Genomic DNA, 115343 nt, shown 5'->3' on the forward strand with positions numbered 1-115343 from the left:
GACGGGGACTGGCTTGGCACTGCATACTTTACCGAGAAGACCGGCGAACACTACCGCCGCAATATAGAAGTGCCGTTTTTCGACCACTTCCTCAAAGGCAAGGGCAGCATCGACCAGATAAAGGAAGTGAACGCCTTCGACACAGGTGCCGACTCATGGCGAAGCTTTGCCGCCTATGAACCTGACAATGGAACGGACACGGCTCTGTACCTGACCCCGAATGGCGGGCTCTCGTTTGAACGGCCGGCTGTCTCCGGCCATGATGAATACATCTCCGACCCGATGCGTCCGGTTCCCTACACGCAAAAGATCACTCGAAACTACCCGCGGGACTACATGACCGAGGATCAGCGTTTTGCCTCCACCCGGCCAGACGTTCTGGTTTATCAGACCGAGCCGCTCGACCGCGACATCACTGTCGCCGGCAACATAAAGCCATCGCTTACGATCGCATCTTCGGGCACCGATTCAGATTTTATCGTTAAGCTGATCGACGTTCATCCCGATGGCTATCGCTTTCCTGAAGGCAAGCGGCCGCCGGAGAACTCGGCATGGTCGGTCTTTCAGCCCGGCGGCTACCAGATGTTGCTCCGCGGCGAACCGATGCCGGCCCGTTTCCGCAACAGCTTTGAGAAACCCCAGCCACTCGCTCCGAATCAGCCGACCCGGCTTTCTTTTGTGATGCCCGGCGTTACGCACACATTCAAGAAAGGCCATCGGATAATGATCCATATCCAGAGCACCTGGTTCCCGCTCGTTGCACGAAATCCGCAGCAATACTTGGAAAATTACAAACTCGGCACGCAAGCCGATTTCCGGAAGGTCAGCAACCGCGTCTATTTCGGCGGCGGCCAAAGCTCGGCGATCGTTATTCCGGTAATGAAATAGTCACGGGCCGGTTGCGAACGGCTCGGAAAAAAATAGAATTGAGGATATGCCAGCTACAGCGATTCTTTTCGGAAGGCTTTTGATCCTGCTTGGGATCATTGGTTACGGTTATGGCGTCTATACCGGCTCGGCGAGCTTTACGGCTCTGATACCGGCCGTCTTTGGTTTGATCCTGATGGTGCTCGGTCACATCGCAAGCTCGAATGAGGGCTTGCGTAAGCACATAATGCATGCTGCGGTCGTCGTCGGCCTCCTCGGCTTCCTGCTTCCGGCGGGCCGAATACTCTCGACAATCGGTAGCTTCAAGTTCTCATTCGCTGCTGCGATGCTGATTCTTATGGCACTGCTTTGCGGAGCATTTGTCGCTCTCGCGGTGAAGTCCTTTATTGATGCCCGCCGTTCAGGGGCAGTTTGATTTCGACCTCAAGGCCGCCGTTCAAGTTGCGGGCAGCGACGGTTCCGGCGTGGGCGTGAACTGCCTGTTCGGTGATCGCAAGCCCGAGGCCTGTGCCGCCGCTTCCGCGGTCGCGGGCCTCGCTGACCCTGTAAAAGGGCCGGAAGAGATTCTTTAGCTGCTCTTCGGGCACGCCGCCTCCGTGGTCTCGGACGACTATACGGGCGTTTCCGTTCTTGGCTTCAAGTTCGACCTCGACGGTAGTTTCCGGCTGCGTATATTTCAATGCGTTTCGGAGAACATTCTCGACCGCACTCCGCAACAGGCTCTCGCTTCCATGCAGGTTGCATTCATCGAGCTTCACTACCTTGACCGAACGCCCTTTCGCCGCCGCTTCAAATTGAGCATCCGCCGCAACCTGCTCGACCAATTTGCGCAGATTCACAGGTGTCCGTTCAAACTCATCGGTGCCCGTTTCAAGCCTCGAGAGTGTCAGAAGCCGTCCGATCATTTCATTGAGCCGGTTCGATTCTGTCTCGATCCGATCGAGGCTCGGATGTGTCTCGTTGTTCGCTTTCTTTTTGGCGATCTCAAGTGCCACATTGAGCCGGGCGAGCGGTGAACGCAGTTCGTGTGAGATGTCTCGCGAGAGCGTCTTCTGCGAATTGATCAGCGATTCGATCCGCTCGGCCATCAGGTCGAAGTCGCGCGCAAGGCCCGAGAGCTCATCGCCCCGCCGGCCGACGCGGTCGGCAACCCGCGTATCAAGCTCGCCATCAGCAAGCCGCTGGGCAGCCTCGCGGAGCTTTCGGATCGGCGATGTAAGGTAAAGTGCAAGCAGATAGCAAACGATCAACGCCGTGATCAGAAGCCCGATCCAGCGAGCGTATCGGAGCCGCGTTTCGCCGAAAACCTGTACCGGCTGCGGCCGCGTCCAGCGGATTATCAAGGTATATTCCGTCCCTTCTGAGGTCTGGAATTGTCGGGCCGCAAGCGCCGATTCTGACGAATTCAATTCAAGCTCTACTTCACGGCTCTGCATCGTCCGCCCGACAAGTTCCTGATAACCCGAAAGGTCGTCCACATCCGCAAAAACGACGGTACCGTCCTTGCCTACAATGTCAATTTCGGTGATCGTCGTGCCGGTGCGGAGCCGGTCAAGAAACGTGCGCAGCCCCGTAATTCCCTGCTGCTCATAGATCTGCCCGGCGGTGTCGGCATAGATGCCGGTTTGGTTGCGGATAGAGACCTGCCAGCGGCTGACGACCGGCTCGGTCTGGATGGTCCAGTTCAAAAAGATGATCACGCCGATCATCAAGGCGATCGCCGCAAGGAACCAAAGGAAGATCTTGAAAAATAGGTTCATACGACCGTGTAAATATAGCCGACGCTCCGGACCGTTTTTATCCGGTCGCTGCCATTTGGCCGCTGGCCAAGCTTTTTCCGCAGGTTGCTGATGTGCATATCAAGGCTGCGGTCATAGGGCGAAAGCTCGCGTTCGAGCACTTTCTCGCTAAGATCTTCACGCTTTACGACGTTGCCCGCTTCCCGCATCAGCGCGGCTAGCAGATCAAACTCGACCGAGGTCAGCGGCAGATCGTCGCCGGCAAGCTTTGCCGAACGCGAAGCAGGCGCAAGTTCGAGGTCGCCAACAGTGATATTCTCCGGAAGCCCGGCACCGGCCTCTGCCGAAGTGCGGCGGAGCACTGCCTTTAGACGCGCAAGCAGTTCCCGCGGATTGAAAGGTTTTGGCAGATAATCATCCGCCCCGATCTCAAGCCCGACGATCCGCTCGGTCTCCTCGCCGCGGGCCGTTAGCATAAGCACCGGCAGGCTCGATTCTTTTCTCAGATTGCGCAGAACGTCGAAGCCGCTCATCTTTGGCAACATCACATCAAGCACCATCATTTCGTGCTCATTTGTGAGAGCCCGCTTTAAGCCGCTTTCGCCGTCGTGAGCGCACTCGGTCTCGAAGCCTTCGGCACCGAGATATTCACTGACCAGCTCGCAAAGCTCGTCGTCGTCGTCAACGATCAGGATCTTGCTCATTTCCAATTGCGATTCTACGCCAAATAAACCCCTTACGCATCAAGGTTTACAAATCTTTACGAGAACGCGGTGCTTCCTTACATACGCGGCCGCAATGTTTGCCGTCTAACGTACAGAGCGGAAAAACGTCCGCGAGATATTACGAACGGAAAAGGAAGTACACATGAAAAAGGTAAACATAGCAATTCTCGGCATCGCGATCTTGGGTATCGGAGCGATCTTCGCTTTTGCACAGATGGGCGACGGAACAGGAAAACATGCCGATGGCAAAAAGCGTTGGGGCAAGGGCGGAATGCATAGGATGCACCGCGGCGGAAAGGGCATGGGAATGAACCTTCGCGGCCTTGACCTGACAGATGCTCAGAAGGAGCAGGTAAAGGCGATCCATGAGGCCGCAAAGCCGACGATGGAACCGTTCAAACAGGCAATGAAGGAAAATCGAATGAAATTCCGCGAAGCCAAGCAGAACGGAGCCGATGAGGCAACGCTGACCGCAATCAAGAATGAAATAGCTCCGATCCGCGAACAGATGAAGGTTCAGCACGAGGTTGTGAAGTCGCAGATCATGGCGATCCTGACCGAAGAGCAGAAAGCTACGCTTGCCGAACGCGAAGCAAAGCGGGCTGAGCGAAGGGCCGGCCGCAAGGCTGATCGCGAAGCAAAGTCGCAGGAATAGTCCTCCTTCAGCCGAAGGATATTTGCCTCGGGGCCTCGGGCCTCGGGGCGTTTTTTTTTGTGCTATACCCGCCGTCCGCCGATGAAAACCGCAGCGACGTTCATCTCAGTGTCGAGGACGACCAGATCACCTCGCTTGCCTGCCGCGATACTGCCCATCTCGTCTGATCGCCCAAGAAGCCTCGCCGGGTTCCGCGAAGCCATTGTGGCAATCTCCGACATCGAGAACCTGAGCGATGCTGCCATTTTTACTGCGTCGAGCATTGTGATGACCGAACCCGCAATGCTGCCGCGTTCATTCTGAGTCCGGCCGTTCTCGACCGTGACCCGCTCGCCCCAAAGTTCGAACGTGCCGTCGCCGAGCCCGGTCGGTGCGACGGAATCCGAGATCAACGAAACCCGCTCTGGCGATTTCGCCCGGCACGCAAACTCGACCATCCGCTGATCGACGTGGATGCCATCAGCGATGATGTCAAAGGTCACATCCTCGCGCGTCAGCGCCCATCCGGCGACGCCGACCTCGCGGTGGTGAACGCCGGTCATCGCGTTGAAAAAATGCGTCAAGTGCCGCCCGCCCGCCTCGAACGCAGCGTCAAGCGTTTCGACGTCAGCCTTCGTATGTCCGATCGAGACGACCCAACCGGCAGCGATCAAAGCCTTCACCAATTCAACGCCGCCTTCGACCTCGGGAGCCAGCGTCGTAATATGAACGCCGCTCTGCAGCCTGGGCAGCTCGCGAACCTCGGAACCTGTGAACCGCTTGAAAAACTCCGGCCTAAGGGCTCCGCACATCTTTTCATTGGCAAAAACGCCTTCGTAATGAACGCCGACGATCTGCGCGATCGGCATCTCAGCCTGCATCGCCATAACGCGGTCGATCTCACCGATCACTCGTGCATAATTTTCATCCGCATCCGGCACAAGCGTCGGCAACCACGCAGTAACGCCGTGCCCGGCCAAAAACTCTCCGACCGCGATCAGCCCATCGGCATCCGCCGCGTTGACGTCAGTGCCAACGGCTCCGTGGTTATGCACATCAATAAAGCCCGGAAAAAGCGTACCGCCCGCGGCGTCAAAGGCCTCGATCGCTGTTTCGTCAAGCTCTCCGTGGCCGACCGCCGCAATGCGGCCATCCTCGACAAGCACCCAGCCATCTGGCCGCTCGCTGCCGCTATCGGCGATCACGGCGTTTGTTATCAGCACCGAATTCATAAATTGATTCTACAAAAGAAAAATGCCCGCGTCGCCGTAAAGCAAACGCGGGCAAGTCTTATCAAACAGCCGGATTAGAAGAAGAACTTCGCACCGAACTGCATGACCCGCGGGTCGCGCCAGGAGACCACCTGACCAAAGGTCGAACCCCCGTTTCCACCCTGCGAGACCGGCTGAGTTGTAGCCGTCCAAACTACCGTGCTCAATCCGCGAGGATTCGTCTGGTTAAAGACGTTGAACGCCTCGCCGCGGAGCTGAAGCCGGAAACGCTCGCTGAACCGGATAGTCTTGGACATCGTGAAGTCAACACGCTTGGTCGATGGCCCCTCAATGTAGTTGATGCCGCCGCTGCCGACAACATTCGCGATCGGGTTTGTATTATTGAGCGGCGTTACCTCGAAACAGGATGTATTGAACCACTGGGTTCGATCGCGCCTGCCGCCTTGGTTCGGGTCACAGGTCAGGTTCGGACGTCCTACCGTTAGAGCGGTCGGGATGATGCCGAGGCCTGCCGGATCAAATCCCGACACCGTCGGCGTAAACCCGAGGCCCGTTTGATAGGTCACGATACCCGATGCCTGCCATCCGCCAAGTACCTTTCCTACAAAACCACGCTGCGACCGATAAAACGGAAGCTCATAGACGTAGTTGATGGTCAGCACGTGACGGCGGTCAAGGTTGGCTCGGCCCCTTTCAGAACCGATGTCGTATGAATCCTGCGGAGCATTTGAACGGTCAGTTCGGTTGTCCGAGAGGTTCTTTGACCAAGTATAGGCCAGATTGAGCTGCGACGAACCGGTGAAGCGATGCTGGCCGGAGACCTGCATGCTATGGTAGCTCGAGTTATATTTTGGCTCAACGATCGTAACCGAACGGTATCCGCGATATGGTCGGATCTGATCGAGAATGATCGACTGTGCCGTTGTAAAGAATGCCTGATTCGGCTGCTGGCACGCAACGGTCGGTGTCGTTGAGGCACCGGTTGCACAAAGGCTGTTGAGAGCCAGTCCCGGCGGGAGCGAGTTCGCTCCATAACCGCCGATCAGGTTCGTACCCTTCGATCCGTAATAACCGACCGAAACGAGCGTCCGACGCATCAGTTGACGCTGGACGTCGAGCGACCAGTGCTGCATATAAGGCGTCTTCCAGTCGTCTTGAACAGCACGGACACTCGCAACTGTATTCGTTGCGATCACCGCACAACCGTTCGGGACCGGATTATCAAGCCTCGTTCCGCTGACAGAGCAGTTCTGCTGGTATGGCGGGTTGGTACCGATGTTCTGCAGGAAAATACCATTCAAGATCTGCTCGTGATAAATGCCGTATCCCGTGCGAACCGAGGTGCGGCCGTCGCCGAACGGATCCCAAGCAAAACCGATACGCGGAGCAAAATCGTTTTTCGGAACGTCAACCACGAACTTGCCGTAAGGCGAGATCGTCGGGTTGCAGTTCGGGAAAGGAACGGTGTTCTGCGAGTTAACGATAAGCCCTTCGCAGAAATTGCCCGTGCCGGGAACGCGGTTGCCCGCACCGGTCACAAGCGGAGCATTCGCCCGGTTGTAAAGCTCCGGAACGAAGTTGCTCAAGCGGCCGTTCTTGTCCCACGGCGAACCGAAGAACGAATAACGGACGCCGTAGTAGAAGGTTAGATTGCGGCGGAGTCGCCACTCATCTTGGAAAAATGCTTCAAAGGTCTTCTGCCGCAGATCTGCGGTGTAGTCAAAGCTTGCCTGCGTAAAGGTCACGTTAGTGCCTAGCAGAAAGTTTGCCCAGAGCTGCTGAGTCGCGTTGCCGCCCGGAGCGATGGTGTTGCCCGTTGCTCCCGGGGTATTGAACCCGGAGAAGATGCCTTCGTTGTTGCCCGCGAGAGCGTTCTCGTTCTTGCGGTACTTAGAGTAAACAGCACCAAACTTCATCGTGTGGCTTCCTGCGATCCACGTCGCCGTTCCTGAAAGATTGCCTTTCCACGAGAAGTTGTCGTAGGGGCCGAAGCCTTGAATGGCGCTGAAACCGTTGCCGCTGATCGTCGGAATGCGGTCGCGGTCGTTGGCATATGCTAGCGGCGGCCGGATCGGCGAGTTCTCAAGTGCGATAAGTCCAACGTTCTTGCTCAGAATAGCTCCATAACCAAAGGTGTAGCGTCCTTCAACAATGAACTTCGGCGTCGCTGCCCAGGTGACCTGTGCCGTATGGGTCCGGCCCGGCGAGTCGGTCGCTGTAGTCGAAACGCCTGGAAGTCCGGAGCCCGACGAGAACAAAGCGTTCGCGTCAACCGTCGGGATGCTGTCCCGCTGAAAGCGGTAATACATCGAGACCTTGTCGTTGAACGAGTGGTCGATCTTGATCACTTCCTGGCGAAATTCCGCGATGCCCGCGGCCGGTGCGAAGAGCGTGTTTACACCCGAATTTGGCAGCGGCAGCCGACTGTAAATAAAGTCAATGTACTGCTGAGCGACCGGGTTAACGTTCTGCAACGTGCTATTCGCCGGAAGCACCTGATTACATGTGGTGCCGGTTGCCTGCAAGCAGATCGGAACCGTGAAGAATGCATTACGCTGATTCTGGGTCGGGACCGTTGACTGCAGCGTCGAGGAGCGGCGGTCATCACGCCATTCCTGCGAGAAGAAGAAGAACGTCCGGTCGTAGCGCTTAAAGGCACTCGCTCCTGGCTCTACCTCGCCGAAGCGAAGGAAGTAAACCGGCCCGCCGAGTGTCCAACCGTAGTTGTTGTAACGGAAAGGCGTCCGCTTCGCTTTGCCATTATCGTCGCGGCCGAGCGGCGGATTTGCAAGGTTGTTCGTCTCAACGTTATTCGCGTTGAAAGCCTCATTGCGGATAAATTCGTAAACGCTGCCGCGGAACTGCGATGTTCCACTGCGGGTTACAATGTTCACCTGTCCGCCGCCGCTGCGGCCCGATTCTGCCGGGTAAAGTGAACGAAGGACCTTGAACTCGCCGATCGAATCAACGCTCGGGTAAGCCTGGATGGTCAGGTTCGAACCGCGGTCGGTCACGTCCGCACCATCAACAGTGAAGGTGTTCTGGCTGGAACGTGCACCGTTGACGGCGATCTGGACGATGTTTGCCTGGCCGGCGGGGTTCGTCGTTCCGACGTAAACCTGGTCCGAAAGGTCGTTGGTCACACCCGGTGCGAGTGTTACAAGCTGGACGAAGTTGCGGTTGTTGATCGAAAGCTCGCGAACCTGGTCACCGCTGATGACCGTACCGCTAGTTGACGACGTAAGGTCAACCGAAAGCGGGTCGGCCTCGACCGTTACGGTCTCGTCAATGTTGCCGGCTTCAAGCGTAACATCGACCGAACGCCTTTGGCCGACATCGAGCTTAACGTCTGTCTTGATCGATTTCTTGAAATTCGGGGCCTCGACCGTCACGGCATACGTGCTGATCGACAGGTTCGGCACCGAGAACTCACCGCTGCTATTGGTTGTAACGGTGCGGACGACTATATTGTTCTTGCTTGGGTCCGAGATCGATACGGTTGCACCCGCAACGGCCGCTCCGGCCGAGTCGCGAACGCTTCCGACGATCGAGCCCGTCACCTCTTGAGCCGTTGCGACCGTAGCCGCGGCGAAGAGGAGCGAAAGCGCGAACAGTAAGGAACTGAATTTTTTGGCTTTCATCTTTGTCCTTCCTTTTGCTTCGAAAATAGAAAAATATGGATTGCTTGCCATAAGAATAATTTGGGTTTTTGGAGTTTTATCCAAATTTTCGTTATCGTTATAGCCACACGAATTTCCGCAAATTTCCGCAACTTGCTGAAAACAAATGCCTTGTTACAAGAACCTTAAATCGCCGGAGAAACCCCGGCCGGTTTTACGGCTGATAAAGCAAATACAATGCCCAACGCCGTTTGAATTCCTCAAGGCTCGCCGCCCATGAGGCCTCGATGGTTTCGGGCTTCTCGCCGGCCTTGAGCCGGTCGAGCACGTCCTGATTTACGAGCAGACGCAGGTAGCGGTCGGCCTGCCAATCATTCGGGTAAAGCGAGCGGATAGCCGCGGCGACCTCGATCCCTGTTCGGACGGAATTGAACCGTCCGCGGTCGGTGATAATAAAGTTCACTCCGCCGAGCTGCTCGTCCTTAAAGACCGATGCATTTGGCTTGAACCGGACCGGCACGAACCTGACTCCCGGCAAGCCTCGCCCGTTAAGATAATTCGCAAGCCGCTGTCCATCCAGCCACGCTGCGCCGATGTGCTCAAAAGGCGTGTCCGTGCCGCGGCCGACGCTGACGTTGGTCGTTTCCATCAGCCCGATGCCGGGATAAAGCGTCGCCTGCGTCAGCGACCGCATATTCGGGCTCGGGTTGACCCACGTCTGGCCGGTTTCGTCGAACCACATCGCCCGCCGCCAGCCTTCCATCTTTATCACGCGAAGGTCGGCGCCGATCTTCCGCTCGGCGTTCATCATCTGCCCGAGTTCGCCGATCGTTAGCCCATAGCGGACCGGGATCGTGTGTGCCGCGATGAACGAAAGCTTGTCCTCGGTCGCCAGCGGACCTTCGATATCGACGCCGTTTATCGGGTTCGGCCGGTCGAGCACGTAAACTGGGATCTTCGCCTTCGCGGCCTCTTCCATCACGTTCTTGAGCGTCGCCGTGTAGGTGTAAAACCTCGCCCCGATGTCTTGTATGTCGTAAACGATCGCGTCGAGCCCGGCGAGCTGCTCCGGCTTCGGCCGCCGCATTCCATCCTTATAAAGCGAATAGACGACGAGGCCCGTTTTCTCGTCCTTTGTGTCGTCGATCTTTTCGGTATCAAGCTCGCCGCGAATGCCGTGCTCCGGTGCAAAGATCGAAACAAGCTCGATATTCTTCGCCTCGTACAGAATATCGATCGTCGATTTCCCCGCCAGATTCCGGCCGGTATGGTTCGTCACGAGCCCGATCCGCTTTCCTTCCAGATCCCTAAAACCGTTCTTCTCAAGAATGTCGATGCCGTTCAGCACCGGACCGTACGTGACTCTTGGTGGAGCCGAAATCGAAACGGCTGCACCGCTAAGGTTGGTCGTGTCGCGTTCTCTATTTGCCCTCTCTGCAGCCTCGCGGAACCTAGGAATCTGAGCAGCAACCGCTGCGTTGTACTTTGCCTCTGCTTCTTTCCATCGTTCGATCGGCAGGTCTTCGATCGCGGAGGCGGCGATGGTTGCGATGCGTGCACGGGTCGCGACGACATCGCCTTTGCCGTCCGGGTGGACGCGGTTCGACATAAAGACGACGAACGTCTCCGACGTCGGGTCGATCCAGATCATCGGCCCCGTAAATCCCGTATGTCCAAACGACCCAAGCGGAAAAAGCTCGCCACGGTTCGACGAGAATGTGGTGTTCATATCCCACCCAAGCCCCCGCGTCGAACCATCCTCGGCAACTACATAAGGCTGCGTCATTCTCGCGACCGTCTGAGCGGATTGCGGAGGCCTGACCCTGTTTTGAGTACCGCCTGTTAGGCCCTGCTGACGCGCAGGCACGCCATTCCGCCGTTCAAAATCATCTGCGCATATCGAGCAAGATCATCCGCCGTCGAAAAAAGCCCGGCATGTCCAGCTACACCGCCCATTCGGAAGGCGGTTGGATCATGTACCACACCGCGAAGTATTTTATTGCCCGTGTGAGCATCTCCCTCGAACTTCGAGCCAAGATAGCTATTTTGGCCGCGGATGTTTTCGGTGGGCGCGATCCTCGTCAGCGTTCCTCGCCAGCCCGATTCTGGGAATCGCATGAAAGATGAATTCTCGAGCGCGGATGGCTTTAGCAACGAGGCAGCGGCGAACTGATCCACTTCGTTCTCTGAGACACGAAAAACAATTTCCCCCAGCACAATGAACCCAATATCCGAATAAACAAATCTTGTCCCCGGAGCGGCTCGCAACTTTTCTTTCTTTAGTGCGGCTAGCATTCCGTCGCGGCCGGTCCATTTTTCGCCGAGGTCGAAATCGGGGCGGTAGCCGGAGGTGTGTGTGAGAAGCTGCAGGATCGTGACCTTTTTCGCTTCGGGGTCATCAATGTCGGTGATGTATTTTCCGATGGTGTCGCTGAGCCGGAGCTTGCCTTGCTCGACGAGGATCATTATCGACGTAGCGGTTGCGACCGGCTTTGTCAGCGAAGCGACGTCAAAGATCGTATCGATGGTCATCGGCTCAACGGTCGGTACCAGCGAGCGGTTCCCGAACGCCTTCCGATAAACGATCTTGCCCTTTCGCCCGACTATCACGACCGCACCCGGCATTTTCTTATTAGCAATATCGCCGTTGACGATCGCATCGATCTGAGCCAGCTTCTCAGCGCTCATCCCGACCGACCTCGGTGCCGCCACCGGCAACCCCTGCGCAGCCGCTGAAATACCGAGAAGAAGAGCAAGAACCAAACAGGATGCACAGGATAGACAGGATAATATCAACTTATCGAACCAAGACCGCCTAACCACTTTCACCATCATTTTCATCCTGTACATCCTGTCTCCCGTTCTCCTCTTCTCCGTGTCTCCTCTTCTCCGCGTCGTATCCAAACCTACCGCTTCGCCTTTAGCTCCTTCTCCCGCTCGGCGAAGCTCGCCTTGCAGAGCCTTACAAATTCTTTCGCTATCGGCGAGTAGTGCCCGCCTCTCAAGCGTGCGAGCCCGAGCTCCCACTTGATCTCCGCGCCCTCGATGAACCACGAGACCAGCCTGCCGTCCTTTATCTCCTTCGCGACCGATTTCACACCCGCGATCCCGACGCCCATCCCGATCTCGACCATCCGGTTGATCGCTTCCTGGCGTGAAAGCTCCATCGTAATGTTTGGCCGGACGTTTGCCGCGGCAAAGAATTCATCTATCATCCGCCGCGTGTTTCCGCCGCGTTCGCCGAGTATCAGGTTCTCGCCCGCGAGCGTCGCCGCCGAGATGTATTTCTCCTTTGCTAGCGGATGCCCCGGCCAGGCGACGGCAACGATCTCGTCCGAGAAAAGCGATTCGGTGCTAATGCTCAGGTTATCGACCGGCAGCGAGACAAAGGCCGTGTCTATCTCGCCGTGTAAGATGCGGTCGACCAGCCGCGAGCTCGTTCCGGCCGTTACGGTCAGCTCCGAGTTTGGATACTTTCGCCTGATGTCCTGGAGGATGACCGGGAGCTGGTTCATCGCAAAGGTGCCCGAGGCCGAGCCGATCCGCAGCCGGCCGTGCTCGCTCCCGGCGATCTCGGCTATTTCGGCGACGGCGGCGTCGTGCTCGCGGAGTATCTTTCGGGCACGCTCGAGCAGGTGCTCGCCCGCTTCCGTCAGGATCACCCGCCGCGGCGTCCGCGTAAAGAGCTGCAGCCCGACCTCTTCCTCAAGCTGGCGTATCTGCATTGAGATGGCCGCCTGCGTAACGTTCACGCGCCGGGCTCCGGCCGTAAAGGTCTTTGCCTCGGCGATCGCCAAAAATGCTTTTAGTTGTCTGATCTCCATAAGAAAAAGTGCGGAGTTGCAGGGTTAAGTTTGCTTTGGTGACCGGCTCGGCCGAAACCGCCCGTATCACACATGCTTATTGAGAACATAAAATCTGTTAAATTTGATTATATGTCAAGCTTCGCGGACACTGTAAACGTTTCTGTCCGATGATTTTATTCCCCTATGGCATCCCCGGCCAAACGACGAACCGCGAAACCGCCACCGCACGCCCTTTACCTCGGCGTTGACGGCGGCGGAACGAAGACCCACATCGCCCTGCTCAACGCCGCCGGCGAGCTGCAATGCGAGGGCTTTGCCGGGCCTTCGAATCCGCTTCGCGTCGGTGTTGAAACGGCCGTCGGCAACATTATCAAAGCCATCAGCGAGGCCTGCGACCAGAGTGGACTTTCTCGCGGCGATATCGAGTCCGCAACGCTCGGGCTCGCCGGCGTCCGGCGTGCGGACATCCGCCAGCGCATTCGCGAGAGCTTTCTTCAGCGGATCCGTGCGAGCCGCGTCGTCGTCGTTACCGACGCCGAGATCGCTCTCTACGCGACCACCGAGGGCAAGCCCGGCCTCGTCGTCATCGCCGGTACGGGCTCGGTCTGTCTCGGCATGAACGCCAATGGAAAAACGGCGATCGCCGGCGGTTGGGGGCCGCTTGCCGGAGACGAAGGCGGCGGTGTCGGCATCGCCCGCCAGGCACTCCAGGCCGTTGCAAAGGCCTCGGACGGCCGCGGCATCCCAACCATTTTGAGCCGCCGGGCATCGGAGTATTTTAGAGCATCGGGGCCGGAGAACTTGATCGTTGCGATATACTCTCCGCAGGTAGATAACAGCCGCATCGCCGGTTTTGCGAAGATGGTGGTCGATTCGGCCGCCGCCGGGGATGCCGTTGCGGAAAACATCGTGAAGGAAGCGGGCTTCGAGCTTGGCCTCGCCGCCTGTGCTGTAATAGAAAAACTCGGGCTCAAGCGAAACAAGGTCCCGATCGGCTGCGTCGGCAGCATTTTCAAGGCAGGAGAACTGCTCACGGGCCCGATGATCGAGGTGATCAGAACCCTGGCCTCAAAGGCCTACCTAACCGAGCCGCTAATGCCGCCGGCCAACGCCGCCGCCCTGATGGCATTGAGAAACGGAGCGAACAATGGAAACAGTCAGAACCGCCTGCGTTAGCGGGCGGCCGGTTTGTAACATTTTTAGATGCTTCCGGTAACCGAACAAGAGAATCCGCGAACTGCCGCAAGCAGCGGTCGAAAAGGCCATCGAGGCTGCGCGAAGGATCCGCTTTTTGCCCAAGGTCGAGGACGGTTACTATATAACGTCAAGCAGGACCATTTCATTCATTTTTAACGCTGATTGATACAGGAATTCTAGAGCAATGAAAATCTTTCCACAGATCCTTATTTTTATATTTGTTCTGGCCTTCGCTTTGTTCGGCCAGGTTGACCCAAATGCTGAAGTTAAGTGGTCGATCCTAGAACCGGGCGGCGACGCGTTTTCGGTCGAGACTCCGTCTGCCATGACCGTTAATCGGATGAAGATCGACAGCAAGCGAACGACCCTACTTTACGCGGGTGGACTTGAAAGACGCTACTTTTTCGTGGCTGTCGATTTTCCCGGTTCCGAAGGATTCTTCAGTGTCGTCGAACGCTTGATCGAGGAGTACGCTAACGCTGAGCCCGGTCCAATCGTTGAGGGAGCTACCAGCGAGTATCAATTCAAGGGGCTGGACAACTTTTACCATCACATAATCCAGACCAAAACGTCGGCGAAAATCTACACTTTTCACGCCTTGAGCCCGAAAGAGAACGACCCGATGGTCACCCGGTTCGTTCACTCCGCGAAGATCGCCGGTAAAGACCTCTTGCCACCTCTGGAATCGGCCGCACAATTGAGACAGGAAGCGGAGGTGCCGAAGGTCGATAACGGATCCACGAATTCTTCTTCGGCCACCGCGGCTACAACGAACCCTTCAGGCAGCGGATCGGGTAGCGGGTCGGGATCCGGAAACGCACAAACGTCCATCGGACCGAGCGTCAAGCAGAACGCATCACATGCAGCCAAGGTTGAAGACAAGCCTTTCCGTATCAGGGCTACGCCGAGGCCCGAATATACGCGTTTTGCTAAAGCGTATTTTTTGAGCGGTGTCGTAGTGGTCCGGGCAACGTTTATGTTGGGCGGAACAGTCGAGAATGTCGTTGTCGTCCGCGGTTTGCCTTTCGGCTTAACGGACGAAGCGATCAAAGCAGCAAGACAGATAAAGTTCGATCCGCCGACGAGAAACGGTCAACCAGTTACTATCTCGCGTCCTATTGAATACAATTTCGTTGTTTATTGATGCTTCCGGTAACCGAACAAGAGAATCCGCGAACGGCCGGCATCGACGGGGTTTCTACGCTTGATGCTCTGCGGCTGATCAATGACGAGGACAAGCTCGTCGCACTTGCGGTCGAGCGTGTGCTGCCGCAGATCGCCGAAGCGGTCGATCGCATCGTCGAGCGGATGAAGGCGGGCGGCCGGCTCTTTTACATCGGCACCGGGACGAGCGGACGGCTCGGCGTGCTTGATGCCTCCGAGATACCGCCGACCTATGGCGTTTCTTATGACCTTGTTCAGGGCATCATCGCCGGAGGCTGGGATGCTCTCTACAAAGCGAGCGAGGCAAGCGAGGACGACCGCGAGGCGGGCATCCGCGATATCGAAAAACGCGGCGTCACCGGAAAAGATGCGCTCGTCGGCATCGCCGCCTCGGGGCGGACGCCCTATACCATCGGTGCGGTCGAGCATGCACGGGCGATGGGCTGCTTCACCGCCTGCATCGTCTGCACGCCCGATTCGGCAATTGAAAAGGCCGCCGAGGTCGCAATAGTCCCGGTCGTCGGCCCCGAGGCGATCACCGGTTCGACCCGAATGAAGGCTGGCACGGCTCAAAAGATGGTGCTCAACATGATCTCGACCGCCGCGATGATCCGGCTCGGCTACGTCCGCGGGAACAGGATGACGAACGTCAAACCCTCGAACGAAAAACTCCGCGACCGCAGCCTGCGTATCCTTATGGCGGAAACCGGCCTCGACGAAGAGGCCGCCGCAAGCCTGATGGACTCAGCCGGCGGCGACCTCCGCGTGGCATTGGTGATGAAGAAAGCGTCGGTTGATCGAGAGGTTGCCGAAGGACTGCTTAAGCGGTCCGATTACGTGGTCGACAGGGCTTTAGGGCGCTTACCGGTAGTTCATGAGTAGGGTTTTGTCGGCCATCTGTTGCAGCCGTTTTTGCGGCCGAGATCGAACGGCCAACGGTAATGAGGCAGTGTAGATTGCGGGCGACTGATCAGCGTGTTTCGGTTTTTGGATTGTGCATTTTGTGGTACTTCTGATGGTTTCACTGTGGCTCGGGCATCCGAGTCTTTACGCTCGACCCCTCCGAGCAAGAATTTGAGTTATGAGATACGCGACGATCCTCGTCTTTGCATTTGCACTCTTCGCCGGAACCGCAAACGGCTGTGTCGCCGTCGTCTCCGGGCTTCGAAAGCAGTTTCGTGAGGCAAATGTGATCTTCACAGGGCAACTGATCGAATTTGAAGAGCGGTCCAATGCAAATATTCCGGCCGAACTGCTGGAAGATTGGAAAACCCTTGCACCAGTCCGCTTTAAGATAGAGAGGTCATGGAAAGGGCAGCGCTCAGGGGAGTTAGTACTGTACATGAGCCCGATCTGTGACTGTCCAGTGCGGTACCTTTTGCCCAACAAGGGGGATACGCTACTTGTTTTTGCAGACAAGGACGGAATTGTCGATAGCTGCAATTATGGATATGTTCTAGAAATGAAGAACGAGAAGCAGGCCGGCGAGGCAAAATCGGTGATGAAGCGACTCGATTCTTTCTGGTTCCGAACCTGGGCACGGATCTATCCGTTTTGATGAAAGAGAACGACCCTGAGATCTTGAATGCCGCTCTCGAGCTCGCTACTGAATGGGGCGAGAATTTTCACAAGCCGATCGGCGATCGGATGAAGGCGAGATTTCCCGGCATTACCGATGGTGAGATCGGCGAGGCCGAGGCGATCGCTAAGCGGGCCGAGAGTCGAATTTACGAGTTGGCCGAAATGGAAGAACGCGGCCAGCTATCAGAATCTGATATCACCCGCATCGCGGCCGAGGAATTTCCCTGGCTCGAAGCCGACCATATCGGCAGGCTAAAGAATATAGGAATGTATTACGCCCGGCGATAAAACCAAATGCAGACACTCGACCTCATCATCATCTTCGGCTATCTGTTCGGCATCACCGCCTTCGGTATCTGGTATGCCGGAAAGCAGGAAACGACCGAGGACTACTTCGTCGGCGACCGCAACGTGCCGTGGTGGGCCATCTCGATGTCCATCGTCGCGACCGAAACGAGCACGATCACATTCATCTCGGTCCCGGGCATCGCCTACGCCCGCGGCGGAAATTTCGAGTTTTTGCAGCTCGTCTTCGGTTATCTGGTTGGCCGCGTGGTCATCTCGCTCGTCTTTATTCCGCTCTATTTCAAGGGCGAATTGCAGACGGTTTACCAACTGCTCGGCGATCGCTTCGGCGGCAAAGTAAAAATGCTCGCCTCCGGCCTGTTCGTCATAATGCGCAACATCGCCGACGCCATCCGGCTGCTGCTTACGGCTATCGTTCTCGCCGCGGTCTATACGGCATTTAGCCCGACGACCGATCCGGCCTACGTCATCGTTGGCTCGATTCTGATCCTTGGCATCGTGATGATCATTTTCACCTTCTACGGCGGCATCGAGGCGGTAATTTGGATCGAGGTGGTGCAGCTTGTGATTTACGTTGGCGGTGCGGTCGCCGCGGCCGTCGTTTTGATCAACAGCATCGATGGCGGCATCAGCGGAGCCATCGAGCTCGGGCGGCAATACGACAAATTTGCCCTCTTTGATTTCAATCTCGATTTCGCCAAGACCTACACATTCTGGGGCGGCGTTCTCGGCGGCTGTTTCCTTACGATGTCCACCCACGGAACCGACCAGTTTCTCGTCCAGCGATATCTCTGCACCAACAAACCGAGTGCCGCGATCATGGCCCTGATGACCTCAGGTGCAGTAGTCCTCGGCCAGTTCATCGGCTTCCTTTTCATCGGCGTTCTGCTCTTCGCGTTCTACGCTCCGTATGGAATGGAAGGCTACGCGACGGCAGCACCGACCTTCCCGTTCACCGGCGGCGACAAGGTCTTTCCGAACTTTATCACCCAGCATATGCCGACCGGGCTTTCCGGTTTGGTCGTCGCAGCCATCTTTGCCGCGGCTCTTTCGTCGTCGCTAAATTCGATCGCCTCGACCGCGGTCAACGACCTCTATAAACCCTTTGCGAAAGATAAATCAGATAAGCAGTTGATGCGGATCGCCGGTATTTTGACGGTCGTGGTCGGCATTATTCAGATCGCCATCGCCATCGGGCTCAAGGACGCAAATAGCTCTGCACTCAGCATGGCACTCGCCGTCGCCTCGCTTATCAACGGCCCGATACTCGGCGTGTTTCTTGTCGGTAGTTTCCTTAAAAAAGCCCGCGAGGTCCACGCATTGACCGGAATGATCGTAAGTATTTTGGTGATGACATACGTCCTGCTTGCATCAAATGGATTCGTCCCGGGACCGGTCATCGCGTGGCCGTGGTATGCCCTGATCGGCAGTTCGATCACAGTCGTAGTTGCGTTCATAACAACGCTATTCGTAAATAATGGTAATGATGAAGTTTCTAATTAGTTCTTTTCTCGTCCTAAACATTTCGCTGGCCTCCCTCGCTTTTGCCTCGCCGCAGGTAGTGACGGCACAGCCTTCGGCACGATTCGAGCCCTCGAAAAAGTCCTGGGATTGGGCCGATAGGACGCTCAAGAAAATGACGACCGATCAGAAGGTCGGGCAGTTGATCCACGTCGGCATCAATGCCCGGTTTGCCAATCAGGACAGTTGGTTCTTCAAGGACCTGCGGCGGCACGTGACGGAAAACAAGATCGGCGGAATCATCTTTTTCGGGGCTCCGATCTATGAAACGACCCACATCGCCAACCGAATGCAGGAGGCGGCCAAGATACCGATGCTGATGTCGCTCGACGCCGAGACCGGCATCGGAATGCGGTTTCAGGACGCGACCAACTTCCCTTGGGCAATGGCCGTCGCCGCGACCGGCGAGCCCGAGTTTGCCCGTCGAATGGGCGCGATCACCGGCCGCGAGGCACGAGCCATCGGCATTCAGCACGTTTATGCACCCGTGCTCGACGTCAACAACAACGCCGATAATCCGGTCATCAACGTCCGCAGCTTTGGCGAGGACCCCGAGGACGTTGCACGCTTCGGCGTCGCCTTTGCCCAAGGGCTTCAGAGCGAGCGGGTCATCGCGACCGCCAAGCATTTTCCCGGCCATGGCGATACGAATGTCGATTCGCACCGCGGGCTTCCGATCATCGATCTCCCCAAGTCGCGGCTCGATTCCGTCGAGCTTGTTCCCTTCCGCCGAGCGGTCGAGGGCGGCATCGGCTCGGTGATGATCGCCCATATCGCGCTTCCGCAGATCGATGGCGAAGAGATCCGCCCGCTAAAGGAATACCAGGGCGGCGACGCCGAACCCGGCACCGAGATCGTCACCGAAAAGGCGACCATCCCCGCTACGCTTTCGCACAAAGTGCAGACCGAGATGCTGCGAAACGAGATGGGCTTCAAGGGCCTTATCGTCTCCGACGCGATGTCGATGAGCGGCCTGACGCTTTATTTCACACAGGAGGAAGCTGGCGTCCGCGCGTTCCTCGCCGGTACCGACATCCTCGAAAAACCAGAGAATGTTGACGCGATGATCCGCGGCCTGAAAGCCGCCGTCGCAAGCGGACGAATACCGATGGCACGGCTTGATGACTCGGTCCGCCGCCAGCTTGCCTGGAAGCACGCCGTCGGCCTGACCGAGCAAAAGATAACCCCGCTTGACCAGATCGACCGCATCGTCAGCGGTCCCGAAACGAACCGGCTGACCGATGAGATAGCACAACGTGCTATCACATTGGTGCGGCAGGAGGCGGGTGCAATGCCGGTCAATCGGGAAAAGAAGATCGCGGTCTTTGGCATCTCGAATGGTTTTGATGGCCCCGCGACCATGGGCCCGTTTGCCGGCACGCTCCGCTCGGCGGGCCTCCGGTTCGGACAGGCATATTTGCAGGAGAACTCGCTCGCCGAGCAGGCCGCCGCGGCCCGAAAGACCGTCATGGAAGCGGACACCGTGATCGTCGGGCTCTACGGCCGCGTTCGCTCGGGTGCGAGGAACAGCGTCGGCATTCCCGAGAACGGAGCCGCAATTCTCCGCGAGGCACTCGCGGCCGGAAAGCAGGTGATCGGGATCAGCTTCGGCAATCCGTACATTCTGTCGTCGTTCCCCGAGATGAAGACCTACGTCGTCGCGTACGGCGACATGGCAAGCCTCCAGCGTGCCGCCGCAAGAGGACTTCTCGGCCAGCAGCAGTTCACCGGAAAGCTGCCGATCAGCCTTCCGGGCTTACACCCACGCGGCTTTAATGCATCGCTCAACTTACCTAAACCGATTGCCCTTCCAAAACCCAATTTTCCGCCTGCGGCCTTAGCTGTTCGGGCGAGGAGTGACGTTTTGGTAAACGTTTTGATTGATGAAAGCGGCATGGTCAGCGAAGCTACCGCGATTTCAGGTCACCCGCTGTTGCGACAGGCAGCAGTGAATGCCGCTAAGGGTTCCAAGTTTCAAATCGATGATGAAACGAAAACGAAACAAATAACGATCATATATCGCTTTGCCGAAGAAGGTACGACTGACTCACCGTGCTGTGAAGGGTTTCCGTACTTGGTTACGATAGCTGCCCCGGACATCAGAATAGCTCCGGGAGGTGTCCATTAATGGCGTCGTGGCGAATTGACGATTTTCTTACCGTCCGCGATGGGCGGCTGCACATTGACGGCCACGACGCCGTCGCGCTTGCCCGCGAATACGGCACGCCGCTTTTCCTCTATAGCGAGCCGCGGATCCGCCACAACATCGACCGGCTCAAGCGGGTCGGCGAGGCTGTCGGCTGCGGATTCAAGCTTTGTTATGCAGCGAAGGCGATGTCCACGCTCGGCGTCCTTCGTTCGGTGCGCGATGCGGGTTGCGACCTTGAGGTCAATTCGGGCGGCGAGCTTTGGAAAGCTTTGAAAGCCGGTTTCCGCGGCGACCAGCTAAATTTCAACGGCCTGAGCAAAGAGGCATGGGAGATCGAACTCGCGATCGAGAACGGCGTTTATGCGATCCAGGTCGATTCGCTCTACGAGCTTTCGCTGATCGAAGAAACGGCCACGCGGCTCGGCAAAAAGGCGAACGTCAGCCTCCGGCTCGTCCCGGGCATCGAATCGGCGACCCACTCCGGCCTGCAGACCGCAATGCTCACCTCGAAATTCGGAATGATGCCGGACGAGGCTTTCGGGGCTTTCGCACGATATAAAGACTCGGAACACCTGAACCTAAGCGGCATTCACCTGCACGTCGGCTCGCAAAACCCTTCGCCCGAGGTTTACACACAGGCGTTTGACGAGATGTTTGGTGCCTTGCTCCGCATCTATCGCGAGACCGGGATCCGGTTGCAGCACATCAATCTCGGCGGCGGCTTCCCGGTAAATTATCTCCGCGACGGTGCGCAGGCCGGCGACTTCCCCGCCGAACAACGCGAGATGTTTGCCGCCGACTTTGAGCCCGCCGAGGCGATGCGAGCCGCCTGGGCCGCGGTCCTCAAGAAAGCCGAAGCCGAAAACGTCGTCGATCTGCTCGAAGGCATTACGCTTCTCCTCGAACCCGGCCGCTCCATCATCGCCGACGCCGCCATCTGCCTGACCACGGTCCGCAATCACAAGGAACGTCCCGTTCATCAAAGCTCCCCTCCTTACGAAGGAGGGGTGGCCGCCGCTTCGGCTGACGGGGTGGTTCTCGCATCTGACCACCGACCACTGACCACTGACCACTGGCTCCTAACCGACGCCGGCTTCAACATCCTGCTTTCGATGGAGACCTACAAATGGTACTACCATCTGGTCTCAGCCGAGCGTGCCGGCGAGCCGCACGAAACGCCCTACAAACTTGCCGGCCCGCTATGCGACGGCGGCGATGTCTATTTTGATATCGAGGGAGAAGGAAGGCTGCCTGACCACCGGCTCTTGCCCGAAAACGTCGAACCCGGCGAGGTGCTCGCCCTGCTCAATTGCGGTGCCTATTCGCTCGCCCAGGCCTCGCAATACAACGGCCGCTTCCTTCCGCCCGTCGTCATGACAAAGGCCGACCGCACCGCCGAACTCATCCGCCGCCGCGACACCTTCGAAGACCTCATCGCCAACGACCTTTGATCAGGCGATCGCGAGTTCGACGCCATCGAAAAGTTCAAGAGCGGGAGCGTATTCAATATGCAGAACGCGACGTGGCCGGTCGCTTATACATTTTGACGAAGCGTGGACGATCAACGGGCTCATCGCGATGACCCCACCTTTCGCGACCGTGCACGTAACCTGCGGTCCATCGGTTACGACCCTATCGATCTCCGTGTCTGATAATCGTTCTTTGTGCGAGCCGGCGATGAGACGTAGCGGACCGTTGTCCGGTCCCGAATCATCGATGTGAATACGAAGGGCAACTATCTCGCGAAGCACTCGTGCCGGAGCCTGGCAAAATGTAATTCCGTCTTTTATCGTCGCAATTCCCCAGTCATTGGAACTCGGCGGCCGGACCACGGGAAGTGTAGTGTCCTGGTGCCATGCGACAAGCCAATTTGCCTTGCCCGCTTTGTTAAAGAGCGTCGCCTTGAAGGGTATCAAGCGCTTGCCAGAAATACTATCGACAAGCTCGGTCAACCGTGGGTCACTAGCCAAACTGCGAACTGCAGGGTCAGCCATAAGGTGGCGATAGCCCGGCCGCTCCGGCTCGGCATTCAGCACCCCAAGCCGATCAATAAACGAATCCATTTCCGAGTGCTCAAACACCTTCTCCGTAATGAGATAGCCATTTTCTGAGAAGTTAGTCACTCAAGTGAATCCCGCGGTCATCTACATTCGGTTTTGGACAAGGATCGGCCGGAGTCCGTCCGCGTCCGTTTCCGAAAGCTGTGTACCTTTTTCGTGAAGGTCCGCGAGGTTTGCGAGTGCGATCGCACGGCTGCTTTCGCCGCGGATATCGGCGATGCCCGCAAACTGGGCCGCGATCGAGCCGAATAAGACATACTTCGCCTTGCTGTCGCGGGTCTCGGTGTCCTTTTGCGAACGCAGCACCTCGTAAGCCTCGTCGAGTGCCTCAAGGGCTTCGTCCTTCTCGTCCCGCCGCCAATATTCGCGGGCAAAACCAAGAAGTGTATTCGCGATCTGCGTCTTATCGGCAACGGCGTCGAGCGTCCGGTCCGCGAGGTCAACGCTGCCTGCCCGCATCAGCCCCTGTGCGACAGCGGCAAGCAGCGCATCGCGATGAACGTTGTCGAGCTCCTCGGCAAAAACGCGGGCACGCTCAAAGGTCTCGATCGCCTTGTCGCCCCGCTTTGCGTCGATGAAAGCATTGCCGATGTCCGTCAACATGCGGATCCGCTCTTCCTCGTGCTCTATCTCAAGCCCGAGCGACGCCGCGGATTCAAGATACTCGGCCGCCTTCAGTGTGTCGTCTTTCGCGAGCCGCATCGCCGCCATCGCCATCAATGCCCCGGCTGCGGAAGCGGGATAATCTATCGCCGCAAGGGTTTCCGTCGCTGCCTCTTCGTCGCCCGATTCGGCCTGCTTGATCGCGATGCCGGCAAGCACCTCATCCGGATGCAGCACTTCGGCGGCTATCTCGCGGGCCCGTTCGAGGTCGCCTTTCGCGGCCTTGATCAGAGCGATCGCCTCGCGAGCCTGCGACTGCAGCCCGTATTCCTCGATCGCCTCGGCAAGCTGCATCGCGTATTCGTCGTCGTCGAGTTCGGCACACTTCGCCGCCACCGCGATGAGCAGCCGGTCGCGGACGTGCGGATCATCGACCGTATCCGCGAGGCTCGCCGCAAGATCGACCTCGCCCCGCGCAAGAAACCGCGGCACCACCGCCGAGATGGCCTCCGCGCGGTCGTCGCTTTGCGGCATCCGCTCTGCAATAAAAGCCGCCGCCGCCAACACATCCGCCTCAGCCGCAGCCCTTGTCACAAATCTTTCAGACATAATGTTCTAAGCCACAGAGGTCACAGAGAAACTGTGGGCTCTTGGTGCGATCGGTCGCGAGCGAACCGAGCAAACTGTCGGCAGATCGAGCCCGAACTCGCCGAGCCCGCAACCAAAGACTCAACACGCCGAAAACCTCAATGTCTCTGCGTCCTCTGTGGCAAATCTAATTGAAAACTCGGCGGAGCGATTCGGGCATCCAGTCGTCGAGCCGTTTCGCCACCGCTCCGGCTCCTGCCGCACGAAGTTCTTCCGCCGAGACCGTGTTCGCCACGCCGAGCACCTGAAGATCGGCGGCCTTTCCGGCCATTACTCCGGCGGGCGAATCTTCGATCACGAGGCAATCTTCGTGTACCATAGGCAGCCCGCCCTTCGCCACGCGGGCGAGATCGATCTGCCGAAAGCCCTCGCGGTAACATGTCGGATCGGGCTTGTAGGTGTGGATGTCCTCCGCCGTCAGCACGACCGAAAAATATGGCGCAAGGCCCGTCAGGCTGAGCACAAGCTCGATCTCTTCCCGCTTTGCCATGCTGACGATGCCGAGGTCGAGCTCGGTCGAGGTCTTCTTGATGAAGTTCTCAACGCCCTCAAAAAGCGGCACGCTCTGCTGAACGCTCTCCCGCCAGCGGGCCGTCTTCGCCCCGGCGACCGAGTCGATATCACTTTCTGATATCTCTTTGCCCGCCGCCTCAAACATCGAGCGAACAAACACGCGGTCGTTCATCCCCATCCGCGAGTAATAATCCTCGTCGGTCATTTCGATGCCGTAGGGCTTCATCACCTCGCGATAAGCCTCGCACTGCACCTGCTCGTCATCAATGACGACGCCGTTCCAATCCATTAAAACTGCTTTGATCAAATGTTGTTACGAGTCCCGCCTTTTGGCGGCCGGTTAAAGCCGATAGTCCATACCAAACATGTTCCCGGGGCCCAAGATTCCCTTCGGGTCGAACGCCTTCTTAAGCTCGGCCATTTCATTCAGGTACCGCTCGCCCATCACGACGTAAAGATACTTCGACTTCAGCTTCCCGATGCCGTGCTCGGCCGACACGCAGCCGCCGAGCATTATCGATTGGGCGACAAAACGGCCGTAAATGTGCCGCGAACGCGTCGCCTCTTCGTCCGTTTTCGGCAGCAGGTTCGCGTGCAGATGGCAATCGCCGATGTGGCCGAAAATTACGTAGTCGATGCCGCTCGCATCGAGCATTTCCTTCTGATACTTAAGAAAACCGGGAAAGTTCTCGTCCGGCACGGCCATGTCGGTCCCGATCTTTTTCTGCCTATTTCGGACGACGCGTTCATTTACCGCCACCGGCAGCGCATGGCGAAAGGCCCGCATCTTCTCGCGGTCGGCGTCGGTGGTCGTAAACCACGAGCGGTCGATGTCCGCACCGTGCCGCTCGAGCATCGCATTCCACGCCTCAAAGAGTGCATCCCCCGTCTCGGCAGTCGTCTCCTGCTCGAAATAAACGGCTCCCGCCATCGCCTCCGGCGTCTCCGGAAACTTCTCGCGGATAAAGTTCAAAGCTCGGTCATCAAAATACTCAACCAAACTTGCAGAAGCCTGCTCGTCAGAAAGGGCGTTCCCTCTGCTCGCCGCTTTCACCTCATCAACAAACCCCAGCAGATCGCCGTGCCGCTCAAAGAAAACGACACCCGAAAAAAAGCCTTCGGGCTTTGCAACGAGCCGTAGCTCGATCTCGGTGATCACCCCGAGCGTCCCCTCGCTTCCTATAAAGAGGTCGATCGCATCGAGCGGCGTTTCGTTGAAATATCCGCTGACGTTCTTTCGCACATTCGGCCGTTTATACGTCGGGACCTTTGCCGTGATAATACGTCCGCTTTCGGTCGCGAGTGTAACGACACCGTCACCATTCGAGAACACCTCGCCGCGACGCAATCGCAAAACATCGCCATCGGCAAGCACGACCGTCAAGCCGATAACAAATTCCCGCGTCGCTCCGTACTTAAAGCTCCTCGCACCCGACGCATTCGTCGCGACCGTCCCGCCGATCTGGCAGCTCCATTCGGTCGGGTCCGGCGGATAAAAAAGCCCTTCAGCCTCGGCTGCTTTCATAAGATCAGCCAAAAGAACGCCGGGCTCGACGACAGCCGTCATTGCAGCTTTATCGATGGTCTTGATCTTATTGAGCCGCTCGAGCGAAATGACATAGCCGCCAAACGGCACCGCACCGCCGACCGTGCCGGTCCGAGCGGCCGAGATCGTGACCGTCGCTCCCGCTTCGCTCGCCTCGCGAAGCACGGCGGCAACTTCATCCGCCGTCTCGGGAATGATAAGCCGCTCCGCGTGCCCGCCGGGCATGTTGCTCGCATCGGTCAGATAATTTTGCAGGTCTTCAACCTGCGTCTTCACTTGCATACCTAAGTTTGCCTACCGGCCCTTTAACCTTCTGCGTCTCTCAGTGCATCGGCTTAACAACCATTTACCTTCCAAATTACGCCAAAGCGTCTTCGCCAGTCTCTAAGACAGCCGCTAATAAACCGGCACGTACGTGGTCTATCCGCTTCTTTACTCGTTGCCTCTCGTCCTCGGTCTCCAGCGTCATTTCGGCATATTCCGCGGTCAGCATTAATTGGCTTATAAGTGCAGAACGGCGTGACCGCGAGCCAGTTCGCTCGGCCACAAGCTCGATCGCAGACGCAAGCTTCAAAAAGACTGCCGAATTGCCCTTGCCGCTCATGCGGATCTGGTCAAAGGCCGTTCCGAGAAAATCGGCAAACCCCGGGGCGTTCACAATGATCAAATGCTTGCCATCCGCAACCCTGGCCCTGTCCGGGAATTTCTTTGATGCGAGTTCGCCCATCAATTCCCCGAGGTTCTCGATGCAATTGACGGCGGTCGTCGTATCGTTGATGCCCGGTGACAAAGCCTTAAGCGCAATATCAACAAGTTGACGAAGCCCGAACCCAACATCCTGCTCAATGGTCGATCTCTCGCGACCACAAAAGATCGTTGAGTTCTTCTATTTTATCGTCACCAAACTCTTTGTCATCCAGCGGCAATACCGAAACGATCCGCGAGCCCGTGCCGACAAACGAACCAACCCCTACTTCCATCCGAACAACACAGGCGTTGTCGGCCGCAAACTCGGCCATATCGTCAATGTCAACCAGCTTAACGTATCCCGATCGCGACGATGGCACCTTTATCCAATCACGCTCAACGTCATCCAATTTATCATCTATCTCGTCATCATCTTCGGCCGCCGGCTTGCCGAGATCATCGGGAAACAGAGTACGGATGCTCTTCTTTGTCTCATCGACTATCTCGCCGATAATATTGCTGATCTGGAGCGAGGCAGAGATGTGGTGAATAAAAAAGATCAGAACGACGATGCCGCCGATCGCCAGAACCAGCCCCGTAACGACCGCGATCGAAGGAACGAATTTCTCCTCGTCGCCGCTTCTGATCGTTCGCAAAACAACTAGGCAATACGCGAAAATGGAGACAAAATATCCCAAGACGAATTGGTTCGCCCTGTCGCGAAGAAAGTTGCGAAAGATACGCGGGGTGAACTGCCCGGAAGCCTGATTTACCGCATTAAGCGTAAGTGAAAAAACAAGAGCAGCCACCGTCAGCATCGACGACGCAATGGCCGTCAGCATTCCCCGCGACCCATCAACACCAACGCCAAACAAAAGCGGATAACGCGAGGTCCAATCGTTGCCGATCGTTGAATCGACCTCGACCAGCACCAGTGCCAAGACGATCGACGCGGCGATCATCAAACCGGGGACAAACCACAGCGACGCCCTAAGCTCGATCCAAAAACTGATTAATCGATTGGTCATACTTGCCGCAACGGGCGTCCTTCTATCGTATCAAACATCCCGTCTTTTTTTGTACGACCTCGGCTCCTAGTTCGACCCGAAACGCGTCCTACCGAACAACAAGTTCCCTTTCCCGAAGGTACTTTAGCTTGTCCCGAATCTCGGCGGCGCGTTCAAATTTCATCTCCTTCGCCGCGGCCCGCATATCGGCCTCTAGTTGGGTGATGGTCTCTTTAAGCTGCTTTGGCGAATATTCCTCGATCCCTTCAAGGTCGAGCGGGACCTTAAAGTAATCCGCCTCATAGGCCGTTACAAGCGTCGCCTCGATCGGCTTGACGATGGTCGTCGGCGTTATGCCGTGCTCGGAGTTGTAGGCTTCCTGAATCGCCCGCCGCCGATTGGTTTCGCTGATGGCGTAGTCCATCGACTTGGTTATCTTATCGGCGTAGAGGATCGCCCGGCCGCCGGAGTTTCTAGCCGCCCGGCCGATGGTCTGTATCAGCGATCGCTCCGAACGCAGGAAGCCCTCTTTGTCCGCGTCGAGTATCGCGACCAGCGAGACCTCGGGCAGGTCGAGCCCCTCGCGGAGCAAGTTGATGCCGACCAATACGTCAAACTCGCCGCGCCTCAGATCGCGGAGTATCTTGATGCGGTCGAGCGTTTCGATGTCGCTGTGCAGGTACGAAACCTTCACGCCAACCTCGGCAAAATATTCGCTCAGGTTCTCGGCCATCCGCTTCGTCAGTGTCGTTACAAGAACGCGTTCGTTCCGCTCCGCCCGCACGCGGCACTCCTCAAGCAGGTCGTCGATCTGCCCTTTGACCGGCCGGACCTCGACGACCGGGTCGAGCAAGCCCGTCGGCCGGATGATCTGCTCGATCACCTCGCCCTCGGTCTGCTCAAGCTCGAACGGCCCCGGCGTTGCCGAAACGTAGATCGTCTGCCCGCGGCGTTCTTCAAATTCCCCAAAGTTCAGCGGACGGTTGTCGCGCGCCGAGGGCAGCCGGAAGCCGTACTCGACAAGTGTCCCTTTTCGCGACTGGTCGCCCTTGAACATCGCCCCAAGCTGCGGAATCGTCTGGTGCGATTCGTCGATAACCATCAGCGCATCTTTCGGCAAATAGTCGAGCAAGGTCGGCGGCGGCTCGCCGGGCTTTTTGCCGGTCAGGTGCCGCGAATAATTTTCGATGCCGCGGCAAAAGCCCATTTCCTTGATCATCTCAAGGTCATACATCGTCCGCTGATGGAGCCGCTGTGCCTCGACGATCTTGCCCACCTCGACCAGCACCTTTTCATGCTCGTCGAGCTCCGCCCGGATGGTCTTCGCCGCCCGCTTGATGGTGTCCTTTGACATCACATAGTGCGTCTTTGGGTAGATCGGCAGCCGCGATGTGTGTTTGTAAATGACCTCGCCGAGCAGCGGGTCGATGGTCGAGATCGAGTCGATCTCATCACCCCAAGAACTCGATCCTGTACGCCTGGTCCTGATAGCTCGGATAGACCTCGACTACATCGCCGCGGACTCGAAACGTACCACGGTCAAAGTCGACATTCACCCGTTCATACTGAAGCTCGACCAGCTTTTGCAGAAAGTCCTCGCGACGAAGTTGCTGCCCGGGCTCGATGAACATCAGCATCCCGAAATAAGCGTCCGGATCGCCAAGGCCGTAAATGCACGAGACCGACGCGACGACAATAACGTCCCGCCGCTCAAAGAGCGCACGTGTCGCCGATAGCCGCAGCCGGTCGATCCTCATCGTTTATCGTCGCCTCTTTTTCAAGGTAAAGATCGGCCGCCGGCACGTATGCCTCGGGCTGATAATAGTCGTAATACGAAACGAAATACTCGACCGCGTTCTCCGGAAAAAAGCCTTTGAACTCCTGATAAAGCTGCGCCGCCAGCGTTTTGTTATGGGCCAGCACGAGCGTCGGCCGCTGCGTCTGCTGGATCAGATTCGCGATCGTGAAGGTCTTGCCCGAGCCCGTTATACCAAGCAGAACCTGATCTTTTGCTCCGCCATTTATACCCTCAACCAACTGCCGGATCGCCTCCGGCTGATCGCCCTTCGGCGTGTTTTCACTATGAGACGAAATTGCATTTCTTAGATGATACCGAATTCGGGCCCCGATGAAAAGCATTCACAACCTGAGAACTTAAAGTTATACTAAGGATGATGAATTCTATGCTCAAAAGCATGGGGGTTTCTTCCGGGCGGTTTTTTTCTCCGGGGGGGGGAAGGATTCAAAAAGGGGGGGGGGTCTCCGCTTTTTCCTTTGCGGCTTTTTTTTTTAACTGTCGCGGCGGGCGGAAAGCGTTGACCGGGCCTGTCGCGGTCTTCGCTTTTCGTTTCCCCGGCGGGAACGGCGGGGGGGGCGGGGGGGGGACGCGGGCGGGGGTCAACAGGGCAAGAGGTTGCCGGGGCAAAGAAGGGTGCCTCGTTTGCTCTCGGGCCCGGGGCCTGGGCACACCTCGACGGGAATACGGCGCTCGCGGCGCCGGGGCGCGCCCCGCGACGGAAACGGCGCCGCCGCCCTTTTTAAAAGTTTGTCGTTGCTCGTTTTGATAGAGCAGGCCGCGATGCACCTACCTATTCTTGGCTCTCCGTTCAAGTCTTTTGCATATCCGCCTGGCGGGGGGGTAATAGGGGGGGGGGGGGTTGGGGGCGGGGGGCCCGGGGGTTTTGGGGGTGGGTGGTTTTTTTTGGGGGGGGGCTTGGGGCCGTGGTTTTTTGGGGGGGGGGGGGTTTTTTGGGGGGGTGGGCGGGGGGGGGGGGGGGGGGGGGGGCGGGGGGGGGCTCCGGGGGGGGGGGGGGGGGCCTCGGCCCGGGGCCTTCCGGGGGGGGGCCGGGGCCCTTTTTCCCGGGGCCCCCCGGGCGGGTCGCTTGGCCCCCCCCTTTTTGGCGGCGGGGGGGGCCCGGCGGGCCTTTTGGCCCCCCCGGGGGCGGGGGCCCCCCCCCGCGGGGGGGTTTTTGGCGGGGGGTTTGGTGGCGGCTTTTTCCCGGGGCGGGGGCCCTTCGGGCGGGGCTTTTGTTTCGGCGGTTGGCCCGGGCGGGGTTTTTTGGGCGGCGGGGGGCCCCCCGGGCTTGCTTCGGGGGGGGTGTTGTCCTTTCGGGGGGAATTTCGCGGCGGGCTTTTTTTCCGGGGGGGGCGGGCCGGGTTTTTTTTTTCGGCCCCGGGGGGGGGGGGGCCCCGCCCCCCCTTTTGGCGGGGGGGGCGGCCGCGGGGCGGCCTCCTGGGGGCCCACGGGGGCCGCTTCGTTCGCGGGTGGCGGGCCGTTCGGCGGGGGGGGCGTTTTTGGGGGTCCCTGGGGGGGGCCGGCCCCGGGTTTTGGGGGGGGCGGCCCCCCGGGGGGGGCCCCTCCGGGGGGGCCCGCCCCCCCTGGGGGGCGTTTGGGGGGCCCCGGCGGGGGGGGGTTCCCGCCCCGGGGGGGCGGCCCCCCGGGGGGGGGCCTCCTTGGGGCCGCCCCCTCCGGCCCCCGGGCCCTTTCGGGGTTTTTCCCTTTTTCGTTCTTCCGGCCGGGGGGGCCTTTTTCGTCCCGCCCGGGGGCGGGGGGGGTTCCGCGGTCCCCCCCCCGCGGCGGGGGGGAACTTTTTCGGGGGGGGTTTTTGGGGGCCCTTTTTTTGGGGGCGGGGGGGGGGGGGCCTATTTTTTTTGGGGTCCGGGGGGTTTCCGTTTTTTTGTGGCCCCGCCCCCGCGGCGGTCCCGGGGGTCCGGCCTCTTAGTTAAATGAAAATGCGTATCTATCATTTCAGCAAACTTCTGTTACTGTTTCTCGGCCTTTTTTTCGCCCTTTCGTCCGACGTGAGCGGGACAATACTACGGGTTACGACCCTCGAAGATACTGACGATGGTGTTTGCGATGCACACTGCAGCCTCCGCGAGGCGGTCAATACGGCATCGAACGATGACACCGTCATCTTTGACCAAGCCTGCGTGGAGGGACGATTCACCTTACGAATACTTTAACTTAAAGAACAGGTTTTGACCATCGACGGCCCGAACCGCAGGCGGATCACGCTTAAGGGAACAAATCCTTTCGCATTTTTCATATAGGCGGCACCAGTAGCATTTTCACAAGCGTGTCTATCGATGGTTTGATCATTCGTGATGGTGCTGATCCAGGCGGTCGCGGCGGCGGTATCTACCTGGACTCCTTCGCAACCTTATTTCTTACTGACTGCGTGATCACCAACAACCACGCCGCCTTTGGCGGCGGTATCCGTTCGTTTCTTGGCTTTCTACGCATCAAAGACTGCACTATCGCAAACAATACGAGCGACGGCCCGGGCGGCGGGGCCGGCATCGAAGCCCGAATGGATGGCGGAAACATGGAAATAGTTAACAGCACGATAACCGGCAATGTCGCAATGGACGGACGGGCGGGATCAAGCTAACCGTCAGGAAGTATGCGCCTTTTAAATAGCACAGTAGTCGATAATCATCCGTTCGGCACCGGCAACGCTCGTGTCGGCGGTATTTATACCGAGGGCTCAACGATATCTCTAACCGGAATTTACAACTCGATCATTGCCCGCAACACCGGCGAGATACCAGACCTCAGGCTTGGTGCGGGCGACTACAACTTGATCGGGATCGGAACCGGTTCTTCATGCGAGAACGGAGGTTGCCCTTACAGCAAGGTTGGGACACCCCAAGACCCCCTCGACCCCATGCTCGGACCATTGACCGACAACGGTCGCGGACTTCCGATCTTTTCGCCACTGACAACTAGCCCGGCAATTAACGCGGGGTTCAGCGTTTTTAGTCAACCGTATTTTTTTTCGGATTTTTCGACCGACCAGCGTGGTTTTACCCGGATCGCAAACAAGGTCATCGACCTCGGTTCGGTCGAGTTTGGCGCGACGCCGGTTCCGAAACTCTCCGAAGTTCGCGGGCGTGTCGTTTCCGCGACCGGACGTGGAGTTTCCGGCGCCCGTCTTATCCTGACCGATGACAAAGGAGAGTCAAGGTACGCAATGACAAATTCCTCCGGCTACTATCGCTTCGACGGGATCGCTCCGGATGTGACGGTAACCGTTGAGGTCGCGGGAAAGCGGCATCGATCTTCGCCGCAAACTCTTTTCGTCGAAGAGGAGCGTGAATACCTCGACTTCAGAGTGGACTGACGAAATAAAAATTGATTCTCGCGAAACAAAACCCCATCACCTTACTTAGGATTACCTTTCCTCAATCGCTGTACCAATAAACCGTTGCGTTTTCGCTCGCACCGCGACCTCTATTCGCGGCGACGCCGATAAATCGGCTCCAACGCTACCCGCTCCCGCTTGCCTAAGTCCAGGACTAGCAGCTCTCCGCTTTACCTCGCGTGCGATAGTTATATGGTAAGGCTTTGTGCCTCCTGCGCGTCTTCACATGGCCTTAGCAACTACTCTTTCTGATTCTACTTTCACGGGGCTGCCGCTTCTGCATAAGGGCAAGGTCCGCGATGTTTACGACGCCGGCGACGACATGCTCCTGCTTGTTGCGACCGACCGCCTTTCGGCATTCGACTGCGTGCTGCCGACGCCGATCAAGTATAAGGGTGCGGTCCTGACCGCTCTTTCGTCCTTCTGGTTTGAGCGGCTCAAGCACATCGTCCCGAACCATCTGATCACCGCCGAGCTCGACGAAATGCCCGAGGACATCCGCAACCACGAGGTGCTCCGTGGCCGCTCGATGCTCGTCCGTCGGACGAAGGTCTTTCCGGTCGAGTGCGTCGTTCGCGGCTACCTTGAAGGCTCGGGCTGGAAGGACTACCTGGTCGATGGAACCGTCTGCGGCCGCAAGCTTCCACCCGGCCTTAAGCATTGTGACAAACTCCTCTCGCCGATCTTTACTCCGGCTACCAAGGCCGCGACCGGCCACGACGAGAACATCACGCAGGTCGAGTTCATGCAGGCCGTTGGGCACGACACCGCCGCCGAGTTGAAGTCGATCTCGAAACAGCTTTACACCGAAGCGAGCGAGTACGCCCTCGGCCGCGGCATCATCATCGCCGATACCAAGTTCGAATTTGGCGAAGACAAGGACGGAAACATACTCCTAATCGACGAAGTTCTGACACCGGATTCCTCCCGATTTTGGGATGCCGCCAAATATGAATCCGGCCACAAGCAGCCCTCGTTTGACAAACAGTTCGTTCGCGAATATCTTGAAACCCTCGATTGGAACAAACAGCCCCCCGCACCGCCGCTTCCCTTTGAAGTGGCCGAGGCTACGTCCGAACGATACCTGAAGGCATACGAACTCTTGACCGGCGAGAAGCTCAAGGTCGATTGATCTCGTACCGCCTGCCTCTATCACGAACGTGCGCGCATTAATGGAAAACCTGATCGACGAATTGCTCGACGGCCGCATTCTGCTCAATGAAGCGGTCGCCGAGTTCGAGAAGATCTATATCGAAAAAGCGCTCGTGCGAAACGACGAGCACCTCTCGAACACCGCCGAGGCTCTCGGCATCCACCGCAACACGCTTTCGAAGCGCGTCGCCGAATACAAGGCCGCGCCGAAGCCAAAACCGCTCAAAGCAAAAACAAAAAAGCCCCGCTGCAAAACGCCCGCGAAGCCCGTTCCAAAAACAAGAATAAGCTAGGCTCAGGTCTCTGCGAAAGCGGTCGTGAGCCGATCTATTGAGATGTTCCGCGTAATTGATCGGAATTGATTCTTTTGTCTTGGAGAGCTTTTTATGCCCGAACCAATTGCTATAGAAAACCTAATGTTCTACGATCCGGACCTCGAAAGTTACGCCGCCGCCTTTCGGGCGGAGCACGGTTCAAGAGGTAAGACCCACTCGGTCGCCACGACAACTGACCTCATCGACGCCGTGAAGCAATACACAAAGGTGCGTTACCTTGAGGTTGTGATGCATGGTTCGCCCGGAATGATCTGGTTCAAGACCGGCGGCCAGATGGTGCCCGTTATCTCGGCGTAATAATCAATGATTCGAAGATGCTTTCGATAAATGCTCGTATACTATTCCTCGGATGCAACATCGCAGACGGTCCCGCCGGAGACACTTTTCTTGTTGAGATCGGGAAGGCGATGTTCCCGGGAACCGGTGGCACGGTCGGCGGGACCAACTCGATAAACGTGGTCATCGGCGGCACGACCACAAGGATGAATCCCTTGCGCTTCTTCGACACCAAATTGAAAGTTCGGCGATTCGATGCGGATGGGAAAATGATTGCCGGAGAGGACGTGGGCTATTGGGGCGATCGGACAACAGTAAATGTTCGTTGATCGCTATTTGCCATCTAGGCTCTCGTTTCGAGAACCTCCAGCTTATCGCCAACCCTGATCACAACCCCCGGGTTCTCGGGGATTAGATTCTCACCAAAGAGGACGTAGTTGGGTTCCATACCAAGCTCTTCTAGCTTGTCGGGAAAAACGTCCTTCGCCATCCGGAAGCTTGCCAGGGTCCGGAGCGGTTCCTTGCCGGCAAATTCACCGCGGTCGGGGTCGACCGTCGTGATCGCACACCGGGCACAGGGTTTCACCACGCGGAAAATGGCCTCGCCAACCCTGATCCTCGCCCAGCTATCTTCTTCAAACGGCTCGGTGCCGCTAACGACAAGGTTCGGCCGGAATCGCCGCATCTCGAGCGGAACGCGGTCGGCCTCGTTCGTACTATTCGCCGCGATCCGCCGGTTCAGCTCCGCAAGCGAACCCTCGCCGATCAGCAGCAACGGATAACCGTCCGCAAAGCTGACCAGATCATCCCCGCGATCAAACCGCTCGCTGACGTGCCGCTCCGTGGATTCGGGCATCAAAACAAGCTGACAGTTCCGCCCGAGCACCTCACTGAACCACTCATTCACTTGCGTCGGATAAACCAAAGCACGACATTCAGAATTCCATATTTGCACCGACATGGACTTCACAGTGTCCTTCTTGGTTCCATCAGCGACGAACAAAGGCTCTGTTTCCGGCGCGCCAACGACTATTCCGGTGTCACTAACATCTACCGAAATCAGCCATTTTTGGCACTTCCCGCTGCGTCAGGAACATCCCCTCGCGGTCCGTCAGCATCCACCGCCGGTCATGTCGCAACCCGCGTTTCTCAACCAACGCCTCGGAAAGTGCGTTCCCGCGAAGCGATTTGATCGGATAAATGTTTATCTTGGAAATTTTCATTGCCACACTACCTATTGCGTTGTTCTTTTGAAAAAACTATCTACTCGCTGCAGACTTAAGGATTTTCGGCATAAATCTATTTACCCAACCGAGAAAACAAAGAAATTGCCCAAAGCGGGCCAAACAGAATGAAATAAAGTGCAAACCCTGCGAGCAAGATCGCTACGATTCCTTGCCAACATCGAAAAGAAACAACTCCCAATACAATTGCCGCAAGTGCGCCGAAAAAGGACGTAGTTGCAAGCACCTGCGCGAAATTCGCGTTTTGGAATACAAACACCGTCTTCAGATAAAGCACGAGGAGAACAGAAAAGCTCGCTAGGCCCAAAGCAGTCGATCCAATTCGATACCGTATGTTCTCGGTTTTATTTGATAGCCGCACACTCATATTTTCTTACATCAGCATTAAGTTCGAAAGTTACCTCTTGACAAGTTTAACCGCGTTTTGTAAATTAGCACTCACGGATACCGAGTGCTAAAGACCATCTCTCTGGCCTGGGGTCCAAGTCATTTTAATACCAATAGGTACATTTCAAAAGGAGTACACGATTATGGCAACAACCATCAAACCACTTCATGACCGCGTGATATTGCGTCGGATAGAAGACAACGTTAACCAGACGGCAGGCGGGCTCTTCATCCCGGACTCTGCTAAAGAAAAGCCGCAGGAAGGCGAGGTCATCGCCGCCGGCGAAGGCAAATATAAAGAGGACGGAACACGTCAGCAGCTTGATGTTAAAGCAGGTGACCGCGTTCTTTTCGGCAAGTACAGCGGCAGCGAGATCAAGCTCGATGGCGAGGAATTCCTCATCATGCGCGAAGACGAGATCCTCGGCATCATTTCAAGGGCCGGCGAAGCCGCTAAATAGTTGCGAGAGTTACAGAGTTACGGAGTTGCAGAGGTAAGACTCTGAGTTCCGACAACTCTGCAACTCAATAACACGACAACTCTGCAACTTTTTTCGACGAAGGAGAAATTAAAAGATCATGGCAAAACAAGTAGTTCACGGAGAAGAATCACGTTCCGCTATCCTGCGCGGTGTTAACCAGCTTGCGGATGCGGTTAAGGTGACGCTCGGCCCGAAAGGCCGCAACGTCGTCATCGACAAGAAGTTCGGTTCGCCGACCATCACCAAGGACGGCGTAACCGTCGCAAAAGAGATCGAGCTGAAAGATACGCTCGAGAACATGGGTGCACAGATGGTCCGCGAAGTCGCGAGCAAGACCTCGGACGTCGCCGGAGACGGCACGACGACCGCTACGGTCCTCGCACAGGCTATCTTTAAGGAAGGCGTCCGCACGGTCGCCGCGGGTGCAAACCCGATGGCCCTCAAGCGCGGCATCGACAAGGCAGTCGCAGAGGTCGTTACTGAGGTCAGCCGCCTCGCAAAGCCGGTTTCGGGCGACATGATCGCACAGGTCGGCACCGTTTCGGCCAATGGCGACAAGACGATCGGCACCATCATCGCCGAGGCAATGGACAAGGTCGGCAAAGACGGCGTCATCACGGTCGAGGAATCGAAGACGATGGACACCGCTCTCGAAGTTGTCGAAGGTATGCAGTTTGACCGCGGCTACCTCTCGCCGTATTTCGTTACCGACCCGGACCGCATGGAAGCAGCTCTTGACGAGCCGATGATCCTCATCAACGAAAAGAAGATCTCGAACATGCGCGACCTTCTGCCGATCCTCGAACAGGTCGCCAAGATGGGCCGTCCGCTGCTCATCATCGCTGAAGACGTCGAGGGCGAAGCCCTTGCTACGCTCGTCGTCAACAAGCTCCGCGGCACGCTCAACGTCGCAGCCGTTAAGGCACCGGGCTTCGGCGACCGCCGCAAGGCAATGCTTGAAGACATCGCCATCCTGACGGGCGGCAAGGTCATCTCGGAAGACCTCGGCATCAAGCTTGAGTCGATCACCCTTGAAGACCTCGGCAAGGCCAAGAAGATCACCATCGACAAGGAAAACACGACCATCGTTGAAGGCGGCGGCTCGGCCGAAGCTATCGATGGCCGAGTCAAGACCATCCGCACGCAGATCGACGAGACCTCGTCGGACTACGACCGCGAAAAGCTCCAGGAGCGTCTCGCTAAGCTCGTCGGCGGCGTCGCCGTCATCAAGGTCGGAGCGGCTACCGAAACCGAGATGAAGGAAAAGAAGGCCCGCGTTGAGGATGCAATGCACGCAACCCGTGCTGCGGTCGAAGAAGGCATCGTTGCCGGCGGCGGCGTTGCACTCGTTCGTGCCGGAAAGGTCCTTGAGAACTTCCACGCCGATGAGAACGACCAGGACGAGCGTATCGGTGTTAACATCGTTCGCCGTGCACTCGAAGAGCCGCTTCGCCAGATCGCGCAGAACGCCGGTAAAGAAGGCGCTGTGGTCGTCGAAAAGGTCATCTCGGGTGATGATTCGTACGGCTTTAACGCCGCGACCGAGAAGTACGAAGACCTCGTCGCAGCCGGCGTCATCGACCCCGCAAAGGTCACCCGCTCGGCCCTGCAGAACGCGGCCTCGATCGCCGGCCTGATGCTCACCACCGAAGCCATGATCGCTGACGTCCAGGACGAAAAGTCCGACGGCGGAATGGGCGGAATGGGCGGCGGAATGGGCGGCATGGGCATGGGAATGTAATCCGCTCCCGCACCCCTCCTTACGAAGGAGGGGTGTCACCGCTTCGGTGACGGGGTGGTTCTCTTTTCCGCCAAGAACCGGAAGCAATAGCGACCGGGTAGTATTACCAAAAGGCCTCGGCATCCGCCGGGGCTTTTTCTTCTACATTTTCGCGCCTCGCAGCGAACATGTTATGTTGTCGGCGATGAGTCGTATGAAAATAGCTGACCATGAAGGCCATGTTTGGACGGCTGTTCTGCACGGTCCAGATTTTGTAGAGAATGGGCCCGTAAACCGGACTCTTGAACGAAGTTGTCTCCTTCGCCTGAATGACACTGAAGTTCGGTTCTTTTTGGGCGCTCCGCATAACGCAACTCGTGTAAGCTTCGAACACGATGACCAGTGGTGGATGATCACGCACGGAGCGAACGGCAACGATCGTAACCCCTATGAAGTGATAGAGAGTTTAATACAGACACTTTCGCTGGCCGCGGAATACATTGACGGTCCTACGAAAACATAAAGGCCCCAGCAAATCGCCGGGCCGTTTCAGTTGAAATTTGCACATTCTATGGTAATCTCTCGGCTAGAATTTAATTGGGCGAGCCCCACAGCTTGCAAAGAACTGCCGTTTAGTTCGCACGTAAAGACGCTAGCACCGGGCAAGGCCTTTGCTTTTATGTAGGCGAATGCCAAAGGGGAACGGGCGACGAATACGATGTTTTTCAGAAAAGAGTTTACCTTGGATTTAGATCTCCTCGAGGTTGATGAACGCAAATCGACGACATTCTCGTTCGAGGATGAGGGTATTATTCGCGTTGAAATACGGCGTCCAACAAGCGAAGACGAAAGAATTGGATACACGAAAAATCAACTCTTTTGTACGGCAATACTCGAAACCGCAACGGATAAAGAAATAGCGGTAGGTTTTGAACACCTCGCCAGAAACAAGATGCCTAATGGCCATCTAGCCGACGAAACGCGTGGAGGCTCGGTCGTTGACTACATTGATGATGACGGGAATATCAAAGAGAATTACATCGTCAATGTAGAATTGTTGCCGAAGAACTTTCAAGAGTTCCAATCGAAAATAGGTAGCAAATTGTCTGACTACGTCAGACGAGTCGCCAAGGTTTTGCGTTGGCGAGGTAACCGTAAGGGCCATCATAATCCCATTCAGAGTTCACGCGGTTTTTTTTGGTCGTTCGATAAAACCGATTGGAGGCGGATGCCAAATGATGCCCACGTCCGAATATCATTTGACATGATTCCGCAGCTTGACGAGCGCCTTTACTTTGATATCGAGACGATGGTTGCGGCGGGTATTGACGAGCCACTGGCTCATACTATTCTTAGGGAAGCATCAAATCAGATCGATAAGAACCCTCGTAGCTCTCTAGTTTTGGGAATTGTGGCTGTCGAAGTCGGATTCAAACAACTGGTAGGAACTCTCGTGCCAGGAGCACAATGGCTTGTTGAAAATGTACCCTCACCACCGCTCACGAAAATGTTGACGAAGTACCTTCCTCAACTACCCGCAAAGCGACAATTTGCTTGTGGCGTCCTAGCCCGCCACGGTCAATAATCAAGTCGCTTGAAGAAGGCATAGAACAACGAAATAAAACGATACACGTGGGATCACCCCCACCTAATTCGCGTGACTTGGAGGAGTTGCTCTTTTCCACACGAGATGTTTTGTATCTGTTTGATTTTTACTCCGGAGAGGAGTGGGCATTGGAACGTATTCGAGATGCAACATTGGCTGAACTAAGTGGATCCTGAATAAGAAAGAGAAACATGAGCAACGAAATTTTCCCACAGCCGGAAAGCGAGGTGGAAGGCTTTCAATCGTGCTAAGCTTATATGCCATATGAAAAGGTTTTCACTGATTACCGTCGTGGTTCTTGCTTTCGCGCACTGCTTGTTCGCACAGCAGCGAGATGCGACTTCGCAGAAGTGGACGATAACGGATCTGGTCGCGCTTCAAAAAGTGGAGTCAGACGCGCTTCGAAGTAAGCAGGAGTCTGAGTTCCGACTTCTGCTCGACGCGCAAAAATCACAAATGGAGTATATGCTTGACGGTCGCGGCGCGAACGCAACCGATCTTTCGAAACTCTTTGCGAATGAAAGAGCGGCCGTCCAAAAGCAATACTCTGAGGAGCGCTCAAAGCTCGCTGAGTTGCAAAAGTCTGAGAGAGCCGAATTACTAGCACCAATCCCGAAGGCGCCGTAACTTGAGAGCGCTTATGGCGAAAAAGGCTGAGACGAACAACGATTTTTTTGAAGAGATTAAAGCGGGATTGTCGGCGGCGATCGAGCATGCCGAAGGCAAACGCAAGGACCTTCGCACGACTACGCTTCCGCGTCCGCCGAAAGAAATGTCTGCCGGTGAGATCGTGAAGGTACGCAGCCAGCTCAACGTCTCGCAGGCAGTTTTTGCCCGCTACCTGAACATCTCGACCAAGACCGTCCATTCTTGGGAACAAGGCCTCGGAAAGCCCAATGGCGCCAGCCTCAAGCTACTGTCGATCGTAAAAATGAACCCGAAGATCCTGCTAGATATGTAATTCGCTCGGATCGGTCGGCGGTTTAATGCACGAGCATGTAGTTCATTTCTTCGTCGCGGATGATCTTATAGCATTTGCAGGCGGCGGCTTCGAGGGCGGAGCGGTCGGGGATGATGAGGCGGTTCCGGCTGTATCTGATCAGATCTCTGTTCTCAAGTGATGCGAAGGCTCTATCGACCGCTTCTGGCCGCTCACCGAGAATGTTTGTAAGGAAATCGTGCGTCACCAAGATCTCGCTGGTCGCGATCCGGTCGCTTGTCATCAAGATCCACCTGACGAGACGTTTCTCGATCTCATGAAAGCGGTGGCACGCGGACGCCAGCGAGGCCTGCACCATCTCGACATACGAAAAACGCAGAATCATCCGCTGCAAGGTCTCAGAGTTCGAGCATTCAATTTCAAATTGCTCCGAGGCCATCCTCAACGCGGTGCCTTTCATCTGGGCGACGGCGCGGTACGGGGCCACCTTGCCGCCCGCGATCACCGGCAGGCCGAGGATGCCTTCGGGGCCAACCAGGCCTATCTCGAGCGCAAACTCCTGTGGCCCGACCGTCAGCAGCGTGGTGACCGTGCTGATCGGAAAATAAACGTGCTCGATCGTTTCGCCGCGATCGAAGATCTTTTCGCCAAAAGCCAGATCGACCTTTTCTAGTTTTGGAACCAAGCGTTCGAGTTCGTTAGCGGGCAGGGAGGCAAGTGGTTTATTAGCGGTCGGGGTAATCATTTGATGCATAGATCTCCTCAATTTCGGGCGTGCAACAGATCGAAAACCGTTTCCGCGCGAACAATAGAACAACATTGAACGGTAGGAGCGGCCATGTCTGTGCGTTTTCGCACGCTCACGACAACACCCTCCAACGTTGAGCACCGCCGGGGCTTATTTCATTGCGTGCGAATCTTGACGCACAGTCGGGTCAGGTTGTAGGTGAGACACCAAATCTGGAGAAAGAACCATGGACTGTACTATCAGAACGACCCCAAACAAAGGGTGGATCAAACCTTCGCGTTACCTAAAGCGATATGTTCTGCCGCTTGTTTATGGTCGAGCTGATGGTCGAGCCGGCGGGACGGTTTGGACAAACACTTCGTAAAATCCGGTGAGGCGATCGAGGGCGGCTGGGTCGCGTTGGGCGAGCATGGTGATCGCGGTATCGCGTTCGGCAAAGATCGGCTTTAATTTGGTTCGTTGGTCGGCGTTCAAAAAGCCTTCATCGGCTTTGTCGTCCTCGGCACGTAAGCGAGTGAAAAATTCGCTGGTTTGCTGCCGGGCCGTTTCATATTCGCCGCGTCTCGCCTCGACGATCGACGACGACAGCAGATTGCTTATCTGTGATTGGCGCAATTGGGTCAGGGCGGCATCGCGATCGGCGGCGTTGCTCCGGGCCATCAGCCACATCGGCACAAGCCCGATCAGGAACGCAACCAAAATCACTGCTGCGAGCACTCCCCAGTGCTGCAGCCGTTCCTTTATTCGCTCTGAGAAACCCTTTTGTGTATCGCTCATATGTTCTCGTCTTCTGATTCTGCCGATGCCGGGTTTAGTTCCCACCGATCCTCGTCGCGTTTTTCCCGCTTTTCCGTCATATCAAGCGGCTCGTTTCGCTGGTTGGCAGTGCCGTACGCGAGGCCTTTCTGATCGGCATTGATATTCGTATATGCCGCGTCCTCAAGGCTGTTTTCCGGCGAGGGCAACATATATTTCAGCTCGTTCAGCTCATCCTTGATCTGTTCACCCTCCGACTCGCCGAGGTCCTCGGCATGTTCGAATTCACGATCGACCTGCTCCTCTATTGAAGGCTCGGCCGCTCGCGCTGCGTCGGTCTTTCCCGCCTGCTCGCTGTTCGTAGCTTTTTCTGAATTTCCCATTTCAAACTCTCCAACGTACGCTAACTATAGACGAGACCAAAAGGCTTCGGAACGGTCCAAGGCCTTTCGATCTCGAAATACCAAATCACAAAGCCTACCGACGTCCGTTTAGAAGGCGAAACAGCAAGAGGACCACGAGGGCTCCGATTATCGAAGAGATAAAGCTCGGAAGGTTGTCGCCGATGTTATCGAACGAGCTGATCATCGGATATCCGAAGAAAGCATTCCCGAGAAAACCGCCGACGACCGCACCGACAACTCCGAGGAGCGTCGTCAATATCACCCCGCCGCCGTCCGGGCCGGGCATAATGAATTTGGCAATGTAGCCTGCCAAAAATCCCAATATCAACCAGATAATTAAAGAAACCATTTTATTCTCCCTGTCTTTGTCTCGGCGTTTTCGGCCAACTACTGGCTTGAAAGAGCCGCTATACTATCAAATGCTGTAACAATTCACGTTCAATTTGATCATAAATGCGGGCGATCGTCTGTGTGCTAGCACACGCATAGGGCCGGCCAAAACCGCGAAATATCTAACAGCGGGCGCGAACCATCTCGCCCTTTGCCCCGGTTCCGCAATGAAATGTCTGGAAAATAGCAATTAATCACAGGTTTACGTTGGTGGCACGAACTTTGTATGATAAAAGGTAGAGTATCAGCATATGTATTCTACAAACGACTCCAAGAACGATCGGTCTCTCGTAGCTAAGCAGATCGCGTTCCTGGCCCTGCGAACCGTTATCGTTTTTCCCGACTTTCTAGAACACAAAAGCTGATCTGCCCGGATAGTTTTACTTTGGTCCTCACCGCCAAACGCGTTAAATGGAGGGGATCAAAATGTCTCAAAATATAGACGCCGACGCTGCCCTTAGGAATCATCTACTTGCAAGTATCCCGCTGCAGGACTTCCAAGACATAAGTCCCGCTCTTGAGCGCGTATCATTGAGGGCCGGCCAAGTGCTTCATAGTGCCGGATGTAGTTTTGAGTACGTTTACTTCCCGACAACGGCGCTTGTCGCATTGCTATACATTTCCGGATCGGGCACGACCGTCGGGTTAGGTTTGATCGGCAGCGAAGGAGTTGTTGGTATCGAGATCTTTATGGGTGTCGATTCAGACCCGAGCCTGGCGGTTGTGCAAAACGCTGGCATTGCATATCGAATGCGGCCGGGAGATCTGCGTGACAAATGTGCCGCCTCACCTCAGTGCCGCGACGCCGCACTCAGATATACCAACGCCATGTTGACCCAAGTTTCACAAACCGCGGTGTGCAATCGGTTTCATCCGGTTTCACAACGCTACGCCCGATGGCTGCTCGAAAGTGCCGACCGCCTGAACACACAAAGGTTGGCGATGACGCACGAGCAGATCGCCGGCTGTCTGGGTACGCGTCGTGAGAGCATAACCTTGGCGGCCCACGAGCTTTCGGTCTTGGGAATAATAAAGATCCGCCGCGGAAGCGTGACTATACTCGACCGGCCCGGCCTCGAATCCGCCGCATGCGAATGCTATGAGGTCGTTTCGTCCGAATATGACCGTCTGCTCGGAACCGAACACGGCCATTTGCAGAGACCGGACCGGTCGCACTATTCATTCATGTAAGCCGGCGATCGGAGTTCGGACATCGGCACCAATTGCCGCGAGAAAGCGGCAACAGAGACAACAAAGAAGGCCTCGCCCATTCACTGAGTGAGGCCTTTTGTTAACGTCTCTTCGGACGGTCAATGAACGAAGCCGGGTTTAGAACAATGGTGCGAAGTTGAGGTCCGCGATCTCGTCATTGGCGTTGACGGTCTTTGTGTCGAACCGGTAACGCTTGTGCTGTGCAGAAACGACATACGTTTCGCCGGCAGGCACATCGTGGAACTGATAGTAGCCCATCGGATTCGTTCTCGCCGTTTGGATATTGCCGTCCATATCGGCCAGATAGATCGTGACGCCGGATATTGCCTGGCCGCCTTTTCCGGCTGAAGTTAGAACCTGCCCACTGATACTGACACTTGTCGAAGAAGGGGCGAGCATTTCATAGGCTCCAATATCGCTTCCGTCTCCGGAGTTCGCAATGGACGCGTTGTCGTGGGGCCTGGCGTAGCCGCGTTGATCTGTGATCACGCCTGGGCTGTTTCCCTTATCTTGGGCCGGGCTTCCAGTAAGTAGTGCACGTGTAAAGGTCGGTCCGCCGTTATTCTGAAGCGGCCCGATCACTGGATCTAGCGGTGCGCTGGCGGTGCCCCAGATATTCGGCGACGAGTTAAGCCCGGAACTATCGTCGATGATGCCGATCAGATTATAGGATCCTGTGTATGCGGTATCAGAATATAGATCCATGCCCTAAGACGCTTTATTTGCCACGTTCAAGGCAATTAAGTTGTTGTTCAGCGTCGCCGTCCCTATATACTGTCAATCGACGTGCCATCACCGACCCAAATCCAATTCTTCAATTGTAATCAGCAAGCGCTAAATGCCGGCCCGGACTGCGCTCAACAATGTTTGCTGTTGTGGCGTTACGCCGTTGCGTAATTACCCCACAACTCCCCGTATTGCCTATTACGCCGGGTAAAATCCGGAATGAATATTTGGAGTATTGACGAAAAGGCTCCGTCCGATTGCTCCAAGCTTGAATTGGAGAAGAATTTACTGCGGCTTAGGTTTCCGTTTTATTGTTTGTCAGTCGTTTTAAACTGTGCTAGATTCCTCTGCAATGAAAAATAAGGCTTCGCTCTTCGCGTTCTTGGTTCTTGGTCTTGTTTCGGTTCTCGGCTGCGGGCAACTGCAGGAAAAGTTCATCGAAAGCTTACCCAAGGAAACTGAATCCTCCCCGAAGGGCTTTTCACTTGCCGGTAAGGAATGGAAAACCTTTGAACTCGATGGAATGGAAATAAAGGTCGATCTCCCGGGCGACCCCTCCGACAAGACGCCTGCGGCCTCGCAAATGCCGCTCGGAGCCTCTGAGGTTTTCAGTGCAGTGAAGATCCACGCCTATGACGAGAAGGATTTTGGTTCGTCGTATAGCCAACTCATTCCAACCGGAAAGCGAAAGCTACAGCTCAAGGAGCTTGCCGATACCAGCATGGCTGCGATCAAGAAGCAGGCCCCGGACCTGAAATACCGGCTCGAAATGAAGTCGGTTTCGACCGCCCGTTACATCGGGTCATTCACCCGCAACGGAAGGTCGTTTGAACTCCGAGGCTGCTGCGTTTACCAGAAGGCAAAGCCCGAGCGTGTCTGGGCGGTCATCACCTTTTACGAAAAAGATAACGCCGATGGCCAGACCGCAAGCAAACGCATAATCGAATCGGTCGCCTTCAAAGATTCGTCAGAAACATGCCAGTGATCGGCTCGCTTTCTGATCGTAAAGGCAAAGCCCCACGCCTGAGCATGGGGCCGATCAGCTTCGTTCATGTCAACCGATCAAAGCGCTCCGGCTAGTTGGTCGGTCAGCTTATCGATGAGCGGCCGCATTACCTTCGCCTGCATTTCGGCGGCGCCGGCGTTTCCGGTCATCTTCATCGTCGCCGTCTGCGAGATCTCGCCCGAGTGACGGACCTTTCCGGTTGCGACGTCGATTAGCCGGAAGGCGACCGTCGCCGAGCCGCCCGTGTTGTATTCGACCACCCGGCCGGTCACAACATACGCAACGCCGAGCTGCTTGCCTAGCTTTACTGCTGTAGCAGTTGACGAGCCGTTGATCGCTTCAAGATCCGCGTCTGAGGCGTTCCGCGTGTGCCGCGTGTCGTAAACATTGAACTTGCGGATGTGATTTAGCCTTGCCGAGAGCATCGTCTGCAGTCCCCGCTTCGCTTGGTCGTTCATCGCCGAAGCTCCCGGCCCGGGCGTGAACTCGACCACCGCCGTCTTAACTCCCTGCCCCCTCGCCGGCGCCTGGGCAAACGAAACGCCCGCCAACGCAATCCCCAACACAAAAACGCCCAATATGTTCTTCATAATTTCTCCCTCAAAATGATCTTCGGCGACATTCCCGCCGCTGTAACTAATTGCGTCCCCTCGCAGGAAAAACTATCACCTCTTAAACAAAAAAAGCCGAACGTATAGATCGGCCGGATCATCTGTTGTGCTAGAAATTTTTACTTTAGATGCTTTTTGAAGAAAGCTAGCGTTCGCTCCCAGGCAAGTTTGGCTGACTCGGCGTCGTAGCGGGGGGTTGTGTCGTTGTGAAAGCCGTGCTGCTTCTCGTCGTACATGTAGGATTCGAACTTCTTCTTGTTTTCGGTAAGTGCGGCCTCGTAGGCGGCGATGCCCTCGTTTATCCGCTGATCGTTGCCGGCGTAGTGAAACTGGATCGGGGCGGTGATCTTCGGCACGTCCGCAACACCGGCCTGTCTGCCGTAAAACGCGACCCCGGCATTGAGGTCATTGCCAAGCCGAACGGCGAGTTGATTGACCATCCCGCCGCCGAAGCAGAACCCGACCGCTCCGAGCTTCCCGGTCGAATCCGACCGCTTCTTGAGCCACATCGCCGAGGCGACAAAGTCCTCGGTCATCTTCTTTCCGTCCACCGTTCTGAACGCCGCGGCTCCTTTCTGTTCGTCACCCGGATAGCCGCCGACCGAGGTCAGGCCGTCCGGAGCGAAGGCAACATAGCCCGCCTTCGCCAATCGGCGAGTGACGTCCTCGATGTAAGGATTCAAGCCGCGGTTTTCGTGAATGACCAGAACGGCCGGAAACTTCCTGCCTTTTGCCGGCCGGGCGAGATAGCCCTTGATCGAGCCATTGCCCTCGGGCGAAGCGACCGTCTCGTAGCCGACCTTGATGTCCTTGTCCTTTGGGTCAACGGTCTGTGCCCAGGCGTAATTCGGCCGAAGGCTTTCGAGTATCGCCGCAGCCGTAACGCCGCCGACCGCAAAGCGTGCAGCACCGCGCAAGAAAGCCCGGCGGTCGATCTCGCCGTGCTGATATTCGTGAAAAAGGTCGAGTAACTCTTGCGGATATTCGTTTGCGGTCTTGCGTTCCATGTTGATTTCCCCTAGGTTTTCTGAAAATTAGTCCGCGTTCATCTTTGCGGCAAAGTTTGAAAGAGCCTCGGCCCGCGTCGCCCCAAATGCATAGCAGTCACATTCATCCATGCTTACGAACTCCGGGCCAACCACGCAGTATTGCCCGCCGTCTTGGAAGATAAGCGTGCCGCCCGGCCCGCGCTCCGATTGAAGGTCGGGGTCGCGGAGCATCATCTGAAACTCGGGCGTCACTTCGCGGCCCGCTTTGCGCTCCAAGGCTCTTCGGCACGGCCGCTGAATGAGACATTGCCTGCCATCGCATCCCCATCGACCTTGCCGCTGAAGGTCAGCGTGAGTTCGTTGCCGCCATAAACGATAGTGTAGCTGAACGTGATGTCGCTGCCCTTTATCGTGCCCGTTACCGGGACGTCGCCGTTCGGCCGCTTGGCCGTGCCGCTTAGCTTTTCGCCGTCAACCGCGAGCACCAGCTTAAATGGACGCGGGCCGCCGGGCGTGTTGTATATCACATCCCAATCGCCTGCGACCGACGTCTGGGCTTGGGCACCAACGGCGAAGACGCCGAGCAGAAAAAGTGAAAGAAAAAATGCTCTTTTCATATGAACTCCTGTTCAAGGACATATTACCGCATTGCCCGAGCAAACACGAAAAAAGCCCCGATGGTTCGGAGCTTTCTTCGGTGCGTTTACCAGTAAAAACTATTTCTCGCTGCCGCGAAAAACGAGCACCACGCGGCCGCCGCTGTAAAGCGTCAGGCGATCTTCGAAGACCTCGATCCGGTCCGCACTTTCCATTGCCTCAAGCACACGTCGCTCGAGCGTATTTCGGTCTTCTTCCACACATGCCCGCAAAGAGGCGATGGTGTTTGTGAAGGCGAACTTGCCGCCTTCGGCCGTATAGTTCCCGCCGAAGAGATTGCAGCCTGTGTTGCCGCCGGCCGTCTTTTCTTCGGGGTCGAAGTTGATGAAAGCCCCGTAGGTCGCTGCCACCTTCTCATTAGGCCCGATCGTGTCGAGCAGCCAATTGCGGTCGCCGAGCCCAAATTTCCGCGGCTCCGGAGCGTCGTCGTGCGTCATGCTGTCAAATTTAAGCACGGCCTTCCTGCCGGCGAAAAGCGTCAACACCGAGCCGCGGATCCGATACCGCGTTACACTTTTCATCGTGTTGAGAAAGTCCTGCTCGGCCTCCATCAGTCCGCTGCAGAACATACGCGTCGAACCCATACCGCTGAACCGCATCGAGCGGCTGCCGACAGCCGCCCCACCAAAGAAACGATTGCACGTAGCGTTGCCGCTGACCCGCTTTGTGTCCTCATTAAACTCTATGAACGCCGGCGAACCCGCGACCGGCTTTCCATTCATTTCCGTCAGCGACCATCGTTTGCCCGGAAGCGAAGCCGACTGCGCAAAAACATCCGCCGCCGCTCCAAAAACGAATAACGCCGCGGTCGCAATAATTAAATGTTTGATCATATCTTTTCCCCTGTTCATAACCATTCCGGCGGAATCCGTGCCAAGAACGCACACCTCGCCCGCCAACTTAAAGAACGTCCCCTGGGGCCCGGACTTGCAGGGTATTGTATAATCAACCGCAGTCGCGAGCCAAAGAATTGTTCTGCAACCTCCTGCGTTTTCTGAGCATCTTTTCGGCGATGGCCGTATGTGCCCGATCTGTGAGATACGAACGATGACCCCAAGAATCTTTAGTAAATTCGCTGTTGTTGGATTGATATTTCTGCTTGCCGTCTCCGTCTTTGCGGACACCATCCGGCTCAAGGATGGAAGCATTATCAAAGGCAAGATTACGGGCTTTAGCGGCGGCCGATTCACCATCGTCATCGGCGAAGGCAGCCGCCAACGCACGCTTTCATACACGGCAAACGAGGTCGAATCGATCGAGTTCGACGCTCCGGGGTCGCTTCCGGGCACGAATACCATTTCAAGAAATACGCCGACCGTCCGGGTCGTTGATAATATGCCGCCGACCCGCGAATCACGGCCGGCAAATCCGCGTGTTGTAACGACCGAAACTGTTGCTGACAACCGTCCGCCGGTTCCGCAAACGCGGCCAACGCCCCGCCCGACGCCGCTTCCAAATACCTCGACGCCCCGCCCGACGACATCATCCACACAGCCGATCGAGCTTAATGTAAAAGTGCTCGCCGATAGCACCGCAAACGGTTGGACCCATTCAGGCTGGGTCGTCAAGAAGGACCAGCGCATCCGCATCACCGGCAGCGGGCAAGTCTCGCTCGGCAATGACCGAAGCACCGGGCCGGCCGGCCGCGAAGACATCGAGGACGGCGATAAGCTGATGCGGGCCGTTGCGACCGGAGCGTTGATCGCCGTTGTCGGCGACGACAACAACGATTTCATTTACGTCGGAGCCTCGCGTGAATTCACCGCACAGCGCGATGGAGCACTGTTCCTCGGGCTTAACGAAGGCAACCTTGATGACAACACAGGATCCTTTGACGTAAAGATCGAGATCTTGCCCTAACGCCGGAAAATCCTCACCTTGCCGCAGCCAATGACGGTTGACTCACATCCCACCGAGGGGTAACCTGTCTCTTGCCTTCAAAAGCATTCCTGTATTGCTTTTCTGCGGTTTATGGATGAGCTTTCTCAGCTGATAGCGCAATACGGCATCTATGCCGTTTTCGCCCTCTGTATGGTCGAAGGCGACATCACCCTCCTGATCTCCGGAGCACTTGCTCAATCTGGTTTTTTCGGTGAATACAGCTTCTTGAAGGTCCTGTTCTTCGGCACGCTCGGCGGGATGGTTGGCGACCACTTCGGCTATGCGATCGGCCGCATTTTTCACGAAAAGGCAAAACACTACCGTTTTTATCAGATGGCCCAACCGCGGGTCGAACGCCTGATCGATAAGTTCGGCGGCTTTGCGATAATCATCTCAAAATATATCTACGGCATCCGGGCGGCGATGTGCATCTTTTACGGCATCGGCAAGATGCCCTTCACACGTTTTCTCTTCCTAGATTTCATAAGCTGCTTTCTTTGGGTGCTTGTCCTTGCCGGAACCGGTTTCTTTTTCAGCGGCGCTATCACCTCGATCATCGGCGACTTTCAGCAGATCGGCATCGCGCTATTCTTCGTAATTCTCTTCGCCGTCGTCGTGCTCTATGTGGTCGAACGCTACTGGCTCTCAGAGAAGGTTGAAGAAGCCGACCCGGAAACGATCCAAAAACTCGAGGAAAAGCTCCATCACGTAGAAGAAGTTGCTCAGGTAAAACTACACGACCTGACCGAGCGACTTCACCTGACCCGCGACCCGCACCGCTCCGAACCACCGAATAAGGAGCCGGAACCTGTGGTCAAAAAGGCCGCCAAGAAGTGACCCACTCGGCTACGCTTTTTCTGCCCTAATAAGCTAAAATACCCGTTCACCCAGGCGAGGCCGCTTGCCAACAACCTGAGGATAAAATTTGTGATCATCGAATCTTCCGCCCCGACGAGGGTTGACCTTGCCGGCGGCACTATCGATATACCGCCGCTCTATCTTTTTCACGATGGCGCAGCGACCGTCAATTTTGCGATCAGCCTGCTCGCAAAATGCCGCATCGAGACCCGCGACGACGACCGCATCGTGCTCGAATCGACCGACCGCGGGCTGAGCTACGAGACCACGCTCGGCCGCATCCAAGAACTCCGGCACGAGCCGCGGCTCGAACTGCTTGCAAAGCTCGTTCATTTTTTCAAGCCCGAGATCGGCTTTAACATGACGACCGAATCCGAGGCTCCGGCCGGTGCCGGGCTTGCAGGCTCCTCAACGCTGAACATAGCCTGTATCGGAGCCTTGAACACACTTGTCGGCGGGCGATACGCAGCCGAGCGTTTCATCCCGATCGCCGCGGCGGTCGAATGCCAGGTGATCCGCGTCCCGACCGGTTATCAGGATTACTACTCCGCTCAGTATGGCGGGCCGGCGTGTATCCACTTCGGCGTTGAGGGAATGCATCGCGAAGCGCTCGATGTTGACACTTCCGTTCTCGAATCGCGTATCGCCGTCTGCTACACGGGCGAACCGCGAAACTCGGGCACCAATAACTGGGAAATAACTAAACGCCACATCGACGGCGACAACGAGCTCTTTGATATTTTCGAGGGCATTCGCGACGGCTCGCTCCGGCTGCGCGAGGCGATGCTCGCAGCGGACTGGGACGCTGTTGGCGAAATACTCGCCGAGGCTCATCCGCTCCGCAAACGGCTTTCGCCGCACATCACAACGCCGCACATGGACGAGATAATCGACACGGCCCTCGCGAACGGTGCCATTGCCGCAAAGGTCTGCGGAGCCGGCGGCGGCGGCTGCATCGCCTTCTTCTGCGAGGACGGAATGCGCAATAGCGCCGAAGAGGCGATAGCCGAACTCGAAGGCGTCGAGGTGCTCGATTGGCGGTTGAACACCGACGGGCTCACCGTTACAACCGCCGGTTAGCTCTTGTACTGAAGACGCAAGCGGCGCTAATATCGGGAAACGTTCACCAACCGGCCTTTAGAAAAACTTAGGAGTTAAAGATGAAGCGATCTCTTTCCATCGTTTGCATACTCATTTGCGCGGCTGCCGCGACCGCCTTCGGCCAAGCTGCGACCGAATCCGGCAAGGTCTTCTGGCGGGGAATGGTCGATGACAAGGTCCATATTGTCATCAAGGGCCTGACCGTTGAAACCAAGACCGTATCGGGCCGCGAAATGGACGCCGGAGCTTTCAGCTTCACCGCCCCGCTCCCGAGCACGAACGTAACACTTACCGCGATCCGGAAGGATGGCCGCGGGACCGTAACCGTCGTCCAGCAGCCGGATGCTTCAAACGGCTTCACAGCCATCGTCGAGGTCAATGACAGCCGCGGCGGTGCCGACGATCATTTGCTCGAGATCTCCTGGTAATACAAAACTATCTGTCACTTTCCGCAGCCTCGCGGTGTTTTGGTTCAAGAAAGCAATTTCTAAACTAGAATATCGGGAGGCATTTTGATGCGTAAATTCATTTCGTTTTTCACATTTTCTTTTTTCATGTTTGCATTTGTTCTTGGTTCCGCCGCCGCTGAGGCATTGGGCTCGGCCTATGGTGACGATTGCAAGAACTACTCTTGGGGCAGCAAAGAATCGGTTGCCGAACTCCGCGAGTTCAAGCTACTGGCTTCGGGCCGCATCTCGGTCGATGCCGGCAAGAACGGCGGTATCTCCGTTAAGGGCGGAGACGTCGGCGAGGTTCAGCTCCGGGCATGCGTTACGGCCTCGGGCGATTCGGCCGCCGAGGCTCAAGGCGTGCTTTCGTCCATCAGGGTCAACACGTCAGGGACGATCTCTGCCGAAGGGCCGGCCGACGGCAAGGGCTGGGCGGTCTCCTTCTCGCTGATCGTTCCCCGCAACACCGACCTCGAGCTCAAGGCAAAGAACGGCGGCATCGCCATCAGCGGTGTTGAAAGCAACGTTGAGTTTGAAACGGTCAACGGCGGTGTTGCCCTGAGCAACCTGGGCGGAAATGTCCGCGGCAGGACGACCAACGGCGGCGTCAGCATCAAGCTCGAAGGCCAAATGTGGCGAGGTAATGGGCTCGACGTCCTGACGACCAACGGCGGCGTCAGCCTCAAGCTCCCCGCAACCTATGCGGCAAATATCGAGACCGGAACGGTCAACGGCGGGTTCAGGAGCGACATTCCGGAACTGAACGTCACGACCGAAGACGTCAGAGGTGACTGGAGCCGCGGCTCGCGGGCAAAGCAGATCAACACCTCGATCAACGGCGGCGGCCCGATGATCCGCGTTAAAACAACCAACGGCGGCATCAAGATCAGCTCCGCCGAGGAAATAAAGTACTAAGACAAAAGAGGCTGTCTGAAGAGCACGACGCGGTCTGTGTATTCGATTCTTATTCTGTGTCTTTTCTGTGGTGATTTTTATTAGCCTAGCGGGCATTACCACAGAACTCACAGAAAGAAGACACAGATCATCGCAATTCAAACGGCCTCTTCTCTTTTTGAACTCTTTAGTTCGACTGAATTGCCGCGGTCAGCGAGCGAAATATCCCGAGTCCGTCATTCGACCCCAGAAGTTCCTCGCAGGCCCGTTCGGGGTGCGGCATCATTCCGAGGACATTTCGATTGAGATTGCAGATACCGGCAATGTTCGACCTCGCACCGTTCGGATTCGCCGCGTCCGTTATCTCACCGTCCTCTTCGCAATACCGAAAAACGATCTGGCCGTTCTCCTCAAGTGCATTATAGGTCGGATCGTCGCAGACATAATTTCCCTCGGCGTGTGCGATCGGTATTGAAAGCACGGTGCCCTCATCGACCTGCGTCGTGTACGGCGTGCCCTGGTTCTCGACGCGAATGTTCACGTGGCGGCAGATGAAATGCAGCCCCGCATTCCTGATCAATGCTCCGGGCAGCAATCCTGCCTCGCATAGTATCTGAAAACCATTGCAGATGCCGAAGACGAACTTGCCCTGGGCAGCAAACTCTGTAACCGACTGCATCACCGGCGAGAACCTTGCCAACGCCCCCGCACGCAGATAGTCGCCATACGAAAACCCTCCCGGAATGATGAGCGCATCATAGCCGCTCAGGTCTGTCTCGCGGTGCCAGATAAAATCGACCGGCTGCCCAACGTGCTTTGAGATCACGTGATAAGCATCGTGATCGCAATTAGAACCGGGAAAAACAACAACTCCGAACTTCATCAGGCCTCCAGCTCCACTTTGTAGTCCTCTATCACGGGATTCGCCAGAACGTCCTTCGCGAGCCGTTCGGCCGCCTCGCGGGCCTCGGCTTCGGTGGCTCCTCCGTTGACTTCGACCTCGAAATATTTCCCTTGCCTGATATCCGCAATGTTCTCGAACCCGAGCAGTTCCGCCGAGTGGTGAATGGCCTTTCCCTGCGGGTCGAGAACACCGGGTTTTAGCGTTACGAATACTTTTGCCTTCATTTTCGTCTCCGAAATAAATTGTAGATTGTTACGCAAATTCTTGTCATTGGCAACATCTTATGTTAAGTTTCCCGCAGTCTTTTTTCTGCGCGAGCTTTATCATTCGCAAACGTCTACTAAGGAGAACCAGGAAACTTTATGCAGAATATGTCAGGCGGCAAGACCGCCCTCGGGTTGGATGCGAACGTCGGTGCCGGATTATGCTACGTGCTAAATTTGGTATGCTACCTCGGCGTCGTTTACAGCATTATCGTGTTAGTTACCGATAAAGAAAATAAGTTAACGCGATTTCACGCGGTTCAGTCACTGCTGCTGCTCGGTCTCGGTATCGTGCTTACTATCGTTCTTTACATCGGTATGTTTATCGGAGTTTTCATCGATACGGCCATCGGACTCCCGGTCGTTTCCGGTATTTCAGGTCTGCTGATGCTCATTGTCGGCCTAGCGATGCTGGTGTTCGTGATCCTAGCTGCGGTCAAGGCATTTCAGGGACAGATCTACAAGATACCGGTGATCGGTGGCTTTGCGGACAAGTTCTCGAGCTAGATCGAGGTTACGTCCGTTTCCTAAAAACTATTAATGCGAGGCCCGGATGTTCCGGGCCTCGCATTCGCTTTTTGGACTGACCGGGAGATCAGGACGCCGACGAACCAAAGACCCTGCAGAACACAGTTTCCACGTTCCTCAAGTAGTGTCCGAGGTCAAAAACGCGGGCGATCTCTTCCTCCGAAAGGTGTGACGAGATATCCGCGTCTTGCATTACAAGCTCCCGATACTCGCCGCCTTCGTCCCAGACCTTCATCGCATTCCGCTGCGTGTAAACGTAAGCATCTTCCCGCGAAACGCCCTTCTGCGTCAGTGCAAGCATCAACTGCCCGCTAAAGACGAGCCCGCGCGTGATCCCGAGGTTCTTCAGCATATTTTCGGGGTAAACGACTAGCGTATCGAGCAGCGAGGTCGCCTTTGCGAGCAGATAATCAAGCGTCGCCGAAGAATCCGGCAGTACGATCCGCTCGGCCGAGGAGTGCGAGATATCGCGTTCGTGCCAGAGCGCTACATTCTCAAGCCCGACGATCGCGTTTGCCCGAACCGTCCGAGCCATTCCGCAAATGCGTTCCGAGAGGATCGGGTTGCGCTTGTGCGGCATCGCCGAGGAGCCTTTTTGCCCTGCCTTGAACTTCTCCTGTGCTTCGCGGACCTCGGTTCGCTGCCAATGCCTTACCTGCAATGCCATCTTCTCGAGCGTTGAAGCGATTATCGCCAGTGTGCAGAGATACTCGGCGTAGCGGTCGCGTTGGATCACCTGCGTCGAAACCGATGCGGCCTTGAGCCCGAGCCGTTCGCAAACGCGTTCTTCAACGTCCGGAGCCAAATGGGCAAAAGCCCCGACCGCTCCGCTGATCTTGCCGACCGCGACCATCTCTCTCGCCCGCTCAAGCCGTTCGCGGTTCCGCTCCATCTCCGCGTACCAAAGGGCCCAGGCGAGCCCGAAGGATGTCGGCTCGGCGTGTATGCCGTGCGTTCGCCCGATCTGCGGCGTATCTTTGAACTCCAACGCCCGCCGCTTAAGCACCGGCAGCATCGCGTCGATCTTTGCTAACAGGATGTCGCACGACTCGCGGAGCAGAATGCCGTTTGCCGTATCGACCACATCGCTCGATGTCAGCCCGTAATGGACGAACCGCGACGCCGGACCGATGTTCTCTGCCAAGTTTGTCGTAAAGGCGATGACGTCGTGGTCGGTCGTCTTCTCGATCTCATTGACCCGCTCGACCGTAAAGGCCGCCTTCGCCTTGATCTCTTCGAGTGCGTCCGCCGGGATCGTCCCGTCCTCAGCGTGAACCTCGCAGACGGCGATCTCGACATCGAGCCATTTGCGAAACTTGTTCTCGAGCGACCAGATCGCGCCCATTTCAGGAAGTGTGTATCTTTCGATCATAGAAATGCATCAGCCGTCCTCTGTCTCGTCCTCAACTCCGGCCGCCTGCGGGCTGACCTCGCGGTCGCCAAGCACATCGCCGATATAAACCATCTGGACCGTGACCATCAGAACCGCTAGCAGCGGCGTCGCCAAAACAAGTCCCAACGCGCCGAGCATCACGCCGAATACAAGCTGAAAAATGATCGTAAGCGCCGGCGGCAGCTCGACCGTCTCTCGCTCAATAAGCGGCGTTACGACGTTCGATTCAATAAGCTGAACGCCGATGTAGAGCCCAAGCACATAGAGCGCCGTTACCGGGCTATTAATAAACGCCAGAAGCAATGCCGGAAGTGCGGAGATGATCGGCCCAAAATTTGGAATAAATGACAGCAGCCCGGCGATCAGCCCAAGCGTCAGAGCGAGCGGAACGCCGATTATCGAAAGTCCGATCCATGTCAAAACACCGATAAAAACCATCGACGCGATCTTACCGATCAGCCACCAGCTAAGAGTGTCGCCGATCGCGTCCAGCACCTCGCGGGCCCTCGGCCGGCTTGGCTGCGGGAAAAGCTTGATCAGCCCGCTAGAGTAGAGCCGCGGCTCGGCGGCAATGTAAACCGCCAGCAGTATGACGATAAAGAAATTGCCGAGTGCCCCGACCGTTGAAGAAAACACGCCGCCGACGCCCGAGATCAACTGCCCGGTGTCGATCTTTTCAATAATGCTGTCCGCGCTCGGCACCTGGCGGATCAACGCCTGCCCCCAGCCGTATTGGCCGACGTATTCGCTTACCTGCCTTGCAGATTCCGGCAGCTTCACGCGAAGCAACTGCATCTGCTCCGCAACGTTCGGAGCAAGAAGCGCGATACTGCCCGCAAGCACCGCGACAAGCAATACCGAAACGCCAAGAACGGCCCAGGTTTCTCCGATCTTAAGCCGCTCCGCGATCGGCACTGCCAGCCCTCGCAAAAAGATCGCGATCAGCACCGCCGAAAAGATCAGCAGAAGAATGTCAACGGTATAAAAGATGAGGGCAACAAGAAGCAGAACAAGCAAGACAATAGTGATTGCCACCAGAACCTTGGTAGCAAATGAGCGCTCTTGAACGTTCTCTCTACTCATTGTTTAGATCAGATTTTTGCTTGCCAAAAGCTCGGCGTTAAGAATGGTCGAGCCCGCCGCACCGCGGACCGTATTGTGACTGAGTGTTACGAACCGGTAATCGAAAATATTGTCCGGAAAGATCCGGCCGACCGTCACCGTCATCCCGTTTCCTCGGTCGCGGTCGAGCCGCGGCTGCGGCCTGGAGGGCTCAACCAGCACCTCGATGAACTGCTCCGGCGACGAATGCAGCCCGAGGGTCGGGAAGTCCTTCATCGCCGCGATCACTTCCTCAAGCGTCGAATTTCCCTTCAACTTTACCCTCACTGAAGCCGTATGGCCATCGATCACATTCACCCGAAAACATTGTGCCGAGACTGTGAAATCCGCCTTCCGGATCGCCTCGCCGGTAAACTTACCCAGGACCTTCTGCGCCTCGGTCTCAACCTTAGGCTCCTCGCCGGCGATGTATGGCAGCACGTTGTCGATGATGTCGAGCGACGCAACGCCCGGATAGCCCGCACCCGAGATCGCCTGCAGCGTCGTTACGATCACGGCCTCAACGCCAAACTTTCGGTCAAGTGCGGCAAGCGGCGGCGCAAAGCTCGCGACCGCACAATTTGGGTTGGTTACGATAAATCCCTTGCTGAATCCGCGCTTCGTCTGCTGAACGTCGATCAGCCCAAGATGATCGGGATTTATCTCCGGGATCAGGAGCGGCACATCCTCGTCCATCCGATAAACCGACGAATTGCTTATCACCGGATAGCCCGCACGGGCAAATGCCTCCTCTGTTTCGCGGGCAACCGGGGACGGCAGGCTCGAGAAGACGATGTCGCAATCGATCGGCGGCTCGATCGGCTGGACCATTATCTCGCGAACGCTTTCCGGGATGTCGCCGGCCAGCTTCCACGCACACGCCTCGGCAAACGACTTCCCCGCCGACCGGTCCGAAGCCGCAAGCGCCGTTATCTCAAACTGCGGGTGATGTTCGAGCAATTGTATGAACCGCTGCCCAACCGTCCCGGTCGCACCCAATATTCCGACCCTATAATTACTTGCTCATAAGCCCTTATGTTCTAACTTTCTCAAAAGATGTGGGCAAGATCCTGTGCCAAAAGCTTAGCGGGCAATTCTCGAACGTTATTTATCTTTGTGCGTTATGGCGTGACTGTTTAGTCGTCAAAAGCATAGGCGTAGACTCCATGATAGGGCGGGCTGCCAAGAAATTCGGCCGGCCGCAATGCCCTTTGCATTTCCCGTATCGCCGACCGCACCGATCATCGAGTTTATATCCGTGATCTCCTGTCCTTCGGAACACCAGACCTCGGAAAGGTGTGAATAGAATGCGTAATACGTCTTGCCGTTGTGCGAGAACTTCAGATTGATCGTCTTGCCGTATTTTCCAACGTCGTTACGCTGCACGCCGACAACGGTTCCTGTCGATACCGGATATCCGGGTCCCCTTTCAGGCGCCAGACCGAGCCCTTGTTGAAACTCTCGGCGTGCCGTCCTTATGTTTTCGGGCCCACCCGAAGGTGTTGTATTTCGTTGTATTAAGTATTTTATTGTATTCCAGCGGATAACGTACCATCACTACCTCCCGTTCTCTCAACAAGATTAAGGACGGACAGTATTTAAGCTTTTGCTAAACTCCGATGGCTTCCTTAATCCGCCGAACGCCTTCGGCCATTCGCTCTTCCGAGTTGCAGAACGATATCCGCAAGAATCCCTTTGCTTCTGAGCCGAAGGCGATGCCGGGAACTGTTATCACGCGATTCTGGAGGCACTTCTCGGCGATCTCTATGTCGTCGCCGACAGAGCGAACATCGAGCATTGTATAGAACGCACCTTCCGGAGCCGTCGCCTTTAGGCCGAGCTCTTTATCGAACAGATCGACCAGAAAATCACCGCGTTTCTTATAAACCTCGCGGGCGTGAGCCTTGAAATCCTCGGCCTCGGCAGACCAACCAAGCAGCGATGCCTTTTGGGTTATCGCCGAGGCACAAACCGTCAGAAAGCCATGAAGAACCTGGATGCCGTGCATAACCTCGGGCCGCGAACTTGCCGCCCAACCGAGCCGCCATCCGGTCATGCTGAGCGACTTTGAAAGCCCGCTGACGATCACGGTCCGGTCGTAAAACTCCGAGGCCGAATGCGGCCGCTCGCAAAAATAAAGATCGCTATAGATCTCATCCGATATCAGATAAATGCCCGTGCCCTCAAGCACTTCGGCGATCTGCCTGAGGTCGGTCTCAGTGAAGATTTTCCCCGTCGGATTCGAAGGCGAGATGACGACCGCGGCCTTGGTCTTCGGCGTTATCGCCCGCTTGAATTCCTCGATGTCGAACGCAAACTCCGTCTCCGCCGGCAAGCGATAGTAAACTGGATTACCCTGCGAAATGCGGACGCAAGCGTCGTAAGCCGGAAAACTCGGGTTCGGAAGCAACACGTCGTCGCCGATATCGACTATCGACAGAAACGCCGCCGTCATCGCCTCCTGCGACCCGCAGGTTACAACGATGTCCTTGATCCCAAGGCCAAGATGCGGATACTGCTCAGCGATCTTCTCGCGAAGTGCCGGAAGCCCCGGATGCGATGTGTAGCCATTCTGCTCGTCGGTCGCGACCCGTGCCGCCTCGCGGCGTAGGAAATCCGGCGTCGGCAGGTCAGGCTCGCCCAATCCGAAATTGATCGAATCCGGCAAAGCCCGCTCAAAAAACTGCCTGATCAGCGTCGGCTGCAGCCCCTGCAAACGCTTTGGCAGTTGAAATTCCTTTTGTTCAAATGCAGCTGTCATTTCCAGATCGCTTACGCCTCATCCTCAGCCGTCTCGCGGTGCGGCGGCTTGCTCGATTCGAGATCCTCTTCAAGCTCTTCGCGCGCATCGCCGACCTCGAGATTAAACTCACCCTCGGCCGCCGTGTTCGGGTCGCCCGTCAATATCCCGCCGATCATCTCCACCTCGCCAATGATCTTCTGCCCGAGCCCCGAGATCTTTTCCTTTAACGAATGCTCTTCGTGATCGTCATCCGGTACTTCGTGATCATTACTCATACTAATAAGTTTACATCGTCTCCCGCTTTAGGCGGTATTGCGTCAGATCGTTTATCGCAGATAGTCTTCGAGCTTGGTTGAAGCGTCGGTCTTGTCGTCGCGGTATTTTACGATGACGGGGCAGTAGATCGAGAGGCCGTTCGCCTTGCCGAATTCATTCGAAACGGCCCGCGAGCCCTGGACCACGACCGCACCGGCCGGTATCTCAAGCGGGCGGCCGCCCTCTGCCTTGATGATGCGTTCGTTCGGCAGATCGAATACAGGCGTCGATCGAGTAAGGATCACACCCGTCCCGAGCACTGCCCGCTCGCGGACGATCGTTCCTTCATAAACGCCGGTGTTGCCGCCGACCATCACATCATCTTCGATCACTACCGGCACAGCACCGACCGGTTCGAGAACGCCGCCGATCTGCGCCGCCGCCGAAATGTGCACCCGCTTCCCGATCTGTGCACACGAGCCGACCAAGGCGTGCGAATCGACCATCGTTCCCTCATCAACATACGCCCCGACGTTTATATACGCCGGCGGAACCACGACCACACCCGGAGCAACATAGCTGCCGTCGCGGATCGCCGAACCGCCGATGACGATTCGAACGCCGTCCGCAAGCGACATTGGGCGGAGCGGAAATGTGTCTTTATCGAAGAACCGCAGCGTCTCGGTCGGCTGCGACATCTCGACCATCTTGCCCATCCGAAACCCGAGCAATATCCCTTGCTTTACCCAGGCATTCGCGTGCCAGTTCCCGTCCGCATCCTTCTCCGCCGAGCGTATCTCGCCTCGCCTCAAGGCGAGCTTGAACTCCTCATAAACCTCGCGGTCCGCCGGCTCAAACTCCGTCTTCGCAAACAACGCCTCGATCTTTTCTTTCAATTCCATATAACCTATGCCTTAACTGTGCTCTCTAATGCTGCGGGCAATCAGGCCGAGGCCGCCGGCGAAAAGCGTCAGCATCATCAGCGTGTTAAAAAGGTTCGTCGGCTGAAAATAGATCTGGAGATTCATGATTATTCCGGCCAGGATGATGACCGCTCCGGTAAAGACCAGTAGCCAGCCGATCAGCGACTTGCCGTTAAAGAAAACTATCCCGACCCCGACGATCAGCGGCACCATCGACAGCCCGAACGCGTTATAGCCGCCCCAGTTCCAAAAGCCGCTCGTCACGATCACGCGGCTAATGAGCATATATCCCCCGGCAACCGCCATCGCAAGGCCGATCAAAAATTCGATTAGCCCGCCCGAAGTGCCGCCAACATTTTTCAGGTCATCAATTTCCATAACGAATTGTGAATTGGCAAATTGTCGATTGTTAATTGGTTAAATGAACATGCTTTCCCCATTTCTCAATTAGCCGATTTTCAATTGACAATTGGCTAGCTCAGATTCAGTTCCTTGATCACTTTCTTCAGAATACCTTGAGTTTCCTTTGTCACCGGGACGAGCGGGAGCCTCAGATTTTCTTCGAGCAATCCCATCTCTTTCATAACAAATTTGCACGGTGCGGGTGAGGACTCGATAAAGTTTGCCTCCATCAGCGGCAGTAGTTGAAAGTGCAGCTTGCGGGCGGCGGTCCAAGCTCCGTCGAGCGCCTTCTCGACCATGCGCGAGGCCTCCTTCGGCATTTCATTGGCGATAACGGAGACTAGCCCATCGGCCCCAAGTGCGATCAGCGGCAGCGTCGTCGCGTCGTCGCCGGAAAAGACCTTAAAGCCCTTCGGCCGCCCGGCCAGGATCGCCATCACCTGCGAGAGGTCGCCCGAGGCTTCTTTCGTTGCGACTATGTTCGGATGGTCGGCTACGAGCCGCAGCGTTGTCTGGGCCGAGATGTTCGCGGCCGTCCGCCCCGGCACATTGTAAAGCATTATCGGCAAGTCTTTTACGCTCTTAGCGATCTCAGAAAAATGAGCGTAAAGCCCGGCCTGCGTCGGCTTGTTGTAATAAGGAGCGACGATCAACGCCGCATCCACGCCCAGCTCGCGTGCCTTGCGCGTAAATTCGATCGTCGCCGCGGTCGAGTTGCTCCCCGTCCCGGCGATCACCTTTGCCTCTTTCCGATGTGCGGCCTCGACGGCGAGCCGGATCACAATGAGCCGCTCGTCCTCCGTCATCGTCGCACTTTCGCCCGTCGTCCCGCACGGCACAAGCAGCTTCACGCCGCCCTTTATCTGCCGCTCGATCAGCCGCCGAAAGCACTCCTCGTCGATAGATCCGTCCTTCCGAAACGGCGTCACAAGGGCCGTCCCGCAGCCCGTCATCCATCCAAGCCGTGATCTCATATACTGATAATACTCCAACCCGCCTTTCTTTCGCGATCACCTTAAAGCGCCTCAGATCTTCCATCAATGGAATCCTCGATAACCTGAGTAAACTCGTGAACGCCATTCTTCCCCACAATCCACTCGGCCGCTGTGATCGCTCCGTGTGCAAAGCCCTCGCGGGTCCGGGCGGTGTGTTCGATAAATATCTGATCGGCGATCCCGTCGAACCCGAGCCGGTGCGTTCCGGGGATGTTGCCGGCACGCGTCGCGGCGATCTCGCCTATCTTTACATGATCTTCGGCAACGGATCTGAGCTTCAGGGCCGTGCCGCTCGGGCTGTCTTTTTTTTGCGAATGATGTTGCTCTTCGATAAATGCCTCGTATTCGGGAAAGCGGGCGAGCAGTTCGGCGGCGTAACCGGCGATACGGAAAAAGAGATTTACGCCGATCGAAAAATTTGCTCCATAGACCATCGAGCCATTGCCGTCGGCAACGATCTTTTCGATCTCGTCCCGCTGCTCGTCCCAACCGGTCGTCCCGACCACGATCGGCACCCCGGCGAGCATACACGCCCGCACATTCCGCTCGACGGCAGCCGCAACCGTGAAATCGATCGCAACCTCAGCCGCACGCAACGTCTCAGCAAGCTGCTCCGCCCGAAGCCCGGCGTGAGTTTCATTGATGATCACCGTGACCGAATGCCCATGCTCCGCCGCAAGGCGTTCGATCAACTTCCCCATCTTCCCGTATCCGATTAGTGCAAGTTTCATAAAAAAGTCTGCCGCATAGGACAACGTGACTGTAAATACTATTCCTCGGCGGTCTCCGTGACCGCTTTTGGTAACAATTTTCTGACGAGCGATCCGTACAGATCGACAGCCGATTCGAGATCCTTCTTCAGCACGAATTCGTCCTTCGTGTGTGCAACGAGGATCGAACCCGGGCCGAGGAGGAGCGGCTTGCCCCAGTTGGGCATGTGCGGAATGTCGGTGGTGAAGCGGACCACCTTTTGGGTAAAGCCTTCTACCGGATGGAGCTTTACCGGTTCGCTGCACGAGAGAACCTCTATGTTGCCGCGTCCGCGGACGACGCTTTCGAGAGCCTGTTCGATGGGCTCTCTTTTTGTCGTTAGGCGGATAAGAAGCCCGGCTTCCGCCTTTGGTGGAATGATATTAAGGGCAAGCCCGCCGTCGATGGTGCCGAAATTTACGGTGGTCTCGCCGAAGAAATCGTCGTGCGGGAAATGCGTTCGGCGGATGTCGTCGAGAATATCCAGAAGCGTCTCGATCGCCGAATCGCCCTGCTCGGGGTACGCCGAATGTGCGGCCTTGCCGGACGTTTTGATCAGCAGCCGAAACGAACCCTTGGACCCGATCGCGAGGTCATTGTCCGTAGGCTCGCCGTTGATCATATACTCGCACTTCGCCGCAAGCGGATGCTCATTGACCGCCTTCGCACCCGTGCTCGACCGCTCTTCCTCAACGGTATAGAGCAGCCCGATGTCGTTGATTCCCTCTTGCCGAAGCCGCTCCGCCGCCACGATCTGCGCCGCGATGATCCCCTTTGCGTCGCACGCCCCGCGGCCGTAGATCTTTTCGTCGTCCTCGGTTGGCGGAATGAATGGCGGCACCGTGTCCATATGCGTCGAGAGCCAGACCCGCGGTGTGTCGTTCAAAGTCGCGATCACGTTATTCTGGTTCTCTGAAACCGGCTGAAGCTCGACCGTCCATCCGAACGACATCAGATGGTCACGCAAAAAATGCCCGACCGCTTCCTCTTCGCCGGAAACGGAAGGAATGTTCATCAAAGCCTTCGTAAGTTCAAAAAGTTCCATATCGTCACTAACCCACCATTTTGTGACCGCGGAGCAAGGTCGCTTCTATTTAAGCCGGTCAAAAGCTTCGTCGAGATCGCCCTGCTCACCTAAAATTGTCAGCACGTCGCGTTGCTCGATCTTGGTGTCACCTTTCGGCATGATGAGGTCATCCCCCCGTCGTATAGCGATCACAACACATTTACCGAGGCCAAGATCGGCGATTCGTGTCCCGCGCTTTATTCGTCGTCCTACCGCGATCTCGCGCATCCGTTCCTCGCCCATACCACTTGAGAGAAACTCGAACAAACTCGGCCGAAGTACGATGTTCTCGAGGATCGTAGCGACCGCTCTTGGCGGGCTCATCACTTCGATATCGGCCTGTTCGAAAGCCTTCAGGTTGGTACTATCATTCACTCTGGCGACCAATCTCATACCATTGTAATCCGACCGTATCGCCTGGCTTATGAGAATGTTGACCTTGTCGCTCGAGGTCGCGACGACCACACATTTAGCTTCCTTCAGGCCAGCCTCCTTCAGCACCTCCGGCTTTGTAGCATCGTCGCAAAAGACCGTAACGCCACGCATATCCTTCGCGAGCTCGCAGCTTTCCTTGTCAGTATCTATGAGTGAGATCGACTCGCCGGCCTCGACCATCTTTTCGGCCAAAATTCTTGCCGTTTCGTCGGCTCCGATTATCAATATATGTTGTGGCATAACCTTAAAGAATTTTGCGGTTTGGCTCGCAAATGTTCCCTGTGTAGCTACTGTTGCCAGAATTATCGCAAAAACCATTGGAACGAAAGACTCTGACCCGACGATCCCATTGTCGCCCAACTTAAGTGCAAAGAATGTCGCGATCGAAGCAGCAACTATACCGCGCGGCCCGAGGAACGAGATGAACCATTTCTCGTTCGTCTTCAGCTCCGACCCAAAGGTTGAGAAAAATACCCGGATCGGGCGAACGACAAATATCATGATCACGACGATCAACAAACCCGGCCAGCCGAGCGCGATGATGTCGCTTAAAAGCAATCCGGAGGCGAGTAGAATGAACACGCTCGAGATGGCAATGCTCGCCAGGTCGCCCTTAAAATCTTCGACCTCTTCTTTGTGAGGAATGTTGAGAGATCCGATCGCTATGCCGGCGATTGCGGCCGCCATCACTCCGGCTTCGTGGGCAAATATCTCGGCAATGGTGTATGAAGCCAGAGCCGCTCCCAAGATGCCGATCCGCGTAAATTTGGACGGAAGCATTCGAAAGCGATCGCTCAGCACCCAAACAATTACTGCAACTGCAACGCCAACGATCACCCCAACCAGAAGCGTTTTGAGTCCAGTCGGAATCGCCGCCTTCAGGCCCAACGGCGACACAATGGCGGTAAAGATCAGCGACGCGAGGATCACGCCAAGCGGGTCGGCAATTATCGATTCACTTTCAAGTGTGGTCTTCACCCGTCGATTGACCGATACATTTTGAAGGATCGGCGTTATGACGGTCGGCCCGGTGATCGAAACGATCGCTCCGAACAGGAGGCTCAGCTCCCAGTCCCACCCGAGCAGAAAATGAACGAGAAGCCCGGCTAGGAAGGTCGTGATCAATATACCAACTGTTACTAGGCCGACAACTGCCCGCGAGGCATGGCGAAGCTCCTTTACGCTGATCAGCAATCCACCTTCGAAAACGACGATAGCGACCGCCGCCTTTATGACCACCCGAAGAACATCACCCAGAATTTCCGGCTGAATAAGTCCTAATCCAGCCTTTCCGATAAGCAGGCCGGCCAACAGCAATGGTCCCGTCGCCGGCACGCGAAGCCTATCGGCCAAGATCTGGGCAGAAGTCCCGACCAATATCACAAGCACCAGCGTCCCGAGGATCGCCAGAACCGGGTCGTAACTCTTAAGCTGAAAGATGTATTGCTCTAACAGATTCTCAGCTCCACTCGAAGGTTGTAGTCGCTATGAAAAGTTCCATCTTAGTTCTGGGGTAATCGGTCGGCGAACATCGCCTTAAGTTCCTTCAATTCACTCTGTAGGTCGGCAATGCATGGTTCACCGCGGTCGGGTGCCGTCTCTTTGTCGCGTTGGATAAAGAAGGTCGCGAGAGTCGCCGTCATATACCCAAAAACAGCGAAACCATAAACTGCCAGCAAAAGACAGAGCATTCGGCCCTCGGCTGTTTTTGGAAAATAGTCTGAGCCGATCGACGTTATCATCATGGCTGTCCACCACAATGCATCCGCGTAGCTGACAAAGCCACCCTCAACACCTTCTTCGAAATTATACATTCCGGCGGCTCCGCCTACTACGACGATGAGTGTCAACATCAGAACATATCCCAGGCCCCGTCGACTGAAGGCGGAGCCGAGCGAACGCATGCCCCGATTAAGCGACGTCAGCAGCCGCACCAACCGCAGGCCGCGCGCCGCACGTGCAGCTCGGAGCAGCTTGAATGCCTGAAACGCCCGAAATATACGCAGTGCCGGCAACGCGAGAGCGAGCAGCGTCAGCCAATGCCGCTTTATATACTCAAACTTTTCCGGCGCCAGCAACAGCTTGACCCCGTAATCTATACCGAAGATTATCCAGATGACATTCCCGAGCGTTTCGAGAAACGGGCTGATACCCCTGGTCATCTCAAGCACAAGCAAGACCAGCCAGATGATGCTCAGCAACAGCATCGGTATCTCAAGCCATTCGTCCAGCTGGTCAACTATCGCCCACCGCTCCGCCTTGATCTCCTTCTTTACAACTTCCTTTTCAATTTGTTCCATCCGACAACCTCCGGGTCTTTTCCTGACTTCCGGAAATTATCGCATAGACCTAAAGTTGTTCTGCTTTTCTTAAAACCCGAAAATTGATCAAAACATCTCGTTGTGGAGGCGGATTATCACTCGTTCGACATCGGTCTCTTTTACGACAAACGTCAGATTCACGGCCGAGGCTCCGTGCGAGACGAGTTCGACGTGGACGTCCTCAATCGTCGAAAAGATCTTTGACGCAAGGCCGGTCGAGGCGCGGAGGCCTTCGCCGACGACGCAGATTACGGCGTAGTTCGGCTCGACCTCGACGTCGCCGAGCCGCGAGAGTTCCTCGACGATCTTCTCGAGCGAGCCGGTCGAATCAAGTGTAAGAGCGATGGAAACTTCCGATGTAGAAATGACGTCGATCACCGTCCGGTAGCGGTCGAAGACCTGAAAGACCGCGCTCATAAAGCCGTAGCTTCCGAGCATTCGTGCAGAGGTTATCCGCAAGATCGTGATTCCCTTTTTGCTCGCGATCGACTTGATCTTGTTCGGCACCTCGCCCGATGCGGCGACGACCATCGTCCCGACGGCCTCGGGCTCAAATGTATTGCAAACGCGGACGGGAATGCCGTGGTCGACCGCCGGCTTGATCGTCTTCGGGTGCAAAACCTTCGCGCCAAAGTAAGCAAGCTCGGCCGCCTCTTCGTATGAAAGCACCGGGATCGTCCTCGCGTCGCTGGAGATGCGCGGGTCGCAGGTCATGACGCCGGTTACGTCCGTCCAGATCTGAAGCTCGCCCGCATCGATCGCCGCCGCGACAATCGCCGCGGAAAAATCCGAACCGCCGCGGCCGAGCGTCGTCGTCTCGCCCGCACGGTTTCCCGCGATGAATCCGCCCATCACCGGCACCTCGCCCGTCGCTGCTGCGGGTGCGATCTCGAGCCGGACAAGCTCCGCAGTTTCGTCCATTATTGGCGTCGCCGAGCCGAACTCATCGTCCGTCACGATCAGCCGCCGCGAATCAAAATGCCGCGACCGCACTCCCCGCGAACGGAGCACCTCCGCCAGCAGCCTCGAAGAAAGCTGCTCGCCATAAGAGACTATCGCGTCTTTCAGCATCGAGAGCGGCAGCGAACGCCGCGAGGTCCGCAAAAGAAGATCTGAAAGCTCGCCGCGGGCCAGGTCAAGCTCGGCGTCAAAAAGGTTTGGGCCATCGGCGTCGATGAAGTGCCCGGCGACCTCGACATGGCGTTCAAAGTGCGGCTCAAGCGATGCGATCGCCAACGCGAAATCGCCTTTCTTTGCCGTTTCAAATGCCGCCAGCAGTGCGTCGGTCACCTTCGTCATCGCGGAGACGACCACGACCGGCCGCCGCTCGATCTGGCTCGAAACCACGTGAACAACGCGCTCAAAGGCAGCGACGTCCCCGACGGACGTCCCGCCAAATTTCATCACGGTAAATGCTTGCGTTTCGCTCACGGTCAAATCAGAAGTTCAACCGTTTCTTATGGCATTGTCAAGTATGGCTGATGGCGGCTTTCAGTCGTTCGTTTGGACGGCCGCCTGATCGACGCGGCCGATGGTCTGGTACCCGAAAAGCCGAACATCCGGCGAGAGGTATCCTTCCTTGACCGGCTCTTCGCGGACAAGGTCGGTGCTCAAGTATTTCTTGTTGTCATCGCACAGAACCGTCGCGACTATCCCATCTCCGCCGAGCCTTTCGAGAGCGATCAACGCCCCAATGAAGTTCGCTCCGGACGAAATGCCGACGGCCAGCCCGAGGTCTTTTGCCAGCTTCTGCGCCATCAGGATCGAGTCGCCGTCCGAAACGCTTATCACCTCATCGAGCTTCGAAAGGTCGCAGATCGCCGGAATGAATTCGTCCGAGATGCCCTGGATGCGATGGCTGCCGACCTTATGACCGGTCGAAAGCGTCGGCGATTCGGCGGGCTCAAGCGGGTAAAGCTTGATCCCGGGGTCGCGTTCGCGGAAATATGCGGCACATCCCATGATCGTCCCGCCGGTCCCGACTCCCGCGACGAAGGCATCCGGCTCAAAGCCGACTCTGGCAAGCTGTTCCCAGATCTCTGCAGCGGTCGTCTCGTAATGTGCCTCAGGGTTTGCAAGGTTCGAGAATTGATGCGGCAGAAAAACGCGGCCGTGCTCGTACCGGAGTGCGTCGGCCATCTCGATGCTGCCGAGAAATCCGCCCTGCTCGTGCGAGACGAGCGTGACCTCCGCTCCATAGCTCTTCATCAGCGAGATGCGCTCCTGGCTCATCCACTCGGGCATAAAAACGTGGACCGGATTTCCAAAGGCATGCCCGATCGCAGCAAAGGCGATGCCGGTATTGCCGCTCGTCGCCTCCGCGATCACATCGCCGCGACGGATCGCCCCGTCGCGATATGCACATTTCAAGATATGAAACGCCATTCGGTCCTTGATGCTTCCCGAAAGGTTCAAATGCTCGGCCTTTGCAAAAACGGTCCGGCGATTGCCCTTGTAGTGGCAATGGATCGCGAGAAGCGGCGTATTGCCGATCAGGTTCTCAACGTAATTAGAGCTTGCCGGAAGTGCGGCAAAGTGGCTTTGAAAATCGGTTAGGCTGTTGGTGTTCATGGTAAGGCCGTCCGTTAATCGGTTACCACAAAACCGGCCGGGAAAATGTGCTAACCGTCACAAACGGGCTCATCCGCAGAGCACCGCACCGCCGTTCACATTCATTATCTCGCCCGTGATGTGCTGAGCCCACGGCGAGAGCAAAAAGCAGATCGCAAGGGCGACATCATCGGTGGTCGCGATGCGTTTTAGCGGAATTGATTCGATGACAGACCGTTCATAATCCTTGTCTTCAAACGCCGGCCGGACCATCGCCGTCTCTATCCAACCCGGGGCGACGCAGTTGACGCGGATCTTCGGGCAAAGCTCCGTGGCCAGGGCCTTTGTAAACGAGATCTGTCCGCCCTTCGACGCGGCATAGTTCGAGAAGTTCGCCTCGCCGCGTTGGCCGGCGGTCGAAGAAACAAGGACGATCGACCCCGACTCGCGTTTCTTCATCGCCGGCACGCAAGCCTTTGACATCGCCCAGGCGGACTTGAGATTCGTGTTGAGCACGCGGTTCCACGTCTCTTCGGTCATCTCCTCGATCGGCGCACCTTCCCAGATGCCAGCGTTGAGCACAAGCAGATCGATGCCGCCAAATTCCTCGATCGCCTTTTCGGCGACCTTGCGGGCGGCCGCGAACTCCGAGACATCGCCCGCGATGGCGATCGCCTTTACGCCAAGCGAGGTGCAACGATTGACGGTCTCATCCGCCTCGGCGTCGTTCTGCAAATAATTGACGACAACATTCGCCCCGCCCTCGGCAAGCCGTTCCGCCGTCGCCCGCCCGACACCCCGCGAAGCCCCGGTAACGATCGCCGTCTTCCCGGCAAATAGAGTGTTTGGTAATTCAGGCTGTTTGTTCATTTCGTGAATCGTAAATAGTAAATCGCAAATAGACTATCTTCGGCAAGCGCCGAGCCGTCCATACGAGGGCGAGTTCATCCACGCGATTTACTATTTTCCACTCACGATTTACGATTTACGAATAATGCACGACACAAATCTCCTCGAAGATCAGCCCATCGCCTGGACACCGACGCCCGACGTCATCGAACGCGCCCAGCTCACGAAGTTCATGAAACAGGTCGGCGTCTCGACCTGGGATGAGCTCTACGAATTCTCCATCCGTGATGTCGAAAAATTTACCGAAGAGGTCCTGAAATTCCTCGATATCAAATTCGATCCGCCCTACGAAAGACTCCTTGACACCTCAAACGGCGTCGAGTTTCCGAAGTGGTTCAGGTCAGAACCCCCTGCGTCAGCGGGGGGTCAGAAAGGTGGCCCCGATTCAACGAACTGGCCGCCCGCTAACGCAGGCGGTTCCGACAGTGCCGGACTCAACATCACCACCATGTGCCTCGACCGCTGGCAGACGGATGAGATGAGGGACCAGCCAGCGGTGATCTGGGAGGGGGAAAACGGAAAATCAGAAACGCTAACGTACGAAGAGTTATTTCAATTCGTAGAGTGTTGCGTATCTGGTCTACGAGTCAATGGCTTTAATAAAGGTGATGCAATCGGTATTCATATGCCGATGATTCCAGCCACTCTAGTGGCATTACTTGCTATAAACCGAATCGGAGCTATCGCTGTGCCAGTTTTCTCTGGCTACGGTGTTTCGGCAATTTCGGCTCGCCTCAACGCAGTCAATGCGAACGGCCTGTTTACATGCGAGAGTTTTTCGAGACGTAGTAAGTCAGTGGACGCTCTCTCGACTGCCAAAAAGGCGGTATCAGACGTACCGACAATTCAAAAGGTCATCGTCGTCGAAAACTACCGGCGTATTGAATTCGATTCGCCGTTATATCAGAACTTTTGGCACGACTTAATGAACTTGGGTTTCGGAGAGATTACCCCGGAACCCACCTCCGCCGAAGACCCGCTCATTATCCTCTACACCTCCGGCACGACCGGCAAGCCGAAGGGCATAGCGCATACGCATGCGAGTTTTCCGATCAAGGCGGCTCAGGACATGGCGTTTGGGACGGATGTCGGTAAAGGCACGCGAATCAGTTGGTATACCGATATCGGCTGGATGATGGGACCGTGGCTTATCTACGGCGCGCTCATCAACGGTGCAACGATATGCATCTACGACGGCGCACCCGACTACCCGACACCCGACCGCATGTGGGAATTCTGCGCCAAACACAAGGTCGAGGTGCTTGGCATTTCCCCAACGCTGATAAGATCGTTAGCAGCGAGCGAAGATAGCTCCCCTCCTTACGAAGGAGGGGTGGCAGCCGCTTCGCGACGGGGGGGTTCTCCTCGTGACGCAGAGGAACCACCCCGGCTGAAGCCGTACCCTCCTGGTCGTGGGAACCGGGAGCGGACAGAGTTCTCAAGGCTCCCTTCGAATGCCACGACCTCTCTTCGCTCCGCATCTTTGCCTCGACCGGCGAGCCTTGGAATCCGGCGCCGTGGTGGTGGCTGTTCGAAAAGGTCGGCAATTCAAAACTGCCGATCATCAATTACTCCGGCGGGACGGAGATCGCCGGCGGCATCCTGATGGGCAACCCGCTGCTGCCGATCAAGCCTTGTTCCTTCCCGGCTCCCTGCCCGGGAATGGATGTTGATATTTTGGATGACGACGGCAATCCGGTCGGCCCCGGCAAGGTCGGCGAGCTCGTTATCAAACAGTCGTGGATCGGCATGGCTCGCGGATTTTGGCAGGAAAAGGAACGCTATCTCGACACCTATTGGCGGCGGTTCAAAGACATCTGGGTCCACGGCGATTTCGCGATGCGCGACAAAGACGGCCACTGGTTCATCCTCGGCCGCAGCGACGACACGCTAAAGGTCGCCGGCAAACGCGTCGGCCCCGCCGAGGTCGAAAGCCTGCTCGTCGGCCATCCGCTTGTCACCGAAGCCGCCGTAATCGGCGTCCCCGACGAAGTAAAAGGCACCGCAATGGTCGCTTTTGTAGTGATAGGTGGCGAGGGACAGAGCGCAAGTGACAAGGGACCAGTGACTAGTCACAAGGATGAAACAAGAGAGAACCTCACATCTAACACCGAAAACGAGTCCGAACTCAAAGGCTCGTCACTCCTCACTCCTCACTCATCACTAGAAGCGGAGCTTCGCGCTCTCGTCGCTAAAGACATGGGCAAGCCGCTGGCACCATCGAAGATCCATTTCGTCTCGGCTTTGCCGAAAACCCGTAACGCAAAGGTGATGCGCCGCGTTATCCGCTCCGCCTATCTCGGCGAAGACCCGGGCGACCTATCGGCACTTGAAAATCCGCAAGCGGTTGAGGAGATCAGAGGAATAACTTCGTAACATCTTCCGCTTCGGCTTGTGTTAATCTTGCGTTAAGTGGCCAAAGCTCGAAATGTTGCGTTGCCTGGTGAGGCAGAGGGTTTGCGGACGTGGGTTCGCCAGCTTTTCAGCGTGCGTTTTGGCGAGGTGCTTTCCTTTCGTGAGGCGGCACTCGACCCCGACCGCACCGAAGGCATCCACGCCATGCGGGTTGCGATCAGGCGTCTTCGCAGCCTCATCGGCGATCTTAAGGTCGTCGGTGCCGGTCCTCGATCGGACTCGCTGGTCCGTGAGCTCAAGCGGGTTGCGAAAGCGCTCGGCGAGGTCCGCGACGCCGATGTCGGTGTCAGTTCCCTTCTCAAATTCCGTGCAAAGGCCGATGACCCGGAAGTCGCAGAGGGCATAGATGCATTTATCGAACGCCTGCGTTCGTCCCGCCAGGAGGCCTTTCTTGCCCTTGACCCGTATCTCGCGACCGAGCGGATGGAAAAGCTCGAGGGGCTTTCGGCTCGGTACCTTCGCAAAATGTCGTCGCCGAAATCGGCCGCAGACGATCTGATCCTCGAGGCCGCCGAAAACGTGATCCGCAGCCGCATCGATGAATTTTGCGCGTTGGGCCCGGCTCTCTACAGCCCTTTCCGCGTTCGCCGCCTGCACAAACTCCGTATCGCCGGCAAACACCTTCGCTACGCCGTCGAGATATTTACTGATCAAACAGATGAAGCGTGGTCCGGCCGCGCGTCCGAGATCGCCAAAATGCAAGGCCACCTCGGCGAACTCCACGATTGCGACGTCTGGATCGATCAGCTCGGATCCGACCTCAAAAAAGGATCCGACGCTACGCCCGTGGGTCCCGAAAGACTCGCCGCGGCCTGGCTTCTCTCCAAATTCGCCCGCCGCAGGACCGCCGCCTATCGCTCAGCCCTCCGGCTTTGGATGAAGTGGGAACAAACCGGCTTTATCGATTCAATGCTCTCCACATCCGCCGACCAGTCGCCCGAAACTGAGACGCCGGATTCGCCGCAAAATTGACCGATGGAGACCACCATCTACACCATCGGCCATGGCCGGCATGAGTTTGGGTATTTTCTTGAGCTTCTGCGGAAGTATGGCGTTGGGTTCGTTTGCGATGTGCGGAGCGTGGCACGTTCACGTTGGCCGCAATTCAATCGGATGGTGCTTGCCGAGCTTCTCCGCGGACAAGGCATCGGCTACGAACACCTTCCCGAGTGCGGCGGCAAGACGCGGCCCACGCCTGAGGACCTCGCCTGGGGCATCGGCCGCATCGTCGAGATCGCTGCCGAAACGCCGACGGCCTTGATGTGCTCCGAGTCTCACCCGCTCTCTAAGCACAAGGTCCCGCGGGCAAATTGCCACCGCATCGGCATGCTCTCGCCGCCGCTCCGCGCCCAAGGCTTTACCCGCGTCATCCACATTCTCCCCGACGGAACCTCCGCCGAGTTCGACGAATCCGCCGTCCCATCCATCTGGTAACGATTTGAGTCCCGGCTTCAGCCGGCCTTCATTCCGTCGATAATCTGCTTGCCGCGAAACAGCGATCAATTAGAAATTGATATCATGCAGCATCGAGATTTGTTGAAACCCTTGAACGCAAGAACGCTCACGGTGGCGTGCGACGAGATTGGCCGACGGTGCCCGCACATGGCTGCGGTGCTTGAAGCGCACGGGACGCCGCCGCTTTGGGACAGGCCGCAGGGTTTCGCGACGCTCTTGCAGATCATTCTGGAGCAGCAGGTTTCGCTTGCCTCGGCGAAGGCGTGCTTCGATAAGCTCGCGCGGCATCTAGGAGCGGTCACGCCCGACGCCGTGCTGACGCTCAATGATGTTGAACTCCGGTCGATCGGTTTCAGCCGCCAAAAAGCGTCTTACGCCCGGCATCTGTCAGAAGCGATCTTGGGTAGCAGTATCGACCTCGAAGCCATCGCCGGCCTGCCGGATGCGGACGCAAAGGCCGAGCTCCAGCGGCTCAAGGGCGTCGGCGAATGGACGAGCGACATCTATCTACTGATGGCATTGCTACGGCCGGATGTGATGCCCCGCGGCGACATCGCCCTGCATACAGCGTGGCACAAGATCTCGGGCGAGCCGAAGCCGCAGGCAGACGAATTTCTAGCCATCGCCGAACGCTGGCGGCCCTTCCGCTCGGCGGCGGCTAGGCTGCTATGGCATTATTATTTGAGTGAAAAGGGTTTTCGATGATGAAGATACTCGACGTCGGCTGCGGCGTTAACAAATTTGAAGGAGCGATCGGGCTCGACAATAACCCGCGGACCGGTGCGGATGTTATCCACGACCTCGGCGTTGTGCCGTACCCGTTTCCGGACGACGAATTTGACCTGATCATCGCCAGCCACGTAGTCGAACACGTGCCGGACGTGATGGCGTTCATCGGCGAGCTCCACCGCATCACCAAGCCGGGCGGGCACATCCGCATCGCCGCTCCGCACTATTCAAACGCCGATTGGGCAAACGACCCGACCCACCGCAACCACATCAATAGCTACACCTTCAACACCTTCCAGCCCGGCCGTCAGGTGTTCGACTTTTATACCGACGTGCAACTCCGGCCCGTTTCGGTCTATTGCTCGCTGGCGGGGCTTTGGAAGGCACTTGGCGTCGAGTTTCTGGTCAATCTCGATCGGCAAATGCCCTCGATGCGGTTCCTGCGGAAGTTTTGGGAGCAGTATCTTTGTTACCTGATGCGCGGGAAAGAACTTCGGTTCGAATTTGAGGTGATCAAAGACACTGAGGCGAAAAAAAGCTGAGCTAACAAAAATTATTGGCAAACCGTTAGGGTATTGTGATACATCTGTAAATTGGTCATCTATTTGATCCCATCTGATTTGAGGTTTTATGCGCATTAAAATTCTTGCCTTTTTCGCACTTTTCGCAGTCGCCATTGCTTACGGCTCCACGCCGTCCGATTCGGTCTCGGCCAAAAACGCCAAACGTGTAAAGACCAATCAACTGGTTTCGATGCTTCCGGCATCGGATGCGGTAATGACCTTCGACGTCAGCCGCGGATTCGCCGAGGCGTTCCCGTTCATTCTGTCGTCAAAGCCGGATATGCTCAACAAATGGATGGGCAAGCTCGGCGAATTTGAGCAGAAATCGGGCATCCAGCTTCGGTCGTTCGACCTGGTCGTCGCGGGTATGACCGTAGCGCAGACCGGCAAGGGCAAGTACGACATGGCTCCTGTGATGATCGCCCGCGGCAGCGGCAGCTCATCGGCCGTGATCGCCGCAGCAAAGCAAGCCGCCGGCGGAAAGTATAAGGAAGAATCGATCAACGGAAAGACCATTTTCGTTTTCTCGTTTAAGGAATATGCACAGAAGAAAGCCGATGATGCGGCAACCAAAGACCCCGAAAATAAGGGGATGATCGACAAGGCCCTCGGGCTTCGCTTCGACCGAAATGGCGATAATGGCGATTGACGGAAACACCCTCGCCGCCGGCATTCCGGAACGAGTCCGCGAGATGGCAGAAGGCCGCTCGAAGATCGGCAAGGATGTGATTGACCTGCTCAACAAAAAGCCTTTCGGCGTTATGAACTTTGCGGCAAAGGTGCCTACGGGTATGAGCGATTTCCTGCCGCTTGATAACGACGAACTCGGTTCGAGCATCGACGCCATCCAGACCGCCTATGGCAGCATGGACATCGTCGCGGGCGAGATGCAGATGGGCATGACCGCCCGGACGAAGCAGCCGGCACAGGCCGAGCAGCTCTATGACACGATGGAAGTGATGCAGAGCTTTGGCAAGATGGCCCTCGGCAGCTCAAAGCGGCCGGATCAGCAGCTTTACGCGCGGCTCATCGAGCGGGTCAAACTTTCCCGTAACGGCTCGGACGTGTCATTCGACATCAGCGTTCCGCAAACGGACATCGACCAACTAATGGCGATATTGGTGAAGTAGAATTCGACTTAAAGATTGAAAAGAAGCGGCTGTCCGGAAAACGGGCGGCCGTTTCTAGTTTCGGCGGCGGCGATAGTTTTCTCCGTCGGAGTTGCGTTTCGCGGCCATTTGGTCGATGCGGGAATCATATTTGCCGGTGGCATCGAACAGCGGAAAAAGCTCGAGATCTTTAGATAGATATGCCGCCCGAAGCTCGACCGGCCGCGTTCCCGCCCGATTGATCACACGAACACGCACACCGCGGACCTCGGCCATCCAGTTGGCAAATTCCTCCGCCCGTCCGACGGTCGCCGAAAGTAGCAGCATCCGGATCCGCGGCGGCGTCAGGATGATCGATTCTTCCCAAACGTGCCCGCGTTCCTCATCGGAAAGGTAATGTGCCTCGTCAAGGATAACGAGATCGGTTCCGACCTCCGCCCCTTCGCGAAGGGCATCAAAAAGCTGATTGCGAAAGATCTCGGTCGTTCCGACGATCAGCGGTGCACCGGAGTTCTCCTTGCGGTCGCCGGTCAGGATGCCGACGTTCTCGGCTCCGAATTCGTCGGAAAATTCGAGATATTTCGAGTTGGTAAGGGCCTTCAGCGGCGTTGTGTACCATGCCCGCTTGCCGGCGGCGAGAAGGCGGCGGATCTCTTCGCGGGCGATCCAGGTTTTGCCGCTGCCGGTCGGAGCGGTGACGAGCACGTCCTCGTTTTCTATCGCCGCCAGTGCCTCAAGTTGGAACGGATCGGGAGCAAAAGGGACGGGCTCCGGCACACCAATACCGTCAAGCAGGCGGCGAACCTCCGCCGGATCGCTCCGCGGGCCGCGTGGGGCCGAATCGGCATGCGAACTTTTCCCTGCAAGCCGCCGTTTATCTGTCCGTTCATTCTTTCTAGGGCCGCTTCGGCGGCGGGAACGGTTTCGGGAATCGGAGCGTGGCATCGTGGAACTAAAAAATCGTCGGCGGGTACGTGCAAAATCCTTTCAAAGCCCTTGCCGAAGTGTTAGAATTCTCGTTTGCATCGCAACGAATTTGCGATGTTTTGCGTCTAATTTCACGTAGCCAGTAGTTTCGGCCGTTATTTATCGGAAATTATAGCAGTTATGAGCCAAGAGCAATCATACATAGGGACAGAAAATGCCGTTCAGACGCCGGCAGGAAAGGAGTTTCTCCAAAATTACGAACTTCGCGGATGGCAACTCTCGCCGCGGATCTATAAGATCCTGGGCGTTTCCGTGTTGGCGAACCTGCTTTTCTTTGGAGTTGCCGGCCAGACCAGCCTTTTGACAATGAAGGGCTGCGAGAGCCCGTTCGTCGGCCGCGTTTGTCAGGTACTCGACACGGTTTACGTTGGAGCGGTGCTTTTTGGCACCGACCGCGAATTCGTTGATGCGTCTTATGAGCGGATCGACCTCGGCGAGGCGGATATCACATTTGTCGACGTCACCGGCAGACCGGGCCGATCGACTACCCGGAAGGATATTTCCAGATCGCGAACCCCGAACAATTTGCCGCGATGCAGGCCGCGAATGATAACCCGACATTCGGCTTTAATCCGACAACACCTGTTTACACTCCGCCGCCCGCACCACCCGGCGGCGTTCTTAGCAGGGCTCCGCGTTTGCCGAAGGCGAACCCGAACGCGGTAAAGGGAGACGATCTTGATTCGCCGTTCAAGATCGAGGACGAAACTGCGGATGCAGGTGACGACAAAGGCGGAAATAAGCCGCCGCTCGGAAATACTAACACCAACGGCCAGGTTGCGAATGCGAATACGAACCCGCAACCGGTCAACCCGACCGACCCGCTCGCGCTTCCTGAAATGATAAACAGGCGGCCGCTCGTCGATCTTAGCAATATGATCAACGATGAGCGTGCCAAGAACCAGCTTGACCTTCAGTCTGAGTTTGAACTCTCGGCCCGCGGCAAGCTCGACAAGAACGGCCGGCTCGATCCAAAGAATTTCCGTTACATTAAGGCAAGTGGCGAAGATGAGCGGATGATCAACATCGTCAAGGCCTCGATCGAGGCGGTCAACGTTGCCGGGTATCTCCAATATCTCCGTGACCTGACCGGCAAGGACCTCTTCCTTGATCTCAGCCAGAACGAAACCGATATCTCGGCTGTGATCCAATCCGAAGTGGAAACCGAATCGCGGGCAAAGGCGATAAAGTCCACGCTCGAACTTGGCATAAGCATCGCGAAAAACCGGAAGTTGGCCGAGAACGCCGACCAGAACGACAAGGATGACCTTGTCCTGCTTGAAGGGGCAAAGGTCGAGGTCGAAGGCAAGCGTGTTATAATCCGCTTCGTTGTTCCGAAAGATGTTGCTCATCCAATGATCGAGCGAAAGCTTGCGGAACAGGCAAATGAAGCGAAAAAGCCGAACGGCAACGCCGGTATGCGTCCGGCGGACAAGACGGCGGCGAAATAGGCTAGAATACTCATCTTGGAAACAAAGCGGACACAAAACTCGGTCATTTTCCTCGCGACGCTGGGCGTTTATATCGGCCTATTGATGGCCGGCTCGTCGGCGGGGATGATCGCGCAGCAATCGGCGGCGATGACGAGGAACTTTGAACTCAGTGAGGAGTTTGAGGTTCTCGATGAGTTTGACCGCGACCCGCAGCCGGAAGTTCCCGAGTTCGTACCGGAATCGGCCGAAGAAGCTCTTTCCGGGGCTGCCGTCGAGTCGCTCGTCCGCGTTTATCTTTCCCAGTATTTCGTCGAGCCCGCGGCCGACAGCTTTTCTTTCCAGATCCCTGTTCCGGACGCGAAACCGCTTCCGGACCTCAACCTTCACACAACCACTTTCTGGTCAAACGATGTCGGCCGCTCTGCCGCATTCGGCTCTTCCTCGCTTCCTCGTTCCTCGTTGATTTCCGTGGCTGCTTGCATTTAGCAGCGGCGGGAAGTGTTCTATTCTCGCCTTTCCATCAACAATTTTCGTTAAGAGTTGCGGTCGAACATTCGATCGTTCAAAGTACAGACTTTGGTCTGCTTCCGATATAAGGCAAGCAAGCCGGTTTGGTAAAGCACGATCGAGAGCGGACTCTAAACACAAGAGGAAAAAATGGCAGTTAACAGTTTTGCAGATAAATTGGTCAAGAAGATCTTCGGATCTTCGAGCGATGTATTTCTTAAAAAGGTCAAACCGGTCATCGTTGAGATAAACGATTGGGAGCCGAAGATCCAGCAGCTCTCGGATGACGAGCTTAAGGCCCAAACCCCCAAGTTCAAAGAGCTTATCGCCCGCCGGCTTGACGGCATCGAGGATAAAGACGAACGGCGTAAAGCCGAACAGGAAGTGCTCCACGAGATACTTCCCGAAGCATTTGCAACGGTCCGCGAGGCCTCGAAACGCGTTACCGGGATGCGGCACTTTGATGTGCAGATGATCGGCGGCGTCGCGCTCCACCAGGGCCGGATCGCCGAGATGCGAACGGGTGAAGGTAAAACGCTCGTCGCGACGCTTCCTTCTTACCTCAACGCACTCACCGGCCGCGGCGTCCATGTCGTTACGGTCAACGATTACCTCGCTTCCCGCGACTCGGAATGGATGGGCCGCATCCACAAGTTTCTCGGCCTCGAGGTCGGCTGTATCCAGAACGACATGGATGACTTTGCCCGCAAGGAAGCTTACGGCTTTGACATCACTTACGGAACGAACAACGAGTTCGGCTTCGATTATCTCCGCGATAATATGAAGTTCGATGTCGAGTCGCTCGTCCAACGCGATCACTACTTTGCGATCGTTGACGAGGTCGATTCGATCCTCATCGACGAGGCCCGGACGCCGCTCATCATCTCGGGCGCGACGGATGACGCGACGGATAAATACTACGTCGCCAACGACGTTATCCCGCGGCTCGAAAAGGGCCACAAGGACGAGGAGACAAAGGTCACGACCGGCGATTACCTGGTTGATGAAAAGAACCACTCGGCCGTTCTGACCGAACAGGGCGTCACGAAGGCGGAAAAACTGCTTGGCGTTGAAAACCTCTACGATCCGGGCAGTATGGATCTGCTTCATTGCGTTGAGCAGGCACTCAAGGCCCACACGCTTTACAAGCGGGACCATCACTACGTTGTTCAGGAAGGCGAGGTCATCATCGTCGATGACTTCACCGGACGCCTCATGCAGGGACGCCGCTGGTCCGATGGTCTTCACCAGGCCGTCGAGGCAAAAGAAGGCGTTAAGATCGAGCGGGAAAACCAGACACTCGCGACCATTACGCTTCAAAACTACTTCCGAATGTACGAAAAGCTCTCGGGTATGACCGGTACGGCCGACACGGAAGCCGAAGAGTTCAATACGGTTTACGGGCTTGATGTGGTCTCGATCCCGACCCATCGACCGATGGTCCGCAAGGATGGCTCGGACGTCATCTACCGGACGCTTGCCGAAAAATGGAACGCGGTCGTCGAGGAGATCCAAGAGCTCCATAAAAACGGGCAACCGGTTCTCGTTGGTACGGTCTCGGTCGAAAATTCTGAGATCGTCGCCGATCGGCTCAAGAAACTCGGCGTGCCGCACAACGTGCTCAACGCCAAATACCACGAACGCGAGGCCGAGATCATCGCACTCGCCGGACGAAAGGGTGCGGTCACCATCGCAACCAACATGGCCGGCCGCGGTACGGACATCCTGCTCGGCGGTAATCCGGAAACCCTCGCAAATGATTACCTCAAGCGGATGGAGATCAATCCGGATGAGGCGACGCCGGAACAGTTTGAAGAGCAGCTTCGCAAGGCAAAGGCGGTTGTTGCAAAAGAGCACGAAGAGGTCGTTGCCGCCGGCGGGCTGCACATTCTCGGTACCGAGCGGCACGAATCGCGTCGCATTGATAACCAGCTCCGCGGGCGTGCCGGCCGGCAGGGCGACCCCGGTTCGTCGCATTTCGTCCTCTCGCTCGAGGACGACCTGATGCGCATCTTCGCCGGCGACAAGGTCCGCTCGATGATGCAGTGGCTCGGGATGGAAGACGGCGTTGCGATCGAATCGAAGACCGTTTCGAAACAGATCGAGCGTGCCCAAAAGGCGGTCGAGGCTCGCAACTTTGAAACACGAAAGCACGTTCTCAAATACGACGACGTGATGAACCGCCAGCGTGAGACGATCTACAAGCTCCGCCGCCAGTTGATGTTTGAAGAAAATCACCGCGAGTATCTGCTCGGGGAGACCGGCGTCGCCCGCGACCTTCTCCACGACCTGACGGACAGCATGCTGAGCCTGACGATCAGCCCGGATCAGTGGGACATCAACACTTACGCCGCCGAGATCGAGAGCATTTACAAGGTCGATCCGGCCCGCGATGCGGGCGTCGATTTCCGCACGATGAACCCGGATCAGATACAAGATCGCATCTGGGAAAAGGCAAAGGTGGCCTACGAGGTAAAGGAAAAACTCGCCGGCGACGAAGCCTTGCGTGCCTATGAGCGTTACATCATGCTCAACATCATCGACTCGCAGTGGAAAGATCACCTTGCCTCGATCGACCAGGTAAAGCAGGGCATCGGGCTCGTCGGCTACGGGCAGAAAGACCCGCTCGTCGAATACAAGAAGCAGTCCTTTGAGATGTTTCAGGACATGCTCGACCGCATCGATTCGAACACGACCAAGGCACTCTTTCATCTTGAGGTCGTATCTCAAGACGAACAGGAAGAGCGTGCCCGGCTCGAACGGCTCGCCCAACAGCGTGCCCGAAGGCAGGCCGCCGGAATGGCATTTACCGGTGCGATGGCAACCGCCACCGCCGCCGGCGATACCGAGGACGTCCGGCACACGCCCTTCAAACGCGACCAGCCAAAGGTCAAGCCGAACGACCCCTGCTATTGCGGCTCAGGCAAGAAGTTCAAAAAATGCCACGGCGCAGGGGCCTGACGTCAAGTGGAAGGGGGCGGACATCATCGGATGCCGCCCCTTTTCTGGCCTACGTATTTTGTTAGAGACCGAAGTTGACTTGGTGAGTATCCCTCCCGGTCTATAATTTCCCTTTTAGGAACCGGCCTTGATATTAGTTATCTGCGCCCTTGAGAACTTCCAACCATCGGCTCCCTTGACTACGATCCAGGTTACCATCGAATTCACATCCTCGGTCTTACCGTCGGTGGTGGATTTTCCTGACGCCTTTCCCGTTACAACAGCCGCGTCACCGGTCGGGTGCATACTGACTTTCATGTCGTCAAACTTCAACCCTTCCATCTTAACCTTGCCGGACCTGATCTGCTCGGTGCGCGATGCCTTTGTCTGTATCTGCCCGTTGCCATCGATTAATGAATAGTCATCAATGTAGAACTTTCCGATGGCATCTGCGTCGTTCTTATTCAAAGCCGCTGCAAAGTCGTCCATCATCTTCTTGACCTCAGTCTCAGCTGCCGCGGTATCCGCAGCCTTCGGGGCCGCATTGCCCGCAGTATTCGCGGCCCTGTTCGAGGGGGCATTTGTGGCAGCAGGTTCGCCGCACGAAATGAAAACCAACGACGACAACGCAACAAGCGCGGTTGCGATCAATCTATTTGTCATATTGTTCTCCGGGGAAAAGTAATGGATGCCCAAATTGAGCAAACGCAGACGGCCGTCGCATCCGAATGACGGTCGCTGGCTCAGAGACCAACAGAATTGGTTTTTTCGGAAGTCAGAAACTTTATACTCCCAAAACGACCATCGGTCAAGATACCCGACAGCCTGCATCTCCCTGGCTTTCTTCCGTGATCGAAATGGCGAGAACCAATGCAAACTTCAAGTTCTCGCCGGGTTCATCACGCGTAGATTCGCCCGAGCCTGTCCGACGGATCGAAGAAGAGCGTGCCCCACAACGGCAACACGCTCTTTTCTTGGTTATTTGCAGTCGAGGTTATTGGATAGGAACTCCGGTACTCGACCAGGCCTGCCAGCGCCCGTCGCGTTTGATCCACGTATCCGTGAAGCGGATCTTGCGGTCGTAGGCAACGCCCTTCTCGTCCTTTCCCTTGTACCGATAAATACCAATAACGCGCGCCCGGTCCCCGACGACATGTATATCGAGATCGGACGTCTCCGCCAGTTCGATCGTTCCCTTGTCGTTAATGGTGTCCGCAATGTCCTCGGCTTTGCCCAAGACCTTTCCAGTCATTGAACTCACCCCGACAAAATCATCGGCAAAATTTTTCTCGAACCAGGCCTTGTCCCGCCGCAGATTTGCATCGTTCCAGTCCTGTTCAAGGTAGCCAATTGTCATCTGATCGTTCATTGCGTGTCCGGTGGTGCTTACGACCTGCCAGCGTCCGCCCCGCTTTTCAAGGAAGTGGATGCTTCGCGTCCAGAACGTCTCTGTTTTGCCGCTAGGCGAAGTTGCAGTAATGATGTTCCGGTGCGTGATGGTCGCGGTATTCGCGGTACAGCCAAAAAGGTAGCGATCGTGAACCGTGGGGACCGCATTCGCCGGGCCACCCGCCTGTGCGTTCTGCATCGTATTCTCGATCGTGGCAGCTTTGCCGATCATATCGGGCATCGAAACAAACTCGTCTGCGTAGATCGCGTTCAGTTTCGCCCTGTCACCGGCTTGCCCGGCTCGTGCCCATTCCCGGTCAAGGGCCTCGAGGGCCGACTTATCCGACTCCGAGCACACCGCTAACGACGTTCCTGCAAGTACCGCAAGGACCAAAGTGGTCAAAATTATTTTCATTGGTTTTCCTCCCATCCTTTGCAGGCAATTTTGCCGTCGAGAAAAAGCTCGGGGCGGAACCGCCTGACATAGGAAAGTGATGTTCGGGGGACGAGAATGCGGCGCTGCCGCAACATCAGCCAGCGGCAGCGCTCTCGTTAAATTGTTGAGAGGTGATGCGCGAACTCTATTTCACTTGCGGCCGCGAGTCAAGGCCGGGCACCGTGAAACTTCGGTTGAGATGATTCGCATTAACGATGCCCCTCCGGACGCATCAAATGCGAAGGGGGACGTTAAGCGTTTCGGTTATGAGTCGTTCGGGTATAATAGGAAAATCGGGTAGGCTAGAGTAGATATCATGATCCTGTCCTCTAAATTCGGAGGACGCCGTTGACCCACAAAATCTTAACCCTATGAATAAGGCACCTTTGTTTTTGGTATTTGCGTTGTTGTTTGCGGCTGGGGCTATTTCTGCCGAAGGGCAGATCGCGAATGCCGGCCCTTCAAAGTTCAAGGGTGTCGAGTATGCATTTGACCCGAAAGTGGTTCCGGACCACGATCCGCAGACCGTTTTTGTCGTGTTTTACGGCATCGGAAAGCCGGGTTACGATACTGCGACCGGCAGGCCGTACCGAGTAGAAAAGCGACGCATTTTCTCTCGGATCTATCGCCTCAACGATCTCCCTTACGGGTATAACTGGAACTCGCTGTCGCTCGCTCCGGCCCAGATGGCTCCGCTTTTCTTTGATCACCTGGTCAAGAATTACGACTTTGACCGAAACAACCACGACGTAAAGATGATCTACGGCCGACATCTTTCGACGCTTGAGAACCAGTTGGTTGAGGTGATCGGCGGTATGAAACCCGGCGATGTACTGATCGCGGACAAGACGTTTTCGTTCAAATACGCCGACCGCAACTACGTCCGCCCGTATTCCTTCGAATACAAAAGCCCGGTGCAATAAGCTTCTGCGGAAGGTTTAAAACAAACTCGAACGGCTCGGCCAACATTGACCGTGCCGTTCGCTCTTTTGATTCAACTTATTTTTTGAGCTTCATCAGGCTGCCGTCGGCTGAGACTCGGGTACCGCGGGCTACCCGCTCGGCCTGTTCCATTGCCCGGAGCATATTTCCGCCCAGCACCATCAATATCTCTTTCTCGGTGTAACCGCGGCGGAGCATTTCGTAAGTGACCAGCGGAAGATCTTCGACTCCCTTCATCGGCGGATTGAGGAACGGCACGCCGTCGTAGTCCGAACCGATGCCGGCGTGTTCGATGCCGGCGACCTTTTTGATGTGGTCGATGTGGTCAACAATGCGTTTGTAATCAGCAATGTAAATGGGATTCGCCGCCATCAGTTCGTTCTCGGCTTTAACAAACGCAGCATAGTCGTCCTTATACCGCTCGCGGAGGGCAGCGATCTGATCGCGAAGCCGAGTCGAGCGCTCGCTTTGTTCCTTCGCGGTGCGTTCATCAAGAAACGCCGGATAGAAGACGACCATTATCACACCGCCATTCTGCGGAAGCCTCTTGAGCACATCGTCCGGGACATTGCGGGTATGGTTCGAAACGCCGCGGGCACCCGAGTGCGAAGCAATGATCGGCGCCTTCGTTATGTCGAGCGCGTCGTGCATCACCTTATCTGAAACGTGCGAGATGTCGATCAGAATACCGAGCCGGTTCATCTCGCGGACGACCTCTTTGCCGAAATCCGTCAAGCCTTTGTTTCGCTTCTCGTCGCCGTGAGCATCGGCCCAGTCATGCGTGACGTTGTGAGTCAGCGTCATATAGCGAACGCCGAGGCGATGGAAATTGCGGAGTGCGTAGAGCGAATTCTCGATCGCATAGCCGCCTTCGATGCCCATCAGCAAGCAGATCTTGTTCTGCTTTTTCGCCTGCCGGATCTCGGCCGCGGTCGTGCACTTCACAAGGTCGTTGTGCCGCTCGATCTCGCGATTGGTGACGTCGATCAGCTCCATCGCCCGCCGCATCGAGCCGCCGGTCTTGAGCGTGTTGCCCGAGACGTAGATCGACATGAACTGGCCGGTCATGCCGCCGGCCTTCCAGCGATTGATGTCGGTATGGATCGGGTCGCCACCGAGCTGCATCATCCCGCGGGTATCGGTCGCGAGGTTGAGGTCCTGGTCCATCATCGGGCCGGTGATGTCGTTATGGCCATCGACGATGATCGCTTTCTTATGGATCTTCAATGCCTGGGCCCAGAGCTTCGGGTCGGCATCGGCCGGCATCGTCTGAGCGGCAAGAGAAACTGTGAAGTTCAGAATGAACAAAAATGACAAGAAACTTTTCATATTGGTCGCCTTTAGGAACCGGAGAGTGTCTTAATGTTAAGACTTTTTGGCGAATTTTTCCATTGCGGCGTTTGGTATGGCGGTTGCAAATAGAAATCGTTGCCCGTAGCGGTTTTACGGATCATAAAGCTTGATTTTACAGTTATCAGCGGCTCCCGACCGTTTGCTGTAGGCTTTCGCCTCCCTGCAAGTAACAATTCGTGATAGCTGGAAAGTGACGCATTCTGTCACTTTATGACCGTGTACAAACTATGGATCATCTAATGGACCTCACCTCACCGTCCCTTGATGAAGGTTCGCCTGAGCTCAACACCGCAGACATTCCGCCCCGGAGAATGAAAGGCCAGACCGATTATCGCAGCTTGATCGAGAACCTGCCGGTTCTCTTTTACGTCGTTGATCCCAACCCGCCTTATTCGCCGCAGTACGTAAGCCCGGCCTTCAGCCGCTTTGGCTATCCGCTTGAGATGTGGACGTCGGACCCGGACGTCTGGCTCCGCATCATCCATCCGGAGGACCAGGAATGGGTCTTTTCGCAGACGACGGAATCGACCGAGAGCGGCGAAGAGGTCGACTACGAATACCGGATCTTTGATGCTGCGGGCGAGCTGCATTGGGTCCGCGACCGAGGCTGCCTGATGCGCGATGATGCGGGCGAGGTGATATTCCGCGAGGGCGTAATGCTCGACATAACCGGCCGAAAGATCGCCGAGCAGGCCGTCGCCGAAAACGAGCAGCGGTACCGAACGCTTTTTGAGAACGCGAACGATGTCATCTACGTCCACGACCTCGAAGGCAATTACATCTCGATGAACGCGGCGGCCGAGCGGGTCTTCGGATATCCGCGCGAAGAAGCTCTTCAGCTTCATATGTCCGAGATCGTCGCTCCGGACCAGCTCGAACTTGCGAAGCGGAAGTTTCAGGAAAAGCTCAGCGGTGATGCTTCGCAGACCGTCTATGAACTCGATTGCATCCGCAAAGATGGGTCGCGGCTGACGCTCGAGATAAACAGCACGGTCATCTACAAAGACGGCCAGCCCATTGCCGTGCAAGGGATCGCACGCGACATAACCGAGCGGCGGCAATCCGAGGAGTCGCTGCGTGATAGCGAAGAGCGCTATCGCGACCTATTTGAGAACGCGAACGACATCATCTACACCCACGACCTCCGCGGCAATTTCACCTCGCTCAATAACACCGGCGAACGGCTGACAGGCTATTCACGCGATGAGGCACTGCAGATGAACATCGGGCAGGTCGTCGCACCGGAGTCGCTCGCCTCCGCCCGGGAGATGACGGCCCGAAAGCTTGCCGAAGGCCAGTCAACGACCTACGAGATACAGATACTCGCCAAGGACGGCCGTCGAGTGCCACTCGAGCTGAGCACCCGCCTGATATTGAAACGCGGAATGCCGGTCGGCGTTCAAGGTATCGGCCGCGATATTACCGAACGCCGAAGCGCCGAGGAAGCCCTGCGGAGCAGCGAGCACAAGTTTCGGCAGCTCGGCGAGGGCATTTATCACCAGGTCTGGACGGCAGAGCCCGACGGGCGGCTTGACTACGTAAATCAGCGGACGGTCGAGTATTTCGAACGGCCGGCGGACGAGATTCTCAGTGCGGGCTGGCATGGCCTGATCCATCCTGACGATGTGCAGACGTGCCTTGTCGAGTGGTCAAACTCGCTCGCGACCGGAAAGTACTTCGAGGTCGAGTTCCGGCTTCGACGGCACGATGGCGTTTATCGCTGGCATAAGGCGAGGGCCAATCCGGGGCTCGACCCCGATGACCGAATAACGAAGTGGTTCGGTACGAACACCGACATCGACGACCAGAAACAGACAGAAGAAAAGCTCAACTATCTCGCCCGTCACGATGCATTAACCGGCTTACCGAATCGGCCCGAATTCATGAACCACCTTCGCGGTGCGATCACGCGGGCGGAAAAGACAGAGGCGGCACGCTTTGCCGTTCTCTTCCTCGACCTCGACCGGTTCAAGGTGATCAACGACAGTCTCGGCCACATCGTCGGCGACAAGCTGCTGAAGGCGATCGCCGACCGGCTAAATGCACTGATCCGCCCCGGCGACGTCGTTGCTCGGCTTGGCGGCGATGAGTTCGTCATCTTGCTAAATCGAACGGGCTCACGCGAAGAGGTCGTTAAGGTCGCCGACCGGCTGCAGGCAAATCTCGAGCGGCCGTTCAATATTGACAGCTATGAGGTCTTTACCTCGGCGAGTATCGGCATCATTGTTTCGGACGAGATAATGCGCGAACCCGAGGACTTTCTCCGCGATGCGGACTCGGCGATGTACCGTGCGAAAGAATCAGGCAAGGCCCGCTATGAGATCTTTGATCAGGAGATGCACGTCAGAAATCTCAACCTCCTGCAGGTCGAAACCGACCTCCGCAAAGCGGTCGACAGGAGCGAGTTTGAGGTGCTCTACCAACCGATAGTGGACATCACCGATGGGACCGTCTGCGAATTTGAGGCCCTTATTCGCTGGCGACATCCCGAGAACGGGCTTGTTCCGCCGGATGAGTTCATTAGCGTTGCCGAAGAGACCGGGCTGATCGTTCCGATCGGAAAATGGATCTTGAACGAGGCCTGTGCGAATCTCGCCGCATGGCAGGAGACGACGGTTCAGCGGCTTTCGGTAAGCGTGAACCTCTCGGCAAAGCAATTGATGCATCCGTCGCTGATCGGCTGCGTCGAAACGGTTCTGAACGAAACCGGGCTCGAGCCCGGGCAGCTAAAGCTTGAGGTAACGGAAAGCACGGTGATGGAGCAGAGCGAGCGTTCGCTTCGCGTGCTCCGCGAGCTCGATGGCCTAGGCGTGCAGCTCGCGACCGACGACTTCGGCACGGGCTATTCCTCGCTCAGCTATCTCGCCCGGTTCCCGTTTGACCGGCTGAAGATCGATCGCTCGTTTATCGACAAGATGATCATTGACGACAAGAGCTCGGCGATCGTGAAGACCATTTTGATGCTCGGCGAGAATCTTGGGATCGACGTCGTTGCCGAGGGCATCGAAACTCCGGACCAACTTCGGCGGCTTCAGCTATTAGGCTGCCGGCTTGGACAGGGCTATTACTTCTCAAAGCCGGTCGCCGCCGTCATGGCACGCAAGCTTATCGGCAAGCGGCCCGGACGAATGCTCGAACTCGGCCCGCCGCCGCTTCCCGCCGGAGCGGATGTCGTCGAACTTCGCGATGTTCAATAAGAAAAGGCCGGTCGCAATGCCGGCCTTTTCTATTTAACACTTTCGTGTATCAACGTTCAGCCGCGGCGGCCTGGCCTCGCGGCTTCGCATTTTTCACATGGCGGTCAAACCAGGCGATCTGCTCGGCTATCGTATGCCCAACCGATTCGCGGGCGCTATAGCCGTGCGATTCGAGCGGCAGCATGACCAGCCTCGCAGTTCCCCCATTGCCGCGAATCGCAGCAAAAAGCCGCTCGGACTGGATCGGGAATGTGCCCTGATTATTGTCCGCCTCACCGTGGATAAGCAGGATCGGCTCGTTGATCTTGTCCGCAAAAAAGAACGGCGAGACATCTGTATAGATCTTCGGAGCTTCCCAAAAGGTCCGCCGCTCGTCCTGAAAACCGAACGGCGTCAGCGTCCGGTTGTAAGCACCCGAGCGGGCGATGCCGGCACGGAAAAGGTCCGAATGGGCAAGCAGGTTCGCCGTCATAAAGGCTCCGTAGCTGTGACCGCCGACTCCGACGCGTTCAGGGTCAACAACGCCCATCTCAACGCCCTTGTCGATCGCCGCCTTTGCCGAATCAACCACCTGCTTGACGAACGTGTCGTTCTTCGTCTCGGGCGTACCGACGATCGGCATCGTCGCGTCATCGAGCACGGCGTAGCCGTTCAGCAGAAAGAAGAGATGCGAGGCACCGCCGATCTGCGTGAATCGATTGGTCGAGCCCGTCACCTGGCCGGCAAGGTCGCCGCTGGTAAAGCTCTGCGGGTATGCCCAGACAACCGTCGGGAGCCGCGTTCCCTTCTTGTAGCCCGGCGGCAGATAAAGTGTGAACGAAAGGTCAACGCCGTCGGCCCGCTTGTAGCGGACAAGCTCTTTGGTGATGCCGCGAAGCTCGGGCGAAGGGTCTTTGAACTCGGTCAATTGCCTGTAAGCCAAGGCCGTGCAGATCTTTCCGGGAGGGCAGACCTGCCGCAGGAATAAATTTGGCGGCTCGGTCGTCGATTCCTTTCGGGTGATGAAGTTCATCCCTTCGTCATCGAGCATCGTGACGAACGCTTCAAACTCCTCGGTGCCTGACCGGAAGATCTCGCGGGTCTCGAGTGTATTAACGTTCATCGCACGCAGAAACGGCCGATCGCCCTCGGGCGAAGCGCCGGAACCGGTCAGGAATATCTCATCGCCATTCTGGACGATCACCGAGCTTCCGTTTGCGAGCGTCTTGCTGATCGGCGCTCCGATGTCGTTGTACCGGTCCGTGACGTTCAGGTCCGAGATAAGCTTCATCTTGCTCGGGTCGTTATGGTCCGTCATGAAGATGCGGCGGTGCTGGCGGTCGCGGTCAAAGTCGTAGAAGAGCATTGTCCCGGCGCGTTCGCCAAAGCCGCGGCCCTGATAGCGATGCTCGATCTTTAGCAGTTCTCTCGCGTTGCCGGAGAACGGTGCGGCCATCTTCATCAGCCGGTCGCGATGCTCGGCCTTCTGCCGCGGGTCGCCGCCGTCGAGTGCTTCGGCCCACATCAGCGTTGCGGGTTCGGTCGGTATCCAGCCGATGCCCCGCGGCCCGGTCGGTACGCCCTGCACCGGCAGCTGGTCCTGGAGCGGTGATTCGTGAACTGCCTTGACCATGCGGCCCGAGGCATCCCAGACCTCGGTTATCCGCGGGAAACGCGAGGCGGGGAAGAGATACGAGAATGGCCGCTTGATGGTCGTGACGAGAAAAAAGCGTCCGTCCGGTGACCGCGAGAGTTCGCCGTAGATCGCTGGCTTTCCGATCCGCGTCACCTGCCCTTGCGGCGTGATGATCGCCGGCTGCGAGGTGGCAAAATATTCGAACAAGGCCTCATCATTCGGGCTTCTCAGCAGGTCCTGAAATGTGGCGATCGCACCCGAACGGCCCGCCGTTTCCTGAACGTTCGGCTCGCTCGGCACAACGTCGCGATACTCCGGCGGAGCTCCGCGTCCGCTCGGCACAAGCATCGCCGCAAGTGCGTTCGGCCCTTCCCAACTGAAGCCGCCGTAGGCCGTATTGACTTGCACGTTCGGGACTTTCGTAGCCTTTCCGGTTGCCGTTTCGATTAACCAAAGCTCGACGCCCTTGTCCGTCACGTTACCTGCTGCGATGTACTTGCCGTCCGGCGACCATGCGGGCGAAACGATCTTCGCACCGGCCGGAAGCTGCACGCGGCGGACCGTGCCGTCGCTGATGTTCTGAAGGCTGACACCCGAGAAATAGTTCTGCCGGTGCTGGGCGTTCGTCCGCGGATTGATCCTCAGTCCCGCCAGCCGAAGCATCGGCTCGGCGAGTTCCGAGACAGGCGGATAGCGGATAACATCGAGCAACGCGATGCGGTCACGCGAAGGTGCGATCGACGTTGCCGGCGGTGCCGGAGCGTTGAGCACGTCGAGAACTTCCTTCGGTGGCTGCTTATACGAGCCCTGCCCAAAGGCGGTCACCGAAAGCGAGCCGACGATCAAAAGTGCAAAAAGCGAACTTAGTTTCCTTGTCATTTTTTCCTCATTCCCTCGATCAATTTTCCGACTATCAGCGGGATGATGTCTTTGTTATTCGAATTGTTTTCAGTAAAGACGGCGACGGCAAAACGGAGGCCGTCCGGCGTTTCGATGTAGGCCGCGTCGTGCCGCGTCCGGCTTGTCCATCCGGCCTTGGACCAGAGCTTTGCGCCCTCGATCTTAAGGTCGAGCAGTGCCCTGCCGGCAAAATCGACCGCCTGGCTGTTCGCCTCGCGGCCAGTCGCATATGGGTCGCGTTTGAGCACCTCAAGCATCTGCTTGCTTCGTTCGGGAGAAACGGCGAGCCCGCGGGCGATCTCCGCCATCAGCCGTGCCGAGGCATTTGCCGTCAGCATATTGCGGTTCTGTCCGCGATAATCCCGAAACTGCTGCTCGACGCCGTAGGCATCTTCGCAGTGTGTTTTCTGGTTAACGTTGATGTTCGTGTAGCCCATCGCGGTAAAGTAGCGGTTCATCCGGTTCCGCCGGTAGGACCAAAGCTCGAACTCCTTCACGGGTAGTTCGCCGCCGCTTGAGGTATTGGTCAGGACGTCGACGATGTACTGCGTCGCCTCGTTAGAGGAGGTGACGATCATATCGCGAACGCCGCGTTCGAGCTCCTTTGTCATCGTGAGCTTCCCATCGGCGAGCTGCTGGTGAATCGTCACAAGATAGAACATCTTCACGACGCTCGCCGGATAGATCCGTGACTCGCCGCGATGCTCACCCCACTTTGCCGCGTCGCCGCGAAGGTCGATGAGCGAAACGGCTACGTCCTCTAGCTTCAGCCCTTTTGCCGCAGATACTTCATCGACCGCCGACTTGACGAGCGAATCCATCTCCGCCGATCGCTCCATCGCGAGCCGCTTGTAGCCCTTTGAAGGAACGATCTCCGTCTCACCCGCCGGCACCTGTGCAACAGCGCTAGCGGCGACGAAAAGAGCACATAAAACCGAAGCGAAAAGACGATTTGGGTTGGACATAAGACGAACCGAGCGGGAGACTCTGAACCGTGTTGCTTTACCTGACTTTATTTTCAGAGTATAAACGAAAAGCGTCTCTCGAAAAAAGCAGCGCCGAGCTCAATAAAAAATGACAGAAGAAAAGCTTGTCCGCGGGATCAGCCGATGGGACCTCACCGCGATCCTGATCAACACGATAATCGGCGCCGGTATCTTTGGGCTGCCCGCAAAGGTCCATGCCTTGATCGGCACCTGGAGCCTGGTCGCCTTCTTCGCCTGTGCGATTATCATCAGTTTTATCGTCGTCTGCTATGCCGAGGTCTCGAGCCGCTTCACGGCAACGGGCGGGCCATATCTCTACGCCCGCGAGGCATTTGGGCCCCTCGTCGGTTTTGAGGTCGGCTGGCTTTATTGGATCGTCCGGGTTACGTCCTTTGCCGCAAACTGCAACCTGCTGATCACCTACTTCGGCTTTTTCGTCGCCGAGGCAGACAAGGGCGCGTTTCGCGTCGCCATGATCTCGGTCATCGTGCTCGGCATTTTTGCCGTTAACCTCGCCGGCGTAAAGCAATCGGCGATAATGACCAACATCTTCACGGCCGGGAAGCTGATTCCGCTCTTTGTTTTCGTCGCGGTCGGTATTTTCTTTATTAACCCGGCAAATTTCACCTTTGACGCGGTGCCGGAATACGGAGCCTTTACGAGTGCGGTGCTTCTATTAATATACGCATTCGTCGGCTTTGAGGTCGGCGTTGTGATGGGCGGCGAGACGAAAGACCCACAGCGGAGCACGCCCTTCGCGCTCTTTGTTGCATTGGGAATAGTGGCAACGCTTTACATTTTGATCCAGGTGGTCAGCATCGGAACCCTGCCGGGGCTTGCCCAATCGGAGCGCCCGCTCGCCGATGCCGGTGCACTTTTTCTCGGCACATTCGGTGCTGCATTTATCACGGTCGGAGCATTGATCTCGATACTCGGCAACCTCAACGTCGGTTTTCTCGGCAGCTCGCGACTTCTCTTCGCAATGTCGGAAAAAGGCGAACTGCCGGCCGGGCTTTCGCGGACTCATGAGCGGTTCAAAACCCCTTGGGTCTCGATCCTCCTGACCTCGGTCGTCATATTCTTCCTTACGATCTATTCAACGTTCCTGACCGCACTCGCCATCGCGACCATCACGCGTCTGCTCGTTTATGCGACAACGTGCCTTGCCCTCCCGGTCTTCCGCCGCCGCGGCGATGCACCGGAGGCCAAATTCTCAGCCCCGCTCGGCATCTTGGCCGCGGTGCTTTCGCTCGGTTTGATCGCCTGGCTGTTGACCCGCGTCGATTTCAACCGCGAGGCAGTTCCGATCATCGTCGCCGCGGGCATCGGACTCGTTATCTATTTCATCCATAAAGCATTTGACCGCAGGCCGAAGGCCGATGCGTCTTAAAGGAATGAAACCTCTTCGTGCCCTTTGTGCAAACCTTTGCGTACATTGTGTTTAGCGATTTCTTAAACACAGGGCACACGAAGAGCGGGCACAAAGTTCACAGAGGTCAAAGATCTCATTTCAGTATATTGGGTTGTAGTAATGACAACGACTAAACGACTCTGGATACTCCTCGCATTTGCGTTGACTCTCTTTAGCTTCCCGGCGGCCGGGCAGGCGGTCGAGGATTCGAGCCGGCGGACGCTCGGTTACATAAGCACGAGCGGAACGGTCGAGGATTCGTCCCGGCGAACGTTGGGTTACATCGGTGATGATGGTGAGGTTGAGGATTCTTCGCGGCGGACGCTTGGTTATATCCGCAAGGATGGAACCGTCGAGGACAGCTCGCGACGCACGCTCGGATATATACGATCCGGCGGCGAGGTCGAAGATGGCTCACGGAGAACTCTGGGGTATGTTCAATCGGACGGGACCGTCGAGGACGGCTCGCGGCGGACGAAAGGTTACGCCAAAGGCATCAAACGCGAATGGGCTGCTGCGTTCTTTTTCTTCTTTTTCCGGCCGGCGGACTAATTGAAAACGTTGGCCCCGAGAAATTCTTTCCTCAAGTAATTGATCGTTTCGTTAAGCGTTTCCTGCGGATCGCGGGCTAAAAATCCGAGCTCTTCGGCGGCCTTTGAGGAATCGAGATACCAGAAGTGCTCGGCCTGCTCGACCTCGCCCGGCTCGACCGGCGATGCTCGGTTCCAGTTCCTAAAAACAGAATCGACGATGCCCGCTCCGGCGACGGCAATGTTCTTCGGAACACGTATCCGCGGAGCAGCAACGCCGCTCAAACGCTCAAGCCTGCCGAAGAATTCCTCGAATTTTAGGTTCGCCGCTCCCATCAGGTATCGCTCCTGATGCCGTCCTTTTTCAGCCGCATTGATCGCCGCCGCCGCAACATCGCGGGTATCGACAAAGCTCAAGCCGCCCGATGGGCAATAGGGTATCTTGCGGCCAAGGAAATCGAGCACGATCTTTGTCGAGCTAAGGCGTTCATCGCCCGGTCCGAGCAGCAGCGTCGGGTTGAGGATGACGAGCTTGCGGCCCTCGCCGTCGAAATTCTCAAGCGCCGTTCGCTCCTGATAGTACTTCGAAGCGTAATAGGCCCAGCGGGAGATTATCTCGACCGGTGGCGGGAACGATTCGTCGATCACCTGTTCATCTTCGCTGACGGCTATCGTCCCGCTCGAAGAGGCGAGCACCATCGTCTGTACTCCGGCCGCGGACGCCGCTTCGCAAAGAATACGCGTGCCCTCGACGTGAATTTTATTCATCGCCGCCGCGTCGTCGTTATCTCGCGAGACCTTGCCGGCGAGGTGATAGATCACGCTCGCATCTTTAACGGCCTCGCGAACGCGTTCGCGGTCCGTCACCGAACCCGCAAAGGGCTCGACGCCTGCATCGGTCATCCACTGCGGAATGCTCGAAGCCATCACCCGAAGGTTCTTCTCACCCGCCGCCAGAAACTGCCGCACGATCTCCGCACCAAGAAACCCGGTCCCGCCGGTAATGAGTATCTTTTTTTCGGCCTTCGCCGTGGTCTTTTTACGAGCCATTTCGATCTATTTTGCGGCGTAGCGGAGCTCCGGCATTTGCCAAAGCTCCGCGATCCCCGCGCTTCCTGCGTTGAAAACTGCCCTCGCTAGTTCAACTTTATCGGATCGCCGAAGCCGAGTTCCTTAAGCCGCGGCATCTGCGTGGCGGCATCGCCGACGACGAGCCAATACATCCGGTCGCTGTTGAGATACTTGCCCGAAAGCTCGCGGATGCGCTCGACCGTCATATCGCGAACGATCTGCTCACGCTGCTTTACATAGTCCGGACGCCAGCCGTATTTGCTGATGTTCTCGAGCATGTTGAGCTTTGCTCCGGAAGTCTCAAATGCACGTGCGTTGCTCTTGATCAGGAAGCTCTTCGTCGTCGCCAGGTCATCTGCCGAGTATTTTTTCGGGTAATGATCGACGATGTTCTTAACGAGCTGTGCCGCCTCGAGCGTAACATTTGCCCGGACGCCGCTCGAGATAACGAACGGCCCCGGCACGGTCGTCCCCGAAAAGCCGGAGTTTATCCCGTAGGTGTAGCCCTTGCCCTCGCGGAGTTCCTGCGTCAGCTGCGAGGCAAAGCCGCCGCCGCCGAGAATGTAGTTCATTACGATCGCAGGGTAGAAGTCCTTGTCGGTCGCGGCAAGTGCCGGATAGCCAAAGCGAAAGACCGACTGCACCGCACCGGGAACGTCATAGAAATAGACCTTCGATTCCGTCGGCGGCGCGGGTGTCTTGACAGTTGGGACCGTCACCTGTTTCGCCTTCCATTTCGAATTGAGCCCGGCGAGCGACTTGACCGTCCGGGCCTTGTCGATATCGCCGACCACATGCATCCGGGCGACCGAGGGCGAAAGGTTCTTCGCGTAATAAGCTTTCAGGTCATCGAGCGTGATCGCATTCACGGTCTCGACCGTACCTAGCGTGCTCCGCGAGCGAATGTTCTCTTTTCCGTAAACCAGCTCATTGAAACGAAGCTGTGCGATGGCGTTCGGGTTGGCCTGTATCTGGCGGATCTGGGCGATGGTGCTCTGCTTGATCAGGTCAAATTCCTTCGCATCCCATCGCGGCTCGAGCAGGATCTCCTCGACCAGAGCGAGCGTCGCTTCGTGGTTACGAGCGAGAGTGTTGACGGAGATGGTCACAGCTTCCGACCCGGCCGAGACGTTTATCGAGGCACCAAGTTGCTCGATCGCATCTTCGAGTTCGGCCGGCGTCTTCTTAGCGGTCCCTTGCGTCATCAATCGGGCCATCAGGTTCGCAACGCCGACCTTGTTGATGTCTTCCATCAAAAGGCCGCCATCGATGACGATCTCATACTGCACGAGCGGCACTTCCCTATTGCCTATGCCATAAACGCGCATTCCATTGCTGAGTTTCTGCTCCCAGACGGTCGGCGTCTTGACCTGCGGTTCCGAGCCGTAGGGCGGCTCGACCGAGCGGTCAAAGCTCGAGGGAGTCTTCTCATACTCGGCCTCTACGTTCGGGTCAACTTCGGTCTCCGCTCCCTGAACGATCGGCTCTTCGGCGACCTCTGCCCGCTTCGAATTAGAAAGTGCGAGGTCCGTCTTGCCCTTCGGGACAAATGACGTCGCAACGAAGTTCTTGCCCTTGATGTACTTTTCGTAAACCCGCTTTACGTCCGCGGTCGTTACGGCCAGAATGGCATCGATCTCTTTCGCGACATAGCCCGGATCATTGGCGAAGATGTTGCCCTGTGCAAGCTGAACGCCCTTGCCGAGCACGCTCGAAAGCGAATTGTAGAATGCCGTTTCCTGTCCGGCCTTGATGCGGGCTAGATCCTTTTCTGAGATGCCTTCTTTCTCAAATTTCGCAAACGACTCCGCGACCGCAGCGGCCACATCATCGAGCTTTTTATCGGCAAATGCCCGGACCTCAAGCTGCATTTGCCCTGCGAGTTCCGAATCGTACATAAACATCGATACATTCGGGGCAAGCTTTTTATCTTCGACTATCACCTGATAAAAAGGTGCCCGTTTTCCGCGCGTCAGGTAGGTCGCCAGGACGTTGAGAGCATAGGAATCCGGATGATACTGCTCGACCGTCGGCCATGCCATTGTCAGCTCCGGCAGGCGGGCAAAGTTGTCTTCGTGAAACAGCTTGACCGTCTCTTTAACAACGCCGGGACGCTTCTCGATCGGGGTGATGTCCTCGCCACGCCTGATCTCGCCGAAGTATTTTTCGACCCACTTTTTCGCCTGCACCGGATCGAAGTCACCGGCGACGACGAGCGTCACATTGTTCGGCACATACCACCGGCGGAAGAAGTCCTTTACGTCGTCGAGCGTCGCGGCCTGCAGGTCGTCAAGCGATCCGATGACCTGCCAGTTATACGGATGATCGGCGGGATAGAGAGCCTTGTCGATAACATATTGCCCATGGCCGTAAGGGACGTTATCGACGCCCTGCCGCTTTTCGTTCTTTACGACCTGCTTCTCCTTTTCGAGCACTGGCTCGGTCACAGTGTTGATGAACCAGCCGAGCTTATCCGCCTCGGCCCACAGCATTTTCTCAAGCGCATCATTCGGCACCGTCTGCAGATAGTTTGTCCGATCGCGGCTGGTCGAGCCGTTCGCACCCGAACCGCCGATCCGAGCCGAGAGCTTATCGAGCCCGCCTTTGCCTAGATTTTCCGATTCGAGAAAAAGCAGATGCTCGAACATATGAGCAAACCCCGTCCGCCCCGGCTTCTCTCGCGCCGAACCGACGTGCGCAGTAAGCGAGACCGCAACCACCGGGTCGGACCGGTCGATGTGAAAGACCACATCAAGCCCATTCGGCAGCGTGAACTTCTGATAGTCGATCTTGAAGCTGGGTTTCTGCTGGCCGAATGCGATCGTTGAAAGGAGAACGGCAATAATGGCGAACGAGAATGTCTTTTTCATCATATGTTTAAGGGATCTTAGCGTAAGTGATAAAAGTCTTTACGCACTCAACGGCAACAAAGTTTTTTCAAAATATTTCAAGGACTCGACTTTCAATGATAGTTTTTCCCGGGCTGCTCCGCATTCTCTCACGGATGGCAACTTTGACATCCGAGATTAATAACGAAGGAGAACTAATAATAAAGAACACTACCAATCGACTCGAAGGCATCATGGGCTTCACGCTCATCGAACTGCTCGTTGTCAGCTCAACGGTCACGATGCTCATTGGCCTGCTTCTTCCCGCTATCCAGAAGTAAGTCCGGCGGTGCGACCGCTCAACAACGCCGAGGGCCCTTTCGAGGGCCTTCGGCACTAATTATCTATCACCGGTTCCTGCTTCCGTGCTTTCCGCCGCTCGGCTTTCCAGGCCTTTCTTACCGCCGCAACGTCAAACTTATCCCGCTTGCCGTCGCATATTTTCGACCTCGTGCTGAACACGGGCGGCGATCAGGCGATACGCCTCCGTGTTCGGGACGCCCTTGGTCATGTCTCGAAGCTCTTCATAGGAAAGAAATGCCCCTATCTTTGCACCGACCCTTGCCCCGATGCTGTCGCGCTTCGGGATGGTCATTCCTTTCGGATACGCATCGAACGTTCCCCAAAGATATATCGGCAAAATACCGATCTTTTGGTTGAGTGCCAAGTAACCGATCACAGGCTTGAACTCCGCGATCTCGCCGGTCAGGCTACGCGTGCCCTCGGGAAAGATCAGGGCGTTGTAGCCCTCGTGTAGGATGCGGGTAACGTGGCGAAGCGATTGCCGCAAACTTCCCGTCCGCTCTATCGGCACGAGCGTCGTGAAGTTGTTCATATATGCCCGCTTGTATTTCGTATCAAACCAATAATCTGCCGCCGCGACCGCCACGGTCTGCTCCGCAACCTCTTTGCCGAGAGCTCGCTTCACAAGCCCTGTGTCGATGTGCGACGCATGGTTCGGGGCAACGATAAAGTTTACGTGTGCCGGGACGTTGCCCAGCCCCTCGATGCCCGTATCGAGCACCTTGGTGTAGAGCGTTTCCTGCGCGAGGTCAACGGCGGCATTTCCGATCCGGCGAACGAGCGAAGGTATGTGGATCTCCTCTTCGTCTTTTTTCTCCTCGACCTTCGGCTCATCGGCCAGCCGTTTTGATTTATCGACCCGTTGAACGGCGGTCAGCAGTTCGCGGACCGTCTGCACCTCGTTCAGAGTATCGGGCGAGAGGACGCGGCCGCCGGCGTCCTCGACCGCCGCTTGAAGCTCGACGAACATCAGCGAATCAAAGCCGAGATCGGCGAGCTTGTCCTCCACCGCAACGTCCGAGAGCGGCCGGCTCGAAACGGTCGCGACGACCTTCCGGATCCAGAGCATATTATCGTCGCCCTTTGCATCGACCACCGCTTTGGTCTTCTTGCGGTCGCGTTCCTCGAGCGCGACAAGCATCGCGACGACCTCGGGCCGCTTCACCTTTCGGGTCGCCGTCCGCGGCAGCTCGAAGGGAGTCACATGCATAACCTTTATCCGCTTGAAGAACGGGAGCCCGGCCGCGACCTCGCGGAAATGCTCTTCTATCCGCTTGTTCACTTCCGTTCGCGAGCGGGCAATGTCGTGCTCATAATCCGGAACGACGAGTGCCGCGATCTTCTCGCCGCCGTCGCTATCCGCAAGCCCAACGACGCTCAATTCCTTTATGAATCCTGACTTGGAATAGAGCTCTTCGATCTCGTCGGGGTAGATGTTCTTCCCGTTAGAATCGATAATGATGTCCTTTGACCGTCCGACGATGTAGAGGTTTCCGTCCTCGTCTATTCGGCCGAGATCGCCGGTCCGCAGCCAACGGTCGTGAAGCACGGCCTCGGTCGCTTCATCGTTATTAAAGTAGCCGAGCATCACATTCTGTCCGCGGCCAAGCACCTCGCCGACGCCGTTATCGTCCGGGTTTTCGATCTTGACCTCAACGCCCGGCAGCGGCTTGCCGACGCTTCCGCGAAGAAGTTTATTGCCCGGACGTGCAACTGTCAGCACCGGCGAAGACTCCGTCAGCCCGTAGCCCTCAAGCACCGTAAACCCAAGCCCGTGAAGGTCTTTCTGCACCTTTTCGCTCAGGGCAGATCCGCCCGAGATCATATACCTCATCTTTCCGCCCATGCCCTGATGGATCGGGAAAAGACGATCGGCCGAGGTTGAACGGCGTGTTGTCGCGGATCCAGGCGTTGAATTCGATCATCGAGTCCGCCGCGTCGGCGATCCAATCACCGCGTTCGCGGAGGCGCGTTTTTATGCGGCGATGAAGCATCTCCCAAAGAGCCGGAACGCCGACCATTCCCGTGACGTGGCCTTTCTCGATCGCCCGCGAAAGCTCCTCTGCGGTTAGGTCATCAAGATACGTGATCTGCGTGCCGTTCGAAAATGGCGTCAGGAATCCGGCCGAGAACTCGAACGTGTGGTGCATCGGCAGAACGGAGAGAACGCCGTCCGTTATATCCATATCGAGCACGCTCGAGAGCATCGAGACCATGTTCGTGAAATTCTTGTGCGAGAGCATCACGGCCTTTGGCTTGCCGGTCGTGCCGGAAGTAAAGATCAACGACGCGACCGCATTGCCGAGCACTTTAGGAGGCAACAACGCGAGCCGCTTCGCTTCCTCAAGCTCATCCGGCATCTCAAAAACTTCACCGAACGTGAACACGACTGGACCGCGGGCGTCCCCGCCTGCAACGCCGGTTCCTCCGGCGTCATCAACTTCGCCGAACGCGACTTTGAGCTTTTCGCTCAACTCAGGATTCTCCGCCGCCAACCTCGGCGAGATCACGATCGCCGAGACATCGCCCGCCTTTGCAAAATTAATGATCTCATCGACCGAGCTCGCCGGGTCGATCGGGACTGCGGTCGCACCCGCCTTCAAAATGCCGAAATAGGTCATTCCCCACTCGGGCATATTGTGCGAGAAAAGAATGACGCGATCGCCCGGCTTAATGCCCTTATCGGCAAGAAAACCCGCGGCACGGAGCGTGAGCTCGCGGACGTCCTCAAATGTGTATTGCTCCTTGCGGCCGTTACGCTCGATCCGCATCGCAACCCGCGTCGGGAACCGCTTGGTCGAAGTATCGAAAAGATCGAGCAGGTCCTTGTAAGTATGCGACCGCCGCTCCTGCGTCTTGAGCTCTTCTTCGAGCGTTGGCAGCACCCACTTCTTCATTCCCGGGAAATGGACCTTGAGCCAGTAGTCATACCAATCAAGCTTTTCGGGGTACCACGGCAAGAGGTGTTTCTCTTTTTCTTTGACGACCGCCATCAACGCCCGGACGTTGTCTGACCGATAAAGGTACTCGTTGTCGATCATGAACGGCTTGAACATCGCGAAGGCGTGCATCGTTTCGCTGGTCGCCCGCTTAAACTCTTCGGTAGATTTCTTGAGGTCAGAAACGATGTTTCCGATACGGCCGCCGCCCCAGCGAGGCGTCGCCCGGTCCATCAGATCGTCGGCACGCTTGGCGAGCTTGTTGAGCATCGGCGCCGAGGTCAGCTCATACGTCCGCTGCTTGACCGGTGCGGCCTCAACCATTCCGGCGAGCTTGTTGACGAGCTTGCTACCCGTCTCTTTCTCGGCAAAATGCTGTCGTTTATAGAGCCCGACCAGCCCGACGATGCGTTTCATATCGTTCGGGTTCGAATCGCCCGACGAGGCCTGAAAAACGAGCGGTGGATTGTCATCGACCAATGCATTCATCGCCGCCGCGATGATCACACCCGCGACCATATCGACCGGAATCACATCGAGGATCAGCTTCTCATTCACCGGAATTATCGGCTGGCCCCTGAGTGCGATCAGGATCAGCGGAGCGGTTGTCGTAAAGCCCTCGTTCCAGCCGGCGAAAGGGTATTGGTTTGCCGATTCGACAATGCTCGGGCGAACGAGAGTTTTAACGATGTCGTCCTGCGAGGCAATGATCTGCTCGGCGAGCGACTTTGAATACGTGTAGATATTCGTCCAGCCCCAATATTCGGCCCGCTCGGCGCCAAGCTCGGTCGTCCGCTCGCGGATCCACATCTTGCGTTCACGGAAAATGGCGGATTTCAGCTCGGCCTCGTCATCGGGGTCGCGGCCTTCTTCAATAAAACGCTTGCGTGCCTGCTCGCGAAACTTCGCAGCCTGCACGGCGTCGTCGGCTTCCTGACGAGCCTGCTCGCTTAAACGTGCACAATCCTCGACCTCTCGATTGACGTCGAACGTCGTTCCGACCAGTTCATTCTTTCGCGGAAAATAACCGACCACCGGCTCGTTTTCCCAGATCGCTCCGCTCCGCTTGCCCGCGACAAAACACGTAGAAACATGAACGACACGCGGCTTTTTCATCATCCGAGCGAGCTTGATGATGTTGTTCGACCCGACGACGTTCGTCCTGAGGGCCGACTCAAGCGGCGGGTTGAACGTCACGTTGCCGGCGCCGTTGATGATCACGTCCGTATCGGCCATTATCGCCGCCGCCTGCTCCTCGCTCATCCCGAGATATTCGTTCCCGACGTCGCCATTGACCGGCACGACCTTTTCGCGGATGAACTCCTCAAACTTCTCGCCGTATTTCTCCCGCAGCGGGTCGAACGTCGGCGAGGTGACAATGCTCGTCCAGAACCGCGTCATCGATTCGTTCTCATCCCGAGCCCGAACGGTCGCATAGACCTTCCCGACATCCGGGAAATTATTGAGCAGCATCGACAGCGTGACCTTCCCCACAAACCCCGTCCCGCCAATAAAGAAGATCGTCTTGCCCTTGAATATTTCTGTTGGTGATAGTTTCATACGGAACGCGGACACTCCTGTTCGCAATGCGGCCAAGTATCGTAAAATCGAGCTCCTAGGTTAGGCCAAACCTTTTTCCAGAGAGCTCTATCACGATCGAAGTCGTGATGACAGCGGCGGTTAGGATCGATGAGATGCAACACACTGCTCCGAAAACAGCAAAGGCGACCGTCGCCAACTTGGCACCGAGACCCTGTTTTTGCTTCGCGATCTTGTAACCCTGGATCGACATTAACGTCAAAGGCCAGATCCCGAGGACGATTCCAATTATCACGACAATTATGATCACAGGAATCGCACTTAGAAATAACCCGGCGAAAATTCCGAGTTCCGATAGCCCGAGATTTGGCATAAAAGCGGCTACAACAAACCACAGAACTAGCAAAATAGCGGCAACCATGTGACCCGCGAAAAAAGAAATGACAATCGATACAAATATTGATACCGCGAAACTCAGGCCGCCCATTGTTGCCCTCTTGGCAACTCTATTTTCCTCTAGTTTCGCTAACTGATAAGCCTGAACAAACAACACCATGAGCGAACCGATCGCAAAGACTATAAATATCGGTATTCCAATGCTAAGGACCGTATAGAATTCACTCTCACTCATGATTTCTCCTTAAATAGTCACAAAAACAACCTCGTTAACGGAACTCTAATCGCTCACATTACACAACCCAATTATCGGCTGGTGGAGCATTGTTATCTCGGCGTTGCGGCCCATGTAGCTGCGGCCCATGGCGATGGCTTCGGTCAGGTTGTCGGTGCGTTCCCAGCCGAGCATTTCCGGCACGTGAGCGTTCTCGGCCCCCGCGACGATCACCTTGCCGACGTGCTGGCGGCCGTTCTCGCCCCAGTACCACATAAAGAAGGGGTGGGCCCCGTGGTAGGCATTGCCGCGGCGATACATCTCGATATAGGCCGGGTTCGACGCGAACTCGCGTTCGTATTTTTCCCGCAGATAGAAAGCATCGCGCGATTCGGGCAGCAACCGATGGAAAAACTCGATGTATGACGGATGGAAATTGTGATCAAACTCGTCAAAGCACGGATGCGTTATGATCATCACGCCGCCTTTTCTGAGCAGCGGTTTGTTTCGGTACATATTGAAGTGGTACCCAAGCGCCATCACCTGCACCAGCAGCGGATTGAGCGCCGAGTAAACGTTGTACGGCGAAATATCCGGAATGCCCGAGATCAAGATGTCGCACTGCCCTTTCACCGGAATTTCGTACTGCCGATAGTTGAGATCGAGGATCTTGTCATGCACCGGTTCGGTCTTGCCGGCAAAGCATCCAATCAGTTCATATTGAGCCGGAATCGCGTGGAGCATCTTTCGCCGGGCGGCTCGCGGCATCTTTGAGAAGGTCCGGGCCATTGCCTCCCATTTCATCCTGTCCATGAACGAAAAATCGTCCTCGTTCCGCGTCAAGATGTCGTAACCGTCCGAGAACATCTTGTTGTTCAGCGCGGTCTCAATGTGGAAAACCTTGCACTGCTCGTCGACCAATTTGCCGAGCCGGATCACTTTATGGTTCAGCTCACTCGCCGGCGGGTCCATATAGGAGTGCGAATCGCGGATGGTCTGCGGTTCGTGATGCGCCCGCAAGCTTTCGTAATCGCACAAGCCGACGGCGACCGATTTATGCCCGCCGTCCATCGGGACCAGGTTGATGTTGAGATAGATGAGCAGATCGCTCTCGATCGCCCGCTTGTTCACCCTGAGCGGTTCGTTGTGCCGCGTGTGCCCGAGCGTAACCAGGTTATCGTCGTCCTCGGCGTCGTGGTTGTAATAGCGGTCGGGGTAGTATTCGTTGTAGATCGCATCGCCGACCATCCGCTTCATTTCCCACGCCGTCATCTTGCGGTGCAGCGAATTTGCGATGATCAGGTGAATGTCATCAACGCCGTTTGCCGCACACATGTCCAGCACCACCTCGAGCATCGTCTGCCTGAGGTCCGGCAAGGCCATCGGCGGCAGCGGCAGCGAGATGTCGTCCATCGCGATCGTCACCCGCATCCCGGGCTCGAGCAGCGCATACAGCGGCTCCATCTCGATCGGATGATTGACCGCATACCTGATTGCCGCCTCGCGGTTCGGCAAGCCCTTGATCGGCGGGTTCGGATAGATCACCCGCGTCCCGACCGGTATGTCCTCAAGGATAAAATCCTCGCCAAACGGCATGATCCGCGGCGCCGAGTCCTTGTCAATGTACACGATCGATTCGTGCGTCTTCTTGCGTAATTGCAATGCCATAAAATTGTTAGCGGGCTTATTGAAATGGTTCGCCACTAATTGTGTTGACAAAATCGTTAGGCGATTCGAACATACCCGAACTCAAATCGAGTAGATTTCTGCTGACAAGCCCTTCATCGACCCAAGAAATGTGTACCGTTGCAAAATCCGCCTGTCCACCAACTCGAAGAAGTGCCCAATGATGGTTAGACTCCGCTCGTCTTGGAAAGCGTGAAACAACACCTTTCCTCTCTAACGATTTGTCAACGCCATCCGTCACAGAATTAACGAGGTTCTCAGTCTCGATATCTCTAACGAAGACCAATTCGGGGTCTTTCTTCATCAGGAAGTCACGCAATATCGCCATTCGTCGGGCGAATTCCTTCTCATCCACATTGTTTCTAAGCTGCTGTGAAGAATGCTCATACAGCGATGCATAATCTGCGTAAACCAGACTGTCACGAAATTCTGCAATTACTCGTTCATCGTTCCGCAAATACGCCCGAGCTCCAAACAATAAGAGAACGGTGATCGCAAAAACCGCCGTTAAAGCAATCAATATCCGAAAGAATGTGCGGCTTCCTCTCATACCCTTTGTCAGAACCTTACCGAGTCGAGCGTCTTACGCAAACCCGAGAATAGTGCGACCATTCGTCACTATTTACTTTGATATTCAAAACCCGAAAACTCCGCCATTTTTCCAGCGCTCTTTTTTGTGTCTTTTGTGTTCCTTGTCTGTGTCTTCTGTGTCCCTTTCTGTGGTTTCTGTGCTTTCTGTGGTTAACATCTTTTGAACACAGAATGCACAGAAACAAGACACCAAAAAAATCAGACGATCAATCGTTTCTTTTCCAAAAATCTTGGGTGTCCAAAGTTGAAAAGAAGCCCTACCCTCAACTGACCCGCTTTCAAATAGTTGATCACCTGAGACCAATCAATTGTCGTTAATGCTCTCTCGGCTTTGAGTTCGACAATTATCTCCCCGAAGCACAAGAAATCGGCCTTGTACTGCTTCTTCAATTCACGTCCCTTGTAATCGACCTGTAGCCATTTTTCGCGTTCAAACGGAATATTTCTCAAACCAAACTCGATCTCCAATGCTTCCTGGTAAACAGGTTCGGCAAATCCAATTCCCAAGCGATGATAGACCTCCAAAGCCGCTCCGACGATCGCGTACGTTTCTTCGACAAGTATGTACTGCCCGGGTCTCGCCCCGTGCTCGTCATTCGGATGAAATCTTGTCTCTTCATTCATAACTAAAACCTTGGCCCATTCTGTGCTTTTTCTGTGTCCGAATCAGTGCATTCTGTGTTCCGTGTTTTTGAACACAGAATTCACAGAAATAAGACACAGAAAAGAAGGCGGTATCTCTAGCACTCTCCAAATTCTTTCCGTGCTCTTTCTGTGTCCTACGCAGTGCATTATGTGTTCTACGTTTTTTTGAACACAGAGAGCACAGATAAAGACACAGAAAAGAACGCCGCATCTCTAGCACTCTCCAAATTCTTTCCGTGCTCTTTCTGTGTCCTACGCAGTGCATTATGTGTTCTGTCGATTTTTGAACACAGAATACACAGATGAAGACACAGAAAACCCCGACCGCCGTCGACAAGACTGAATATCGATATATACGTCTGTTGGCACCTATAGCGTCTCATTTGTACGATTCTCTTTACCCATTCTGTGCTCCTTCTGTGTCCTGATCCGTGATTTCTGTGTTCTGTCTCTTCTTCAACACAGAAAGCACAGATGAAGCCAAAGAAAAAGCCGGTGTTCACTATTCCCTCCCTAACACGCTGCCAATGATTGCGTCGATATTCGTCTGATCTAAATAGACCTTTTTCAAGATCACCGATATCCGGTGTGAGTCTCGAGCAGCAACGGCAGCGTCAAATTCATTCGTTAGTCCCGCAAGATACAACCGTTCGTTAACTGTCATCGCTGCCGCGTTTTTCTCTGTAACGGACAGAATTCCCTGGTCCTCCGATTTCAATCTGTTTCCAGTCCCGGGCCGAAACGATGACAGCCACTTCCTTCGTGCCGCGCTTGATCACTTGCGGACGACCGCTCTCGGCGAGGTCCAAGATAAGGTCTAAATTCTCTTTCGCTTCTTTAATATTGAATGACATCAACAAATTCGAGCGTTCTTTCGCAAAACTACTTAGTCGCTTTATCGATCATCCTCACTGCTTCGACCACCGTTTCTACCGCCTTAACATAGAAGTCCTGATCGATCTTTTCGAAGTCGTCCGTTGGGCGGTGGTAGTCCGGGTGGTCTTCGACGCCGAAGTAAATGAACGGGATCTTTTCGCGGTGAAAGGCACCGTGGTCGGATTGAAACGTCCAGTCGTCGCGGCCGCTGCCGGGCGTATCGTGCCCGAGCAGGAGCTTCACCTTGGCCTTTTTCTGCACCGCCTCGAGCGCCGGTTTGAACTGCGGATAGTGATACGTCCCGGCGGCGTAAAGTTCGCCCTTTTCGCTCCGCGAGAGCATGTCCATGTTCACGTTGAGCAGGATCGCATCCTTCGCCACCGGCAAATTCGCCACAAAATGCCTCGCACCTTGCAAGCCCATTTCCTCGGCATCGAGCGCGACGAAGATCAGCGAATGCTCCGGCCGGTTCTTCTTAAAATAGGACGCGATCGCAATTAGCGCCGCCGTCCCCGAGGCGTTGTCGTCCGCTCCGTTGTAGATCTGACCGTTCTGTATGCCGACGTGGTCGTAATGCGCCGTGATGACGATAAACTTCCCTGCCTTTTCCTTCGAGCGGCCTTCGATACGCCCGATGAAATTCACACCCGTCAACTCCTCTTTCCCACGGCGGGGCATGAATTTGAATTCCTGCCGCTCGGGCTCGATGCCGGATTGCGCATCCGCTTCGCAACGTAGTCGCGTGCCTTCACTATCAACGGCCGCTCCGGCGAACGGCCTTCGAGCTCGTCCGAGGCGAGATACTTCACGTCCTCGAGTAATCGGCCCGCGTCAAAATACTTCGAGCTCGGCTTCGATTCCCGGTCGTTGCGTTTACCAACCGCCAACTGCGCGGGAGCCGCAACCACCGCAACAAGCAGCAACAAAATTACCGAAGCCTTTGTTCGTAAAAATATCTTCAAAATCTACCTCTCTGGATAAAGCTATTTCAGATCCAAAACCGCCCAGTCGTGCTGCCTCGCCGTCTGCTTCAAACGAAAATCGGGACACACCGCCACCGGATGGCCGACTATCGAGAGCATCGGCAGGTCCGAAATGCTGTCCGAGTAGGCGAACGATTCCGAAAGGTTTATCCCTTCCCGCTCGGCATATTCGCGTATCCACTTTGCCTTCGTCGCCGAGGCCATCACCGGCGGCAGCACCCGCCCGGTTGCATAGCCATTAACGAACTCGAGCCGGTTCGCGACGTAATCATCGATCCCGAGATACTCGACCAACCGATCGATCGTGAAATCGAGTGCACCGGTCAGCACGACCTGCCGCTGGCCGTTCTTCTTCCCTTGGGCGATCAGGTCCGGCGTCCCGGGAAAGATCGCTGGCTTTAAGACGTCTTCGAAAAGCTCCTCCGAAAAATACCGAAGACGATCCTCAGACCAGCCCTCGTAGCTGCGGAAAAAGACCTCGTTAAAAACGTTGCGCGAATAGAGGTCGGTCACGCCAAAGAACGGCAGCTTTGCCAGCGTGCTTACGCTCGCCTTCGCCGTTTGCCAAAGGCCTTGTTGGCGCGTCGAGTAAAATGCAAGCGTGTGCACGAGGTTCGTGCTGACGAGCGTTCCTCGAGGTCGTAGAATGCCGCGGGTATTCCATTCTTGGCCATATCGTTCTATAATTCTAAGGTTCCTTAAATCGTAATTTCGAATATTACCATTTATGACCCCAAAATCTACCGCCGAACAAGTCAAGATCGCAGTATTGGCCGTTTTCGTAATTACATTGTGCCTACAGGCATCTTGTAGCTCAACCGCCGAAGGCGAAACTCCGGCCGGACGGCCGACTCCCGCACAGATCGCCGAGGCACGGGCCGCGGCCGAGCGCCTGTTCGCCGAGCGTACTGATCTGCCAAAGCTTCGGGAGGCGGTCCGCACGCTTTCAGACGTACGCGACCCCGAAAGCCGAGACTTTGAGATCGAGTGGACGTACGCGAAGTACAACTTCTTCCTCGGCAAGGCGGCCCCCGAAAAGGAGAAGGAAGCGATTTGGGAACGCGGCAAAACGGCGGGCCAGATCGCCGCCAGGCTTGAGCCAAACCGGCCCGAGGGCCATTTCTGGTATGGTGCCAATCTCGGCGAGCTGGCAAAGCTCAGCCCCGTTACCGTCGGCATCAAGTCGGTCGATGAGATTCAGTCCGCGATGAAACGCGTGATCGAGATCGATCCGGGCTATCAAAGTGCGAGTGCGTTCGACGCCCTTGCTCAGGTCGAACTGGCAACGCGGATGTTTGGCGACGGCTCGGCCGAAAAGGCGGTCGAGCTACTTGAAAAGGGCATCGAACCTCGGGCCCGAGAACGCCTTGCTCCGTGCGACGCTAGCCGAGGCTTACGTCTCGCTCCGCCGCTCGGCCGATGCCCGCAAACAGATCGACGCCGTGCTCGCAATGCAGCCGAACCCCAGCTACATCCCCGAACACGAAGAAGCCGTCGAAAAAGCCAAAAAACTCCTCACCCGCATTAACTAAATTGACGGCCCGCTGCTGGAGCTTGCCGGCGGCGGGCCGTCGGGCTAATTTCCGGTTGCGGCGCTGCTCCGGTCCTCAGCCAAGTCTTTGACGAAAGCTTCGATCTCCTTCGCTGTCCGCTCCGGGTCTTCCCAGTGCGGGGCGTGGCCGATGCCCTCGTATGTTTCCAGCCAAGAGCCTTCGATCCCGGCAAGCAGCCGCTCCTGATCGTCGATCGAAAAGTAGGCGTCCTGATCGCCCCAGATCAAAAGCGTCCGCGCCTTAATACGCTCGAGCAGCGGCCGATGGTCGGTCTCGAGCATTGAATGGCAAGCGGCCTTCCAAACGTGCGCCGGTGCTTTCAGGCTCTCGGCAACCGCCTGTGCAAAAAACTCGTCGCTGATCGGCTTTGCGACCGTGCTCGCTTGAAACTCTGCCACAAACTCCGCCGGGATCGGGTCCGAAAGGCAGTCGATCGCCTCGGCGACGAACTGCTTCACGCCCTCATTATCCGCACAACTCGCGAAGGAACCGATCAGCACGAGCGCCGCGACCCGGTCGGGATACTCGACAGCAAAACGCTGCGCCGCAAAGCTCCCCATCGAGTGGCCGACGATGACCGCCGCCGGGATCGCGAGAGCGTCCATCATCTCGGCGAGATCGCCGGCAAGGTCGCTCGAGCTGTAGCCCGACTCTGGTTTCGAAGCCTCGCCGTGGCCGCGTTGGGTGATCGCGATGGCCCGCAGATTCGGGTCGAGATAAGGAAAAACAAGCTCCCACGAGCGGTGCGAATCTGTAACGCCGTGGAGAAAGATGACGGGCGTCCCCGCCGCGTCGCCCTGTTCGATATACGGGAACCGAAGCCCCGAGCGAGTAGTAACGAATTTCTCAATGAATGCCATATATAGAATGCCTCCGATCTCTAAAGACGCGAACCGGGCAGCGAACAGGCAATGAGACGCACGGCAAGCTTCGCTTTCGCTCGTGAATATGCGTAAAATGCAGGCTTAAATGCGAAGAGCTATCTTTCCGGGTTCTTTTGACCCGCTGACCAACGGCCACCTCGACATCATCCGTCGGAGCATTCCGCTCTTTGACGAGATCGTCATTTCCGTGCTTAATAATCCGGACAAAAATCCAATGTTTACGGTCGAGGAACGCTGCGAGATGATCGGCGAGATATTGTCCGAGCTCGGCGGCAATGGCTGCCATCTGCGGGTGGCGAGCTTCTCGGGGCTGACGGCGCACTTCGCCCGCGAGATGGAGGCGACGGCGATCGTCCGCGGCATCCGGGCCGTTAGCGATTATGAATATGAATTGCGGATGGCCCTGATGAACCGAAAGCTCGAGCCAGAGATCGAGACCGTTTTCCTGATGGCCGGCGAAGAGTATTCCTACGTCTCATCGACGCTGATGAAGCAGGTGGTGGAACTCGGCGGCCGCGTCGAAGGCCTCATCCCCGCAACCGTAGAACGCCGCATCCGCCAAAAACTCGGCCAAACAAATTGAATTCCGCAAGTCCCTCGCCCGTGTCAGTAGCCCGACCGTAAGGGAGGGCTCCATTGCAGTAGCCCGCGCGTAAGCAAGGGCTTAACCTCAAACGCGGAATGAGGATTTCGGAATTCGGAATTTGTTGCGGAAACTCCCCTCCTTGTTTAGGAGGGGTGGCCGCCGCTTCGGCGGACGGGGTGGTAGAAAGTTCTGAGTCCCGCGCGTAAGCAAGTGCTCCATTGCAGAAGCCCGCGCGTAAGCAAGGGCTTAACCTCAAGTGCGGAATTCGGATTTCGGAATTCGGAATTTGTTGCGGAAACTCCCCTCCTTGTTTAGGAGGGGTGGCCGCCGCTTCGGCGGACGGGGTGGTAGAAAGTTTTGAGTCCCGCGCGTAAGCAAGGGCTCTCAATAGTGACGAGCGAAGAGTGACAAGTGACGAGTCCGGAATCAGGAATCCGAAATCTGGAATCTGGAGTCTGGAATCTGGAGTCTGGAATCTGGAATCTGGAATCCAAAATGCAGATGCCCGCGCGTAAGTAAGGGCTCTCAATAGGACCTCCCCCCTATTCTTGTTACCGATCTAAACTAGAGGATTTCGGGTTTCCTGGTAGTTTTGAACTGCCTCGTTCGGGGTCAGGCCGCACAGTGCGGAGTGCGGCCTGAATCCGTTGTAATCATCCTTGAATGCCCGGATCTTCTCGACCGCATCTTCGATCGACAGGAACCAGTTGACGTTCAGGCATTCGTCGCGAAAGCTGCCGTTGAAGGACTCGATGAAGGCGTTATCCGTGGGCTTTCCCGGCCGTGAGAAGTCCAGCGTGACATCGTTCTCGTATGCCCAGTGGTCAAGCACCTTCGAGATGAACTCGCTGCCGTTATCGACCTGTATTCGCTTTGGCACAAGCCCTCTCGTCTGTTTGATGCGCTCCATCACATTGACAACATCGGGGCCTTTCAAGGACTGGCCGACCTCGATCTCCAGACATTCGCGACTATAATTATCGACTAAAGTTAAGACCCGAAAACGGCTCCCGTCGAACAGCTGGTCGGCGACGAAGTCCATGCTCCAGCACTCATGCGGACCGGTAAGAACTGGCCGCTCCATTCTATGGGCCGCCGCCTTTCGCCTTCTCGGCCTCTTCCGTCTCAGGTTCAAGCCCTCTTCCTTGTATATGCGGTACGTACGCTTGTGGTTGTCCCGCCAGCCTTCACGTCTGAGAACCGTGTGGATCCGCCAGAAACCGTATCTTACCCGCGTTTCCGCGATCTCCCTGATCCGCCGCCTCACTGCCCGGTCATCTCTCGGCCGCTCGATATACCGGAACACCTTCCGCGAGATCGCCACCACCGAACACGCCCGGCGTTCCGAGACCCAGTAAGAATCCAGCAACCACCTTACTAACTGCTTTTTCTGCTTTGCACTCAGACACTTTTTTAACACGTCCTGCAGCATCTGCTTGTCCAAGCTCAGATCCGCCACCACCCGCTTCAACTGCAGATTCTCTTCCTCGAGCTGCCTCAACCGCCTCAACTCCGCCGTTCCAAGTCCATCGTACTTCTTCTTCCAGTTGTAGAAAGTCGCCTCGCTCACACCCATCTTCCGGCACACCTCCGCGACTGGAACTCCGGTCTCCGCCTGCTTTCAACGCAAACACGATCTGCTGCTCCGTAAACTTCGATCTCTTCATGGTAATTATGTCTCCTCATATTGTCATAATTACCCGGCTTCCTCTATTTTAGTTTGGTATCTTTTTTCGGGGGGAGGTCACTCTTCGGATTGCTAGGGCCTGGAATGTTCTTGAGGATAGTTACAACATCCTCTTCAAAGTGAAGCAGGTTTGGGTACGAACTAACGTCAGAATTTGTGACTTGGAAATCCTGTTTTCCATTTAGCTCATCAAGTTTAGAGGTCTTAGGATTACCCGGTAACTCGTTGCTGCTCACCGCTTGCAATATTGTTTCGCGGAACGATTCGATCTGCTCTTTAACAAACGACTCCGAGCCAGATATTTCAAAAGTTGCTCCGTCGCGGTTGATTAGAATTCTAGCGGGTTCACTCATGTGGGCTAATCTCCTTTCTTGTCGTTAAAATTTTACCTAGATCTCGATTCGAGCGAAATACTACAATAAAAAATGATAAATAAAAAATGGGCGGCAATCCGATTGTCAATAGCTTCT

The 115343-nt window shown here is 56.4% G+C and carries 113 protein-coding genes and 2 pseudogenes (1 of these 115 only partly in view); 49 read left to right on the forward strand and 66 right to left on the reverse strand.

Annotation, left to right across the window (positions count from 1 at the left end; genetic code table 11):
* Both IPM21_09775 and IPM21_09780 read left to right on the forward strand, forming a co-directional pair.
* Positions 1-888: the final stretch of a CocE/NonD family hydrolase gene (locus tag IPM21_09775; protein ID MBK9164185.1), read on the forward strand. The gene continues 1026 nt to the left of window position 1, outside the view; the window shows 888 of its 1914 coding nt (coding positions 1027-1914); its start codon lies off the left edge, out of view; it ends in the stop codon at positions 886-888.
* Positions 889-934: 46 nt separating this feature from the next.
* Positions 935-1303 (forward strand): hypothetical protein, encoded by a 369-nt coding sequence (locus tag IPM21_09780; protein MBK9164186.1) that lies wholly within the window; start codon positions 935-937, stop codon positions 1301-1303.
* Here the strand turns inward: IPM21_09780 and IPM21_09785 are convergent.
* On the reverse strand, positions 1272-2648 hold the full coding sequence (locus tag IPM21_09785; protein MBK9164187.1) for a HAMP domain-containing protein: 1377 nt from the start codon (positions 2646-2648) through the stop codon (positions 1272-1274). The genes IPM21_09780 and IPM21_09785 overlap by 32 nt on opposite strands.
* Positions 2645-3331, reverse strand: coding sequence for a response regulator transcription factor (locus IPM21_09790; protein MBK9164188.1), 687 nt, complete (start codon positions 3329-3331; stop codon positions 2645-2647). The genes IPM21_09785 and IPM21_09790 overlap by 4 nt, the downstream gene beginning before the upstream one ends.
* 163 nt (positions 3332-3494) lie before the next feature.
* Here IPM21_09790 and IPM21_09795 point away from each other — a divergent pair, with 163 nt between their 5' ends.
* Positions 3495-4007 (forward strand): Spy/CpxP family protein refolding chaperone, encoded by a 513-nt coding sequence (locus IPM21_09795; protein ID MBK9164189.1) that lies wholly within the window; start codon positions 3495-3497, stop codon positions 4005-4007.
* Between the two features lie 62 nt (positions 4008-4069).
* Here the strand turns inward: IPM21_09795 and nagA are convergent, their stop codons facing one another.
* The 5 genes from nagA to IPM21_09820 form a co-directional block, all read right to left on the reverse strand.
* Complete coding sequence (nagA, locus tag IPM21_09800; GenBank protein ID MBK9164190.1) at positions 4070-5218, reverse strand: N-acetylglucosamine-6-phosphate deacetylase; 1149 nt, start codon at positions 5216-5218, stop codon at positions 4070-4072.
* A gap of 74 nt (positions 5219-5292) precedes the next feature.
* Positions 5293-8859, reverse strand: coding sequence for a carboxypeptidase regulatory-like domain-containing protein (locus IPM21_09805; protein MBK9164191.1), 3567 nt, complete (start codon positions 8857-8859; stop codon positions 5293-5295).
* Between the two features lie 193 nt (positions 8860-9052).
* Positions 9053-10624, reverse strand: a complete 1572-nt coding sequence (locus IPM21_09810) for a DUF1343 domain-containing protein (protein ID MBK9164192.1) — start codon at positions 10622-10624, stop codon at positions 9053-9055.
* A gap of 56 nt (positions 10625-10680) precedes the next feature.
* Positions 10681-11526: a beta-lactamase family protein gene (locus IPM21_09815; protein ID MBK9164193.1), complete on the reverse strand. Its 846-nt coding sequence runs from the start codon at positions 11524-11526 to the stop codon at positions 10681-10683.
* Between the two features lie 218 nt (positions 11527-11744).
* Positions 11745-12662 carry a LysR family transcriptional regulator gene (locus IPM21_09820; protein MBK9164194.1) on the reverse strand — a complete coding sequence of 306 codons (918 nt, stop codon included), beginning with the start codon at positions 12660-12662 and terminating at the stop codon, positions 11745-11747.
* Between the two features lie 165 nt (positions 12663-12827).
* Between IPM21_09820 and IPM21_09825 the strand changes: the two genes are divergently transcribed.
* The 8 genes from IPM21_09825 (at position 12828) to IPM21_09860 (ending at position 22013) form a co-directional block, all read left to right on the forward strand.
* The gene (locus tag IPM21_09825) at positions 12828-13820 is read left to right on the forward strand and encodes a hypothetical protein (GenBank protein ID MBK9164195.1); all 993 of its coding nucleotides are present in this window, start codon (positions 12828-12830) and stop codon (positions 13818-13820) included.
* Between the two features lie 205 nt (positions 13821-14025).
* Positions 14026-14985, forward strand: coding sequence for an energy transducer TonB (locus IPM21_09830; GenBank protein MBK9164196.1), 960 nt, complete (start codon positions 14026-14028; stop codon positions 14983-14985).
* Complete coding sequence (gene murQ, locus IPM21_09835) at positions 14985-15887, forward strand: N-acetylmuramic acid 6-phosphate etherase (GenBank protein ID MBK9164197.1); 903 nt, start codon at positions 14985-14987, stop codon at positions 15885-15887. The genes IPM21_09830 and murQ overlap by 1 nt, the downstream gene beginning before the upstream one ends.
* 199 nt (positions 15888-16086) lie before the next feature.
* Positions 16087-16563, forward strand: a complete 477-nt coding sequence (locus IPM21_09840; GenBank protein MBK9164198.1) for a hypothetical protein — start codon at positions 16087-16089, stop codon at positions 16561-16563.
* Positions 16560-16874, forward strand: a complete 315-nt coding sequence (locus IPM21_09845) for a hypothetical protein (protein ID MBK9164199.1) — start codon at positions 16560-16562, stop codon at positions 16872-16874. Before IPM21_09840 ends, IPM21_09845 begins: the two co-directional genes overlap by 4 nt.
* Positions 16875-16880: 6 nt before the next feature.
* Complete coding sequence (locus tag IPM21_09850; GenBank protein MBK9164200.1) at positions 16881-18395, forward strand: sodium/solute symporter; 1515 nt, start codon at positions 16881-16883, stop codon at positions 18393-18395.
* Entirely contained in the window at positions 18376-20541 is a 2166-nt protein-coding gene (locus IPM21_09855; protein MBK9164201.1) for a glycoside hydrolase family 3 C-terminal domain-containing protein, read from the forward strand. The genes IPM21_09850 and IPM21_09855 overlap by 20 nt, the downstream gene beginning before the upstream one ends.
* On the forward strand, positions 20541-22013 hold the full coding sequence (locus tag IPM21_09860) for a diaminopimelate decarboxylase (GenBank protein ID MBK9164202.1): 1473 nt from the start codon (positions 20541-20543) through the stop codon (positions 22011-22013). The genes IPM21_09855 and IPM21_09860 overlap by 1 nt, the downstream gene beginning before the upstream one ends.
* On the opposite strand, the gene IPM21_09865 is transcribed toward IPM21_09860, so the two are convergent.
* From IPM21_09865 to uvrB, 7 genes and pseudogenes are all read right to left on the reverse strand, one after another.
* A complete protein-coding gene (locus IPM21_09865) occupies positions 22014-22685 on the reverse strand; it encodes a phytanoyl-CoA dioxygenase family protein (GenBank protein MBK9164203.1) in 672 nt (223 codons plus the stop codon). It lies immediately after the preceding gene.
* Positions 22686-22706: 21 nt separating this feature from the next.
* Positions 22707-23834, reverse strand: coding sequence for a hypothetical protein (locus tag IPM21_09870; protein MBK9164204.1), 1128 nt, complete (start codon positions 23832-23834; stop codon positions 22707-22709).
* 166 nt (positions 23835-24000) lie between these two features.
* The gene (locus IPM21_09875; protein ID MBK9164205.1) at positions 24001-24693 is read right to left on the reverse strand and encodes an HAD family phosphatase; all 693 of its coding nucleotides are present in this window, start codon (positions 24691-24693) and stop codon (positions 24001-24003) included.
* A gap of 33 nt (positions 24694-24726) precedes the next feature.
* Positions 24727-26208, reverse strand: coding sequence for an FAD-binding oxidoreductase (locus tag IPM21_09880; GenBank protein ID MBK9164206.1), 1482 nt, complete (start codon positions 26206-26208; stop codon positions 24727-24729).
* Between the two features lie 82 nt (positions 26209-26290).
* Positions 26291-26806 (reverse strand): DUF2254 domain-containing protein, encoded by a 516-nt coding sequence (locus IPM21_09885; GenBank protein MBK9164207.1) that lies wholly within the window; start codon positions 26804-26806, stop codon positions 26291-26293.
* Positions 26775-27647, reverse strand: a complete 873-nt coding sequence (locus tag IPM21_09890; GenBank protein ID MBK9164208.1) for a DUF2254 domain-containing protein — start codon at positions 27645-27647, stop codon at positions 26775-26777. Before IPM21_09890 ends, IPM21_09885 begins: the two co-directional genes overlap by 32 nt.
* Before the next feature lie 88 nt (positions 27648-27735).
* Positions 27736-29765: pseudogene (gene uvrB, locus IPM21_09895) on the reverse strand (excinuclease ABC subunit UvrB).
* Between the two features lie 1593 nt (positions 29766-31358).
* On the opposite strand from uvrB, the gene IPM21_09900 reads away from it, so the two are divergent.
* From IPM21_09900 to IPM21_09930, 7 genes are all read left to right on the forward strand, one after another.
* Positions 31359-31592, forward strand: a complete 234-nt coding sequence (locus tag IPM21_09900; GenBank protein MBK9164209.1) for a CSLREA domain-containing protein — start codon at positions 31359-31361, stop codon at positions 31590-31592.
* A gap of 128 nt (positions 31593-31720) precedes the next feature.
* Positions 31721-32020, forward strand: a complete 300-nt coding sequence (locus IPM21_09905) for a right-handed parallel beta-helix repeat-containing protein (protein MBK9164210.1) — start codon at positions 31721-31723, stop codon at positions 32018-32020.
* Positions 32021-32032: 12 nt separating this feature from the next.
* Entirely contained in the window at positions 32033-32752 is a 720-nt protein-coding gene (locus IPM21_09910) for a carboxypeptidase regulatory-like domain-containing protein (GenBank protein ID MBK9164211.1), read from the forward strand.
* A gap of 247 nt (positions 32753-32999) precedes the next feature.
* Positions 33000-33905, forward strand: a complete 906-nt coding sequence (locus tag IPM21_09915) for a phosphoribosylaminoimidazolesuccinocarboxamide synthase (GenBank protein MBK9164212.1) — start codon at positions 33000-33002, stop codon at positions 33903-33905.
* A gap of 40 nt (positions 33906-33945) precedes the next feature.
* Complete coding sequence (locus IPM21_09920; protein MBK9164213.1) at positions 33946-34218, forward strand: helix-turn-helix domain-containing protein; 273 nt, start codon at positions 33946-33948, stop codon at positions 34216-34218.
* A 93-nt stretch (positions 34219-34311) separates the two neighbouring features.
* Complete coding sequence (locus tag IPM21_09925; GenBank protein MBK9164214.1) at positions 34312-34557, forward strand: hypothetical protein; 246 nt, start codon at positions 34312-34314, stop codon at positions 34555-34557.
* Positions 34558-34574: 17 nt separating this feature from the next.
* Positions 34575-34865, forward strand: coding sequence for a hypothetical protein (locus IPM21_09930; GenBank protein MBK9164215.1), 291 nt, complete (start codon positions 34575-34577; stop codon positions 34863-34865).
* A gap of 14 nt (positions 34866-34879) precedes the next feature.
* On the opposite strand, the gene IPM21_09935 is transcribed toward IPM21_09930, so the two are convergent.
* Together IPM21_09935 and IPM21_09940 are read right to left on the reverse strand one after the other, a co-directional pair.
* Entirely contained in the window at positions 34880-35443 is a 564-nt protein-coding gene (locus tag IPM21_09935) for an MOSC domain-containing protein (protein MBK9164216.1), read from the reverse strand.
* A gap of 136 nt (positions 35444-35579) precedes the next feature.
* Positions 35580-35759 carry an MOSC N-terminal beta barrel domain-containing protein gene (locus IPM21_09940; GenBank protein ID MBK9164217.1) on the reverse strand — a complete coding sequence of 60 codons (180 nt, stop codon included), beginning with the start codon at positions 35757-35759 and terminating at the stop codon, positions 35580-35582.
* A 551-nt stretch (positions 35760-36310) separates the two neighbouring features.
* On the opposite strand from IPM21_09940, the gene IPM21_09945 reads away from it, so the two are divergent.
* From IPM21_09945 to IPM21_09965, 5 genes are all read left to right on the forward strand, one after another.
* Positions 36311-36628, forward strand: a complete 318-nt coding sequence (locus tag IPM21_09945) for a co-chaperone GroES (GenBank protein ID MBK9164218.1) — start codon at positions 36311-36313, stop codon at positions 36626-36628.
* A 118-nt stretch (positions 36629-36746) separates the two neighbouring features.
* Positions 36747-38390 carry a chaperonin GroEL gene (groL, locus tag IPM21_09950; protein MBK9164219.1) on the forward strand — a complete coding sequence of 548 codons (1644 nt, stop codon included), beginning with the start codon at positions 36747-36749 and terminating at the stop codon, positions 38388-38390.
* A gap of 697 nt (positions 38391-39087) precedes the next feature.
* Positions 39088-39954 carry a hypothetical protein gene (locus IPM21_09955; GenBank protein ID MBK9164220.1) on the forward strand — a complete coding sequence of 289 codons (867 nt, stop codon included), beginning with the start codon at positions 39088-39090 and terminating at the stop codon, positions 39952-39954.
* Positions 39955-40239: 285 nt separating this feature from the next.
* The gene (locus IPM21_09960) at positions 40240-40602 is read left to right on the forward strand and encodes a hypothetical protein (GenBank protein MBK9164221.1); all 363 of its coding nucleotides are present in this window, start codon (positions 40240-40242) and stop codon (positions 40600-40602) included.
* 13 nt (positions 40603-40615) lie between these two features.
* Positions 40616-40936, forward strand: a complete 321-nt coding sequence (locus tag IPM21_09965; protein MBK9164222.1) for a helix-turn-helix domain-containing protein — start codon at positions 40616-40618, stop codon at positions 40934-40936.
* Positions 40937-40958: 22 nt separating this feature from the next.
* Here IPM21_09965 and IPM21_09970 read toward each other — a convergent pair whose 3' ends face one another.
* The 4 genes from IPM21_09970 to IPM21_09985 all read right to left on the reverse strand — a co-directional run bounded on the left by IPM21_09970 (position 40959) and on the right by IPM21_09985 (position 43172).
* On the reverse strand, positions 40959-41669 hold the full coding sequence (locus tag IPM21_09970; protein MBK9164223.1) for a Crp/Fnr family transcriptional regulator: 711 nt from the start codon (positions 41667-41669) through the stop codon (positions 40959-40961).
* Between the two features lie 303 nt (positions 41670-41972).
* Positions 41973-42440, reverse strand: coding sequence for a hypothetical protein (locus tag IPM21_09975; protein MBK9164224.1), 468 nt, complete (start codon positions 42438-42440; stop codon positions 41973-41975).
* Entirely contained in the window at positions 42437-42802 is a 366-nt protein-coding gene (locus IPM21_09980) for a hypothetical protein (GenBank protein ID MBK9164225.1), read from the reverse strand. Before IPM21_09980 ends, IPM21_09975 begins: the two co-directional genes overlap by 4 nt.
* A 94-nt stretch (positions 42803-42896) precedes the next feature.
* Positions 42897-43172 (reverse strand): GlsB/YeaQ/YmgE family stress response membrane protein, encoded by a 276-nt coding sequence (locus IPM21_09985; protein MBK9164226.1) that lies wholly within the window; start codon positions 43170-43172, stop codon positions 42897-42899.
* Between the two features lie 467 nt (positions 43173-43639).
* Here IPM21_09985 and IPM21_09990 point away from each other — a divergent pair, with 467 nt between their 5' ends.
* Positions 43640-44404 carry a Crp/Fnr family transcriptional regulator gene (locus tag IPM21_09990; protein MBK9164227.1) on the forward strand — a complete coding sequence of 255 codons (765 nt, stop codon included), beginning with the start codon at positions 43640-43642 and terminating at the stop codon, positions 44402-44404.
* Between the two features lie 138 nt (positions 44405-44542).
* Here IPM21_09990 and IPM21_09995 read toward each other — a convergent pair whose 3' ends face one another.
* Complete coding sequence (locus tag IPM21_09995) at positions 44543-45130, reverse strand: carboxypeptidase regulatory-like domain-containing protein (GenBank protein MBK9164228.1); 588 nt, start codon at positions 45128-45130, stop codon at positions 44543-44545.
* 373 nt (positions 45131-45503) lie between these two features.
* On the opposite strand from IPM21_09995, the gene IPM21_10000 reads away from it, so the two are divergent.
* A complete protein-coding gene (locus IPM21_10000; GenBank protein ID MBK9164229.1) occupies positions 45504-46136 on the forward strand; it encodes a hypothetical protein in 633 nt (210 codons plus the stop codon).
* Between the two features lie 77 nt (positions 46137-46213).
* Here IPM21_10000 and IPM21_10005 read toward each other — a convergent pair whose 3' ends face one another.
* From IPM21_10005 to IPM21_10025, 5 genes are all read right to left on the reverse strand, one after another.
* On the reverse strand, positions 46214-46747 hold the full coding sequence (locus tag IPM21_10005; protein MBK9164230.1) for a hypothetical protein: 534 nt from the start codon (positions 46745-46747) through the stop codon (positions 46214-46216).
* A 140-nt stretch (positions 46748-46887) separates the two neighbouring features.
* Positions 46888-47775 (reverse strand): dienelactone hydrolase family protein, encoded by an 888-nt coding sequence (locus IPM21_10010; GenBank protein MBK9164231.1) that lies wholly within the window; start codon positions 47773-47775, stop codon positions 46888-46890.
* Positions 47776-47802: 27 nt separating this feature from the next.
* Positions 47803-48009, reverse strand: coding sequence for a hypothetical protein (locus IPM21_10015; protein ID MBK9164232.1), 207 nt, complete (start codon positions 48007-48009; stop codon positions 47803-47805).
* Positions 48006-48374 (reverse strand): hypothetical protein, encoded by a 369-nt coding sequence (locus IPM21_10020; protein MBK9164233.1) that lies wholly within the window; start codon positions 48372-48374, stop codon positions 48006-48008. The genes IPM21_10015 and IPM21_10020 overlap by 4 nt, the downstream gene beginning before the upstream one ends.
* Positions 48375-48473: 99 nt before the next feature.
* Positions 48474-49247, reverse strand: coding sequence for an META domain-containing protein (locus tag IPM21_10025; protein ID MBK9164234.1), 774 nt, complete (start codon positions 49245-49247; stop codon positions 48474-48476).
* A gap of 214 nt (positions 49248-49461) precedes the next feature.
* Here IPM21_10025 and IPM21_10030 point away from each other — a divergent pair, with 214 nt between their 5' ends.
* The 5 genes from IPM21_10030 (at position 49462) to IPM21_10050 (ending at position 53618) form a co-directional block, all read left to right on the forward strand.
* Positions 49462-50274 carry a hypothetical protein gene (locus IPM21_10030; GenBank protein MBK9164235.1) on the forward strand — a complete coding sequence of 271 codons (813 nt, stop codon included), beginning with the start codon at positions 49462-49464 and terminating at the stop codon, positions 50272-50274.
* 111 nt (positions 50275-50385) lie between these two features.
* Positions 50386-51132 (forward strand): DedA family protein, encoded by a 747-nt coding sequence (locus IPM21_10035; GenBank protein MBK9164236.1) that lies wholly within the window; start codon positions 50386-50388, stop codon positions 51130-51132.
* A 90-nt stretch (positions 51133-51222) separates the two neighbouring features.
* Positions 51223-52233, forward strand: a complete 1011-nt coding sequence (locus IPM21_10040; GenBank protein ID MBK9164237.1) for a GHMP kinase — start codon at positions 51223-51225, stop codon at positions 52231-52233.
* Between the two features lie 80 nt (positions 52234-52313).
* The gene (locus tag IPM21_10045) at positions 52314-52682 is read left to right on the forward strand and encodes a hypothetical protein (protein MBK9164238.1); all 369 of its coding nucleotides are present in this window, start codon (positions 52314-52316) and stop codon (positions 52680-52682) included.
* Between the two features lie 87 nt (positions 52683-52769).
* Positions 52770-53618, forward strand: coding sequence for a hypothetical protein (locus tag IPM21_10050; protein MBK9164239.1), 849 nt, complete (start codon positions 52770-52772; stop codon positions 53616-53618).
* A gap of 166 nt (positions 53619-53784) precedes the next feature.
* Here IPM21_10050 and purQ read toward each other — a convergent pair whose 3' ends face one another.
* Both purQ and purS read right to left on the reverse strand, forming a co-directional pair.
* Complete coding sequence (gene purQ / locus IPM21_10055; GenBank protein MBK9164240.1) at positions 53785-54480, reverse strand: phosphoribosylformylglycinamidine synthase subunit PurQ; 696 nt, start codon at positions 54478-54480, stop codon at positions 53785-53787.
* On the reverse strand, positions 54480-54725 hold the full coding sequence (purS, locus tag IPM21_10060) for a phosphoribosylformylglycinamidine synthase subunit PurS (GenBank protein MBK9164241.1): 246 nt from the start codon (positions 54723-54725) through the stop codon (positions 54480-54482). The genes purQ and purS overlap by 1 nt, the downstream gene beginning before the upstream one ends.
* A gap of 138 nt (positions 54726-54863) precedes the next feature.
* On the opposite strand from purS, the gene IPM21_10065 reads away from it, so the two are divergent.
* Positions 54864-55271: a DUF4870 domain-containing protein gene (locus IPM21_10065; protein ID MBK9164242.1), complete on the forward strand. Its 408-nt coding sequence runs from the start codon at positions 54864-54866 to the stop codon at positions 55269-55271.
* 88 nt (positions 55272-55359) lie between these two features.
* On the opposite strand, the gene IPM21_10070 is transcribed toward IPM21_10065, so the two are convergent.
* From IPM21_10070 to IPM21_10145, 16 genes are all read right to left on the reverse strand, one after another.
* Positions 55360-56664, reverse strand: a complete 1305-nt coding sequence (locus IPM21_10070; GenBank protein ID MBK9164243.1) for an adenylosuccinate lyase — start codon at positions 56662-56664, stop codon at positions 55360-55362.
* A 9-nt stretch (positions 56665-56673) separates the two neighbouring features.
* The gene (locus IPM21_10075) at positions 56674-57720 is read right to left on the reverse strand and encodes an AI-2E family transporter (protein MBK9164244.1); all 1047 of its coding nucleotides are present in this window, start codon (positions 57718-57720) and stop codon (positions 56674-56676) included.
* Between the two features lie 51 nt (positions 57721-57771).
* Entirely contained in the window at positions 57772-58788 is a 1017-nt protein-coding gene (asd, locus tag IPM21_10080) for an aspartate-semialdehyde dehydrogenase (GenBank protein ID MBK9164245.1), read from the reverse strand.
* Positions 58789-58929: 141 nt separating this feature from the next.
* A complete protein-coding gene (locus IPM21_10085) occupies positions 58930-59331 on the reverse strand; it encodes a peptidoglycan DD-metalloendopeptidase family protein (GenBank protein MBK9164246.1) in 402 nt (133 codons plus the stop codon).
* 64 nt (positions 59332-59395) lie between these two features.
* A complete protein-coding gene (locus IPM21_10090; protein MBK9164247.1) occupies positions 59396-60547 on the reverse strand; it encodes an aminotransferase class I/II-fold pyridoxal phosphate-dependent enzyme in 1152 nt (383 codons plus the stop codon).
* A gap of 11 nt (positions 60548-60558) precedes the next feature.
* Positions 60559-60804, reverse strand: a complete 246-nt coding sequence (locus tag IPM21_10095) for a hypothetical protein (GenBank protein MBK9164248.1) — start codon at positions 60802-60804, stop codon at positions 60559-60561.
* 51 nt (positions 60805-60855) lie between these two features.
* Entirely contained in the window at positions 60856-61686 is an 831-nt protein-coding gene (locus IPM21_10100; protein MBK9164249.1) for a 2,3,4,5-tetrahydropyridine-2,6-dicarboxylate N-succinyltransferase, read from the reverse strand.
* A 12-nt stretch (positions 61687-61698) separates the two neighbouring features.
* Positions 61699-62070, reverse strand: a complete 372-nt coding sequence (locus IPM21_10105; protein MBK9164250.1) for a hypothetical protein — start codon at positions 62068-62070, stop codon at positions 61699-61701.
* 110 nt (positions 62071-62180) lie between these two features.
* On the reverse strand, positions 62181-63062 hold the full coding sequence (locus IPM21_10110; GenBank protein MBK9164251.1) for a 4-hydroxy-tetrahydrodipicolinate synthase: 882 nt from the start codon (positions 63060-63062) through the stop codon (positions 62181-62183).
* 62 nt (positions 63063-63124) lie between these two features.
* Positions 63125-63835: a dihydrodipicolinate reductase gene (locus tag IPM21_10115; protein MBK9164252.1), complete on the reverse strand. Its 711-nt coding sequence runs from the start codon at positions 63833-63835 to the stop codon at positions 63125-63127.
* 38 nt (positions 63836-63873) lie between these two features.
* Positions 63874-64899 carry a M20/M25/M40 family metallo-hydrolase gene (locus IPM21_10120; protein MBK9164253.1) on the reverse strand — a complete coding sequence of 342 codons (1026 nt, stop codon included), beginning with the start codon at positions 64897-64899 and terminating at the stop codon, positions 63874-63876.
* A 45-nt stretch (positions 64900-64944) separates the two neighbouring features.
* Positions 64945-66744, reverse strand: coding sequence for a cation:proton antiporter (locus tag IPM21_10125; protein ID MBK9164254.1), 1800 nt, complete (start codon positions 66742-66744; stop codon positions 64945-64947).
* A 113-nt stretch (positions 66745-66857) separates the two neighbouring features.
* Entirely contained in the window at positions 66858-67655 is a 798-nt protein-coding gene (locus tag IPM21_10130) for an ion transporter (protein MBK9164255.1), read from the reverse strand.
* 87 nt (positions 67656-67742) lie between these two features.
* Positions 67743-69107 (reverse strand): lysine-sensitive aspartokinase 3, encoded by a 1365-nt coding sequence (gene lysC / locus IPM21_10135; GenBank protein ID MBK9164256.1) that lies wholly within the window; start codon positions 69105-69107, stop codon positions 67743-67745.
* A gap of 60 nt (positions 69108-69167) precedes the next feature.
* Positions 69168-70247, reverse strand: coding sequence for a PLP-dependent cysteine synthase family protein (locus IPM21_10140; GenBank protein ID MBK9164257.1), 1080 nt, complete (start codon positions 70245-70247; stop codon positions 69168-69170).
* Positions 70248-70316: 69 nt separating this feature from the next.
* Complete coding sequence (locus tag IPM21_10145; GenBank protein MBK9164258.1) at positions 70317-71096, reverse strand: 3-oxoacyl-ACP reductase FabG; 780 nt, start codon at positions 71094-71096, stop codon at positions 70317-70319.
* A 1518-nt stretch (positions 71097-72614) separates the two neighbouring features.
* Between IPM21_10145 and IPM21_10150 the strand changes: the two genes are divergently transcribed.
* From IPM21_10150 to IPM21_10180, 7 genes are all read left to right on the forward strand, one after another.
* On the forward strand, positions 72615-73511 hold the full coding sequence (locus IPM21_10150) for an AMP-binding protein (protein MBK9164259.1): 897 nt from the start codon (positions 72615-72617) through the stop codon (positions 73509-73511).
* A 36-nt stretch (positions 73512-73547) separates the two neighbouring features.
* Entirely contained in the window at positions 73548-74522 is a 975-nt protein-coding gene (locus tag IPM21_10155; protein ID MBK9164260.1) for a CHAD domain-containing protein, read from the forward strand.
* A gap of 3 nt (positions 74523-74525) precedes the next feature.
* Complete coding sequence (locus IPM21_10160; protein MBK9164261.1) at positions 74526-74984, forward strand: DUF488 domain-containing protein; 459 nt, start codon at positions 74526-74528, stop codon at positions 74982-74984.
* A gap of 84 nt (positions 74985-75068) precedes the next feature.
* Positions 75069-75710, forward strand: coding sequence for a DNA-3-methyladenine glycosylase 2 family protein (locus IPM21_10165; protein MBK9164262.1), 642 nt, complete (start codon positions 75069-75071; stop codon positions 75708-75710).
* Entirely contained in the window at positions 75710-76276 is a 567-nt protein-coding gene (locus tag IPM21_10170; protein ID MBK9164263.1) for a class I SAM-dependent methyltransferase, read from the forward strand. Before IPM21_10165 ends, IPM21_10170 begins: the two co-directional genes overlap by 1 nt.
* Positions 76277-76364: 88 nt before the next feature.
* Positions 76365-76946, forward strand: coding sequence for a hypothetical protein (locus IPM21_10175; GenBank protein ID MBK9164264.1), 582 nt, complete (start codon positions 76365-76367; stop codon positions 76944-76946).
* Positions 76936-77427: a hypothetical protein gene (locus tag IPM21_10180; GenBank protein ID MBK9164265.1), complete on the forward strand. Its 492-nt coding sequence runs from the start codon at positions 76936-76938 to the stop codon at positions 77425-77427. The genes IPM21_10175 and IPM21_10180 overlap by 11 nt, the downstream gene beginning before the upstream one ends.
* 54 nt (positions 77428-77481) lie before the next feature.
* Here IPM21_10180 and IPM21_10185 read toward each other — a convergent pair whose 3' ends face one another.
* Positions 77482-78351: a DEAD/DEAH box helicase gene (locus IPM21_10185; GenBank protein ID MBK9164266.1), complete on the reverse strand. Its 870-nt coding sequence runs from the start codon at positions 78349-78351 to the stop codon at positions 77482-77484.
* 162 nt (positions 78352-78513) lie between these two features.
* Between IPM21_10185 and IPM21_10190 the strand changes: the two genes are divergently transcribed.
* The 4 genes from IPM21_10190 (at position 78514) to secA (ending at position 83294) form a co-directional block, all read left to right on the forward strand.
* Positions 78514-79059, forward strand: a complete 546-nt coding sequence (locus tag IPM21_10190; protein ID MBK9164267.1) for a hypothetical protein — start codon at positions 78514-78516, stop codon at positions 79057-79059.
* On the forward strand, positions 79032-79844 hold the full coding sequence (locus tag IPM21_10195) for a hypothetical protein (GenBank protein ID MBK9164268.1): 813 nt from the start codon (positions 79032-79034) through the stop codon (positions 79842-79844). The genes IPM21_10190 and IPM21_10195 overlap by 28 nt, the downstream gene beginning before the upstream one ends.
* A 15-nt stretch (positions 79845-79859) precedes the next feature.
* On the forward strand, positions 79860-80312 hold the full coding sequence (locus IPM21_10200; GenBank protein MBK9164269.1) for a hypothetical protein: 453 nt from the start codon (positions 79860-79862) through the stop codon (positions 80310-80312).
* A 171-nt stretch (positions 80313-80483) separates the two neighbouring features.
* Positions 80484-83294 carry a preprotein translocase subunit SecA gene (gene secA, locus IPM21_10205; GenBank protein ID MBK9164270.1) on the forward strand — a complete coding sequence of 937 codons (2811 nt, stop codon included), beginning with the start codon at positions 80484-80486 and terminating at the stop codon, positions 83292-83294.
* 114 nt (positions 83295-83408) lie between these two features.
* Here secA and IPM21_10210 read toward each other — a convergent pair whose 3' ends face one another.
* Together IPM21_10210 and IPM21_10215 are read right to left on the reverse strand one after the other, a co-directional pair.
* A complete protein-coding gene (locus IPM21_10210) occupies positions 83409-83936 on the reverse strand; it encodes a nuclear transport factor 2 family protein (GenBank protein MBK9164271.1) in 528 nt (175 codons plus the stop codon).
* A 331-nt stretch (positions 83937-84267) separates the two neighbouring features.
* Complete coding sequence (locus IPM21_10215) at positions 84268-85077, reverse strand: nuclear transport factor 2 family protein (protein MBK9164272.1); 810 nt, start codon at positions 85075-85077, stop codon at positions 84268-84270.
* Between the two features lie 392 nt (positions 85078-85469).
* On the opposite strand from IPM21_10215, the gene IPM21_10220 reads away from it, so the two are divergent.
* The gene (locus IPM21_10220) at positions 85470-86021 is read left to right on the forward strand and encodes a hypothetical protein (protein MBK9164273.1); all 552 of its coding nucleotides are present in this window, start codon (positions 85470-85472) and stop codon (positions 86019-86021) included.
* Positions 86022-86097: 76 nt separating this feature from the next.
* Here IPM21_10220 and IPM21_10225 read toward each other — a convergent pair whose 3' ends face one another.
* Positions 86098-87369, reverse strand: coding sequence for a dipeptidase (locus tag IPM21_10225; GenBank protein ID MBK9164274.1), 1272 nt, complete (start codon positions 87367-87369; stop codon positions 86098-86100).
* Between the two features lie 263 nt (positions 87370-87632).
* Here IPM21_10225 and IPM21_10230 point away from each other — a divergent pair, with 263 nt between their 5' ends.
* Complete coding sequence (locus IPM21_10230) at positions 87633-90590, forward strand: PAS domain S-box protein (GenBank protein MBK9164275.1); 2958 nt, start codon at positions 87633-87635, stop codon at positions 90588-90590.
* 49 nt (positions 90591-90639) lie between these two features.
* On the opposite strand, the gene IPM21_10235 is transcribed toward IPM21_10230, so the two are convergent.
* Together IPM21_10235 and IPM21_10240 are read right to left on the reverse strand one after the other, a co-directional pair.
* The gene (locus tag IPM21_10235; protein MBK9164276.1) at positions 90640-93084 is read right to left on the reverse strand and encodes a prolyl oligopeptidase family serine peptidase; all 2445 of its coding nucleotides are present in this window, start codon (positions 93082-93084) and stop codon (positions 90640-90642) included.
* Entirely contained in the window at positions 93081-94070 is a 990-nt protein-coding gene (locus tag IPM21_10240; protein ID MBK9164277.1) for a serine hydrolase, read from the reverse strand. Before IPM21_10240 ends, IPM21_10235 begins: the two co-directional genes overlap by 4 nt.
* Before the next feature lie 109 nt (positions 94071-94179).
* Between IPM21_10240 and IPM21_10245 the strand changes: the two genes are divergently transcribed.
* Together IPM21_10245 and IPM21_10250 are read left to right on the forward strand one after the other, a co-directional pair.
* Positions 94180-95481 carry an amino acid permease gene (locus IPM21_10245; protein MBK9164278.1) on the forward strand — a complete coding sequence of 434 codons (1302 nt, stop codon included), beginning with the start codon at positions 94180-94182 and terminating at the stop codon, positions 95479-95481.
* A gap of 165 nt (positions 95482-95646) precedes the next feature.
* Entirely contained in the window at positions 95647-96054 is a 408-nt protein-coding gene (locus IPM21_10250; protein MBK9164279.1) for a hypothetical protein, read from the forward strand.
* Here the strand turns inward: IPM21_10250 and IPM21_10255 are convergent.
* Together IPM21_10255 and IPM21_10260 are read right to left on the reverse strand one after the other, a co-directional pair.
* Positions 96051-97082, reverse strand: coding sequence for an NAD-dependent epimerase/dehydratase family protein (locus tag IPM21_10255; GenBank protein MBK9164280.1), 1032 nt, complete (start codon positions 97080-97082; stop codon positions 96051-96053). The genes IPM21_10250 and IPM21_10255 overlap by 4 nt on opposite strands.
* Before the next feature lie 86 nt (positions 97083-97168).
* The gene (locus tag IPM21_10260; GenBank protein ID MBK9164281.1) at positions 97169-99973 is read right to left on the reverse strand and encodes an insulinase family protein; all 2805 of its coding nucleotides are present in this window, start codon (positions 99971-99973) and stop codon (positions 97169-97171) included.
* Positions 99974-100068: 95 nt separating this feature from the next.
* Between IPM21_10260 and IPM21_10265 the strand changes: the two genes are divergently transcribed.
* Positions 100069-100272, forward strand: a complete 204-nt coding sequence (locus IPM21_10265; GenBank protein ID MBK9164282.1) for a hypothetical protein — start codon at positions 100069-100071, stop codon at positions 100270-100272.
* Positions 100273-100409: 137 nt separating this feature from the next.
* Here the strand turns inward: IPM21_10265 and IPM21_10270 are convergent, their stop codons facing one another.
* From IPM21_10270 to IPM21_10320, 11 genes and pseudogenes are all read right to left on the reverse strand, one after another.
* Positions 100410-102128, reverse strand: a complete 1719-nt coding sequence (locus tag IPM21_10270; GenBank protein ID MBK9164283.1) for an AMP-binding protein — start codon at positions 102126-102128, stop codon at positions 100410-100412.
* A complete protein-coding gene (locus IPM21_10275) occupies positions 102046-104793 on the reverse strand; it encodes an SDR family oxidoreductase (protein ID MBK9164284.1) in 2748 nt (915 codons plus the stop codon). Before IPM21_10275 ends, IPM21_10270 begins: the two co-directional genes overlap by 83 nt.
* Before the next feature lie 55 nt (positions 104794-104848).
* Positions 104849-105403 carry a hypothetical protein gene (locus tag IPM21_10280; protein MBK9164285.1) on the reverse strand — a complete coding sequence of 185 codons (555 nt, stop codon included), beginning with the start codon at positions 105401-105403 and terminating at the stop codon, positions 104849-104851.
* A gap of 45 nt (positions 105404-105448) precedes the next feature.
* Positions 105449-107050 (reverse strand): DUF2088 domain-containing protein, encoded by a 1602-nt coding sequence (locus IPM21_10285; protein MBK9164286.1) that lies wholly within the window; start codon positions 107048-107050, stop codon positions 105449-105451.
* Positions 107051-107066: 16 nt separating this feature from the next.
* Positions 107067-107618 carry a hypothetical protein gene (locus IPM21_10290; protein ID MBK9164287.1) on the reverse strand — a complete coding sequence of 184 codons (552 nt, stop codon included), beginning with the start codon at positions 107616-107618 and terminating at the stop codon, positions 107067-107069.
* Positions 107619-107857: 239 nt separating this feature from the next.
* Positions 107858-108283 (reverse strand): GxxExxY protein, encoded by a 426-nt coding sequence (locus tag IPM21_10295; GenBank protein MBK9164288.1) that lies wholly within the window; start codon positions 108281-108283, stop codon positions 107858-107860.
* Between the two features lie 674 nt (positions 108284-108957).
* A complete protein-coding gene (locus IPM21_10300) occupies positions 108958-109158 on the reverse strand; it encodes a type II toxin-antitoxin system Phd/YefM family antitoxin (protein ID MBK9164289.1) in 201 nt (66 codons plus the stop codon).
* A 28-nt stretch (positions 109159-109186) separates the two neighbouring features.
* A complete protein-coding gene (locus IPM21_10305; protein ID MBK9164290.1) occupies positions 109187-109858 on the reverse strand; it encodes a M20/M25/M40 family metallo-hydrolase in 672 nt (223 codons plus the stop codon).
* The gene (locus tag IPM21_10310) at positions 109831-110142 is read right to left on the reverse strand and encodes a hypothetical protein (GenBank protein MBK9164291.1); all 312 of its coding nucleotides are present in this window, start codon (positions 110140-110142) and stop codon (positions 109831-109833) included. Before IPM21_10310 ends, IPM21_10305 begins: the two co-directional genes overlap by 28 nt.
* Before the next feature lie 21 nt (positions 110143-110163).
* Positions 110164-110837: pseudogene (locus tag IPM21_10315) on the reverse strand (HAD-IB family hydrolase).
* 272 nt (positions 110838-111109) lie between these two features.
* Positions 111110-111406 (reverse strand): hypothetical protein, encoded by a 297-nt coding sequence (locus IPM21_10320; protein MBK9164292.1) that lies wholly within the window; start codon positions 111404-111406, stop codon positions 111110-111112.
* Between the two features lie 88 nt (positions 111407-111494).
* Here IPM21_10320 and IPM21_10325 point away from each other — a divergent pair, with 88 nt between their 5' ends.
* Positions 111495-111695, forward strand: coding sequence for a tetratricopeptide repeat protein (locus IPM21_10325; protein MBK9164293.1), 201 nt, complete (start codon positions 111495-111497; stop codon positions 111693-111695).
* A 44-nt stretch (positions 111696-111739) separates the two neighbouring features.
* On the opposite strand, the gene IPM21_10330 is transcribed toward IPM21_10325, so the two are convergent.
* The gene (locus IPM21_10330) at positions 111740-112576 is read right to left on the reverse strand and encodes an alpha/beta hydrolase (GenBank protein MBK9164294.1); all 837 of its coding nucleotides are present in this window, start codon (positions 112574-112576) and stop codon (positions 111740-111742) included.
* A 109-nt stretch (positions 112577-112685) separates the two neighbouring features.
* Here IPM21_10330 and coaD point away from each other — a divergent pair, with 109 nt between their 5' ends.
* On the forward strand, positions 112686-113183 hold the full coding sequence (gene coaD, locus IPM21_10335) for a pantetheine-phosphate adenylyltransferase (protein ID MBK9164295.1): 498 nt from the start codon (positions 112686-112688) through the stop codon (positions 113181-113183).
* 562 nt (positions 113184-113745) lie between these two features.
* Here coaD and IPM21_10340 read toward each other — a convergent pair.
* Positions 113746-114853 (reverse strand): IS3 family transposase gene (locus IPM21_10340; GenBank protein ID MBK9164296.1). Its coding sequence is split into 2 segments (ribosomal slippage): positions 113746-114807 and positions 114809-114853, totalling 1107 coding nucleotides; the frame shifts between segments, so codons are not numbered across the junction.
* A gap of 43 nt (positions 114854-114896) precedes the next feature.
* Positions 114897-115226: a hypothetical protein gene (locus IPM21_10345; protein ID MBK9164297.1), complete on the reverse strand. Its 330-nt coding sequence runs from the start codon at positions 115224-115226 to the stop codon at positions 114897-114899.
* Positions 115227-115343: the final 117 nt, after the last annotated feature.

It is taken from the genome of Acidobacteriota bacterium, assembly GCA_016716435.1.
GTDB lineage: Bacteria > Acidobacteriota > Blastocatellia > Pyrinomonadales > Pyrinomonadaceae > OLB17.

Bases quoted from the DNA above. Each gene is read 5' to 3' on its own strand.
- IPM21_09780 (MBK9164186.1), top strand. From the start codon at position 935: ATGCCAGCTACAGCGATTCTTTTCGGAAGGCTTTTGATCCTGCTTGGG.
- IPM21_09785 (MBK9164187.1), bottom strand. From the start codon at position 2,648: ATGAACCTATTTTTCAAGATCTTCCTTTGGTTCCTTGCGGCGATCGCC.
- IPM21_09790 (MBK9164188.1), bottom strand. From the start codon at position 3,331: ATGAGCAAGATCCTGATCGTTGACGACGACGACGAGCTTTGCGAGCTG.
- IPM21_09795 (MBK9164189.1), top strand. From the start codon at position 3,495: ATGAAAAAGGTAAACATAGCAATTCTCGGCATCGCGATCTTGGGTATC.
- nagA (MBK9164190.1), bottom strand. From the start codon at position 5,218: ATGAATTCGGTGCTGATAACAAACGCCGTGATCGCCGATAGCGGCAGC.
- IPM21_09805 (MBK9164191.1), bottom strand. From the start codon at position 8,859: ATGAAAGCCAAAAAATTCAGTTCCTTACTGTTCGCGCTTTCGCTCCTC.
- IPM21_09810 (MBK9164192.1), bottom strand. From the start codon at position 10,624: ATGACGCAGCCTTATGTAGTTGCCGAGGATGGTTCGACGCGGGGGCTT.
- IPM21_09815 (MBK9164193.1), bottom strand. From the start codon at position 11,526: ATGAGCGCTGAGAAGCTGGCTCAGATCGATGCGATCGTCAACGGCGAT.
- IPM21_09820 (MBK9164194.1), bottom strand. From the start codon at position 12,662: ATGGAGATCAGACAACTAAAAGCATTTTTGGCGATCGCCGAGGCAAAG.
- IPM21_09825 (MBK9164195.1), top strand. From the start codon at position 12,828: ATGGCATCCCCGGCCAAACGACGAACCGCGAAACCGCCACCGCACGCC.
- IPM21_09830 (MBK9164196.1), top strand. From the start codon at position 14,026: ATGAAAATCTTTCCACAGATCCTTATTTTTATATTTGTTCTGGCCTTC.
- murQ (MBK9164197.1), top strand. From the start codon at position 14,985: ATGCTTCCGGTAACCGAACAAGAGAATCCGCGAACGGCCGGCATCGAC.
- IPM21_09840 (MBK9164198.1), top strand. From the start codon at position 16,087: ATGAGATACGCGACGATCCTCGTCTTTGCATTTGCACTCTTCGCCGGA.
- IPM21_09850 (MBK9164200.1), top strand. From the start codon at position 16,881: ATGCAGACACTCGACCTCATCATCATCTTCGGCTATCTGTTCGGCATC.
- IPM21_09855 (MBK9164201.1), top strand. From the start codon at position 18,376: ATGATGAAGTTTCTAATTAGTTCTTTTCTCGTCCTAAACATTTCGCTG.
- IPM21_09860 (MBK9164202.1), top strand. From the start codon at position 20,541: ATGGCGTCGTGGCGAATTGACGATTTTCTTACCGTCCGCGATGGGCGG.
- IPM21_09870 (MBK9164204.1), bottom strand. From the start codon at position 23,834: ATGTCTGAAAGATTTGTGACAAGGGCTGCGGCTGAGGCGGATGTGTTG.
- IPM21_09890 (MBK9164208.1), bottom strand. From the start codon at position 27,647: ATGACCAATCGATTAATCAGTTTTTGGATCGAGCTTAGGGCGTCGCTG.
- IPM21_09900 (MBK9164209.1), top strand. From the start codon at position 31,359: ATGCGTATCTATCATTTCAGCAAACTTCTGTTACTGTTTCTCGGCCTT.
- IPM21_09910 (MBK9164211.1), top strand. From the start codon at position 32,033: ATGCGCCTTTTAAATAGCACAGTAGTCGATAATCATCCGTTCGGCACC.
- IPM21_09915 (MBK9164212.1), top strand. From the start codon at position 33,000: ATGGCCTTAGCAACTACTCTTTCTGATTCTACTTTCACGGGGCTGCCG.
- IPM21_09920 (MBK9164213.1), top strand. From the start codon at position 33,946: ATGGAAAACCTGATCGACGAATTGCTCGACGGCCGCATTCTGCTCAAT.
- IPM21_09925 (MBK9164214.1), top strand. From the start codon at position 34,312: ATGCCCGAACCAATTGCTATAGAAAACCTAATGTTCTACGATCCGGAC.
- IPM21_09930 (MBK9164215.1), top strand. From the start codon at position 34,575: ATGCTTTCGATAAATGCTCGTATACTATTCCTCGGATGCAACATCGCA.
- IPM21_09940 (MBK9164217.1), bottom strand. From the start codon at position 35,759: ATGAAAATTTCCAAGATAAACATTTATCCGATCAAATCGCTTCGCGGG.
- IPM21_09945 (MBK9164218.1), top strand. From the start codon at position 36,311: ATGGCAACAACCATCAAACCACTTCATGACCGCGTGATATTGCGTCGG.
- groL (MBK9164219.1), top strand. From the start codon at position 36,747: ATGGCAAAACAAGTAGTTCACGGAGAAGAATCACGTTCCGCTATCCTG.
- IPM21_09955 (MBK9164220.1), top strand. From the start codon at position 39,088: ATGTTTTTCAGAAAAGAGTTTACCTTGGATTTAGATCTCCTCGAGGTT.
- IPM21_09960 (MBK9164221.1), top strand. From the start codon at position 40,240: ATGAAAAGGTTTTCACTGATTACCGTCGTGGTTCTTGCTTTCGCGCAC.
- IPM21_09965 (MBK9164222.1), top strand. From the start codon at position 40,616: ATGGCGAAAAAGGCTGAGACGAACAACGATTTTTTTGAAGAGATTAAA.
- IPM21_09970 (MBK9164223.1), bottom strand. From the start codon at position 41,669: ATGCATCAAATGATTACCCCGACCGCTAATAAACCACTTGCCTCCCTG.
- IPM21_09975 (MBK9164224.1), bottom strand. From the start codon at position 42,440: ATGAGCGATACACAAAAGGGTTTCTCAGAGCGAATAAAGGAACGGCTG.
- IPM21_09980 (MBK9164225.1), bottom strand. From the start codon at position 42,802: ATGGGAAATTCAGAAAAAGCTACGAACAGCGAGCAGGCGGGAAAGACC.
- IPM21_09985 (MBK9164226.1), bottom strand. From the start codon at position 43,172: ATGGTTTCTTTAATTATCTGGTTGATATTGGGATTTTTGGCAGGCTAC.
- IPM21_09990 (MBK9164227.1), top strand. From the start codon at position 43,640: ATGTCTCAAAATATAGACGCCGACGCTGCCCTTAGGAATCATCTACTT.
- IPM21_09995 (MBK9164228.1), bottom strand. From the start codon at position 45,130: ATGGATCTATATTCTGATACCGCATACACAGGATCCTATAATCTGATC.
- IPM21_10000 (MBK9164229.1), top strand. From the start codon at position 45,504: ATGAAAAATAAGGCTTCGCTCTTCGCGTTCTTGGTTCTTGGTCTTGTT.
- IPM21_10005 (MBK9164230.1), bottom strand. From the start codon at position 46,747: ATGAAGAACATATTGGGCGTTTTTGTGTTGGGGATTGCGTTGGCGGGC.
- IPM21_10010 (MBK9164231.1), bottom strand. From the start codon at position 47,775: ATGGAACGCAAGACCGCAAACGAATATCCGCAAGAGTTACTCGACCTT.
- IPM21_10020 (MBK9164233.1), bottom strand. From the start codon at position 48,374: ATGAAAAGAGCATTTTTTCTTTCACTTTTTCTGCTCGGCGTCTTCGCC.
- IPM21_10025 (MBK9164234.1), bottom strand. From the start codon at position 49,247: ATGATCAAACATTTAATTATTGCGACCGCGGCGTTATTCGTTTTTGGA.
- IPM21_10030 (MBK9164235.1), top strand. From the start codon at position 49,462: ATGACCCCAAGAATCTTTAGTAAATTCGCTGTTGTTGGATTGATATTT.
- IPM21_10035 (MBK9164236.1), top strand. From the start codon at position 50,386: ATGGATGAGCTTTCTCAGCTGATAGCGCAATACGGCATCTATGCCGTT.
- IPM21_10045 (MBK9164238.1), top strand. From the start codon at position 52,314: ATGAAGCGATCTCTTTCCATCGTTTGCATACTCATTTGCGCGGCTGCC.
- IPM21_10050 (MBK9164239.1), top strand. From the start codon at position 52,770: ATGCGTAAATTCATTTCGTTTTTCACATTTTCTTTTTTCATGTTTGCA.
- purQ (MBK9164240.1), bottom strand. From the start codon at position 54,480: ATGAAGTTCGGAGTTGTTGTTTTTCCCGGTTCTAATTGCGATCACGAT.
- purS (MBK9164241.1), bottom strand. From the start codon at position 54,725: ATGAAGGCAAAAGTATTCGTAACGCTAAAACCCGGTGTTCTCGACCCG.
- IPM21_10065 (MBK9164242.1), top strand. From the start codon at position 54,864: ATGCAGAATATGTCAGGCGGCAAGACCGCCCTCGGGTTGGATGCGAAC.
- IPM21_10070 (MBK9164243.1), bottom strand. From the start codon at position 56,664: ATGATCGAAAGATACACACTTCCTGAAATGGGCGCGATCTGGTCGCTC.
- IPM21_10090 (MBK9164247.1), bottom strand. From the start codon at position 60,547: ATGACAGCTGCATTTGAACAAAAGGAATTTCAACTGCCAAAGCGTTTG.
- IPM21_10095 (MBK9164248.1), bottom strand. From the start codon at position 60,804: ATGAGTAATGATCACGAAGTACCGGATGACGATCACGAAGAGCATTCG.
- IPM21_10100 (MBK9164249.1), bottom strand. From the start codon at position 61,686: ATGGAATTGAAAGAAAAGATCGAGGCGTTGTTTGCGAAGACGGAGTTT.
- IPM21_10110 (MBK9164251.1), bottom strand. From the start codon at position 63,062: ATGACGGGCTGCGGGACGGCCCTTGTGACGCCGTTTCGGAAGGACGGA.
- IPM21_10115 (MBK9164252.1), bottom strand. From the start codon at position 63,835: ATGAAACTTGCACTAATCGGATACGGGAAGATGGGGAAGTTGATCGAA.
- IPM21_10120 (MBK9164253.1), bottom strand. From the start codon at position 64,899: ATGGAACTTTTTGAACTTACGAAGGCTTTGATGAACATTCCTTCCGTT.
- IPM21_10130 (MBK9164255.1), bottom strand. From the start codon at position 67,655: ATGGAACAAATTGAAAAGGAAGTTGTAAAGAAGGAGATCAAGGCGGAG.
- IPM21_10140 (MBK9164257.1), bottom strand. From the start codon at position 70,247: ATGAACACCAACAGCCTAACCGATTTTCAAAGCCACTTTGCCGCACTT.
- IPM21_10145 (MBK9164258.1), bottom strand. From the start codon at position 71,096: ATGAACAAACAGCCTGAATTACCAAACACTCTATTTGCCGGGAAGACG.
- IPM21_10160 (MBK9164261.1), top strand. From the start codon at position 74,526: ATGGAGACCACCATCTACACCATCGGCCATGGCCGGCATGAGTTTGGG.
- IPM21_10165 (MBK9164262.1), top strand. From the start codon at position 75,069: ATGCAGCATCGAGATTTGTTGAAACCCTTGAACGCAAGAACGCTCACG.
- IPM21_10170 (MBK9164263.1), top strand. From the start codon at position 75,710: ATGAAGATACTCGACGTCGGCTGCGGCGTTAACAAATTTGAAGGAGCG.
- IPM21_10175 (MBK9164264.1), top strand. From the start codon at position 76,365: ATGCGCATTAAAATTCTTGCCTTTTTCGCACTTTTCGCAGTCGCCATT.
- IPM21_10180 (MBK9164265.1), top strand. From the start codon at position 76,936: ATGGCGATTGACGGAAACACCCTCGCCGCCGGCATTCCGGAACGAGTC.
- IPM21_10185 (MBK9164266.1), bottom strand. From the start codon at position 78,351: ATGCCACGCTCCGATTCCCGAAACCGTTCCCGCCGCCGAAGCGGCCCT.
- IPM21_10190 (MBK9164267.1), top strand. From the start codon at position 78,514: ATGAGCCAAGAGCAATCATACATAGGGACAGAAAATGCCGTTCAGACG.
- secA (MBK9164270.1), top strand. From the start codon at position 80,484: ATGGCAGTTAACAGTTTTGCAGATAAATTGGTCAAGAAGATCTTCGGA.
- IPM21_10210 (MBK9164271.1), bottom strand. From the start codon at position 83,936: ATGACAAATAGATTGATCGCAACCGCGCTTGTTGCGTTGTCGTCGTTG.
- IPM21_10215 (MBK9164272.1), bottom strand. From the start codon at position 85,077: ATGAAAATAATTTTGACCACTTTGGTCCTTGCGGTACTTGCAGGAACG.
- IPM21_10220 (MBK9164273.1), top strand. From the start codon at position 85,470: ATGAATAAGGCACCTTTGTTTTTGGTATTTGCGTTGTTGTTTGCGGCT.
- IPM21_10225 (MBK9164274.1), bottom strand. From the start codon at position 87,369: ATGAAAAGTTTCTTGTCATTTTTGTTCATTCTGAACTTCACAGTTTCT.
- IPM21_10230 (MBK9164275.1), top strand. From the start codon at position 87,633: ATGGACCTCACCTCACCGTCCCTTGATGAAGGTTCGCCTGAGCTCAAC.
- IPM21_10235 (MBK9164276.1), bottom strand. From the start codon at position 93,084: ATGACAAGGAAACTAAGTTCGCTTTTTGCACTTTTGATCGTCGGCTCG.
- IPM21_10240 (MBK9164277.1), bottom strand. From the start codon at position 94,070: ATGTCCAACCCAAATCGTCTTTTCGCTTCGGTTTTATGTGCTCTTTTC.
- IPM21_10245 (MBK9164278.1), top strand. From the start codon at position 94,180: ATGACAGAAGAAAAGCTTGTCCGCGGGATCAGCCGATGGGACCTCACC.
- IPM21_10255 (MBK9164280.1), bottom strand. From the start codon at position 97,082: ATGGCTCGTAAAAAGACCACGGCGAAGGCCGAAAAAAAGATACTCATT.
- IPM21_10260 (MBK9164281.1), bottom strand. From the start codon at position 99,973: ATGAAAAAGACATTCTCGTTCGCCATTATTGCCGTTCTCCTTTCAACG.
- IPM21_10265 (MBK9164282.1), top strand. From the start codon at position 100,069: ATGATAGTTTTTCCCGGGCTGCTCCGCATTCTCTCACGGATGGCAACT.
- IPM21_10270 (MBK9164283.1), bottom strand. From the start codon at position 102,128: ATGAGGTATATGATCTCGGGCGGATCTGCCCTGAGCGAAAAGGTGCAG.
- IPM21_10275 (MBK9164284.1), bottom strand. From the start codon at position 104,793: ATGAAACTATCACCAACAGAAATATTCAAGGGCAAGACGATCTTCTTT.
- IPM21_10280 (MBK9164285.1), bottom strand. From the start codon at position 105,403: ATGAGTGAGAGTGAATTCTATACGGTCCTTAGCATTGGAATACCGATA.
- IPM21_10285 (MBK9164286.1), bottom strand. From the start codon at position 107,050: ATGGCATTGCAATTACGCAAGAAGACGCACGAATCGATCGTGTACATT.
- IPM21_10290 (MBK9164287.1), bottom strand. From the start codon at position 107,618: ATGAGAGGAAGCCGCACATTCTTTCGGATATTGATTGCTTTAACGGCG.
- IPM21_10295 (MBK9164288.1), bottom strand. From the start codon at position 108,283: ATGAATGAAGAGACAAGATTTCATCCGAATGACGAGCACGGGGCGAGA.
- IPM21_10300 (MBK9164289.1), bottom strand. From the start codon at position 109,158: ATGTCATTCAATATTAAAGAAGCGAAAGAGAATTTAGACCTTATCTTG.
- IPM21_10305 (MBK9164290.1), bottom strand. From the start codon at position 109,858: ATGCCCCGCCGTGGGAAAGAGGAGTTGACGGGTGTGAATTTCATCGGG.
- IPM21_10330 (MBK9164294.1), bottom strand. From the start codon at position 112,576: ATGGCATTCATTGAGAAATTCGTTACTACTCGCTCGGGGCTTCGGTTC.
- coaD (MBK9164295.1), top strand. From the start codon at position 112,686: ATGCGAAGAGCTATCTTTCCGGGTTCTTTTGACCCGCTGACCAACGGC.
- IPM21_10345 (MBK9164297.1), bottom strand. From the start codon at position 115,226: ATGAGTGAACCCGCTAGAATTCTAATCAACCGCGACGGAGCAACTTTT.